Origin of the sequence: Janthinobacterium sp. (assembly GCF_009923995.1) — a bacterium.
Lineage (GTDB): Bacteria > Pseudomonadota > Gammaproteobacteria > Burkholderiales > Burkholderiaceae_D > Janthinobacterium.
In genome coordinates, this window is record NZ_RFSK01000010.1 from 1 (window position 1) to 115,343 (window position 115,343).

At 66.1% G+C, this 115,343-nt stretch carries 88 protein-coding genes and 3 tRNA genes (1 of these 91 running past the window's edge); 39 read left to right on the forward strand and 52 right to left on the reverse strand.

Features of this window, described 5'->3' with window-relative positions; all coding sequences use genetic code 11:
* Positions 1 to 75 precede the first annotated feature (75 nt).
* The 16 genes from EBS11_RS07335 to EBS11_RS07410 all read right to left on the reverse strand — a co-directional run bounded on the left by EBS11_RS07335 (position 76) and on the right by EBS11_RS07410 (position 27,898).
* Positions 76 to 1,323: a PepSY-associated TM helix domain-containing protein gene (locus tag EBS11_RS07335; RefSeq protein ID WP_290601690.1), complete on the reverse strand. Its 1,248-nt coding sequence runs from the start codon at positions 1,321 to 1,323 to the stop codon at positions 76 to 78.
* A gap of 84 nt (positions 1,324 to 1,407) precedes the next feature.
* The gene (locus EBS11_RS07340) at positions 1,408 to 2,115 is read right to left on the reverse strand and encodes a 4'-phosphopantetheinyl transferase superfamily protein (protein WP_290601692.1); all 708 of its coding nucleotides are present in this window, start codon (positions 2,113 to 2,115) and stop codon (positions 1,408 to 1,410) included.
* Complete coding sequence (locus tag EBS11_RS07345; protein ID WP_290601693.1) at positions 2,108 to 2,734, reverse strand: HAD-IB family hydrolase; 627 nt, start codon at positions 2,732 to 2,734, stop codon at positions 2,108 to 2,110. Before EBS11_RS07345 ends, EBS11_RS07340 begins: the two co-directional genes overlap by 8 nt.
* Complete coding sequence (locus tag EBS11_RS07350; RefSeq protein WP_290601694.1) at positions 2,731 to 3,489, reverse strand: SDR family NAD(P)-dependent oxidoreductase; 759 nt, start codon at positions 3,487 to 3,489, stop codon at positions 2,731 to 2,733. Before EBS11_RS07350 ends, EBS11_RS07345 begins: the two co-directional genes overlap by 4 nt.
* Positions 3,486 to 4,778 carry an FAD-binding oxidoreductase gene (locus tag EBS11_RS07355; protein WP_290601695.1) on the reverse strand — a complete coding sequence of 431 codons (1,293 nt, stop codon included), beginning with the start codon at positions 4,776 to 4,778 and terminating at the stop codon, positions 3,486 to 3,488. The genes EBS11_RS07350 and EBS11_RS07355 overlap by 4 nt, the downstream gene beginning before the upstream one ends.
* Positions 4,775 to 5,734 carry a lysylphosphatidylglycerol synthase transmembrane domain-containing protein gene (locus tag EBS11_RS07360; protein WP_290601697.1) on the reverse strand — a complete coding sequence of 320 codons (960 nt, stop codon included), beginning with the start codon at positions 5,732 to 5,734 and terminating at the stop codon, positions 4,775 to 4,777. Before EBS11_RS07360 ends, EBS11_RS07355 begins: the two co-directional genes overlap by 4 nt.
* Positions 5,731 to 6,615: a decaprenyl-phosphate phosphoribosyltransferase gene (locus tag EBS11_RS07365; protein WP_290601699.1), complete on the reverse strand. Its 885-nt coding sequence runs from the start codon at positions 6,613 to 6,615 to the stop codon at positions 5,731 to 5,733. Before EBS11_RS07365 ends, EBS11_RS07360 begins: the two co-directional genes overlap by 4 nt.
* A gap of 113 nt (positions 6,616 to 6,728) precedes the next feature.
* Complete coding sequence (locus tag EBS11_RS07370; RefSeq protein WP_290601701.1) at positions 6,729 to 8,969, reverse strand: DUF5916 domain-containing protein; 2,241 nt, start codon at positions 8,967 to 8,969, stop codon at positions 6,729 to 6,731.
* A 24-nt stretch (positions 8,970 to 8,993) separates the two neighbouring features.
* Complete coding sequence (locus EBS11_RS07375; protein ID WP_290601703.1) at positions 8,994 to 10,517, reverse strand: glycosyltransferase family 87 protein; 1,524 nt, start codon at positions 10,515 to 10,517, stop codon at positions 8,994 to 8,996.
* The gene (locus tag EBS11_RS07380; RefSeq protein WP_290601704.1) at positions 10,517 to 11,884 is read right to left on the reverse strand and encodes an NAD(P)/FAD-dependent oxidoreductase; all 1,368 of its coding nucleotides are present in this window, start codon (positions 11,882 to 11,884) and stop codon (positions 10,517 to 10,519) included. Before EBS11_RS07380 ends, EBS11_RS07375 begins: the two co-directional genes overlap by 1 nt.
* A complete protein-coding gene (locus EBS11_RS07385; RefSeq protein WP_290601705.1) occupies positions 11,881 to 12,675 on the reverse strand; it encodes a DUF6875 domain-containing protein in 795 nt (264 codons plus the stop codon). The genes EBS11_RS07380 and EBS11_RS07385 overlap by 4 nt, the downstream gene beginning before the upstream one ends.
* Before the next feature lie 126 nt (positions 12,676 to 12,801).
* Positions 12,802 to 14,145 carry an MFS transporter gene (locus tag EBS11_RS07390; protein WP_290601706.1) on the reverse strand — a complete coding sequence of 448 codons (1,344 nt, stop codon included), beginning with the start codon at positions 14,143 to 14,145 and terminating at the stop codon, positions 12,802 to 12,804.
* Positions 14,142 to 18,686 carry a non-ribosomal peptide synthetase gene (locus tag EBS11_RS07395; protein WP_290601707.1) on the reverse strand — a complete coding sequence of 1,515 codons (4,545 nt, stop codon included), beginning with the start codon at positions 18,684 to 18,686 and terminating at the stop codon, positions 14,142 to 14,144. The genes EBS11_RS07390 and EBS11_RS07395 overlap by 4 nt, the downstream gene beginning before the upstream one ends.
* A complete protein-coding gene (locus EBS11_RS07400; RefSeq protein WP_290601708.1) occupies positions 18,683 to 22,039 on the reverse strand; it encodes an amino acid adenylation domain-containing protein in 3,357 nt (1,118 codons plus the stop codon). Before EBS11_RS07400 ends, EBS11_RS07395 begins: the two co-directional genes overlap by 4 nt.
* Before the next feature lie 4 nt (positions 22,040 to 22,043).
* Positions 22,044 to 23,057, reverse strand: coding sequence for a non-ribosomal peptide synthetase (locus EBS11_RS07405; protein WP_290601831.1), 1,014 nt, complete (start codon positions 23,055 to 23,057; stop codon positions 22,044 to 22,046).
* Positions 23,000 to 27,898 (reverse strand): non-ribosomal peptide synthetase, encoded by a 4,899-nt coding sequence (locus tag EBS11_RS07410; protein WP_290601709.1) that lies wholly within the window; start codon positions 27,896 to 27,898, stop codon positions 23,000 to 23,002. The genes EBS11_RS07405 and EBS11_RS07410 overlap by 58 nt, the downstream gene beginning before the upstream one ends.
* 1,348 nt (positions 27,899 to 29,246) lie before the next feature.
* Between EBS11_RS07410 and EBS11_RS07415 the strand changes: the two genes are divergently transcribed.
* The 3 genes from EBS11_RS07415 to EBS11_RS07425 are packed head-to-tail and all read left to right on the forward strand — an operon-like array spanning position 29,247 to position 32,024.
* Positions 29,247 to 30,065 carry an alpha/beta hydrolase gene (locus EBS11_RS07415; RefSeq protein WP_290601711.1) on the forward strand — a complete coding sequence of 273 codons (819 nt, stop codon included), beginning with the start codon at positions 29,247 to 29,249 and terminating at the stop codon, positions 30,063 to 30,065.
* An 11-nt stretch (positions 30,066 to 30,076) separates the two neighbouring features.
* The gene (locus tag EBS11_RS07420) at positions 30,077 to 31,612 is read left to right on the forward strand and encodes an ATP-binding protein (protein WP_290601713.1); all 1,536 of its coding nucleotides are present in this window, start codon (positions 30,077 to 30,079) and stop codon (positions 31,610 to 31,612) included.
* Between the two features lie 31 nt (positions 31,613 to 31,643).
* Positions 31,644 to 32,024, forward strand: coding sequence for a hypothetical protein (locus tag EBS11_RS07425; protein WP_290601715.1), 381 nt, complete (start codon positions 31,644 to 31,646; stop codon positions 32,022 to 32,024).
* Between the two features lie 193 nt (positions 32,025 to 32,217).
* Here EBS11_RS07425 and EBS11_RS07430 read toward each other — a convergent pair whose 3' ends face one another.
* The 3 genes from EBS11_RS07430 to EBS11_RS07440 all read right to left on the reverse strand — a co-directional run bounded on the left by EBS11_RS07430 (position 32,218) and on the right by EBS11_RS07440 (position 35,219).
* Positions 32,218 to 33,438 carry an MFS transporter gene (locus EBS11_RS07430; protein WP_290601716.1) on the reverse strand — a complete coding sequence of 407 codons (1,221 nt, stop codon included), beginning with the start codon at positions 33,436 to 33,438 and terminating at the stop codon, positions 32,218 to 32,220.
* Positions 33,439 to 33,757: 319 nt separating this feature from the next.
* A complete protein-coding gene (locus tag EBS11_RS07435) occupies positions 33,758 to 34,174 on the reverse strand; it encodes an SRPBCC family protein (RefSeq protein ID WP_290601717.1) in 417 nt (138 codons plus the stop codon).
* A gap of 28 nt (positions 34,175 to 34,202) precedes the next feature.
* Positions 34,203 to 35,219, reverse strand: coding sequence for an aldo/keto reductase (locus tag EBS11_RS07440; protein ID WP_290601718.1), 1,017 nt, complete (start codon positions 35,217 to 35,219; stop codon positions 34,203 to 34,205).
* 102 nt (positions 35,220 to 35,321) lie between these two features.
* On the opposite strand from EBS11_RS07440, the gene EBS11_RS07445 reads away from it, so the two are divergent.
* Positions 35,322 to 36,224 carry a LysR family transcriptional regulator gene (locus EBS11_RS07445; RefSeq protein WP_290601719.1) on the forward strand — a complete coding sequence of 301 codons (903 nt, stop codon included), beginning with the start codon at positions 35,322 to 35,324 and terminating at the stop codon, positions 36,222 to 36,224.
* Here EBS11_RS07445 and EBS11_RS07450 read toward each other — a convergent pair.
* The 3 genes from EBS11_RS07450 to EBS11_RS07460 form a co-directional block, all read right to left on the reverse strand.
* Complete coding sequence (locus tag EBS11_RS07450; RefSeq protein WP_290601720.1) at positions 36,221 to 36,694, reverse strand: DUF6328 family protein; 474 nt, start codon at positions 36,692 to 36,694, stop codon at positions 36,221 to 36,223. The two genes, EBS11_RS07445 and EBS11_RS07450, sit on opposite strands and share 4 nt — an antisense overlap.
* 75 nt (positions 36,695 to 36,769) lie before the next feature.
* Complete coding sequence (locus EBS11_RS07455) at positions 36,770 to 37,558, reverse strand: hypothetical protein (RefSeq protein ID WP_290601722.1); 789 nt, start codon at positions 37,556 to 37,558, stop codon at positions 36,770 to 36,772.
* 62 nt (positions 37,559 to 37,620) lie between these two features.
* Positions 37,621 to 37,833 carry a hypothetical protein gene (locus EBS11_RS07460; RefSeq protein ID WP_102299139.1) on the reverse strand — a complete coding sequence of 71 codons (213 nt, stop codon included), beginning with the start codon at positions 37,831 to 37,833 and terminating at the stop codon, positions 37,621 to 37,623.
* A 263-nt stretch (positions 37,834 to 38,096) separates the two neighbouring features.
* Between EBS11_RS07460 and EBS11_RS07465 the strand changes: the two genes are divergently transcribed.
* A complete protein-coding gene (locus EBS11_RS07465; protein WP_290601724.1) occupies positions 38,097 to 38,516 on the forward strand; it encodes a YidB family protein in 420 nt (139 codons plus the stop codon).
* Positions 38,517 to 38,693: 177 nt separating this feature from the next.
* On the opposite strand, the gene EBS11_RS07470 is transcribed toward EBS11_RS07465, so the two are convergent.
* Both EBS11_RS07470 and EBS11_RS07475 read right to left on the reverse strand, forming a co-directional pair.
* The gene (locus EBS11_RS07470) at positions 38,694 to 39,791 is read right to left on the reverse strand and encodes a LacI family DNA-binding transcriptional regulator (protein WP_290601726.1); all 1,098 of its coding nucleotides are present in this window, start codon (positions 39,789 to 39,791) and stop codon (positions 38,694 to 38,696) included.
* A 201-nt stretch (positions 39,792 to 39,992) separates the two neighbouring features.
* Positions 39,993 to 42,062: an Ig-like domain-containing protein gene (locus tag EBS11_RS07475; RefSeq protein WP_290601727.1), complete on the reverse strand. Its 2,070-nt coding sequence runs from the start codon at positions 42,060 to 42,062 to the stop codon at positions 39,993 to 39,995.
* A gap of 179 nt (positions 42,063 to 42,241) precedes the next feature.
* Here EBS11_RS07475 and EBS11_RS07480 point away from each other — a divergent pair, with 179 nt between their 5' ends.
* From EBS11_RS07480 to EBS11_RS07495, 4 genes are all read left to right on the forward strand, one after another.
* Entirely contained in the window at positions 42,242 to 43,492 is a 1,251-nt protein-coding gene (locus EBS11_RS07480) for an Hsp70 family protein (protein ID WP_290601729.1), read from the forward strand.
* A 119-nt stretch (positions 43,493 to 43,611) separates the two neighbouring features.
* Positions 43,612 to 44,241, forward strand: coding sequence for a 3'-5' exonuclease (locus tag EBS11_RS07485; RefSeq protein ID WP_290601731.1), 630 nt, complete (start codon positions 43,612 to 43,614; stop codon positions 44,239 to 44,241).
* Positions 44,242 to 44,458: 217 nt separating this feature from the next.
* Positions 44,459 to 45,859, forward strand: a complete 1,401-nt coding sequence (locus EBS11_RS07490) for an SEL1-like repeat protein (RefSeq protein WP_290601733.1) — start codon at positions 44,459 to 44,461, stop codon at positions 45,857 to 45,859.
* 99 nt (positions 45,860 to 45,958) lie between these two features.
* A complete protein-coding gene (locus tag EBS11_RS07495; RefSeq protein ID WP_290601735.1) occupies positions 45,959 to 46,435 on the forward strand; it encodes a DUF4262 domain-containing protein in 477 nt (158 codons plus the stop codon).
* A 75-nt stretch (positions 46,436 to 46,510) separates the two neighbouring features.
* On the opposite strand, the gene EBS11_RS07500 is transcribed toward EBS11_RS07495, so the two are convergent.
* Positions 46,511 to 48,298, reverse strand: a complete 1,788-nt coding sequence (locus tag EBS11_RS07500; RefSeq protein WP_290601833.1) for a GGDEF domain-containing protein — start codon at positions 48,296 to 48,298, stop codon at positions 46,511 to 46,513.
* Between the two features lie 415 nt (positions 48,299 to 48,713).
* Between EBS11_RS07500 and EBS11_RS07505 the strand changes: the two genes are divergently transcribed.
* Positions 48,714 to 50,894, forward strand: coding sequence for a prolyl oligopeptidase family serine peptidase (locus EBS11_RS07505; RefSeq protein WP_290601736.1), 2,181 nt, complete (start codon positions 48,714 to 48,716; stop codon positions 50,892 to 50,894).
* A gap of 40 nt (positions 50,895 to 50,934) precedes the next feature.
* Here the strand turns inward: EBS11_RS07505 and EBS11_RS07510 are convergent, their stop codons facing one another.
* The 6 genes from EBS11_RS07510 to EBS11_RS07535 form a co-directional block, all read right to left on the reverse strand.
* The gene (locus tag EBS11_RS07510) at positions 50,935 to 51,825 is read right to left on the reverse strand and encodes an STM4011 family radical SAM protein (RefSeq protein ID WP_290601737.1); all 891 of its coding nucleotides are present in this window, start codon (positions 51,823 to 51,825) and stop codon (positions 50,935 to 50,937) included.
* Positions 51,819 to 53,198: an STM4012 family radical SAM protein gene (locus EBS11_RS07515; protein WP_290601739.1), complete on the reverse strand. Its 1,380-nt coding sequence runs from the start codon at positions 53,196 to 53,198 to the stop codon at positions 51,819 to 51,821. The genes EBS11_RS07510 and EBS11_RS07515 overlap by 7 nt, the downstream gene beginning before the upstream one ends.
* The gene (locus tag EBS11_RS07520) at positions 53,195 to 54,052 is read right to left on the reverse strand and encodes an STM4013/SEN3800 family hydrolase (RefSeq protein WP_290601741.1); all 858 of its coding nucleotides are present in this window, start codon (positions 54,050 to 54,052) and stop codon (positions 53,195 to 53,197) included. The genes EBS11_RS07515 and EBS11_RS07520 overlap by 4 nt, the downstream gene beginning before the upstream one ends.
* Entirely contained in the window at positions 54,045 to 55,145 is a 1,101-nt protein-coding gene (locus EBS11_RS07525; RefSeq protein WP_290601742.1) for an STM4014 family protein, read from the reverse strand. Before EBS11_RS07525 ends, EBS11_RS07520 begins: the two co-directional genes overlap by 8 nt.
* A gap of 15 nt (positions 55,146 to 55,160) precedes the next feature.
* Positions 55,161 to 56,087 (reverse strand): STM4015 family protein, encoded by a 927-nt coding sequence (locus EBS11_RS07530; RefSeq protein WP_290601743.1) that lies wholly within the window; start codon positions 56,085 to 56,087, stop codon positions 55,161 to 55,163.
* Positions 56,088 to 56,259: 172 nt separating this feature from the next.
* Entirely contained in the window at positions 56,260 to 56,835 is a 576-nt protein-coding gene (locus EBS11_RS07535) for an XRE family transcriptional regulator (RefSeq protein WP_152282974.1), read from the reverse strand.
* Positions 56,836 to 57,056: 221 nt separating this feature from the next.
* Between EBS11_RS07535 and kbl the strand changes: the two genes are divergently transcribed.
* From kbl to EBS11_RS07550, 3 genes are read left to right on the forward strand one after another with little or no spacing between them, the layout of a single operon-like run.
* The gene (gene kbl, locus EBS11_RS07540; protein WP_290601744.1) at positions 57,057 to 58,283 is read left to right on the forward strand and encodes a glycine C-acetyltransferase; all 1,227 of its coding nucleotides are present in this window, start codon (positions 57,057 to 57,059) and stop codon (positions 58,281 to 58,283) included.
* Between the two features lie 20 nt (positions 58,284 to 58,303).
* The gene (locus tag EBS11_RS07545; protein ID WP_290601745.1) at positions 58,304 to 59,269 is read left to right on the forward strand and encodes an NAD-dependent epimerase/dehydratase family protein; all 966 of its coding nucleotides are present in this window, start codon (positions 58,304 to 58,306) and stop codon (positions 59,267 to 59,269) included.
* Between the two features lie 47 nt (positions 59,270 to 59,316).
* Positions 59,317 to 60,717, forward strand: a complete 1,401-nt coding sequence (locus EBS11_RS07550) for an L-serine ammonia-lyase (protein WP_290601747.1) — start codon at positions 59,317 to 59,319, stop codon at positions 60,715 to 60,717.
* A 58-nt stretch (positions 60,718 to 60,775) separates the two neighbouring features.
* On the opposite strand, the gene EBS11_RS07555 is transcribed toward EBS11_RS07550, so the two are convergent.
* Positions 60,776 to 61,516, reverse strand: a complete 741-nt coding sequence (locus tag EBS11_RS07555) for an AAA family ATPase (protein ID WP_290601749.1) — start codon at positions 61,514 to 61,516, stop codon at positions 60,776 to 60,778.
* A 298-nt stretch (positions 61,517 to 61,814) separates the two neighbouring features.
* Here EBS11_RS07555 and thrC point away from each other — a divergent pair, with 298 nt between their 5' ends.
* From thrC to moaD, 3 genes are read left to right on the forward strand one after another with little or no spacing between them, the layout of a single operon-like run.
* On the forward strand, positions 61,815 to 63,296 hold the full coding sequence (gene thrC, locus EBS11_RS07560; protein ID WP_290601751.1) for a threonine synthase: 1,482 nt from the start codon (positions 61,815 to 61,817) through the stop codon (positions 63,294 to 63,296).
* A gap of 14 nt (positions 63,297 to 63,310) precedes the next feature.
* The gene (gene glp, locus EBS11_RS07565; protein ID WP_290601835.1) at positions 63,311 to 64,537 is read left to right on the forward strand and encodes a gephyrin-like molybdotransferase Glp; all 1,227 of its coding nucleotides are present in this window, start codon (positions 63,311 to 63,313) and stop codon (positions 64,535 to 64,537) included.
* Between the two features lie 10 nt (positions 64,538 to 64,547).
* Positions 64,548 to 64,805, forward strand: coding sequence for a molybdopterin converting factor subunit 1 (moaD, locus tag EBS11_RS07570; protein WP_290601752.1), 258 nt, complete (start codon positions 64,548 to 64,550; stop codon positions 64,803 to 64,805).
* A 45-nt stretch (positions 64,806 to 64,850) separates the two neighbouring features.
* On the opposite strand, the gene EBS11_RS07575 is transcribed toward moaD, so the two are convergent.
* The gene (locus EBS11_RS07575) at positions 64,851 to 65,093 is read right to left on the reverse strand and encodes a hypothetical protein (protein WP_290601753.1); all 243 of its coding nucleotides are present in this window, start codon (positions 65,091 to 65,093) and stop codon (positions 64,851 to 64,853) included.
* A gap of 163 nt (positions 65,094 to 65,256) precedes the next feature.
* On the opposite strand from EBS11_RS07575, the gene EBS11_RS07580 reads away from it, so the two are divergent.
* Positions 65,257 to 66,498 carry a TIGR03862 family flavoprotein gene (locus EBS11_RS07580; RefSeq protein WP_290601754.1) on the forward strand — a complete coding sequence of 414 codons (1,242 nt, stop codon included), beginning with the start codon at positions 65,257 to 65,259 and terminating at the stop codon, positions 66,496 to 66,498.
* Positions 66,499 to 66,660: 162 nt separating this feature from the next.
* On the opposite strand, the gene EBS11_RS07585 is transcribed toward EBS11_RS07580, so the two are convergent.
* From EBS11_RS07585 to hpnC, 6 genes are all read right to left on the reverse strand, one after another.
* The gene (locus EBS11_RS07585) at positions 66,661 to 67,467 is read right to left on the reverse strand and encodes a head GIN domain-containing protein (protein ID WP_290601755.1); all 807 of its coding nucleotides are present in this window, start codon (positions 67,465 to 67,467) and stop codon (positions 66,661 to 66,663) included.
* 10 nt (positions 67,468 to 67,477) lie between these two features.
* Positions 67,478 to 68,263, reverse strand: a complete 786-nt coding sequence (locus EBS11_RS07590; protein ID WP_290601756.1) for a DUF1700 domain-containing protein — start codon at positions 68,261 to 68,263, stop codon at positions 67,478 to 67,480.
* Between the two features lie 23 nt (positions 68,264 to 68,286).
* Positions 68,287 to 68,442: a hypothetical protein gene (locus EBS11_RS07595; protein ID WP_290601758.1), complete on the reverse strand. Its 156-nt coding sequence runs from the start codon at positions 68,440 to 68,442 to the stop codon at positions 68,287 to 68,289.
* A gap of 130 nt (positions 68,443 to 68,572) precedes the next feature.
* Positions 68,573 to 69,940 carry a hydroxysqualene dehydroxylase HpnE gene (hpnE, locus tag EBS11_RS07600; RefSeq protein ID WP_290601760.1) on the reverse strand — a complete coding sequence of 456 codons (1,368 nt, stop codon included), beginning with the start codon at positions 69,938 to 69,940 and terminating at the stop codon, positions 68,573 to 68,575.
* Positions 69,933 to 70,766 (reverse strand): presqualene diphosphate synthase HpnD, encoded by an 834-nt coding sequence (gene hpnD / locus EBS11_RS07605; RefSeq protein WP_290601836.1) that lies wholly within the window; start codon positions 70,764 to 70,766, stop codon positions 69,933 to 69,935. Before hpnD ends, hpnE begins: the two co-directional genes overlap by 8 nt.
* A 46-nt stretch (positions 70,767 to 70,812) precedes the next feature.
* Positions 70,813 to 71,694 (reverse strand): squalene synthase HpnC, encoded by an 882-nt coding sequence (gene hpnC / locus EBS11_RS07610; RefSeq protein ID WP_290601761.1) that lies wholly within the window; start codon positions 71,692 to 71,694, stop codon positions 70,813 to 70,815.
* Between the two features lie 241 nt (positions 71,695 to 71,935).
* Between hpnC and EBS11_RS07615 the strand changes: the two genes are divergently transcribed.
* The 3 genes from EBS11_RS07615 (at position 71,936) to EBS11_RS07625 (ending at position 76,576) form a co-directional block, all read left to right on the forward strand.
* Entirely contained in the window at positions 71,936 to 73,099 is a 1,164-nt protein-coding gene (locus EBS11_RS07615; RefSeq protein ID WP_290601764.1) for an efflux RND transporter periplasmic adaptor subunit, read from the forward strand.
* Positions 73,096 to 76,206 (forward strand): efflux RND transporter permease subunit, encoded by a 3,111-nt coding sequence (locus tag EBS11_RS07620; protein WP_290601765.1) that lies wholly within the window; start codon positions 73,096 to 73,098, stop codon positions 76,204 to 76,206. The genes EBS11_RS07615 and EBS11_RS07620 overlap by 4 nt, the downstream gene beginning before the upstream one ends.
* Before the next feature lie 287 nt (positions 76,207 to 76,493).
* Positions 76,494 to 76,576 (forward strand) — tRNA-Leu (locus EBS11_RS07625).
* Between the two features lie 57 nt (positions 76,577 to 76,633).
* On the opposite strand, the gene EBS11_RS07630 is transcribed toward EBS11_RS07625, so the two are convergent.
* Both EBS11_RS07630 and EBS11_RS07635 read right to left on the reverse strand, forming a co-directional pair.
* Positions 76,634 to 78,187, reverse strand: coding sequence for a hypothetical protein (locus EBS11_RS07630; protein ID WP_290601766.1), 1,554 nt, complete (start codon positions 78,185 to 78,187; stop codon positions 76,634 to 76,636).
* On the reverse strand, positions 78,150 to 78,332 hold the full coding sequence (locus EBS11_RS07635; protein ID WP_290601767.1) for a hypothetical protein: 183 nt from the start codon (positions 78,330 to 78,332) through the stop codon (positions 78,150 to 78,152). Before EBS11_RS07635 ends, EBS11_RS07630 begins: the two co-directional genes overlap by 38 nt.
* A 603-nt stretch (positions 78,333 to 78,935) precedes the next feature.
* Here EBS11_RS07635 and tig point away from each other — a divergent pair.
* From tig to EBS11_RS07675, 8 genes are all read left to right on the forward strand, one after another.
* Entirely contained in the window at positions 78,936 to 80,276 is a 1,341-nt protein-coding gene (tig, locus tag EBS11_RS07640) for a trigger factor (RefSeq protein ID WP_290601768.1), read from the forward strand.
* 76 nt (positions 80,277 to 80,352) lie between these two features.
* The gene (gene clpP, locus EBS11_RS07645; RefSeq protein ID WP_034751013.1) at positions 80,353 to 80,979 is read left to right on the forward strand and encodes an ATP-dependent Clp endopeptidase proteolytic subunit ClpP; all 627 of its coding nucleotides are present in this window, start codon (positions 80,353 to 80,355) and stop codon (positions 80,977 to 80,979) included.
* A 200-nt stretch (positions 80,980 to 81,179) separates the two neighbouring features.
* Positions 81,180 to 82,448, forward strand: a complete 1,269-nt coding sequence (clpX, locus tag EBS11_RS07650) for an ATP-dependent Clp protease ATP-binding subunit ClpX (RefSeq protein ID WP_010398446.1) — start codon at positions 81,180 to 81,182, stop codon at positions 82,446 to 82,448.
* A 273-nt stretch (positions 82,449 to 82,721) separates the two neighbouring features.
* Positions 82,722 to 85,133, forward strand: coding sequence for an endopeptidase La (gene lon / locus EBS11_RS07655; protein WP_290601779.1), 2,412 nt, complete (start codon positions 82,722 to 82,724; stop codon positions 85,131 to 85,133).
* A gap of 204 nt (positions 85,134 to 85,337) precedes the next feature.
* Positions 85,338 to 85,610: an HU family DNA-binding protein gene (locus EBS11_RS07660; protein ID WP_010398442.1), complete on the forward strand. Its 273-nt coding sequence runs from the start codon at positions 85,338 to 85,340 to the stop codon at positions 85,608 to 85,610.
* 125 nt (positions 85,611 to 85,735) lie between these two features.
* Positions 85,736 to 85,812: transfer RNA gene (locus EBS11_RS07665), tRNA-Asp, on the forward strand.
* A 17-nt stretch (positions 85,813 to 85,829) separates the two neighbouring features.
* Positions 85,830 to 85,906 (forward strand) — tRNA-Asp (locus EBS11_RS07670).
* A gap of 423 nt (positions 85,907 to 86,329) precedes the next feature.
* Positions 86,330 to 88,252, forward strand: coding sequence for a SurA N-terminal domain-containing protein (locus EBS11_RS07675; RefSeq protein ID WP_290601781.1), 1,923 nt, complete (start codon positions 86,330 to 86,332; stop codon positions 88,250 to 88,252).
* A 451-nt stretch (positions 88,253 to 88,703) separates the two neighbouring features.
* Here the strand turns inward: EBS11_RS07675 and EBS11_RS07680 are convergent, their stop codons facing one another.
* On the reverse strand, positions 88,704 to 89,279 hold the full coding sequence (locus EBS11_RS07680) for an arylesterase (RefSeq protein WP_365955014.1): 576 nt from the start codon (positions 89,277 to 89,279) through the stop codon (positions 88,704 to 88,706).
* A 217-nt stretch (positions 89,280 to 89,496) separates the two neighbouring features.
* Here EBS11_RS07680 and EBS11_RS07685 point away from each other — a divergent pair, with 217 nt between their 5' ends.
* Positions 89,497 to 90,144, forward strand: a complete 648-nt coding sequence (locus EBS11_RS07685) for an ABC transporter ATP-binding protein (protein ID WP_290601839.1) — start codon at positions 89,497 to 89,499, stop codon at positions 90,142 to 90,144.
* Between the two features lie 147 nt (positions 90,145 to 90,291).
* Here the strand turns inward: EBS11_RS07685 and EBS11_RS07690 are convergent, their stop codons facing one another.
* Positions 90,292 to 91,836: an NAD(P)H-hydrate dehydratase gene (locus EBS11_RS07690; protein ID WP_290601783.1), complete on the reverse strand. Its 1,545-nt coding sequence runs from the start codon at positions 91,834 to 91,836 to the stop codon at positions 90,292 to 90,294.
* A 130-nt stretch (positions 91,837 to 91,966) separates the two neighbouring features.
* Here EBS11_RS07690 and EBS11_RS07695 point away from each other — a divergent pair, with 130 nt between their 5' ends.
* Positions 91,967 to 95,548, forward strand: coding sequence for a hydantoinase B/oxoprolinase family protein (locus tag EBS11_RS07695; RefSeq protein WP_290601784.1), 3,582 nt, complete (start codon positions 91,967 to 91,969; stop codon positions 95,546 to 95,548).
* 9 nt (positions 95,549 to 95,557) lie between these two features.
* Here EBS11_RS07695 and EBS11_RS07700 read toward each other — a convergent pair whose 3' ends face one another.
* Positions 95,558 to 96,460 carry a LysR family transcriptional regulator gene (locus EBS11_RS07700; RefSeq protein WP_290601786.1) on the reverse strand — a complete coding sequence of 301 codons (903 nt, stop codon included), beginning with the start codon at positions 96,458 to 96,460 and terminating at the stop codon, positions 95,558 to 95,560.
* A gap of 122 nt (positions 96,461 to 96,582) precedes the next feature.
* Here EBS11_RS07700 and EBS11_RS07705 point away from each other — a divergent pair, with 122 nt between their 5' ends.
* The 3 genes from EBS11_RS07705 to EBS11_RS07715 are packed head-to-tail and all read left to right on the forward strand — an operon-like array spanning position 96,583 to position 99,574.
* Complete coding sequence (locus tag EBS11_RS07705; protein ID WP_290601787.1) at positions 96,583 to 97,881, forward strand: citrate:proton symporter; 1,299 nt, start codon at positions 96,583 to 96,585, stop codon at positions 97,879 to 97,881.
* Positions 97,882 to 97,908: 27 nt separating this feature from the next.
* Positions 97,909 to 99,246: an acyclic terpene utilization AtuA family protein gene (locus EBS11_RS07710; RefSeq protein WP_290601789.1), complete on the forward strand. Its 1,338-nt coding sequence runs from the start codon at positions 97,909 to 97,911 to the stop codon at positions 99,244 to 99,246.
* A gap of 19 nt (positions 99,247 to 99,265) precedes the next feature.
* On the forward strand, positions 99,266 to 99,574 hold the full coding sequence (locus EBS11_RS07715) for a hypothetical protein (protein ID WP_290601841.1): 309 nt from the start codon (positions 99,266 to 99,268) through the stop codon (positions 99,572 to 99,574).
* 14 nt (positions 99,575 to 99,588) lie between these two features.
* Here the strand turns inward: EBS11_RS07715 and EBS11_RS07720 are convergent, their stop codons facing one another.
* Complete coding sequence (locus tag EBS11_RS07720) at positions 99,589 to 100,533, reverse strand: AraC family transcriptional regulator (protein ID WP_290601791.1); 945 nt, start codon at positions 100,531 to 100,533, stop codon at positions 99,589 to 99,591.
* Positions 100,534 to 100,710: 177 nt separating this feature from the next.
* Between EBS11_RS07720 and EBS11_RS07725 the strand changes: the two genes are divergently transcribed.
* From EBS11_RS07725 to EBS11_RS07735, 3 genes are all read left to right on the forward strand, one after another.
* Positions 100,711 to 101,763 (forward strand): NAD(P)-dependent alcohol dehydrogenase, encoded by a 1,053-nt coding sequence (locus EBS11_RS07725; RefSeq protein WP_290601793.1) that lies wholly within the window; start codon positions 100,711 to 100,713, stop codon positions 101,761 to 101,763.
* A 307-nt stretch (positions 101,764 to 102,070) separates the two neighbouring features.
* Positions 102,071 to 104,506, forward strand: a complete 2,436-nt coding sequence (locus EBS11_RS07730; protein WP_290601794.1) for a membrane-bound PQQ-dependent dehydrogenase, glucose/quinate/shikimate family — start codon at positions 102,071 to 102,073, stop codon at positions 104,504 to 104,506.
* 11 nt (positions 104,507 to 104,517) lie between these two features.
* Positions 104,518 to 105,153, forward strand: coding sequence for a TetR/AcrR family transcriptional regulator (locus EBS11_RS07735; RefSeq protein WP_290601796.1), 636 nt, complete (start codon positions 104,518 to 104,520; stop codon positions 105,151 to 105,153).
* 166 nt (positions 105,154 to 105,319) lie between these two features.
* Here EBS11_RS07735 and EBS11_RS07740 read toward each other — a convergent pair whose 3' ends face one another.
* The 7 genes from EBS11_RS07740 to EBS11_RS07770 form a co-directional block, all read right to left on the reverse strand.
* Positions 105,320 to 105,718 (reverse strand): VOC family protein, encoded by a 399-nt coding sequence (locus tag EBS11_RS07740; RefSeq protein WP_290601797.1) that lies wholly within the window; start codon positions 105,716 to 105,718, stop codon positions 105,320 to 105,322.
* A 114-nt stretch (positions 105,719 to 105,832) separates the two neighbouring features.
* Entirely contained in the window at positions 105,833 to 106,147 is a 315-nt protein-coding gene (locus EBS11_RS07745) for a cyclic-phosphate processing receiver domain-containing protein (RefSeq protein ID WP_290601842.1), read from the reverse strand.
* Positions 106,148 to 106,359: 212 nt separating this feature from the next.
* Positions 106,360 to 106,494, reverse strand: coding sequence for a hypothetical protein (locus EBS11_RS07750; protein WP_290601799.1), 135 nt, complete (start codon positions 106,492 to 106,494; stop codon positions 106,360 to 106,362).
* 235 nt (positions 106,495 to 106,729) lie between these two features.
* A complete protein-coding gene (locus EBS11_RS07755; protein WP_290601801.1) occupies positions 106,730 to 107,035 on the reverse strand; it encodes a hypothetical protein in 306 nt (101 codons plus the stop codon).
* Between the two features lie 420 nt (positions 107,036 to 107,455).
* Entirely contained in the window at positions 107,456 to 107,767 is a 312-nt protein-coding gene (locus EBS11_RS07760; protein WP_290601802.1) for a hypothetical protein, read from the reverse strand.
* A 58-nt stretch (positions 107,768 to 107,825) separates the two neighbouring features.
* Positions 107,826 to 108,149 (reverse strand): hypothetical protein, encoded by a 324-nt coding sequence (locus EBS11_RS07765; protein ID WP_290601803.1) that lies wholly within the window; start codon positions 108,147 to 108,149, stop codon positions 107,826 to 107,828.
* 181 nt (positions 108,150 to 108,330) lie between these two features.
* Complete coding sequence (locus EBS11_RS07770; RefSeq protein WP_290601804.1) at positions 108,331 to 109,956, reverse strand: tetratricopeptide repeat-containing response regulator; 1,626 nt, start codon at positions 109,954 to 109,956, stop codon at positions 108,331 to 108,333.
* Between the two features lie 239 nt (positions 109,957 to 110,195).
* Here EBS11_RS07770 and EBS11_RS07775 point away from each other — a divergent pair, with 239 nt between their 5' ends.
* From EBS11_RS07775 to purL, 3 genes are all read left to right on the forward strand, one after another.
* Positions 110,196 to 111,248 carry a GGDEF domain-containing protein gene (locus tag EBS11_RS07775; protein WP_290601805.1) on the forward strand — a complete coding sequence of 351 codons (1,053 nt, stop codon included), beginning with the start codon at positions 110,196 to 110,198 and terminating at the stop codon, positions 111,246 to 111,248.
* 158 nt (positions 111,249 to 111,406) lie between these two features.
* Entirely contained in the window at positions 111,407 to 112,471 is a 1,065-nt protein-coding gene (locus EBS11_RS07780) for a GGDEF domain-containing protein (RefSeq protein WP_290601807.1), read from the forward strand.
* Positions 112,472 to 112,664: 193 nt separating this feature from the next.
* Positions 112,665 to 115,343: the 5' portion of a phosphoribosylformylglycinamidine synthase gene (gene purL, locus EBS11_RS07785; RefSeq protein WP_290601808.1), read on the forward strand. Its footprint extends 1,371 nt past the window's final position; 2,679 of the gene's 4,050 nt are visible here — the first part of the coding sequence; its start codon is at positions 112,665 to 112,667; its stop codon lies beyond the right edge, outside the window.

The following is a 115,343-nucleotide window of genomic DNA, read 5'->3' on the forward strand; positions in this document are numbered from 1 at the left end:
CCGTCACGCCTTGCGCGTGAGCATGCCGGTGGCCAGGCGGGGCGGCGGCGCGTGCCCGCGCCAGTCAGGTGCCTATCACGCCTTTTTCGCCTGCAGTCGGCGCGCGCGGCGTTTTCGTTCCCAGATGACGATGCCGGTGACGGACAGCATGGCCACCATCAGGCCCATGCAGGACATCAGAATGCGTCCCGGCAGGCCCAGGATGCGGCCCGAGTGCAGGGGGAATTGCAGCTGCACGAAGACGTCGGCGGCCGTGCCTTCCCAGGGCTTGTGCTGGCCGATGATGGTGCCGTCCATGCCGTCGACGTAGAGGTTCGACAGGCCCATGCCGGCCGCGCCGAATTCGTCGGCAGGGTCGAAGAAGGAGACGTTGTAGAACGAATAATTGCCGCCGTAGTAAATGCCGCCCATGGGCGCGGTGATGCCCCGCTGCGCCGCGGCCTGCCTGGCGATGCCGGCCGCCTGCTCGAAACCGATGGCGGGCGCGATGTAGCTGCCGTACGGCGCCGGCTTCTGCGTCTCGTACGGCCCCGGCGTGGTGGTGGAGACGAGCGACATGAGGGGATAGAACACTTCGCGGTACAGGTTCAGCGAGAACGAGGTGAAGGCCACGACGAGGATGATGGCCCACACCCACAGGCCGCCCGCGCGGTGCAGGTCGAAATTGAGCTTGTAGCCGCCGGCCGCCCAGCGCACCGTCCACGACGGCATCCACCGCTGCCACCAGCCGGCGGCGTCGCGGTGGCGCGGCGCCTCGTCGCGCGCGCGGGGACGCAGGCGGCGCGGCGTTGTGAGATAAAACGCCACCATGCTGTCGAGCAGCCAGACGAGGGCGACGCTCCCCATCAGCCAGTAGCCCCAGCGGTCCGTGCCCCAGAAGGCGGGCACGTGCAGGCTGTAGTGCAGGTGGCGCAAAAACGGCATCAGGCTGCGGCGCGACAGGGAAATGGCCGTCGAATCGCGCGTGCCCGTGATCCGCGCCGTGACGGGGTCGATGTAGACCGTGTCATAGCCGAGGGCGAAGGGCTTGCCGGTGGCCGGATCGGCCAGGGGGCGCACCATGAAGGCGGCCGCATGGCCTGCTTCCAGGCCCAGGGTCATGTAATTGACTTGCGCGCGCGCATCGGCCTGCGCCACGGTCTGCGCCAGCGCAAAGGGCGACAGCACCGGGCCGCGGCCCGGCGTGTCCATGATGTCGGCATTGAGCCATTCGTCCAGTTCGTGGTCCCACGAGGTGACTGCGCCCGTCAGCCCCGCGACGATGAGGAAAAGGGCGATGGTGAGGCCGGCCCAGCGGTGTATGACAGTCCAGAAAGCGCGCATGCGTAAGACAACCCTGCAAAACTTGTTGAGAAATCCGCATGGCTACAAATGCGAAGCATTCTCATTATCGAGCGTGGCGGGCGTTTATGCAAGCGCTTGTCCAGGTGGCAACGGCGCGGCGGGCCAGGCCTGGAAGCGCAGCCACACGGGCCTGGCGCCCCGTCCTGCCACGCACAGGCTGGCCGCGTAGCCGTCGGCCGGATACAGCGGGTAGACCCAGGCGCCGCAGCGGGGATCGCGCGCATCGCTGACGGGCGCCGGACCGGGCGAGGCGCCGAACGTCAGCCGCGCGGGGTCCGTGTGCAAGCCCGTGCCCAGCAGCTTGCAATACGCTTCCTTGTGCGTCCACAGCTGCAGGAAGCGGGACTGCGCCTGCGCCGGCGGCAGGGCAGCAAGGGCCGCGCGTTCCTCGGGATGGCAGACCAGCGGCGCCAGCGCCGCTCCGTCGAAGCCGTCGCGCCCCTGTTCCAGGTCGATGCCCACGGCCACCTCGGAGACGGCCACCAGCGCCAGGGTGCCGCTGTGGCTGAGGTTGAAATGCGGCCCGCCCTGCGCCAGCACGGGCTTGCCCAGGGGCCCTTCGGCCAGCGCCAGCGCGGCCGGCGCCTGTCCTGTCTGCCGCGCCAGGATGTGGCGCAGGGCCGCGCGCCCGCGCCGGTAGTCGCGCTGCAGGGCCTCGCCCCGGTAGCGGGCCGCGCGCGCCTGTTCCTGCGCGCTCAGGCAGGACACCAGGGCATCGAGGGCGGGATCGGCCAGGTCGACCAGCCACAGGAAGACGGCCGGTTCACGCATGCGGGCCTCGCGCCTGGGCGATGAAGCGCCCGCCGCGCCATAAAAAGGCGTGGCGCGCCAGGGCCAGCATGGGCAGGTCGGCGCGGCTGTCGCCGTACGCGTAGGCGATGGGGTGGGGGGAGCGGGCCAGCCAGCGGGCGATGCGGCGCACCTTTTCCTGGCCGTGGCAGTTGGCCCCCGCCAGCGGAGAGGCGATGCAGGCGCGGAAGCCGTGGCGCCGCGCCCACGGCTGCAGGTACAGCGCGGGCGAGGCGCTGACGAGCACGCAGGCGTGGCCCTGCGCCTGGTGCCAGCGCAGGCGCGCCATGCCTTGCGGGCGCAGCAGGGCGTCCAGCGGCGCGCCCGCATACGCGTCGGCCAGCCGCGCCAGCGCGCCGGCATCGATGCCGTCCAGGCAGTGCGCCAGCAGGCGGCGCTTGGCCACGTCGTTGCGCAGCAGGCCGCAGGCATACGCCAGCAGCACGGGCGACAGGCGCAGCAGGCTGGCCGCCAGGCGCGGCGTGCCGCAGGCATGGCGCAGGAAGGGCAGCAGCGAGTCGCGCCGGCTCAGCGTGCCGTCGAAATCGAACAGGGCGGCCGGCGGCAGGCCGTTTGCCGTGGCGGTGCGGGCGGCGCTCACAGGCGCGTGCGGTGGAAGACCGCGTCGGGCGTCAGGCGGATGGCCAGCATGATGTAGCGCCAGAAGCCGGGCAGGTAGGCCTGCGCCTGGCCGCGCCGCATGGCCTTCACGATGCCGGCCGCCACCGTGTCGGCGCTGGCCCACAGGGGGCCGCCCTTGTCCAGGCCCGCCGTCATGGGCGTGTCGACGAAGCCGGGCTTGATGGTCAGCACGGCCACGCCATGCGGCGCGAGGCGGTGGCGCAGTCCCTGCAGGTAGATGGCCAGCGCGCCCTTGGCCGTGCCGTACATGTAATTGCTTTGCCGGCCACGGTCGCCCGCCACCGAGCCGATGGCCGCCAGCACGCCCTGGCCCCGTGGCTGCAGCAGGTTGGCCGCCAGCGCCAGGATGGCCATGGCGCTGCCGCCATTCGTCGTCCACTGCGCCAGCATCAGCGGCACGGAGGCGGCGCAGGCTTGCTGGTCGGGCAGGCAGCCGTGGGCCACCAGCACGGCGTCGATGCCGCCCAGCGCCGCGTCGGCGCGCGCCAGCAGGCCCGCGTGCAGGTCGTAGTCGTCCAGGTCGGCGCATTCGCCGCCGATGTAGGGGCCCTCGGCGCCGGCGCGCACGCGCAGGTCCTGCAGCAGGGTGTCGAGCCTGGCGCCGTTGCGGGCGATGCAGTGGACGCTGGCGCCGGCGGCGACGAGGCGGCGCGCCGTGGCGTGGGCGATGGCGGAGGTGGCGCCGAAGATGACGGTGCGTTGCAATGATCTCATGGGTTGACTCTTCTCCAGAAGCTTGATGAAAATCGGGGATCGATGAAGGCGCTGAATGCCTCCCAGGCGGGAAAGCCGGCGCGGAACAGGCTGGCGGGCATGCGCGCATCCTTGGCCGGGTACAGGGCGCCGCCCGCCTGGGCGACGATGGCGTCGAGGTCGGCGAACAGGCGCAGGCTGGCGGCGCCCCGGTTGGGGAAGTCCAGCGCCAGGGTGGCGCCGGGCCGTGCGAACGACAGCATGCCGGCCGGCGGCCGCGTGCCGAAGGTCTTCAGCACGGCCAGGAAGGACCCCTGGCCGCTGGCGGCGATGCGCGCGAGGATGGCGGCGATGCCGTCGCGGCAGGTGGACGGTGGCAGCACGCACTGGTACTGGAAGAAGCCGCGCCGGCCGTAGATGCGGTTCCAGTCGCGCACGCCGTCGAGCGGATAGAAAAAGCCCCCATGGTGGCGCAGCGCCGGCGCCGCCGGCAGGGGGCGGTGGTAGTACAGGGCATTGAAGGCGCGCAGGCTGAGGCAGTTCACCAGCGAGACGGGCGGCATGAAGGGCATGCGGCGGCGTGCGGCGCGGTGCGCGGGCAGCTCCGGCTGCGGCGGCGCATGGCAGGCGCTGCTGAAGATGCCGCGCGGCTGACGCGCCAGGCAGTCGATCCATGCCACCGTGTAGGGCGCGGCGCGCTCGGCCGCCGCATTCAGTTCCCAGAAGCTGTCCAGCCCCGCAAAGCGCCGTTCGGCCACCAGCATGAAGGGGTTGGGCACGGGCATGAGCTGCAGCTCGGCCCAGACGATGCAGCCCGTCAGGCCCAGCCCGCCCACGGTGGCGGCAAACCACTGCGGCAGCTGGTCCGGCCCGCACAGCAGGCGGCTGCCGTCCGAGCGCAGCAGCTCGAAGGCGCGCACGTGGTGGCCGAAGCTGCCCGCCACATGGTGGTTCTTGCCATGCACGTCGTTGGCGATGGCGCCGCCCACCGTCACGTGGCGCGTGCCCGGCGTGACGGGCAGGAACCAGCCTTGCGGCAGGACCAGCGCCACGATGTCGCCCAGCAGCACGCCCGCTTCGCAGCGCAGCACGCCGCTGGCGCGGTCGAAGGCGATGAAGCGGTCCAGGCCCCGCGTCAGCAGCACGGTGCCGCCGTCGTTCAGGCAGCTGTCGCCATAGCTGCGGCCATTGCCGTGCGCCAGCAGGCTGCCGGCCGGCGTGGGCAGGGCCGCGTCGCGCGCCTGCAGGGCCAGCTGGCCCGCATGCGCCGCCTGCGGCAGGCCGTTCCACGAACGCACGGGCGCGCTCATGTCGGCTGCACCCGGGCCATGCGGCTGGTGGACAGGGCGGCCACGCCCAGGGCCACGGCAAACCACAGGGTCGTCAGGCGGATCAGGATGGTGGCGGCGACGGCCTGCGCCGGCGCCATGCCCTGCCACAGCAGCAGGCTGACCATGGCCGCTTCCATGCCGCCCAGGCCGCCCGGCAGGAAGCTCAGGGCGCCGGCCAGCATGGCGCTGGCAAAGGCCAGGCAGGCGAAGGATAGGCTGGCGCCGGCGCCCAGCCATTGCAGCAGGCAGTAGAAGGCCAGCGCTTCCGCCGCCCAGGCCGCCAGCGCGAGGACGAAGGCGGCGGCCATCAGCCGGGGCGCGTGGCAAGCCTGGGCCTGGCGCAGCAGCCGGGCCAGGTGGCCCGCCAGCGCGCGCCCGCGCGCCCCCGGGCGTGCCCCGCTCCAGGCGGCCAGCCGGCGGGCGGGTGCGGCGCGCGTCAGCAGCCATACGCCGGCCAGCGCGGCGGCGCCGGCGCCAGCGACCAGCGGCAGCAGGGGCGGATACTGGCTCAGGCCGAACAGGGCCAGGCAGATGATGGCCAGCAAGTCCGACACGCGCTCGCTGAGCAGCGCCGCCAGGCTGTGCGCATGCGGCACGCCCAGGCGCGCCAGCAGCACGCCGCGCAGCGCTTCCCCCGCCTTGCCCGGCGTCACCGTCAAGGCGAAGCCGGCCAGGTAGATGCGCAGGCTGGCGCGCCACGGCACGGCATGGCCCATGGCGCCCAGGTAGCGCTGCCAGCGGCAGAAGCGCAGGCCGTAGTTGAGCAGCGACAGGGCCAGCATCAGCGCCGCCCCGCCCGCGCCCACGTGCGCGGCGGCGCTGCCCAGCGCGGGCAGGCCGCCCCACAGCGAAAAGGCCAGGTAGCCGGCGGCGGCCATGGCGATGGAAAGCAGGAAGGCGCGGTAGCGCCATCCCGACAGCAGGGCGCCGCTCATGGCAGCACCCCGATGGTGACGGCCAGCCAGCCTGCCACGGTCAGCAGCAGGTGGCGGTCCGTCAGCAGGTCGTGCGCGGTATCGTTGCCCTGCGCCCGCAGGTGCAACAGAAACAGGTAGCGAAAGATGCCGTACACCACGAACGGCACCGTGTAGATCAGGTTGGCCGTGCCGTGCGTGGCGATGGTGTCGCGGCTGACCGTGTACAGGCTGTAGCTGAGCACGGTGCAGGCGGCGCTGACGGCGATGAACTGGCCCAGCATGACGCCGCTGTAGTCGTCCAGCACGCGCCGCGCGCAGGCGCCGCCTGGCCCGGCGCGGGGGCCGTGCACCGCCGCCAGCTGCATCAGTTCCGCATGCCGCTTGGCGAAGCCGAGGAACAGGGTCACCATCAGGCCGCACAGCAGCAGCCATTGCGACGGCGCGATGCCGATGCCCACGGTGCCGGCCAGGATGCGCAGCATGAAGCCGGCCGAGATGACGAAGACGTCGAGTATCACCACGTGCTTCAGGTACAGCGAATAGGCCACGTTCAGGGCCAGATAGGTCAGCAGCAGCAGCGGCACGGCCAGTCCCACGGCCGAGCCCAGGGCCAGCGCGGCGCCCGCCAGCAGCACGCAGGCGCACCAGGCCGCGGGCGCCTTGATCTCGCCGCTGGCGATGGGGCGCCGGCATTTCTGCGGGTGCTGGCGGTCCGCCTCGGCGTCGAGCAGGTCGTTGAGCACGTAGACGGCGCTGGCCATGGCGCAGAAGGCCAGGAAGGCCAGCGCCGCGTGCGCGGCCGTGGCGGCATCGCGCTGCGTGGCAAAGAGCAGCCCCAGCAGGACGAAGCCGTTCTTGATGTACTGGTGCGGCCGCAGCAGCCGGATCAGCGCGCGCATGGGGCGCTCCCGGTGGCGGAGGAAAAGATTGCTTGCATGTTCAGACTCCAGTTGCGTGCAAAGACCAGGGCGGGCGAGGCGGGCATGGCCCGCCCTGGGGGAGGTGGCCGGCCTTACAGCTGGAACAGGTAGCTGAACTTGACGAACACCTTGCGGCCCGTGTGCATGTCGAGGTCGCGCGTGCGCTGCAGCAGTTGCGGATTGCCGATCAGCTGCAGGTTTTCCTGGCGGTCCGTGTAGCCCGCGTACGCCGTCGTGCCGGGACTGAGCACATAGCTGAACAGCAGGTCGCCCGTCAGCCGCTTGCCGCCTTCGATGCCCGTCAGCGCCCGGTTGGTCTTCAGGTGGCTGTAGTCGAGGATCAGATGGGCGGCCATGAAGCGGCTGTGCTGGTAGCGCAGCTTGGTGCGCGACAGCAGCTCGCGGTAGACCATGCTGCCCGGCGCCAGACCCGCCACGCCCGCCTGCGTGCGCAAGTCGTTCCAGTACAGGGTCTGCTCGACGCGGAACTGCGCCACGGGCGTGAACTTCAGGTTGGCCGAGACGCTGCGCGCGTCGCCCAGGAAGGGCGCCAGGCCCGGTGCCGGCTGGTAGTTGATGACGTCGTTCTGACCCACGGTGACCCAGCCCGTCAGCCAGCTCAGCCATTCGGTGCTGGCCGCCAGCGAGTAGCCCGACTTGCGGAAGTCCAGGCCCGCGTACTTTTCAAAGCCATCGAGCTTGTGCGCCTCGAAGGTGGTGGCGCGCAAGCCGTTGACGCTGAAAAACGCGTCGCTGGACCAGTCCTGCAGCGTGTTGTCGTGGTCCTTGGTGCCCACGGCCTTGATGCTGGGGCCGGCGCTGACGAGCCATGGCGCCTCCGGGAAGTTCCACAGGTAGGACGCCGTCTGCGTCGTCTGGCGGATGTCCGTGCGGGGAATGAAGGCCAGCGCGGGATCGAAGTCGCGCGTGATGTCCAGGTACTGGCCCGCATAGTTGAAATTGCGGTCCGAGCGGCTGGCCTCGACGAAGGCCAGGCGGCCGCTGTGGTCGGGCAAGCCGTCCATGCTGGACTTGCTGTGCGCCAGCTGGCTGCTCAGCACCCAGTTTTCGTCGATCTTGTAGCGCAGGTCGACGCCGGCCACGCGGTTGCTCTGCTGGCCGAACTTGCGGTCCGTCAGCAGCACGCCCACATTGGAATCGCCGTCGAAATCGTTCTGCACGCGGGCCACGGCGATGCGCGCCGCCTTGCCGAAGTCGCGGCTGTCGCGCGGCAGCGCTTCGCCCGGCGCCACGTCGTCCATCAGCAGGCCGCCCACGGACCAGTGGCCTTCGCGGCCCGTCAGGCGCGCGCCGTAGCGCGGCTCGGCGATGCGGCGCGAAAAGAACAGGGGCTGCGGCGTGGTGAAGAAGCCCGAGTTTTCCAGGAAGAACGGGCGTTTTTCCGGGAACAGCACTTCGTAGCGCTTGTCGATCAGCACCTGCGGTTCGTCCGACTCGACTTCGCTGAAATCGGGCTTGTAGGTCAGGTCCAGGGCGAACTTGTCGGCCAGCACCAGCTTGGCGTCGAGGCCGGCCTGGTTCTTGTCGTCGCGGTCCCAGAAGGTGTTGGCCGGATCGCTGCCGTTCAGGGCGCGGCTGCGGCCGATATAGCCGTAGGGAATCAGCTGGATGTTGCGCCCGGACGTGATCGGCTCGGGAATCTGCACGGGCGCCAGCTGCGGCACGAAGGCGGCCTGGCGCTTGGTGATGTAGGGCCAGTAGGAAAACTCGTTCAGGCGCGGCACGATGCGGCCCACGGCGATGCCCCAGTTCTGCACGTCGGCGCGGTTGAAGCGCAGGCTCTTGAACGGGATGGCCATGGTGACGACGTAGCCGGTGGGCGTGATCTTGCCGTCCGACTGCCATTGCGTGTCGAAATTGAAATCGTCGCCCAGGCCTTCCGTGTGCTTGGCATCCATCTGCACGCCGTACGGGTTGGCGTAGAAGCGGAACGAGCGCTGCTTGTCGTTGAAGGAGTCGATTTCCAGCTGCACCGCGTCGTCGCCGGGCAAGTCTTCGCGGCGGGCGATGCGCGCGCGCACCAGGGCCGGGTCGTCCGTGCAGACGAAGACGGCGTACAGGTGCTCGTCGTCGTACGACAGGTAGGCCTTCGTTTCCAGCAGCGACGGCTCGCCGTCGCCGGGCGCGTACTGGCGGAAGCCCTTGATTTCCACGCCGGCGTCGGCCGGCACCTTGCCGATGTAGTCGGCCAGCACGGGCGCATGCGCGGCGCGGGGAATCTGCAGGCGCTCGTCGGCCAGGGCGGGAGCGGAAAAGGCCAGCATCAGGCACAGGGCGGTGCGGCGCAGCGGGGTCAGGATAGCTTGTTTCATCGTGGTTTTCTTTCTGAATGGGGGTCAGGCGGCCGCGGGCGACGCGGACGCAGTGGTGTTGGCGCTGTCTTGGGCGGCGGGGCGGCGCAGCACGGGCCACAGCCAGAAGGCCAGGGCCAGCAGCTGGCTGGCGGTGGAGACGGCCAGCATCAGGGGCAGGTGCTGCGGCTGCACCAGGCCGATCGGCATGACGATGGCAAAGGCCAGCCACAGCACGCCATACGCGGCGGCGCGCAAGACGCGATGGGCAGGAGCGCGGGCCTGGCCGGCGGCCAGCAGGCACCACAGCCACAGGGCGGGGAACAGGGCGTAGTCGTCCGGCACGAAGGGGCTGCGCACGGCGGCCAGGCCCAGCAGGCCGAGCCAGACGGCGGCCAGTTCCAGGCGCGAATACGCGCTGGCGCGGCGCGCCGCCAGCCAGGCCAGCGCCACCACCACCACGCTCCACAGCAGGGCCACGGCGGCCAGGTGACGGTATTCCAGGCCATCGACGCCGAACAGCTTGAGCTTGAGCACCAGGGCCGGCACGGAGTAATTGATGGCGACCACCGCTTCCAGCCCTTCGAGCTGCATCCACGTCCACACTTCGCCGCTGGCGATGCGCGGCATCTCATAGCCGACGAAATCGCGGAAGGGCTGGGCGCCCAGCATGGCGTAGGCCAGCGCCGCGTACAGCAGCGAGAAGGCGACGCTCCACGCCAGTGCGCGCCAGCGCTTGCAGAACAGCAGGTAGGCGCACAGCACGCCGGGGAAGATCTTGAACAGGGCCAGCGCCATCACGGCGCCGCCCGCTTCGTCGCGTCCCCGCTGGAACAGCAGCATGGCCAGCAGGGCCAGGGCGATGGCGGCCAGCTGGAAGTTCCCCGTCTGCATGGTGATCAGGGTAGGCAGGGCCAGCCAGGCGGCCGGCAGCAGCAGGGCGGCGCGGCGGCCCGCGGCGCCGCCGATCCAGGCGCAGACGGCCAGCATGATGGCCATCACCAGGGCAGCGTCGACGGCGAACCAGGCGGCGCGCATGGCCACGAAGCCCGCGCCCAGGGATGCCGCCAGTTGCGGCAGGATCAGGAAGGGCGGCGGATACAGGTATTCGTCGAGCTTGAAGCGTCCCTCGTTGCCCGCATAATGGGCGCCGTCGTAGATGTTTGCCGCCCCCGCGCTGGCCAGTTCGGACGCTTTCCAGTACGAGGAAAAGCAGCTGTGGTTGACGTAGAAGGGGTCGTACCAGATGGCCGACAGCTGCGGCTGCTGCGGGTCGGCCATGAACAGGGCGACGCCGGCGATGCGGGCCACGGCCAGCGCGGCCAGCGCCAGCCACAGCAGGCTGAGCGCGGGATGGGTGCGCAGCAGGCCGTCCAGCTCGCGCGGCAGATGGCGGGCCAGCACCGGGCTCAGTCCCAGTGCGATGGCCAGCGGCAGCAGCGCCAGCGGCGACGGCGCCGCTTGCAGGGCAGTGGCGGCGACGGCCGCGCAGATGCCGAAGAAGGCGCACAGCAGCAGCGCCACGGCCAGGCGCTCCCACGCGCGGCCTTGTACATGTACAGGATGCATCAGTTACCTCCAATCAGGGTCAGGGACAGGACGACGGCGGCGATGCCCAGCACGGCCAGGGCCAGCGCGCCCGAGGCGTGCAGGACGCGCTCCTGGCGCCGCGCCCTTTGCAGCGCGTCGCCGTAGGGCATGGTGGTGTGGGCGATCATGGTGTACAGGGGCAGCCAGCCGCGCGGCCAGGCGCGGTTGAGCAGCAGGTCGAGCTTCTTGCGGGCGACGAACCACGGCGACTGCACTTTTTGCCGCAGTTCCGTGAAGTTGCTTTTTGATAATTGCGCCAGCGCATCCGTGTGCCGGCGCCGCGCCAGCTCGTAGCTGGCAAACGCGCTGGCCGTGTCGCCGCGCGCCGCATCGAGGGCGGTCATCAGGGTGCAGCAATCCTCGAACGCGGAATTCATGCCCTGGCCATAGAACGGATACACGGCGTGGCAGGCGTCGCCCACCAGCACGGCCCAGTCGCCGAAGCGCCACGGCGCCGTGCGCGTGGTGATCAGGGTGCCCGTGGGGTGGCGCGACCACTGTTCCAGCAGGCCCGGCAGCAGGGGCAGCAGGTCGGGGAAATACTTGGCGAACAGCGCCGTCACGTCATCCTCGCTGCGCACGCTGGCGAAGCTGTCCTCGCCTTCGAAGGGCAGGAACAGGGTCAGGGTGTGCGAGCCGTCCTGGTTCGGATGCGAGACGAACAGGCAGTGGCTGCGCGGCCACACGTGCAGGGCCGTCAGTTCGATGGCCGAGCTGCCGTCCGCGCGCGGCGCCAGGGTCAGCTCCTTGTAGCCCCATTCCAGGTATTCCTGCTGGTAATCGGCGCGCATGCCGTGCTGCAATTCGCGGCGCATGCTGGAAAAGGCGCCGTCGGCACCCACCACCCAGGCCGGGTGGGCCGTGATGCGGCGCCCGCCCGGCGTTTCCAGCTCCAGTTCGCGCTGCGCCTTGTCGGCGCGCAGCAGACGGTGCTCGAAATGCAGTTTCACCTGGGGATGCTGCTCGGCCTGGTCCAGCAGCAGGTGGTTGAGCAGGTTGCGGTCGATCGAATGCAGCACCTCGCTGTCATCCTTGCCATACGCCTGGTAGCGCGTGCTGCCGTCCGGCGCGTGGATGACCCTGCCCCGCATGACGACGGCGTGGGCCAGCACCTGCTCCAGCAGTCCCACCATCTGCAGGGCCTGCATGCCGCGCTTGGACAGGCCCAGGTTGATCGAACGGCCCGCCGCGCCATCCTGGCGGCGCGGATCGGCGCGGCGTTCGTAGACGTCCACGCCATGGCCTTGCCGTGCCAGCGCCAGGGCCAGCAGGGAGCCGGCCAGGCCGCCGCCGACGATGGCGATGCGGTCGCTACGGGCGCCGTGGGTAGCTTGGGCGGCGCTCATGCCGTCTCTCCCGCGCCTGCCGCATCGGGCTGGCCCTGGCCTGCCTGCCACTGTTCGATTTCGGCGGCCACGACGCCGTCGAGCGCCTGCTCGAAGCGCGCCCAGCCCAGGCTGCCCGCCAGGCGGAACAGGTAGGCGCGCAGGTAGGCGGCCCGCACGGGAGCCGCGTAGGCCGCGCGCAGCAGGAAAGGCAGGTCCGAATCGACCATGTGGCGCATGGCCAGCATGGGGATGGGGCTGCGCAGGGGGCGGAATTCTGCGTTGCGCAGGCCGGGACTTTCGTTGCTGGCGTGGAATTCACCGAGCATCAGGCCCTTTTCCACGAAATCCTTCTTCAGCAGCTGCTGCACTTCGTCGACGACGCCCGCGCCCTCGGCGCCCAGGTTGGGGAAGATCACGAGGAAGGCCTTGTTGATGGCGTCCGGGCCGCTGGTCGGTTCGGTGGCGAGGAAGAGGTCGCGGTAATACAGGATCACGCGCGAGATGCTGTCGAGCGTGGGTTCGCGCTCGGCGATCTCGGCCATCCAGATGCTGTCCTGCTCCAGGGCCACGGGGACGAAGGGGCAGACGGCGCCCTTGCGGCCCAGTTCCGGGTGGCTGCGCGCGAGGAAGGCGCGCATCCATTCCAGCACGCTGGCCAGCGCGGAGTGGCTGGGATAGTCGCGCGCCACCTGGGAAACGCGCATCAGCCCGTATCCGGGACCGTGCGCGGCGGCGGCTTGCTTGTCGTGATGGGCGACCGGGCACTTTGTGGGCGCCGGTGCCATGTGCAGCATGTCTGTGTCAGTCATCTTGCTTGCTCCAGTGGGTCGATGTTGTTATCGATTTGCTACTGCATTGCGTTTTTGAAGAAAAAGCGTCCCCACAACGCTGCGTGGCAGCGCTTTTTCATTCACCTTGGTACTACCGAGAAAAAATCAGGCGGGCTGGGCGTCCCCCTCGGCCGCCGGGGGCGGCTGGGTCCAGGCGTCGGGCAGTTCGTCGGCGCGGCGCAGGGCGGGGATGCTGTAGGCCAGCATGGCGACCAGGCTCATCGCCAGGCCCAGGACGATGAACATCAGGCCCATGCCGCGTCCCGCGCCCGTGCCGATCAGCTGGCCGATGGAGCCGGCCAGCGCGCCGCCCGGCATCAGCAGGGGCTCGAAGACGTGCTCGGCCAGCGGGCCCGCCAGGCAGTAGCCGACGGGCATGGCCGCCTCCGATAGCACGCGCTGGATGGCGAAGCAGCGCCCCTGCAGGCCGGGCGGCACCTTGCTTTGCCACAGCGAATCGTTCGACGCGCTGATCACGGGCAAGGTCAGGAAGAAGACGAAACCGGCCGCCGTCACCAGTACGAAGGACGGCGCCAGGCCGTGCGCGGCCAGGGCCAGCCCCGCCAGCAGGGAAAAGCCCAGCACGCCGTTGATGCGCTTCTTCATGCCGCCCGAGGCCGCCATCAGCACGCCGCCCAGCAGCAGGCCCGCGCCGCCGATGGACATCTGCACGCCCAGCAGGGCCGGATCGGCCATCGACAGCACCAGCGGCGTGATGGTGATGGCGGCGATGCCGAACAGGAAATTGCAGGTGCCAAACACCAGCAGCAGGCCGAACAGGCTGTTGCGCTCGCGCACATAGCGCCAGCCCGTCGCCGCTTCGCGCCACAGGCTCTGTCCCGCGCCGTCCTGGCTGCGGGGCGGGCGGGGGATGCGCGCCAGCAGCATGGCGATGAAGGCGGCGACGAAGGACAGGGCGTCGATCAGCAGCACGCCGGGCAGGCTGATCAGGCTCACCAGCACGCCCGCCAGCAGGGGGCCGGCCACCTGGGCGATGGCGCCGCCCGTCTGCACCAGGCCGTTGACCCGGCTCAGCTGGCCGTGCGGCACCAGCAGGGGGATGCTCGACGCATAGGCGGGGCCGTGGAAGGCGTTGGCCAGCGCCGTGGCGCCCACGCACAGGTAGATGTGCCAGATGGCCAGCTGGCTGTTCATCAGCAGCGCCGCCAGCACCAGCTGTGCGCTGGCCGAGACGATGTCGCAGCACAGCATGATGCGGCGCCGGTCCCAGCGGTCGACGAGGGCGCCCGCGAACGGCGCGATCAGCAGCGCCGGCACGGCCATGGCGACGAAGATCAGCGCGAACTGGGTGGTCGACCCCGTCGTGCGCAAGACCCAGATGCCCAGCGCAAAGCTGGACAGGCGCGAGCCGATGCCCGAGGTCATCTGGCCGAACCAGATCAGCAGAAAGTCGCGCAAGCCCGCGTAGCGGCGAGTGGACGTGTTCATGCGCATGCCCTTTCCTGTGGTGTGGCGCCGGCAAGGGGCAGGTAGCCCTGGCCGCGCATGTAGGCGAGATAGGTGGCGAACAGGGCGCCGTCTGCCGGCGGGCACACCTGGCCCAGGGCGGCGGCCATGCGCTCCGTGGCGCCGCAGTCGAAGCCCGGCTCGCGCGCGTCGGCCTGCTCGGGGAACAGGGCGGCGAAGCTGGCCAGCGCGTTTGCCTCGCCGCCGGCCACCGCCTGCTGCAGCGCGGCGCGCCATTCGGCATAGCCGGCCAGGCGCACCGGGTGGCCGGCTGCGCGCAAGCCGTCGACGAGGGCGCCGGTGGACAGGCGGGCGGGATTGAGGAAGTGCCAGGTGCCGCCGGCGCCGTCGTCGGCCAGCACGCGGCCGGCGATGACGGCGCTGACGTAATCGACGGGCGCCATGTCGTAGCTGGCATTGGCGATGTCGGGCACGAGGCCCAGCTGCGCGCAGCCCTTGATCCAGCTGCTGAAGTAGTCGCCCAGGTTGGCGCTGCCGCTGCCGCTGTCGCCCGTGATGCGGGCCGGCCGGTACAGGGCCACGGGCACGCCGCGTCCGCGCGCCGCCAGGGCCAGCTGCTCGGCCACCCACTTGCTCTGGTTGTAGCCGCCCTGCTGGCTGTGCGCCGTGGGCGGCGCGTCGCTTTCGCGCACGCTGGCGCCAAGGTAGTCCGCGCTGACGTACACGCCCAGGGTCGAGACCACGTGCACGGCCTTCAGCGCGCCCGTGGTGGCCAGGCGCAGCACCTCCAGCGTGCCGCCCACGTTGGCGGGCGCCAGGCTGGCATACGGCGCGAGGAAATTGACTTGCCCGCCGTTGTGGACGATGGCGTCGGCCTCGCTGGCCACGGTGGCGTAGCCGTCGTCCGTCAGGCCCAGGCGCGGCGCGGCCAGGTCGCCCGGCAGCGGCGTGAGGCGCGCCGCATAGCGCTCCTGCCACAGGCCGTAGTGCTGCAGGTTGGCGCGCAGCCGCCGCGCGCCGTCGGCGGCATCGTCGGCGCGCACCAGGCATAGCAGCTGCGCCGCGCTGGCGTCGAGCAGGTCGCGCAGCAGCCAGGCGCCAAGGAAGCCCGTGGCGCCCGTGACGAGGATGGCGCGCGGCGGCCCGGCCCGGCGCGGCGCGGCGCGCGCCGCATCGACGTCGGGCGGCAGCACGGCTTGCGTCGTCAGGTCCAGCATGGGCGCGGCGACGCCGGCCAGCAGGTCGTCCACGACGCGCGACAGGGCGGCGATGCTGGGGGCGGAAAACACGGCCGTCAGCGGCACGTCGACGCCGAAGGCGCGCGCCAGCTGGAATACCAGCGGCAAAGTCAGCAGGGAATCGCCGCCCACGCTGAAGAATTCATCGTCTGTGCTCAGGCCTGCGCGGCCCAGCAGCTCCTGCCACACGGCCAGCATGCGCTGTTCCGTGTCGGTCGCCGGCGCGACGATGCTGCGCGCTTCCAGCTCGTGCAGCGCCTGCCTGGGGGCAGGCAGGGCGCGCCGGTCGATCTTGCCGTTGCCCGTCAGGGGCAGCGCCTGCAGGCGCTCGAAGATAGCCGGCAGCATGGCGTCGGGCAGGCGTGCCGCCAGGTCCGCGCGCAGGGCGGCCCCAGTCACGCCGGGGCCGACAAAATACGCCACCAGGCGCTTGTCGCCGGGCGCCACTTCCAGCACCGTGGCGACGGCCGCCTGCACGCCGTCGCAGGCCAGCAGCGCGCTTTCCACTTCGCCCAGCTCGATGCGCACGCCGCGCAGCTTGACCTGGTGGTCGCGCCGGCCCAAAAATTGCAGGCTGCCGTCGCTGTTCCAGCGGGCCAGATCGCCGCTGCGGTACATGCGTCCATGCTCCTGCCCGCAGTAGGGATCGGCGACGAAGCGCTCGGCCGTCAGCGCCGGCGCATGGCGGTAGCCGGCCGCCACGCCCGCGCCGCCGATGGCCAGTTCGCCCGCCACGCCGCGCGGCGCCAGCCGCTGGTGGCGGTCCAGCACATAGGCACGCACGCCGGGCAGGGGCTGGCCGATGGGCAGGTCGCTGCCTTCCAGGCCGGCGCCATCCACGGTGGAGAAGGTGGTGGCGCAGACGGTGGCCTCGGTGGGGCCGTAATGGTTGACCAGGCGCACGCGCTTGCCCGTCAGGCGGGCAAAGCGGCGCACCTGCTCCACGGGCACGGCTTCGCCGCCGAACATCATCAGGCGCAGGCCGGGCAGCACGCTGCCCGTGGCGCTGGCGGCGCCATCGAAGGCGTCCGTCCAGCGGCGCCACAGGGCGGCCGGCGCGTCGATGGCCGTGACGGCGTGACGCGCGCAATACGCTGCCAGCTCCGCCGCGCCCAGCTGGTTCGGCGCGCCGTGCAGCACCAGGGTGGCACCCGAGGCCAGCGCGGGGAAGATGTCGCCCACGGAGGCGTCGAACTGCAGCGGGGGGATCATCAGCAGGCGCTGGCCCGCCAGGTCGTGGACCTTGGCGAAGCCCTGCAGCAGGTGCAGCACATTGGCCTGGCTGACGCTCACGCCCTTCGGCGTGCCCGTGGAGCCGGAAGTGTAGATCAGGTAGGCGGGCGTGCTGCCGTCGATGGCGGGCGCAGTGAACGCGGCGCCGTCCGGCGGCGCACCGTTGACAAGCACGGGCAGCTGGCCGGCAATGGCCAGCGCCTGTGCCTGCGCGGCGGGCGGCGCGACGATGGCGACGGCGCCGGCGTCGTCCAGCATGAAGCGCAGGCGCGCCGCGGGCAGGGCGGGGTCGAGCGGCACGTAGGCGGCGCCCGTGGCGACGATGGCCAGCAGCCCCACGAGGGCGTCGGCCGAGCGGTCCGCCAGCAGCGCCACGTGGAGGTCCGGCCCTGCACCGGCCGCCTGCAGGCGACCGGCCAGCGCGGTGGCCGCCATGTGCAGCTGCGCATAGCTCAGTTCAACACCGTCATCCACGATGGCCGCGGCCTGCGGCGTGAGCGCGGCCTGGCGCGCCACCAGTGCGTACAGGCCGCCGTCGGGCAAGTCCTGCCCGTCCGCATGCGCGCCGCCATCGCCCAGGGCCAGCAACTGCGCCCGCTGCGCGGCCGGCAGCAGGTCCAGGCGCGACACCGGTGTGGCGGGCGCCTGCACGATGGCTGCCAGCAGCTGCGTGAACTGTTCCGCCATGCGGGCGATGGTGGCTGGTTCGAACAGGGCCACGCTGTAGTCGATGACGCCGGACAGCGCGCCGTCGAGTTCCACCATCGACAGGGTGATTTCGAAGCGGGCCGCCTTGAATGGCGGCTCGAACGGGCCGGGACGCAGGCCGTGCCAGGCCGCCTGCGCCGCTTCCTCGCTCGCGTTGGCGGCCGGCGCCTGCAGCACGAACATGGTCTGGAACAGGGTGCTGCGGCCCGGCACGCGCTCGATGCGCAAGCCGTCGACGATGCGCTCCAGCGGCGCTTCCGCATGCGCCAGGGCGTCGAGGAAGTGCTGGCGGTTGCGCGCCAGCAGGGCGGTGAACGCGGGATCGTCCGACAGGTCCGCGCGCAGGGCCAGCGTATTGACGAACAGGCCGATCAGCGGTTCGGACTCCGGCGCGCCGCGGTTGGCCACCGGAGTGCCGACCACCACGTCATCCTGGCTGGCCAGGCGCGCCAGCAGCACCTGGAAGGCCGACAGCAGGGCCATGAAGAGGGTCGCGCCCTCGGCCTGCGCCAGGGCCTTGACGGCGTGCGACAAGGCGGGCGGCACCACGAAGGCGTGGCGTTCGCCGGCGGGCGACAGGCTGGGGCCGCGCGGCGCGTCGGCCGGCAGTTCCAGCAAGCCGCTGCAGCCGTCGAGCGCCTGGTGCCAGAAGGCCACCTGGCGCGCCAGCGCGGCCTGGCGCGGGGGCGACGCCTGCCAGCGCACGATGTCGGGGAAGGCCAGCGGCAGGGCCGCCAGCGGCGATGGCGCGCCCGAGGCGTGGGCGCGGTACAGGGCCTGCAGTTCGCCATACAGCACGTTGAGCGACCAGGCATCGGCGATGATATGGTGCAGCACCACCACCAGCGCGTATTCCTGCGGCGCCAGGGTCACCAGGCTGGCGCGCAGCAGCGGCGGACGGGCCAGGTCGAACGGGCGCTGCGTCTCGGCGCCCGCGTAGTCCAGCGCGGCCGCGTGGGCGGCGGCGAAGTCCAGCTGCGACAGGTCCAGGCGCTGCAAGGTGAAGGGCGCGTGCGCCGCCACCGTCTGCAGCGGCTGGCCGCCTTCCTCGCCAAAGCCCGTGCGCAGCGCCGCGTGGCGCGCGACGATGGCGGCAAATGCCGCTTGCAGCGCGGCGGCGTCCAGCGCGCCGCTCAGGCGGCAGTGCTGGTACAGGTGATAGGCACCCGTGCCCGGTTGCAGGCGCTCGAAGAACCACATGCGCTGCTGCGCCGGCGACTGGGGCAGCGGCGTGCCGTCGGCCAGCGGCGGCAGGGCGCGCACGGCGTCCGCCAGGGACGCTTGCGGCGTGGCGCCCGCGGCCAGGCGCTGGCGCAGCAGGGCCAGCTGCTGCGGCGTCAGGCGCGCCAGGCGCGGGTCGTCGTGGAGGGGGGATATGCTCATGTGTTTTCCAGTGCGCCGCCCAGCAGCGCTTCGATGTTGTCGTCCGAAAGGCCTTCCAGCTGGTCCAGCATGCTGGCCAGGTCGCCCGCATCCACGCTGTCGAGGCGGTTGCGCATCAGGGCCGCGCCGAAGGCCGCCACGGTGGGTGCCTCGAACAGCAGGCGCAGACTGAGTTCGCCGCCAAACGCCTTTTGCGCGCGCATCACCAGCTGCGTGGCCAGCAGCGAGTGGCCGCCCAGCTTGAAGAAGTTGTCTTCGATGCCCACGCGCTCGAGGCCCAGCACTTCCTGCCACAGGCCGCACAGGAGCTCCTCGTCGCCGTTGCGTGGCGCGACGTAGCTGTGGCCGGGCGCCGCCTCGCTGTCGGGCACGGGCAGGGCATTGCGGTCGACCTTGCCGTTCGGCGTCATCGGCAGCTGCTCCAGCATCACGTAGGCCGAGGGCAGCATGTAGTCGGGCAGCTGCGGCGCGATGGCGTCGCGCAGGGCCGCCGCCTGCAGCACCTGGCCGGGCTGCGACAGCAGGTAGGCCACCAGGCGCTTGTCGCCGGGACGGTCTTCGCGGCAGATGACGACGGCCTGGCGCACGCCCGCCTGGTCGCCCAGCACGGCTTCGATCTCGCCCAGTTCGATGCGGTAGCCGCGCAGCTTGACCTGGTTGTCGATGCGGCCCAGCACTTCCATGTTGCCGTCGCGGCTCCAGCGCGCCAGGTCGCCCGTGCGGTACAGGCGCGCGCCCGGCTCCGGCGAATGGGGGTCGGCGAGGAATTTTTCCGCCGTCAGTTCGGGGCGCGCATGGTAGCCCTGCGCCACGCCGGCGCCGCCGATCAGCAGTTCGCCCGGGATGCCGGGCGGCAGCGGCTGCAGGAAGGCGTCCGCCACGTACAGGCGCGTATTGGCGATGGGACGGCCGATGGCGATCGGCGCGCCGTCCGCCTCGATTTTTTCCACGCTCGACCAGATCGTCGTCTCCGTGGGGCCGTACATATTCCACAGGGTGCCGCCGCCGGCCAGCAGGCGGTCGGCCAGTTCGCGGCTCAGCGCCTCACCGCCGCACAGCATGGCCATGCCGGGACGGCTTTGCCAGCCCGCGTCGAGCAGCATGCGCCAGGTGGCGGGCGTCGCCTGCAGCATGCTGGCCTGCGAGCTGTCGAGCAGGCGCGCCAGCTCCATGCCGTCGGCCGCCGTGGCCGGGTCGGCGATCTCGATGCGCGCCCCCACCGTCAGCGGCAGCAGCAGTTCCAGCACGGCGATGTCGAACGACAGGGTGGTGACGGCGCACAGGCGGTCGGCGGCCGTGATGCCGGGCCGCTCCTGCATGGACAGCAGGAAGTTGACGACGGCGACGTGCGGCAGGCGCACGCCCTTGGGCCGGCCCGTCGAGCCGGAGGTGTAGATGACGTAGGCCGTCTCGCCCGCCGCCACGGGCGCGGGCGGCGCCACTTCGTTCAGGCGCGCCTCTTCCAGCAGCACCAGGGCCGGGCCGCTGGCCGGCAGCAGCGGCGCCAGCGCGCGCTGCGTGACGACGCAGCGCGTCTGCGCATCGTCGAGCATGAAGGCGATGCGCTCGGCCGGGTAGATGGGGTCGAGCGGCACGTAGGCGGCGCCCGCCTTGAGGATGCCCAGCAGCGCCACCAGCATGTCGGGCGAGCGCTTGACGAACAGCCCCACCAGCTCGCCCGGCTGCACGCCGCGCGCCAGCAGGTGGCGCGCCAGCGCATCGGCGCGCTGGTCCAGCTCCGCGTAGCTGAGTTCACGTCCCAGGTGCGACAGGGCGATGGCTTGCGGCGTGCGCGCCGCCTGCGCCTCGAACAGCGCATGCGCCGTCAGGGCGCCCCCGGCCGGCAGGGCGCGCGCCGTGTCGTTCCAGTCGTGCAGCACGCTGCGCCGCTCGGCGGGCGTCAGCAGCTCCAGCTCGGACAGGCGGCGGTCCGGGTCGCCCAGCGCGCTTTGCAGCAGCTGCTGCAGGTGGCCCGCCATGGCGGCGATGGTGGCCGCGTCGAACAGGTCGGTCGCGTACTCGATGTACATGGCCAGGCCGTGGTTTTCCTCGCTGGCGAACAGGGTCAGGTCGACGCGCGAGGTGCCCGACGAGATGACGCCCGGCTCGATCGGCGACAGCACCAGCCCGTGCAGGCGGATTTCCTCGGACGGGAAGTTCTGGAAGAACAGCATCACCTGGAACAGGGGCGAGTGGCTCAGCGAGCGGTCGATCTTCAGCACGTCGAGCAGGCGTTCGACGGGCATGTCCTGGTGCGCATACGCGCCCAGGGTGCCATCCTTGACGCGCGCCAGCAGTTCGCGGAAGGTGGGGTCGCCCGTCAGGTCAGTGCGCAGCGCCAGGGTATTGGCGAAAAAGCCCACCAGGGCCTCGAGTTCCTGGCGCGGCCGGTTCGCCACGCCCATGCCGATGACGAGGTCGAGCTGGCCCGTGTAGCGCGCCAGCAGCGCCTTGAAGGCCGTGGCAAACACCATGAATGGCGTCGCGCCTTCCTGGCGGCTCAGGCGTTTCAAGCCGTCGTACAGGGTCGGGTCGAGGCGGTGCACGGAGGCCGCGCCGCGCCGGCTTTGCTGCGCGGGGCGCGGGCGGTCGCCCGGCAGCTCCAGCACGGGCGGGTGGCTGACGAGGCGCTGCTGCCAGTAGGCGAACTGCTTGCGCATGGTCTCGCCCTCGTCGTCGAGCAGGGCGTTCTGCCACAGCGTGTAGTCGGCGTACTGCAGCGGCACCTCGGCCAGCGGCGACGGCAGGCCCGCGCAATAGGCGTCGTACAGCTGGCACAGTTCCGTGTAGATGATGGTGTAGGACCAGCCGTCGAGCGCGATGTGGTGGCCGTTCAGCACGAACAGGTGCTGTTCCTCGTCCAGGCTGATGAGCACGGCGCGCAGCAGCGGCCCCGTGCTGAAGTTGAACGGCGTGCCCGCTTCCTGCTGCGCCAGGGCGGCCGCTTCCTCGCGCCGTTGCGCGGCCGGCACATGCTCCAGGCTGACGCGGCGCAGCGGCACGGGCGCCGGCGGCAGGATGCGCTGCTGCGGTCCCACGTCGTCGGTGACGATGGCCGTGCGCAGCACTTCATGGCGGCGCACGATTTCATCGAGGCTGCGCTGCAGGATGGCGCAGTCGGGCCGCCCGCGCATCCACATGGCCGACGGCACGTTATAGGTGGCCGAATTCGGGTCCATCTGTTCCAGGAACCACAGGCGGTTCTGCGCATGCGACACGGGAATGCGCGCGGGCCGGGGCTGGCGCGTGATCTCCCGGCGGGCGGCGGGCGCCGCCTGCTTGCTCAGCTGCTGCATCAGCAGCGCGCGTTTTTCCGGCGACAGGCCGGCCAGGCGTTGGTTCAAATCAGTCATGTCATCATCCCAGGATAGGCGAGTCGCCGACGGGCGCGGGCGCGTGCTGCAATTGCGCGCTGGCCTGTTCGTCGCTCAGGTTGTCAAGTTGTTTCAAGAGTTCGTCGAGTGCGTCCGCATGCTGGCTGGCCAGCTGCAGGGCGATGGCGTCGGCCATCTGCGCCAGCCGCGGCGCGTCGAACACGGCGCGCAGCGGGAAATCGATGGCGTAGTGCTGGCCGATGCGCGCCACCAGCCGCGTCGCCAGCAGCGAGTTGCCGCCGACGTCGAAAAAGCTGTCGCCGGGCCCCACGCCGGCCAGGCGCAGCAGGGGGCGCCACAGCTGCGCCAGGGTTTCCTGCTCGGCCGACAGGGGCGCCGCCGGCGTGTCCACGGCCACGTCGGCCGGGTCGGGCAAGGCATGGCGGTCCACCTTGCCGTTGGCGTTCAGCGGCCAGCGCGGCAGCACGACGAAGGCCGCTGGCAGCATGTAGGCGGGCAGCTGGGCGCGCAGCGCTTCGCGCGCGGCGGCCACGTCGAAGCCGTCGGCGGCCGTCAGGTAGGCCACCAGGCGCTTGTCGCCGGGGCTGTCCTCGCGCGCCAGCACCAGCGCCTCGCGCACGCCGGCGCAGGCGGCCAGGCGCGCCTCGATCTCGCCCGGCTCGATGCGGTAGCCGCGGATCTTCACCTGGAAGTCGTTGCGGCCGGCAAACTCGATGCTGCCGTCGGCGCGCCACTTGCCCAGGTCGCCGCTGCGGTACAGGCGCGCGCCCGGCTGCGCCGAGAACGGGTCGGCGATGAAGCGCTCGGCGCTGTGCTGCGGCAGGTTCAGGTAGCCGCGCGCCACGCCGTCGCCGCCGATATGGATCTCGCCGGGCACGCCCACGGGCACGGGCTGGCCCAGGGGGTCGAGCAGGTAGACCTGCGTGTTGCCGATGGGCCGGCCGATGGGAATGGCCCGCGCCTCGTGCGGCGCGCCCGTCACGGCATGGGTGGTGGCGAACGTCGTCGTCTCGGTGGGGCCGTAGCCATTGAGCAGATGGCGCGGCGGGCGCTCTTCAGGAAAAGGTCGGTGCCTTCACGGCGGGAAAGTTTGGCCTTGGGGCCGAGGCCGCCGAACGCCTCTTCCAGCGCATCCGCGTATTCATGGAACAGGCCCGCCGTCAGCCACAGGGCCGTCACGCCGCCGTCGGCCAGCGCGCGGTTGAAGCGCGCCGGGTCGAGCAGCGTGTCCTGGTCGAACACCAGCACCGAGGCGCCGTTCAGCAGCGGCGCCCACAGCTCCCACGTGGCCGCGTCGAAGGCGGGGTTGGCGCAGTGGGCCACGCGGTCGCCGTGCTCCAGCGGGGCAAAGCCGCTGTCGACGGCCAGGCGCACGATGTTGCGGTGCTCGACCATCACGCCTTTCGGCATGCCCGTCGAGCCCGAGGTGTACATCACGTAGGCCAGCGACCGCGCGTCGATGCCGGCGACGGCGGGATCGGTATCGGGCAGGCCGTCGGAGGGCGCCGCGCCCGGCTCGGCCAGCAGCAGCGGCGGGCCGCCGGCGGGCAGGCGCGCGGCCAGGGCGGCGCTGCTGAGCACCAGCGCGGGCGCGGCGTCGGCGAGGATGTGCGCCAGGCGCTGCGGCGGGCAATTCGCTTCCACCGGCACGTAGGCGGCGCCCGCCTTGAGGATGGCCAGCAAGGCGATCACCAGCGCATCGCTGCGCTCGAGCAGCACCAGCACGCGCTGGCCCGGCTGCACGCCGGCGGCCAGCAGCGCGTGCGCCTGGCGGTTGGCCTGCGCATCGAGGGCGGCATACGTCAGGCTGCGCGCGCCGTGGCGCAGGGCCAGCGCCTGCGGCGTGCGCGCCGCCTGTTGCGCGAACAGCGCAGGCACGCTGTCCTGGCGGGTCGGCGCGACGGTGGCGCGGTTGAAGTCCAGCAGCACCTGCCGGCGCGCCGCCGCATCCATCAGCGGCAAGCGGCCCAGCGCCAGGCTGTCGTCGGCCGCCATGGCCGCCAGCACGGCTTGCAGGCTGGCGGCCAGCCGCGCCATGCCGTCGGAGTCGAACAGCTCGCTCGCATATTCCAGGTGGCCGCTTACCTGTTCGCCGTCGTCGTCGAGCAGCAGGGACAGGTCGAAATGCGTGCTGGCCTGCGGCAGCGGCAATGGACGCGGATCGAACAGGGCGCCTTCGCCGTCCGGCGCCGGCGTGTTGTTGAGCGCCATGACGCTCTGGAACAGGGGGCTGTAGGCCAGGCTGCGCACGGGCTTGACGGCATCGACCACCTGGTCCAGCGGCAGGTCCTGGTGTTCGTAGGCCGCCAGCGCCGTGGCGCGGACGCGCGCCAGCAGTTCGGCCACCGTGGGATCGCCATGCAGGCGCACGCGCAGGGCCACCGTGTTGACGAAGAAGCCAGGCAGCGCTTCCAGCTCGGGCAGCGGGCGGTTGGCGACGGGCGTGCCGATGACGATGTCGTCCTGGCCGCCCAGGCGCGACAGCAGCGCGCTCCAGCCCGCGAGCAGGGTCATGAACAGGGTGGCGCCGTGGCGGGCGCTGAGCCGGCGCAGCGCTATTGCCAGGGGCGCCTCCAGGGCGAACGCCAGGCGCGCGCCGCGGTAGCTCTGGCGCGCGGGACGGGGATGGTCGAGCGGCAGTTCCAGCAGGGGCGGCGCGCCGTCCAGCTGGGCGCGCCAGTAGGCCTGCTGCGCCTGCAGCGGCGCCGCATGCGCGGCATGGCGCTGCCAGCGCGCGTAGTCCGCATATTGCAGCGCGGGCGGCGGCAGCGGGTCGGGCAGGCCGGCGGCGAAGGCGGCGTACAGGGCCGCCAGTTCCCCGCACAGCACGCCCAGCGACCAGCCATCGCTGATGATGTGGTGCTGCACCAGCAGCAGCTCATGCTCGTCGTCCGCGCGGCGCAGCAGCAGGGCGCGCAGCAGCGGCCCGCGCGCCAGGTCGAAGGGGCGGGCGATTTCTTCCCCGTGCAGGGCTGCCGCCGCGGCATCGCGCTGCGGCGCCGGCAGGCGGGAAAGGTCTTCCTGGCGCAGGGGGAAGGCGAACGGCGCGCCCGCCACCTGGTGCGGCACGCCGTCGCTGGCGCCGAAGTGCGTGCGCAGGATGGCGTGGCGCCGCAGCAGGGCGTCGAGCGCCTGGCGCAGGGCATCGGCTTGCAGCGGCCCGCGCAGGCGCCATGCCACGGGCATGTGGTAGGCGGCGCCGGCGGCGGCGTCGAGCTGGTTCAGGAACCACAGGCGCTGCTGCGTGTACGACAGCGCCACCTTGTCGCCATCCGGTGTCGCCTGCGCCGACAGCGGGGGCAGGGCGGCGCCGGCCGGGGCGCCGTCGAGGAGGGCTGCCAGGCCGGCCACCGTGGGCGCGCCGAACAGCTGGCCCAGGGTCAGGGCCGTGCCGCTGGCCTGGCGCAGGCGCGACACGAGCTGGCCGGCCAGCAGCGAGTGGCCGCCCAGCTCGAAGAAGTCGTCGTGCCGGCCCACCTGCTCCAGTCCCAGCAGCTCGCGCCACAGGCGCGCCACGAGCATTTCCTGCAAGCCGACGGGCGCCTCCACCAGCCGTCCGGACAGGGCGGCGCGACCGGGCACGGGCAGGGCGCGGCGGTCCACCTTGCCGTTCGGCGTCATGGGGAACTGGTCCAGCAGCACGAAGGCAGGCGGCACCATGTAGGCCGGCAAGGCCTGCGCCAGCAGCGCGCGCAGGCTGGCGATGAGGGGCGCGCCGTCCGCCTGCGCCAGGTCCGCCGCGTCGGCGCGCACGTAGGCGGCCAGGCGCTTGTCGCCGGGACGGTCTTCGCGGCACACCACGACGGCCTGGCGGCAGGCCGGATGGCTGGCCAGCACGGCTTCGATTTCTCCCAGCTCGATGCGGAAGCCCCGCAGTTTCACCTGGTTGTCGATGCGGCCCAGCATGTCCAGGCGGCCGTCGCGGGTCCAGCGCACCAGGTCGCCCGTGCGGTACAGGCGGCTGCCGGGCGCGCCGGAAAACGGGTCGGCGATGAATTTTTCCGCCGTCAGTTCGGGCCGCGCATGGTAGCCGCTGGCCACGCCCAGGCCGCCGATCAGCAGCTCGCCGGGCACGCCCACGGGCACGGGCTGCAGATGGCGGTCGACCAGGTAGACCTGGGTATTGCTGACGGGCTTGCCGATGGTGATCAGGCCATCGCCGGGCAGCACCCGTTCGCCCGTGGAGTAGATGGTGGTCTCCGTGGGGCCGTACAGGTTCCACAGCTGCGCCACCCTGGCCAGCAGGCCGTCGGCCAGCTCGCGCGTCATCGGCTCGCCGCCGCTGATGATGCGCAGGCCGCCGCGGCCCTGCCAGCCCGCATCGAGCAGCATGCGCCAGGTGGCGGGCGTGGCTTGCACGAGGGTGGCGCCGCAGGCGTCGATCAGCGCGGCCAGGGCCAGGCCATCGGCCGCCGTGGCCGTGTCGGCGATGGCCACCCTGGCGCCCACGGTGAAGGGCAGCAGCAGTTCCAGCACGGCGATGTCGAAGGACAGGGTGGTCACGGCGCAGATGGTGTCGGCAGCCGTCATGCCCGGCTGGTGCAGCATGGCGGCGAAAAAGTTCACCAGCGCGCGGTGCGGCAGGAGCACGCCCTTGGGGCGGCCCGTGGAGCCGGAGGTGTAGATCACGTAGGCGGGCGAGGCGGGATCGACGGTCACGCTGACGGCCGGCGCGTCCGCCGCGCGTTCGGCGATGTCGTCGATGGCGACGAATTCGCGGGCGCCGGCGGGCAGCTGCGCCTGCAGCGCGCGCTCGCCGAGCACCAGGCGCGCGCCCGAATCGTCGAGCATGAAGGCCAGCCGTTCGGCCGGATAGGCGGGATCGAGGGGCACGTAGGCGGCGCCCGCCTTGAGGATGCCCATCAGGCCCGCCACCAGCTGGGGGCCGCGCCGCAGATGCAGTCCCACCAGGTCGCCCGGCTGCACGCCCCGCTCCAGCAGGCGCGCGGCGATGGCGTCGGCGCGGCGCGCCAGCTGGCCGTAGCTCACCTTCTGGCCGCCGTGCTCGATGGCCGTGCGCTGCGGTGTGCGGGCCGCCTGCGCATCGACGAAGTCGTGCGCATTGCGCAGCGCACCGAGGGGCAGGGCGCTGGCGTTCCAGTCGTGCAGCAGCAGTTGCCGCTGCGCGGGCGGCAGCAGGGGCAGGAGCACGAGCGGCCTGGCGGGATCGGCCAGCAGCGAATGCAGCAGCTGCTGCAGGTTGTCCGCCCAGGCGGCGATGCCTTCCCCGTTGAACAGGTCCAGCGCGAAGTCGAGCCGGCCCGCATAGCCGCCGTCGGCGCCATCCTCGAGCACCAGCGCCAGGTCGAAGGGCGTGTCCTGCGCAGGGTGGGCGCCGAAGGCCAGCACGGCCTGGAACAGGGGATGAAAGCTGTCGCTGCGCGGCGGCTGCAGCGTCTCGACCAGCTGCGCCAGGCTGCCGGCGCGGTGGCGCGCCGCTGCCGCCAGGACGGCACCGGCCTGCGCCAGCAGGCTGTGGCCCGTGCTGGCGTCATCGAGGCGCAGGCGCAGCGGGGCGACGGCATCGGGCTGCGCCGTGCCGATGACGAGGTCCTGCTGTCCGCTGAGGCGGGCCAGGAAAGCGGACCACGCCGTCAACAGCACGGCCAGCGGCGCCGCGCCGCAATGCCGGGCCAGCTGGCGCACTTGCATGGCCGTACCAGGGGCGATGGCGAAGGGCACGCTGCCCGTGCGCCAGCTTTGGCGGGCCGGCCGGGATCGTTCGCCGGGCAATTCCAGCAGGGCGGGGGCGCCGTACAGCTGCTGGCGCCAGAAATCGGCCTGCTCCTGTGCCAGCGGGGCGCCTGGGGCAGGACTGGCCGTGGCGTTTGCCAGGCGGCCATGCCGGAGAGTGTGGAAATAGTCTGTCAGAGCCATGGTGTACACCGAAAAGTGAGGCAGTGAGTCAGTCCGGTCCGTGCCAGGCGGGCTGGAACGGGATCGGGGCGGGAAATCAGCGTTGCGAATATAGCATCGTGTTTTTCATTTCCAGGGCATCTTGGTGTTTTCAACTTAATAACAACACTTGGTTTGAATAATGATTTTTTAGCCAATTTTTCGATTATTCGTGCGCACGGGCGGGCGCCATGATCCGCGCTGTCGCGCTAATTGCGGCGCTGCAGAAAAAAGGGGCTTATATCGGAAGATGGATATCGGAAGGGCGGCCTGGATGCACTCTCCTGGTGCAAATGGAGCGCCAGGGAGGGGGTATAAACTGGCCGGCATAGCCGCTGCGGTGCGGGTTTTTGCCAGGGCGGCGGCCGGAAATGAATTGGCCGGCAAGGCATGGATGGGAGAGGAAAGAGGAATGGCGCCGGATACGCCAGCAATACGCCGAAAGGCACCCTGGGCGCAGCTTCGATATTGTTAACTGTTTGTAATTTTTAGTAAATTATAAAAACATGGAAAATATTGATTTGATTCAATAACGCAGGAGAAAAATCAGGAAAACACGTCATATTCATTGATTATTTTGTAATATTAAAAATATGGCATATATGCTACGGCTTCAAGGGCAAAAGCATTATCCGCGCGGATGCGCGGCGGGCCGCTGTCCTGCCTTCGGCCCTGGGACGCCCATAAATGGGGGGATTTCCAGTCGCTGCACGAGTAGAGGGCATACTGATAGTCACAAATTTAATAATTGCTTAAGTATTAAATATCATTTCCATATTTTCACAGAAATTATCATCTTTATCATTGATTTTCGATATAAGGAATTTCCTATATGAGCTTGGCTAAATACGTCCAACATATATAAAAATAAGATAATTTAATGCGTTTCGGTAGAGGCTGGCTATCAAAAGTATGGTATGGCGGCGGCGTGCATATTTATATTGGAAAAGATGGATCGCCTAAATGTCGTGAATTGATGCTTATCTGCCGATAAAAATGCTTTAGGCTTAAATGAAATGGTATGCCTGTGTATATGTGTGAGTTTCTTGCTGTAATGGCGATAATACGCTTCTGACGCGATAAGCTGGCCTGGACGGGGATTATGCACGGGGTGGTGGCCGGTATTATCTGGCGTAGGGGAAAGGGTGGTGACTATCAATAAGAAAGTTACTTGGAGAAAACCTCGATAGCTGCAAAGAACGCTGTTGTGGGAAAAAAACGGGTAGAGTAGCGTCGCTTCCAGGGTGGCGCATTGTGGCCTGCTGGGGTATTCTTGCGTACAAAGATGATAATAAATGTATTTTTGCGGAAACAATCGAACGAGGTAGGCATGCATATTCACCGTCGCAACAACGTCCGTGTCGCTGGAGAGGGGCCGGCAACCCTCGTATTTGCCCACGGTTTCGGTTGCGACCAGACGATGTGGCGCTATCTGGAACCGCAGTTCCGCCAGCATTACCGGACCGTGCTGTTCGACCTGGTGGGCAGCGGCCGCTCGGATCTGGACGCCTACGATATGCGCCGCTACGCGACGCTCGACGGCTATGCCGACGACCTGCGGGAAGTGGTCGATTCCGTGCCGGGCGCCGGCGACGGCCCCGTGATCTGCATCAGCCATTCCGTCAGCGCCATGAGCACCTTGCTGGCCACCATCGCCGCACCGGGCCTGTTCGCCGCGCAGGTCATGCTGGCGCCATCGCCCTGTTATATAGACGAGCCGGCCACCGGCTACCGGGGCGGCTTTACGCGCGCGGACATCGACGATCTGCTGCGCGCCATGGACAGCAATTACCTGGGCTGGTCCGGCACCATGGCGCCGGCCATCATGGGTGCGCCCGGGCAGCCGGCGCTGGGCGAGGACCTGGCGCGCAGCTTTTGCCGCACCGACCCGGCCATCGCCCGGCACTTCGCGCAAGCCACCTTCTTGTCCGATCACCGCGCCATCCTGCCGCGCAACACGACGCCGGCGCTGATCGTGCAATGCAGCGACGACTTCATCGCGCCCGTCCCGGTGGGCGCCTACCTGCGCGAGATGCTGCCGCGCAGCAGCCTGCAAGTGGTGGAAAACCTCGGCCATTGCCCGCACATGAGCGCGCCCGACGCCAGCTACCGCGCCATCCGCGGCTTTCTCGACGGCCTGCGCCTGTGATGCGCGACGCCATGGCTTCCCTGCCTGACGCCAATACCCTGTTCCAGCACGCGGCGTGCGGGCTGCTGCTGTGCGCCAGCGACGGCACCATTCTCCAGGCGAATGCCACGTTTTGCGGCTGGCTGGGCTATGGCGCGGGCGAATTGATCGGGCACAAGAAGCTGCAGGATTTGCTGACCATCGGCGGGCGCGTGTTCCACCAGACCCATTGGCTGCCGCTGATGCAGGTGCAGGGCAGCGTGTCGGAAGTGCTGCTCGACATGCGCCAGCGCCAGGGACAGTCCGTGCCCATGCTGTTCAACGCCGTGCGGCGCGTGCACGACGGCGTGCGCTATGACGAGATCGCCGTCTTTGTCGCCAGCGACCGGCGCAAGTACGAACAGCAGCTGCAGCTGGCGCGCCGGGAAGCTGGCGTGCTCAACGACCAGCTGGCGGCGGCCGACCGGCGCAAGGACGAGTTCCTCGCCACCCTGGCGCACGAACTGCGCAACCCGCTGGCGCCCATGCGCAACGTGCTGGAAGTGCTGCGCCTGGCGCAGCTGGAGGACCCGCAGCTGTGCTGGGCCCGCGACGTGCTGGGGCGGCAGGTGGGCCACATGACGCACCTCGTCGACGACCTGATGGAAGTGTCGCGCATCACGCGGGGCCGCCTGGAATTGCGCCGCGCCAGCGTGGAACTGGCGCCCGTCGTGGAGGCGGCGCTGCACAGCGTGGCCAGCCTGGCGGCCCAGTGCGGCCACCAGGTGCACGTGGAGCAGTGGCCGCAAGCCATCTGGCTCGATGCGGATGCCACGCGCCTGGGACAGATGATCGCCAACCTGCTGACGAACGCCGTCAAGTACACGCCCGCCAACGGCAGCATCTGGCTGGCCGTGGCATGCGCGCCCGGCGAGGTGCGGCTCACCGTGCGCGACTCGGGCATCGGCATCGCGCCGGAACACCTCGACACCGTCTTCGACCTGTTTTCCCAGCTGGAACCGGCCCTGTCGCGCGCCCAGGGCGGCCTGGGCATCGGCCTGTCCCTCGTGCGGGGGCTGGCCGAATTGCATGGCGGAACCGTCAGCGCCCACAGCGGCGGCGTGGGGCAGGGCAGCACCTTCGAGCTGCGTTTGCCGCTGCCCGCCGTGCCGCTGGAGCCTGCCGTGGCCCCGGACCGCCGTCTGCTGGCCGGCACGCGCGAAGGCAAGGTACTCGTCATCGACGACAGCGCCGACGCGGCCGAAAGCCTGGCGCTGGCGCTCGACATCCTCGGCTACGAGGTGCGCACGGCCTACGACGGCGCGGCCGGCGTGGCGGCAGCGCAAACCTTCCTGCCGCAAGTCATCCTGCTCGACATCGGCTTGCCGCACATGAATGGCTACGACGTGGCGCGCCAGCTGCGCCGCGAACCGTGCGGCAAGGATGCCATCCTCGTGGCCGTCACGGGCTGGGGCCAGGACAAGGACCGCAAGATGGCGTCCGATGCAGGCTTTGATCTGCATTTGACCAAGCCCGTGGATTTTTATGAGCTCGATGCAGTGCTGCAAAAGATGCTGCAGGCGCAGTGAGCAGGAACCGATGATGGATAAAGGAAAAAACATGACGGAATTGAATGCCGCGCCAGCCGATGCCCGGCGGCCTGTCTGGATCGCCGTGATGGCGGGCTGGCTGCTCCAGCTTGTGCTCAAGGCGCTGCTCCCCTTGGTCCTCCAGGCCGCCAGCGCCCCGCACTGGTATGCCGCCCAGGCCGCTATTTTCATAGGCTCTGCCATTGCGGGTGCCCTGGCCGCCAGGCTGGCGCCGGGCAGGCCGCTGGCGGTGGCCGCCGCGCTCGTCATCCTGAGCCTGTTATCGGCCGGCTTCGAGCAATTTCCCCCGTCCATGTCTGCCATGGTGGCGCTCGTCTGGCTGGGCGGGCCATGCCTGGGGCTGATCGCAGGCGTGCTGCTGGCGCGACCATTGGCCCGGAACGCGAACTGAAACAAGGCCGAGGGCGGCAGGGCCGTTCCGCCCTGCATGATGGCAGGCATGGCACAACTGAAGGAACTTGATGTGGACGTGCCGCTCTTTGATACGACGGCCATCCATTGCGCGGCGGCGGTGGCGTTCGCCGTCGAAGATTAAGCGCGGCACAGGAGCGGCCGCCTGAACAGGCTGCCGCTCGCCTGGAACATCAGGCGGGCTGCGCGCCGCCCAGGTTGCGGCTGCGGTTTTCCACCAGCACGGAAATGCCGAGCACGACGATGCCGCCGCAGGCCAGCATGGCGCCCACCCAGCCCGTCGAGCGCAAGCCCATGCCCATGGCGATGGCGATGCCGCCGGCCCAGGCACCCAGGGCGTTGGCGATGTTGAAGGCGGAGTGGTTGAGGGCAGCGGCCACGGTTTGCGCGTCGCCGGCCACGTCCATCAGGCGCGTCTGCACGGCGGGAGCGACGGCGATGCCGGCGCCGATGGCGAACAGGTTGATGGCCGTCAGCCAGACATTGCTGCTCGTGTAAGTAAATGCAGCCAGGGCGGCCACGTTCCACAGCAGCACGCCGAAGATGGTCCACAGGCGCGAACGGTCGGCCAGCCAGCCGCCGATCAAGTTACCTACCGTCATGCCGATGCCGATGATGGCCAGCAGGATGGAAATGACGAGGGGCGACACTTTCGTGATTTCCAGCAAGGTTGGCGTAATGAAGGTGTAGACGGCGAACATGCCGCCGAAGCCGATGGCCACCATCAGCAGGGTCAGCCACACTTGCAGGCGGCGGAACACGCCCAGTTCGCGGCGCGGGCTGGAATCGCCGGCGGCCACCATGGGCACGAAGATGCGCACCATCAGCATGGTCAGCAAGCCCAGCGCGGCGACGAGCAGGAAGGCCGAGCGCCAGCCCAGGGTCTGGCCGATGTAGGTGGCCAGCGGCACGCCGAAGATATTCGCCACCGTCAAGCCCATCAGGACGCGGGCCACGGCCTGGCCGCGCCGGTCCGGCTCGGCCAGGGCGGCCGCCACCAGGGCCGCCACGCCGAAGTAGGCGCCGTGCGGGATGCCGGCCACGAAGCGGGCCACCACCAGCAAGCCATAGTTGGGGGCGATGGCGCTGAGCAAGTTGCCGCCCGCGAACATCAGCATCAGGCAGATCAGCATCAGGCGGCGCGGCATGCGCGCCAGGAAGATGGTGATCAGGGGCGCGCCGATGACCACGCCCAGCGCGTAGGCGCTGATCATGTGGCTCATCTGCGGCAAGGTCGTGCCCAGGTCGTCGGCGACGACGGGCAGGATGCTCATGGAGGCGAATTCGCCCGTGCCGATGGCGAGGCCGCCGATGGCCAGGGCCAGGTCGGCGTATCCAGCGCCAAAAGGCGCGGTGACGCGCGGAATCAGGGGTTCTACGGATGATGCGTGCATGTTCTTATTGGCTGGGTAAGGGTGAAACCGGGTGAAGTTGCGTGCTGTGGCTCAGCCGCAGGGGTGGCAAAGCGCCACCGGATGCGAAGTGAAGAAAGGCAAGGAGGTGACAGCCGCCCGGCATTTCGGGCTGGAAAAGCTGCCCACAGACAATATTGTAAAAGATTCGGGCAAGCTCTGCCGGGCGGCGGGCAAAATATGCTGCACTGCACACGACAGCGTCTGCTCTTGTTGTTAACGATAACACGGAATGTGCCGATTTCCGCCACAGGGCAAGCGAAGAAAACGCGGCTGTGGCGGAAATGGTCTTGCCGCTGTCTTAAGGGGCCAGGGTTTGCTGCAGCGCTTCCAGTCCCGCCACGTAAATGCCGTGGAACAGTTCGGTGACTTCCTGCTCGCTCACGCCCACGGGCGTGAAGCGGCCCGACCACGTGACCCGGGCGCCGTCGCTGCCGGCGATCGCACTGACTTGCAAGGTCGACAAGTAATCGGTGGCGGGAAACGGCGCCTGCAGGATGGAATAGCTGTAGCTGCGGGCCGCGTTGTCGTACGCTTCCAGCTGCTCGACGATGACCTCGCCGGCCGGGTTGGCCAGGTGGCGGATGCGGCCCCCTGCGCTCAAGGTGCTGCTGGGAATATAGGGCAGCCAGTCGGGCAGGGCATTGAAGCCGCCGATCAGTTGCCACACTTGCGCCGGCGTGGCGGCGATGTCGATGGAGGTGGTGGTGTGTGCCATGTGCATTCCTTGTCTGGTAGTCTATTAATCAGTTGCTGCCGGCTGGCAGCGGGGCGGACGGCGAAACCAGCTGTTCGGCGCGCATCTCTTGCCAGAAGGCGGCTGGGATGACGGCGTGCAATGCCTGCTGGTCTTCGGCCAGGCGTTCCGGACGGCTGGCGCCAGGGATCACGGCGGCGACAGCGGGATTGGCCAGCGAGAATTGCAGGGCGGCCGCCTTGACGCTGACGCCGTGGCGCGCGGCGATGGCCTTGATGCGTTCCACTTTGGCAATAATCTCGGGCGAAGCTTTCTGGTACTCGAAATGCGTGCCGCCGGCCAGGATGCCCGAGCTGTAGGGACCGCCGACGACGATGTCGACATCTTGTGCCGCGGCGGCCGGCATCAGGCGCTGCAGGGCCCGTTCGTGGTCGAGCAGGGTGTAGCGGCCGGCCAGCAAAAAGGCGTCCGGCTGCGCTTCGGCCAGGTCCAGGGTCAGTTCCAGCGGTTCCACCTTGTTTACGCCCACGCCCCAGGCCTTGATGACGCCTTCTTCGCGCAAGCGGGTCAGCACGCGGAAGGCGCCCGTGCGGGCAATCTCGAATTGCGCCAGCCAGTTGTCGCCATGAAAATCCTGGGCGATGTCGTGGACCCAGACGATGTCGAGGCGGTCCGTGTCGAGGCGCTTCAGGCTGTTGTCGATCGAGCGCAGGGTGGCGTCGGCCGAGTAATCATCGACGATCCTGTTCTTGCGGCCGAATTCGAACAAGCCCCCTTTTTCGCCTAGTGCGCGGGCGGCGGGGTCTTCCAGTTCGTCGAGGATGAGGCGCCCCACCTTGGTGCTGAGCACGTAATCGTCGCGGCGACGCTGTTTCAGGGCGGCGCCCAGACGCAGTTCGGCCAGGCCGGCGCCGTAGAACGGGGCCGTATCGAAATAGCGGATCCCCGAGTCCCACGCCGCGTCGACGGTGGCCAGCGCTTCTTCTTCGGGAATGTTGCGGAACATATTGCCCAGCGGCGCCGTGCCGAAACCCAGTTTGCCTGTCAGTAAGTGTTTGATCGTCATGGTGTTTTCCTTCAATGAGTGAGTCAGTGGAGACAGAATAGCTGGACAAGTTAAGCCTGTCCAAGACATAATTGGCGCAACTTGAGTCCTGAAAGGTCTGACATGCTGGACATGCGCCAATTGCAATACTTCATCGCCGTCGCCGAAGAAGAACACGTGGGACGGGCCGCCGAGCGCCTGCATATTTCCCAGTCGCCGCTGAGCCGGCAGATCGCCCAGCTCGAAGACAAGCTGGGCCTGACCCTGTTCGAACGCAGCGCCCAGCGCATCCGCCTCACGCGCGACGGCCATACCTTCCTGGCCGAAGCGCGCGCCTTCATGACCCACGGCAACCGCCTGGAAGCGCTGGCCAGGCGCCTGGGGCGGGGCGACGAAGGGGGGCTGTGCATCGGTTACATCGAAAACGCCATGCATGCGGGCGTGCTGCCCGATGGCTTGCGCACCTTGCGCGCCACGCGGCCGCAGGTGCACGTGGCCCTGTACAACCTGCATTCGGCGGAACAGATCGAAGGCTTGCGCCAGCGCAGCCTCGACATTGCCCTGCTGTGCGAACCGCCGCTGCCGAACGACCCCGACCTCGACAGTGCGCAGGTGCTGAGCGACCCCATGCTGCTGGCCTTGCCGGAGACCCACCCGCTGGCGGCCAAGGCGGAACTGACGCCGGAGGACCTGGCGGGCCAGGAATGGATCGCCGTGCTGCACAAGGAAAGCGTGCTGAAGCACGATAACTTTATCGCCGCCTGCGCGCGCGCCGGTTTTACGCCCGATATCCGCCTGGAAGCGACGGAGCCGCTGACGGCGCTGGGCCTCGTGGCGGCCGGTCTCGGCATGGCCATGATCCAGCACAGCCTGCGCCAGCACGCACCGGCGGGCGTCGTCGTGCGCGCATTGCCGTGGTTCAGCTACCGTACGCCCCTGTGGCTGGCCTGGCACAAGGTGAATTTGCGCCCGCTGGTGGGAATTTTCCGCGCCACCCTGCTGGAGCAGGCGGGCGTGGCCCCTTAAATCCGCTTGCCGTGTTTCAGGTGCAGGGGCAGCCACCACCACATGCAGGCGATGAGCACGCCCATCAGCGTGCAGGCGGCGATGCCGGCGACGTGGCCGAAGACTTCCGACATCACCAGGTTGGTGCCGAGGATGAAGGCCAGCGCCAGCGACAGGGCGCCCGCCATCATGATGCGGTCCGCCACGCGCTTGAAACGTTCGCGGTCTTGCAGGGGGCGCATCACGCGGTGCTGGATGGCAGGCGCGCTGAGCAGCACCAGGCTGGTCATGGACAGGAAGAACGTGGCGAGGAAGACGATCTTTTCCGCCTGCACGATCTTCGCGAAGCCGCCGTTGAAGGGCAGGATGATGAGGAAGGCCGTCAGCATCTGCGCGCCGGGCAGCAGGATGCGCAGTTCGCTGAGCAGGTCGGACAGGTCGCCTTCGTCGCCGGACTGGTCATCGTCTTCCCGTGGTTGAGCGTGCGGCATGGCGGCGGTCCTTTTCGTGGTCAAGGTGTCCAGTCTACGCGGGGGCGCGGTGCCTGACTGTGGGCGGGCGCACCCTCAGAAGCATTGCGCGAAGCGGCGCGGCTGGCGCCGGGCGAAGTCGCGCAGGCGCCACAGCGGCGTCGAGACGATGGCGGTGGCGCTGTAGCTGGCGTCGTGGCCGCACTGGCCGCAGGTGTGGCGGCGGTGCGGCGCCAGCGCGAAGTCGCCCAGGTCCAGGTGCGGATGGCCGCAGCGGGCGCAGTCGCTGCAGCCCAGCGGCACGCCGGCCCGCAGGGCGGCCAGCCACGCCTGCGCGGCCGGCGGCGTGATATTCAGTTGCACGACGTCGGGGGCAAACAGGCCGGGCAGGGCGCGGCAGTCGATGGCCAGCACCGGCACGTCGCGGGCCAGCAGGGCGCCGCCGTCATCGGCCCTGGCGCGCAGCTGCAGCAAGCCATCCGCGCCCGCGCGCAGGCAGATGTCGTGATGGCGCGCGGGATCGAACCGTTCCGGGTACAGCACATAGCCCATGGGGCTGGCGTGCAGGCGGCAGCGCAGCTGGCCGGACGCCTGCCGGGCGGCCACGTCGGCCTGCGTGCCCCAGTAGCACTGGTGCGTGCGGCACCAGTGGCGGGCCGCGCCGTTGCGGAACTTGCCGGCGGGATGCACATCGCACGCGACGATGGCGTCCATGCCCGCGCCCGCGCGAAAGTGGCCCGTGATGTGCTCCGTGGTCGCGGCAAGGTGGCCCGTGCTTGCCTGCAGGGGCCAGCACATGCCGGGCAGGGTCAGCGGCGCGGCCAGGCCAGCCTCCGCGCGGCTACCGCCTTGCCAGCCGTCATCGGCCCAAAGCACTTGGCGCAAAGAACAAGCCCGCCGTCACGGGCGGGCCTGGCAGTGTCCTGCATGCGGGGCATGGCAGCGACTTATTCTTCCGTATCGGCCAGGGTGACGATGGCGCGCGCCCATTTCGCGTACTTCAGGTTGGCCAGGTCACGCACGGTCTTGACGTTGAATGCCTGCTTGAGCAGCTCGGCGTCCTTCTCGCTCACGCCTTGCAGCGCATCGACGGGGGCATCGGCGATTTCCTTGAACGTCTTTTTTTCGTAGGCCTTGTCTACCGCTTTATTGATGTTCATATCTTGATACTCCTCAGTAAGTGGGAAAATTTATTCTACACGGTTTTGTTTTTGCTCAATTTACGCTTGCATGTTGTGCCGAAGTAAATATGATGGAGGTGGGCGCAGCTGCAGCCGAGCCCGTATTTCCATGGCCTGTTAAATTGCAATCATGGCATTTTTATTATTCATAGTATAATTGTTGCGCATGTCGGAGATGACACTCCGACCTTACCGGACGCCGCAGTGACGCGGCCCTAATCGATAGCGTTCAGGAGATTACGATGAGTTTGCTAGACCAACTTGCAGGACAGGCGATGAGCGCTTTGGGCAACAAGGGTGCCGATGGGGAAGCCCAGTCGGGGCTGATGGCCAGCGTGATGGAGCTGGTCAACCAGCATGGCGGCTTGCCCGGCCTGCTGCAAAAATTCCAGGAAAGCGGCCTGGGCGACCAGGTGGCCAGCTGGATCGGCACCGGCGCCAATGCGCCCGTGTCCGGCGAACAGATCAAGGATGCCCTGGGCACCGACACCATCACCCAGATCGCCGAAAAGGCGGGCGTCGCGCCGGACGCCGCATCGGGCGGCCTGGCGGCCCTGTTGCCGCAGCTGATCGACAAGCTGACGCCGAACGGTCAGGTGCCGGAAGGCAATGACCTCGTCAGCCAGGGCTTGAATATGCTCAAGGGTAAGTTTTTCGGTTGATACAAGCGATGCCCTGACAAAAAACCTCGCAGCGATGCGAGGTTTTTTTATGTGCAAGGTTTCCGGGTGCTCAGTGTGGACGTCTGAACAACGCCTGTGGCCAGGCGCCGCCCCGACGACAGTACGCGAGCATGGCGAAGGACAAGAGTGCTCCCGGCAACAACGCCACGGGCGTTTTCAGGCGGCGGCCATCATGCCGAAACGTTGTGGCTCGGCAGTCAGCCGCGCCGTGCTGCCCTCGACCAGATACGAGCAATACCGTCTCCGCTCGGCGCTGCCGCCGCGCCGGTCCATCAATTCTCCCAGCATGGCGACGGCATCGGCGGCCATTTTTTGCACGGGCTGGCGCAGGGTGGTGATGTCGTAGCTGAGCCAGCCGGACGCTTCCAGCGCGTCGAAGCCGGCCACGGACATCTGCAGCGGCACCTGGATGCCCATCTGGTGGCGCGCCGTGTCCAGGCAGCCGATGGCCATGATGTCGTTGCCGCAGATGACGGCGTCGGGCACGCGGCCCAGGCGGTCGATGACCTTGCGCAAGCCCAGTCCGCCGCTGGCGTAATCATAGTTGCCGCTGACGACGATGGGCGCGGGCAAGCCCAGGACCAGCAGGCGGTCCAGCACGCCAGCCTTGCGTTCCTGCGCCACGGCCGAATCGCCGGGGCCGTCGATGATGGCGAACTGGCGGTGGCCCGCCTCGGCCAGGCGCGACACGAGCAGGCGCGCCGCTTCCGCCTGGTCGCACAGCACGGCGTGCACGGCGTGCTCGCGGGGGCTGCGGTTGAACAGCACCAGCGGTACCGCGCGCTTGCCGAACTCGGCCATCTGCTCGTCGGACAGGGCGGCGGCGACGATGGCGCCATCGACCTGGTATTGCCACACATCGCTGAGCACCCTGCCGATATCGGCTTCGCGCTCCAGGGTGAACAGCAGCAAACGCTTGCCCAGGCGGGCGATTTGCTGGCTCAGGTCGGACAGCACTTGCGGGTAGTACAGATTGGCCAGATTGGAAATGATGACGGCCACCAGGTTCGAGCGGCGCGTGATGAGGCTGCGCGCGGCCGCGTTGGGGATGTAATCGAGGGTGATGGCCGCCTGCATGACCTTGGCGTGCGTCGCTTGCGAGATGCTGGCGCCCGGCTTGAAGCAGCGCGACACGGCCGATTGCGAGACGCCGGCCAGCAGGGCCACGTCATACGAGGTGACGCGGCGGGCGGCGCCGGGCAGGATGCAGGGGGTGGTGCTGGAGTTCCGGACGGCAGTATTCTTTTTTCGCATATTGGTCTGGCAAGCAACCTGTCTCAAAGTATTCCTGCAGGCCCGGCCGCTTGTGGCGGCCCGGGCGGGAAGAATGAGCATAGCGAAAATATTTCTACGTGGCAAGAGTGCATGCTTGTTCACGTTTATTATTTTTGTTGCAAAAGAATAGGATGCGCTGGCAGGCGGCGTGCGGGTCCGTCGCGGCGGGCCGCGCGCGCCTCAGTCGGGGCTGTCGCAGGGGCCGCTGCCATAGGGGCTGATGCGTCCCGGCGGCGGCACGCGGCGCGCGCTGAAGTCGCTGGCCAGGGTGGCCAGCGGCAGCTCGGCCGTGGTGCTCGCTTCCGTGCCGCTCACCGTGCCCCGCACGGTCAGCGCCAGTTGCACCCAGGAACCGTAGTTGCGGGGATAGCTGACGGTGACGGTGGCCATGCCCAGCGCATCGCTGGGGCCGCTGGCGCTGACGGTGAGGGGGATGCCCGGGTCCAGCACGCCATTGCCGTTGCGGTCATATGCGGCGTCGTAGATGCCGTTGCGCAGCACGTCCTCGTTGGGACAGCTGTAGTGGGGCAGGGCCAGGCGCCACACGCCCGTGTCGGGAAATTCCGGCTTGTCCGCCTCCCACACATAATAGCCCTTGGCATACCGGCTGGGCCAGGCGGCGGCCGTGATGGCGACGCCGGGCACGGCGTTGCCGGCGCTGTCGGAAACGAAGACGGCAAACTCCTTCTGCAGCACGCTGGCCGAATACTCGCGCACCTGGTTGCCCGTGCCCAGCTTGATCGACAGGGCCTGGCGCGCCACCGTCAGGCTGACCTGTCCGCTTGCCGCCGCCTGCGCGGCACCGTCGATGCGGGCCTGGATCAGCACGCCGTCGCGGCCGCTGTCGGCCGGTCCCGCCACGTAGATGGCCCGCGCCAGCCCGTCGCTGCCCGTGTAGACGCGGCCCGCCTGCCGCAGGAAACCGCCGCTGGGGTCGCTCACGATGGTAAACACGACGGGAGCATTCTTGACGAGGTTGTTCGCCGCGCCATCGCGCACGACGGCGCTGATGACGCTGGCCTGCTCGCCCGACGCGGCCGTGCTGGCGCGCAGGACGGCCGGTTCGGCCTGCACGGCCAGCGTGCTGGCGCCGCTCAGGGGCGCGACGAATTCCAGCCGCGTCTGCGCCGTGGGGCCGCCCGCTACGGCGGCCGTGACGGTGGCCACGCCCGCATGCGCCGACTGGAGATAGCTGCGCGGCAAATTGCCATTGTTAAAGGTCAAGCTGGGCGGCAGCGCCTGGCTGCAGCCGCTGTCGCCGAACAGGCTGCCGCGCGAAGTGGCCAGGCTGGCGCTGCCGGACTGCGTCACGCCCGCTTTGTCGTAGCGCACGTCGATGGCCTGGCAGGCGAAGGTGGGAATTTCCGGCAGCACGTCCGCGCCGCTGGCGTCCTGGCTGATGGCCGGACTCAGGCGCAGGTCGCTGCCGGCCACGGCATAGGCTTGCGCGGCGCTGGCGCCCAGCGCGCCGGCGGACACGGCATCCTTGCCCAGGCTGCCCGCCGTGAGGCGCAGCAGCAGCTGGCCTTGCGCATTGCTGACGGCCGCGCCGCCATCCTTCACGCGCAGGCTGTTGCCGGCGCCCGTGCCGTAGCTGACGGCGGCGCCAGCCACGGGCCGGCGCGCCGAGTCGCGCACGGTGACGGTGAAGTCCGCGCCCTGGCCCAGCAGCAAGGCCGATGGCCCCAGCAGTTCCACCGTGCTGCCCGTCACGGCCACCGTGCCGCTGCCGCTGCGCGCACCCACCGTGGCCGTCACCGTGATGGAGCGGTTGCCGTTGGCCCCGCCCGTGCCCAGCAGGGCGCGTGCCTGGCCATTCTTGTCCGTCACGCTGTCGACGCTGCCGAGGATGCCCGAATCGGCGGCAAAGGAAATCTTTGCGTTCGGCAAGGCCAGGTTGGCGCCATCCTTGACCAGGGCCGTGACGGCCACCTCGCCGCCGGGCAGGCCCGCCGAGGCCAGTTCCGTGCTGGAAAACACCAGCTTGACGTCGGCGGCCAGGCTGGCCGGCTCGGGCGGCGTGACGGGGGGAATCACGGGCGGCGTCACGGGCGGCGTCACGGGCGGCACGACGGGATCGGGCAGGGTGCCGCCGCAGTCGGCCGTCCCATGCAGGGTGCAGCCGCCGGACGCCTGCGTCCCGGCGCTGCCTGCGCCGCCGCAGCCGGCCAGGCAGGCGAAGAGGGCGGCGCACAGCGATGCCGGCAGGTGGTGCAGGGGGCGGGCGTGGCGCAGGCGGACGAAGGGCACGATGGGTCTCCGGGAGCTTGCCGAATTGCTCGGCGTCAATTTCTAAAGAGTAGCTTTTGCACGCGGCAGCTACTTGATGCAAAGCAAGCTTGTTGTCCGGGCCGTGCCGGAAGTATTTTTCTGGTGCAATGACGCCCGTTCTGATAAGATAACGCCCCTTTATTCAGGGAAGGGTCGACATGGCCAATGCTTGCGGCGTCGATTTCGGCACGTCAAATTCCACGGTAGGCTGGGCGCGTCCCGGGCAGAGCACCATGCTCGGCCTGGAAGATGGCAAGACCACCTTGCCATCCGTCGTCTTCTTCAATGCGGAAGACGAGGAAGTCAGTTTTGGCCGCGCGGCGCTGGCCGGCTATCTGGCCGGCTACGAGGGGCGCCTCATGCGCTCGCTCAAGAGCTTGCTGGGCACCAGTCTCATCGATGGCCAGACGGAAGTGGGCGGCCGCGCGCTGCCGTTCCGCCTGCTGCTGTCGCAGTTCATCGGCGAAGTGAAACGCCGCGCCGAGCAGTCCGCCGGGCGCGAGTTCACGTCGGCCGTGTTCGGCCGTCCCGTCTTCTTTATCGACGACAATGCGCAGGCCGACCAGCTGGCGCAGGATACCCTGGCCGAAGTGGCCCGCTCCGTCGGCTTCAAGGACGTGGCCTTCCAGTTCGAACCCATCGCCGCCGCATTCGACTACGAGTCGCAGATCGACAAGGAAGAACTGGTGCTGATCGCCGACATCGGCGGCGGCACGTCCGACTTTTCGCTGGTGCGCCTGTCGCCCGAACGGGCGAAGAAGACCGAGCGGCGCGACGACATCCTCGCCACCGGCGGCGTGCACATCGGCGGCACGGACTTCGATAAATACCTGAGCCTGTCTTCCGTCATGCCCTTGCTCGGCTATGGCAGCCGCCTGCACAACAATAGCGAAGTGCCCTCCAGCTATTATTTCAACCTGGCTACGTGGCACACCATCAACCTGGCGTACACGAAGAAGATCTGGGTGCAGCTGGCCGACGTGTGCCGCGATGCGCGCGAGCAAGACAAGATGGGGCGCCTGCAAAAGCTCATCGACGAGCGCGCCGGACACTGGCTGGCCATGAAGGTGGAAGAGGGCAAGATCGCCCTGTCCGATGCGGCCGAAGTGCAGCTGGAGCTGGACCGCTTGTCGCCTGCGCAAAGCCTGCTGCTGAAACGCGGGCAATTCGACGAGGCCATCGGCCACCTGTGCGGTTCCGTGGAAGAGACCGTGCTGCGCCTGCTGCGCGACGCGGGCGTGACGCCGGAAGCCGTCGATACCGTCTTCTTCACGGGCGGTTCCAGCGGCGTGCGCCTGCTGCGCGAAAAGATCGCGGCCCTGGTGCCGGCGGCGCGCAAGGTCGAAGGCGATTTGTTCGGCAGCATCGGCGCGGGACTGGCGCTCGATGCCGTGCGCAAGTTCGGCTGATAAAATGTGCATGGCGGCGTTGCCGCGCCTTGCCGTACTAGTGTACTGTCTTCGACGCGGCGCCTTGCCCTGCGCATTTTATCGATACACCCACTGTTGCACCCACGAAAGAACGCCCCATGCATGTGTTTGACAAACCGATCGTCATGATCGACTTCGAGACGACCGGCCTGTCACCCGACATGGGCGACCGCATCACGGAAGTGGCCGCCCTGCGCATCGAGGGCGGGCAGATCACGGACCGTTACGTGACCCTGATCAACTGCAATGCGCGCATTCCCTCCTTCATCACGGGCTTGACGGGCATCACGCAGGCCATGGTGGACCATGCCCCGCCCGTGGCGGAAGTGGTGCCGCAGCTGCTGGATTTTATTGGCAGCGATGCCCTGTCGGCGCACAACGCCAGCTTCGATGAAAAATTCCTGCGCGCGGAAAGCGCCCGCCTGAACCTGGCGCCCGCGCACGAGGCGCTCGTGTGTTCATTGAAACTGTCGCGCCGCGTGTTTCCCGGCCTGTCCAGCTACAAGCTGGGCCTGCTGTCGAGCCAGCTGGGCATCGCCTTCAAGAGCGCCGCCCACAGGGCCGAGTCCGATGCGGAGGTGGCGGCGCAGGTGCTGATCCATATCGGCCGCCATTTGCGCAGCAACTACGGCATCGCCGACGTCGATGCGGGGCTGCTCGTGGCCCTGAACAAGCTGGCGGCAGCGAAGGTGCCGCAATTCCTGCACAAGCACCCGTCGCGCCGCTAGCCGCCGCTCTCTCTTGCCGCGCGCCAATTCTGGCGCGCACGCTCCCGTTTCCCCTTGAAGCGAACTCATCAAAGCGATGTAATTTTGTTATTTCCTTTGAGTTCGCTCAAGTCCTCCGCGCCCAGCGAATTTAAAATTTAAGCAACACACGATTTCGCCGCCCTGGGCCGCCGTTTTGCGCGCGCCGCCGGCAAGCGCAATGTGGATGGGGGCGCACATGGACAAGCACCATACTGCCAGAGACAGCCATCAGGCGTACATCTGGTTCCGCACGGCTGCCGAACAGGGCAATCCTTATGCCCAGTTCAATCTGGGGCTGATGTACAAGAAGGGCGAAGGCGTGGCGCACGACGATGCGCGGGCCTTCGTCTGGCTGCGCCTGGCGGCGCTGCAGGGGCTGGCCTTTGCGCAAAACCACCTGGGCGCCCTGTATTACCATGGCCGCGGCGTGGCGCAGAGCGACGAGGAGGCCGTGCTGTGGTTCCGCCGCGCGGCCGCGCAGGGCGATGCGTCGGCCCAGCAGAACCTGGGCCAGATGTACCGAAAGGGGCGCGGCGTGCTGCAAAGCGACGAGCTGGCGCTGGCCTGGTTCTACCGCGCCTCCGAGCAGGGCGTGGCCAGCGCGCAGTCGCTGCTGGGCGAAGCGTATGCGCAGGGGCTGGGGGCGAAGAAGAACGATGCGCTGGCCCTGGCCTGGTTCCGCAAGGCCGCCCTGCAGGGCGATGCGCAGGCGCAGCTGAATCTGGGCCTCGTCTACAAGCGGGGCCAGGGCGTGGCGCAAAGCGATACGCAGGCGCTGGCCTGGTTTCGCCAGGCGGCCGCCCAGGGCCTGGCCGTGGCGCAGCGGCAACTGGGCGTGGCGTACGCGGAAGGCCTGGGCGTGGCGCCCGACCAGCTGCGTGCCTACGCCTGGCTGCAGCGTGCGGCCGAGCAGGACGATGCCGATGCCCAGTTCAACCTGGGCGTGATGCTGGCGCGCGGCCAGGGCGTGGACAAGGACGAGGCGCGCGCCGTCGCCTGGTACCGCCGCGCCGCCCTGCAGGGCCACTGCATGGCGCAATACAACCTGGGCGGCATGTACGCGGGCGGGCGCGGCGTCGCCCGCGACCTGCGCCAGGCCCTCGACTGGTACGCCAGGGCGGCGGCCCAGGGGGCCTCGAATGCCCAGTTCAACCTGGGCGTGATGTATGCCAATGGCCATGGCGTGGCCCGCGACGAAGTGTGCGCCGTGCGCTGGTACCGCACGGCCGCCGAGCAGGGCGATGCCAGCGCGCAAAATAACCTGGGCGTCATGTATGCGAACGGCCATGGCGTGCCGCAGGACGATGGCCTGGCCGTGCACTGGTATGCGCGCGCCGCCGAGCAGGGCCATGCGCTGGCCCAGTACAACCTGGGCGGCATGTACAACGGCGGACGCGGCGTGGACAAGGACCCCGTGCGCGCCTACATGTGGCTGGCGCTGGCGGCCGACGGCGGCGATGGCACGGCGGCCGGCGCGCGGGAATCCACGGCCGGCAAGCTGGCGCCGGCACAATTGCGGGAGGCCCGGGAATTGACGCGGCAGTGGCGCCTGGCCCATGCGCAGGCCGTGCCGCCCGACCCGCCCCCGCCCGCCTGAGGCGCATGCGCCGTGACAGCGGACCGCATGCGATAATTGCCGCTCTGCATGCGGTTCGATCCCGCATGCGTTTTCAGGCGGCACAGCGAAAGGACGGCGATGGTAAGGCAGGCAGGCGACGATGCATCCGAACAAAAGGTCATAGACGACATCGCCACCTATGGCTGGCATTGCGTGCATATCGGCGGCGATGAAGAAGGGCCGGGCTACACCTTCACGATAGGCGCTTTCCACAGCTTCGGCTTGCCCGAATTCCTGATCATGGGCTTGCCGCAGGCGACGGCCCACCAGATCGTCGACCTGGCCCTCGATGCGGCGCGCAGCGGCGCCATTACGGATTTCACGCAGACGACGGGCGTCTTGCTCGACGGCCATCAATGCGCCTTCGTGCGCGTGCCCGAGGCCCGCTACCGCGACTGGGCCGGCTATGCGCGCTGGTTTTACCAGGGCAATGACTTCACCTTGTACCAGATCGTCTGGCCGTCGCGCGACGGCCATTTCCCCTGGGATGCGGCAGCCGCCAAGGCGTATGTCGCCAGCCAGCCGCTGCTGGGTCCCGCGCCACGGCCGGACTGAACCCGCCCGGGCGCCGGCGCCTGCTGCCAGCGCGCTCCTCAGTGGCGCGGCGAGTTTGCTGGCGCTTGACCCGTCCTAGGCATCCATGCGGGCCGCGCCCATGCCCTGGCGGCGGTCCAGGAACAGGCTGTTGCCGTGGATTTTCTTGGCCTGCTTCTTCGCTTCCGCCGCCCGCGTGGCGATCTGGTGGTGCGTGTAATACTGGTGCGCCTCGACCTTGATGACGCCCAGGGACAGGCTGATGAGCGAATAAAACACCTTTTTTCCTTGCCGGTCTTCGCTGATGTAGCCGCCCCGTTCGCAGTCCACCGTGCTGTAGCAGGCCAGGATGGCGGCCGCAAAATCGTCCAGCATGGCCTGGCAGCGCGCTTCCCAGTCCTCGCTCTGGAACAGGATCATGAAATCGTCGCCGCCGATGTGGCCGATGAAGTCGCGGTTCGGGTCGCAATGGCCGCTGAGGATTTCGCCCGTCAGCTGGATCACGTCGTCGCCCTTGCGGTAGCCGTACACGTCGTTGAAGGGCTTGAAGTGGTCGAGGTCGCAATAGCAGACCCAGAAGCGGCTGCCGCTGTGCAGCAGGCGGTCGATGTGTTCGTTGATGGGCACGTTGCCGGGCAGCTGCGTCAGCGGGTTCGCGTAGCGGGCCGCGTTGATCTGCATCTGCGTGATTTCGCGCATCAGGTCGTGGCCCGTGCCCATGCCCAGGTAACGGCCGTGCTCGGTGATGATGAAGCCGTTGAACAGGTGGTGGGCATCGGACTGCACCATGGTGTAGCTGAGCTCCTGCAAGCTCGTCTCGTGGTCGGCGATGAGGGGATTGGCATCCATGAACAAGCTGCAGGATTTCTTGCCGTACAGCTCGCGCTGGTAGGGGCGGGCGAAGTGGTCGATCATCTCGAAGCGGCTGATCAGGCCCAGCGGCACGCCGTCGTCGACGACGGGGATGATCATCAGCTTCGGTTCCTTCAGGAAAATGTCGTACACCTCGTTATTGTTCTTTTCCGGCGAGACGGCCGCCACCCGGTGCAGCAGCTTGCGGATGCTGGCACCGTTCTTTTCCAGGCTGCTGCGCTGCGGATACACGGCCACGCCATTGCGCCCCAACGCCTGTACCACCTCGGCCGGCAGGGCGCGCGCCGGCACCATATTCGGCCGCCCCAGGTGATAGCCCTGGCCAAAGGCCACGCCCAGGTCGCGCAGGACGAGCAGTTCCGTCTGCGCCTCGATGCCTTCGGCGATCACCAGGGTGCCCGATTTTTCCGCGATTTCCTGGATGGAACGCACGAATTGCAGTTTCACGGGGTCATGATTGATGCCCTGGATGAAATGCATGTCGATCTTCACGTATTCCGGCCGCAGTTCCGACCACAGGCGCAGGCTGGAAAAGCCTTCGCCCAGGTCATCGATGGCGATCTGGAAACCCATGTTGCGGTAATGCAGCACCGCTTCGCGCATCAGCTCGTAGTCGTAGGTGGGCTGGTTTTCCGTCAGCTCGATGATGACCCGGTCCGGATTGATGCCGATGTGTTCGATGTATTCCAGGGTTTCGCCATGGCGCGCATTGCGCAGCAACAAACATTCCGGGCTGACGTTGAGAAACAGCTTGCCCGGCAGCTGCAGTTCGGCAAAGCGTTCCAGCACCACCTGGCGGCACAGGTGTTCCACTTCCAGGGTCAGGTCATTCGCGCGCGCCACCTTGAACAGATTCATCGGCGCATGCAGGGGACTGTCCGATGGCCCCCGTATCAGGCCTTCGTAGCCGATGATCTCGCCGCTCTGCATGTGGATGATCGGTTGAAACAGGGCGCTCAGCTTGCGGCCCGCCAGGATCTCGTGCAAGGCATCCGTCCCTTCGATGCTCATGGGTGTTGAAGGCGGCTTCAGGTACGCCACATTCGATGGCGTCGCAGCGGCAGGCGCGGTGGTGGCGGCGGGGAAGGCGAGAGTAGGCATAGGGGAGTCTGGCGGCACGGCCTCTGGACGGGCCATGAACATGTTGCCGATAGTAAAGAAGATTTATGACGGCTTGATGAAACGTATTTGCTTTTGACAATATTTATTGCTGACCGTCAGTTTGCCGATTCTTGCCAAAAACGCGATTTATGACGGCGATACACGTGAAATCCCCAAACAAAAGACGGCAAATTCCCCCGATAACTGTGCTTTAAAAGTACCATTCCGCGCTATGATTTCTCTTGGCGAAAGTCAACATGGGCAGCCGCAGCGCTGAATCGGGCGGCCTGCTTTCTTCGACATCCAACAATGAGACAAACAACCCATGCAATTACGTAGTGCAACCCTCATATTCAGCCTGCTGGCCGCTTTCGGTGGCAATGCCATGGCACAATCCTGCCCGGCCGGCGACGGCACGCCAGTCACGTATCCGGTCAGCAAGAAAGTCGACCAGCAAGACAGCTATTTCGGCACCACCATCGCCGATCCTTACCGCTGGCTGGAAGATGCCAACAGCGCGGAAACGGGCGAGTGGGTCGTGGCGCAAAACAAGCTGACGCAATCGTACCTGGGCACCATTCCCGAGCGCGAAGCGATCAAGCAGCGCCTGACCAAGCTGTGGAACTATGAGCGTTTCTCTACGCCAAGCAAACAGGGTGGCCGCTATTTCTACAGCCGCAATGACGGCTTGCAGAACCAGGCCGTGCTGTACACGGTGAAAAAGCTGACGGACGAGCCGCGCCTGCTGCTGGACCCGAACACCCTGTCCACGGATGGCACGGTGGCGCTGGCCGGCACCTCGATCAGCCCGAACGGCAAGTACCTGGCGTATGCCACGGCCGCCTCCGGTTCCGACTGGAACGAGTGGAAGGTGCGCGACATCGAGACGGGCAAGGACTTGACGGACCACATCAAGTGGGCCAAGTTCTCGGGCGCCTCGTGGACCAAGGACAACAAGGGTTTCTTCTACAGCCGCTATGACGCGCCGAACGAGGCGACCAAGCTGGCCGACATCAATTACTTCCAGAAATTGTATTTCCACAAGATCGGCACGCCGCAAAGCGATGACGTGCTCGTCTTCGACCGTCCCGACCAGAAGGAATGGGCGTTCGGCGGCAGCGTCGTCAGCGACGATGGCAATTACCTGATCATCACGGCGTCGCAGGGCACGGAACGCAAGAACCGCGTCTTCTACAAGGACTTGCGCCAGAAGAACGCCAAGGTGGTGGGCTTGCTGGAAGCGTTCGACGCCTCGTATTCCTTCATCGATAATGACGGCCCCGTGTTCTTCTTCAAGACGGACAACAATGCGCCGAAGTCGCGCGTGATCGCCATCGACACGCGCAAGCCGCTGCCCGCCGACTGGAAGGAAATCGTGCCGCAAAGCGCGGAAACCCTCGTCGCCGTCAACCTGATCAACAACCAGCTGGTGCTCGATTACTTGAAAGATGCGCAAACGCAAATCAAGATCGTCGACCTGAACGGTAAACTGGTGCGTGAAGTGGCCTTGCCGGGCATCGGTTCGGCCGGCGGCTTCGCGGGCAAGCGTGGCGACACGGAAACGTTCTACTCCTTCACCAGCTTTACGACGCCAGCCACCGTCTACCGCTACGACATGAAGACGGGCAAGAGCACCGTGTATCGCCAGCCGAAGGTCGATTTCGACCCGAACGCCTTCGAGACGCGCCAGCAGTTCTTCACCAGCCGCGACGGCACCAAGGTGCCGATGTTCATCGTCTCGAAAAAAGGCATGAAGCTCGACGGCTCCAACCCCACCTATCTGTACGGCTATGGCGGCTTTAACATTTCCCTGACGCCAAGCTTCTCCGTGGCCAATCTTGCTTGGGTGGAAATGGGCGGCGTCTACGTGATGGCCAACCTGCGCGGCGGCGGCGAGTACGGCGAAGCGTGGCACCAGGCTGGCACCAAGCTGAACAAACAAAACGTCTTCGACGACTTCATCGGCGCAGCCGAGTGGCTGGTGGCGAACAAGGTCACCTCGCCATCGAAGCTGGCCATCGGCGGCGGCAGCAATGGCGGCCTGCTGGTGGGCGCGGCCATGACGCAGCGTCCCGACCTGTTCGCCGCGGCCATCCCGCAGGTGGGCGTGCTCGACATGTTGCGTTTCCACAAGTTCACCGTGGGCTGGGGCTGGGTGCCTGACTACGGTTCGTCGGACGATGCCGAACAGTTCAAGGCGCTGGTGAAATACTCGCCGCTGCACAACCTGAAGGCGGGCGGCTGCTATCCGGCCACCATGATCACGACGGCCGACCACGACGACCGCGTCGTGCCTGCCCACAGCTTCAAGTTCGCCGCTGCCGCCCAGGCAGCGCAAGGCGGCGCGGCGCCCGTGCTGATCCGCATCGACAGCAAGGCGGGCCATGGCGCCGGCAAGCCGACGACCAAGCAGATCGAGGAAGTGGCCGACCGCTGGGGCTTCCTCAGCCGTTCGCTGAAGATGACGCCGGCAGTGGCGGAGCCGGCCAAGGTGGCGGCGCAGTAATCCGTAGTTAAACCCCCAGGCAAAGACTGGGGTCGGACCCTCAGGGTCCGACCCCGGCCCTTGCTTTCGGGCAAATCCTCGCCAGCACCCCCTCCCCGAATACCGTCTGGAACGGCAGATCCTTGCGCTGCGCATAGCCGATATAGCAGTCGCACTTGAAGCGGGGGCAGGCGCGTTCCTGCAGCATGTCCGCCAGATCATCCTCATACAGATTCCCCAGCCGCTGCGGCACGAAATGGCAGCGCGCCAGTTCGCCGTCGCCATCGACGGACAGCGACGCCTCGCCCGCCAGGCACGGTTTGCCGCGCGAGGGCGACGGGCGGCGGTTCTGCGCGAACCACGGGTCGATGGCGTCCAGCCAGGCCAGGTCCTGTTCGCCGTAGTAGCCGGGACCGCGCCGGTCGTAGGCGTTCAGCCACAGGTAGACGTGGGCCGGCAGGGCGGCGCGCAGGGCGCGGATGGCGTCCCGGTGTTCGTTCATCGCCACGATGCCGACGGAGTAGCGCACGCCCATGGCGTCCAGGCGCGCACAGCGTTCGAGAAAGCGCGCCAGCGTCGTCTGGTCCGGGTGGTAGGTGCACCACAGGCCGATCTTTTCCAAACCAGCCATGCCATCCAGCCAGTTCAGGGGGCCGGACAGATTCGTCTGCAGCGCCACCTGGCGCACGTGCGGCAGGCGGGCCAGGGCCTGCATGGCCGCGCGGTAGTGGCGCCGCACCAGCGCTTCGCCCCAGGGCGTGAACAGCACGCCGATGTCCCGCTCCTGGGCCGCCACCCAGCCGGTAAAGCGCGCCACTTCGCGCGCATCGCGGGCCAGCGCCGCGCGGCTGTCGCGCTTCTTGGCGAAGGGGCAGTAGCCGCAGGCGTAGTTGCAGCTGGCCAGCGTGCCCCGGTACAGCAGGGACAAGGTGCCCGGCTGCGCTGTCAGCATGCCTGGCCCTCCTGCGCCATCAGCGCGCGTACCGTGCTCGATGCCAGCCACGGGCCGATGGTGTCGGCATACGAGTAACCACGGTCATTCAGGCGCAGCAGCGGGCCGTCTTCCTCCACCAGTGCCAGGGCGTGCAGCTCGGCCAGCTGCGGCAGATCCGCTTCGCAGCGCGTGCCGAAGCGGGCCGCGTAGGCGTCGCGGTCCAGGCCCGGCTGCGTCAGCAGCGACTGGATCACGTAGCGGCGGCGCTGTTCTTCCTCGTCCAGCACGTAGCCGTGTTCGGCCTGGGCGAAGCGTTCTTCGTCCAGTGTCAGGTAGTTGTCGATGATGCCGATGGTCTCTGCCCGCGCCACCGCGTACTCGCTCGAATAATGCAGGCTGGCCGTGTAGGAACGGGCGCCGGCGCCCAGGCCCACCATGCCGTCGTTCTGGCAGCAATACGACGGCCCGTCCTGTTCCGGCGCGTGGGGTGCGCGGAACATGCGCATCGAGACCTGTTCGTAGCCTTGGGCGCGCAAATGGTCGCGCGCGGCCGCGTACAGGGCCAGGCGGCTGTCGCCGTCCTGCGCCAGCATGATGGGAGCCAGCGACTGCGCGCCCTGGCGACGCGCCACTTTACCGAGTCCCGTCTGCTCGCGCACGTAGAGGGGATACAGATAGATTTCCTCGGGGCGGAAGGCCAGCGCGCTGTCGATGGAGGCGAGCAGGCTGGCCACGGTTTGCCCGGCGATGCCGTAGATCAGGTCCAGGTTCAGGGTGGGAAAGCCGGCCGCCCGTATCAGGCCGATGGCGTGATGGACGGTGGCGTTCTGCTGGGGGCGGGCCAGGGCGCGCATTTCGCCGGCGGCAAAGCTCTGGATGCCCAGGCTGACCCGGTCGATGCCATGCGCGCGGCAGACGGTCAGGCGCTCCGCCGTGATGGTTTCGGGCGACGCTTCGATGCCGGCCGGCGTGGTTTGCAGGTCGATGCCGAGGATGTCGCGCGCGCCGCACAGCAGGGTGTCGAGCTGCGCCGGCGACAGGTAGGTGGGCGTGCCGCCGCCCAGCGCGAAACGGGCAAAGCGCCGCTCGCCCAGCGCGCCGTTGAGTGCGCGCATCTGCAGCAGCACCTGCCGCACGTAGCGTTCGACCATGTCGGCGCCCGGGCGGGCCATGGCGAACAGGTTGCAAAAGCCGCAGCGCATTTCGCAGAATGGAATGTGGATGTAGGCGAAGAGGGCGGAGCGGTCCTGCCGCGCCCACAGGGGCGCCAGCGGCGCCGCCTGCGGCAGGGCGCGGTAGGCCGCCTTGTGCGGGTAGGAATACGAATAGGCCTGGTAGGGCGTGTGGCGCATGCGCTGCGCCAGGGTGCCAGCTTGTTCGGAAGGGTTCACGATGGGGACTCCTGGGGTGGCTGTTTTGAGGCGGCCGTATCGGGTTCTATGAAAAAATGCGCGTAGGGCACGCTCCACACGCTGTCGTGGGCGATGCGGTGGCCCCGGTAGCCGTCTTCGCCATAGGCGCTGCCGTGGTCCGAGCAGACGATGGCAAAGGTGGGCGCGCGCGCGGCGCAGGCGGCAAACAGGGGCGCCAGCGCGCCATCCACGTAGCGCAGGGCCGCCGCGTGGCTGTCCAGGCAATCGGCGCGGCAGCCGGGCAGGTAGGCGCGGTTCGGCGCGTGCAGGGCGGCCACGTTGAGGAATAAGAAGGTGCGCTGGGCGTTTTCGGCCAGCAGTTGCATCGCCAGCGCCACCTGCTTCTGCGTCGAATGGCGGCTGGCCACGCCCATGCCCGCGCTCCAGTGGCTTTCCTGGAACAGCGACGGCAGCACGGAGCCCAGCGCCGTCTGCTTGTTGAAGAAGCCCACGCCGCCGATGCAGATGGTGCGGTAGCCGCGCGCGGCCAGCGCGGCGGGCAGGTCCGCTTCTTCGAAGGCAAACGTGTCGGGCGACGTCGTTTCGCTGCCCGCAAACGCGCTGGCGAACAGGCGCGGATGGCGGCCCGGCGCGGCCGGCGTGGGCAAAAAGCCGGCAAAGAAGGCCTGGTGCGCCGCATAGGTGAAGGTGGCGGGCGAGTGGCGCCGCTCCCAGCCGCCCGGTGGCAGCAGGCGCCCCAGCACGGGCAATTCTCCCGCCGCGTACAGGGCTTGCGCCACGTCAAAGCGCAGGGTGTCGAGCGTGATGAAGACGATGTCGTGGCTGCCGACGATGGCGCGCATGTCGGGGATGGCGGAGGTTAGTTCAGGCATGGTGAGGGAAGCGGGCCAGTTGCGCCGCGTAGGTGTCGGCGCCTTGCCACAGTAAGCCGGGCAGCAGGTCGCCGAAGGTGTTCGCCTCCAGCACGCGGGCCTGGCCGTGGCGCACGACGAGGTCGTAGCCCGTCACGTGGCTGGCCGGGAAGGCGCGCGCGGCCAGGGCCGCCGTGTCTTCCAGTGCCCGCATGCCGGCGCCGTCCAGCAGGCCGGATGCATCGCCGCGGCGGTTGTCGAGGTGCAGATTGGTCATCATGCGGTCGCCGATGCGCGCCACGCGGTGCGCGGGCTGGCCGGCCACGGTCACGACGCGCAGGTCGTAGTGGCTGTCGCCGCAGCGCGGCTTGTTCAGCCATGCTTCCGCGTACAGCTGCTGCGCGGCCAGCGCGTCGACGAGGGCGGCGATGTCGTGCCGCGTTTCGTAGCGGGCCATGCGCTTGACGTTGAACAAATGCGTCTGGCCGTGCGCCCGCGACAGGGAGGCCGAGGTGGTGGCTTGCTGCCGCCCGGCCTTGTTCCTGCGGTAGGCGACGACGCCGGAAGCGGACGAGCCATAGCGCGGTTTCAGATAGACGCGGTCGAGGCCATGTTCATGCAGCAGCGACTGCAGGTGGTCGTAGTTCTCCACTGCTCCCAGCAGCAAGGGCACGGGCACGCCGTGCGCGGCCAGGTGGCGCTGGCAGGCCAGCTTGTCCGTCATGAGGGTGATCTCGGCCGGGGCATTGAAGACGCGGGCCTGCGGCAGCCGGGCCAGTTGCGCCGCCAGGTCCTGCATGGCATGGGAAAAGCCCGCAAACCAGGCATCCATGGCCAGCAGCTGGCCGTGCGCGGGGGCGGCGACGGGCGGGCGGTCCAGCAGGCGGCAGCCCGCCCGCAGCAACCGCAGGTGGGCGGCGGGATCGTCGCCGGGCGGCTCGACCTTCAGCCGGCCCGGCTGCGCCAGCGCGGCACCGAGCAAGTCCGGCCGCGCCAGCCAGTCGCGCCATTCCAGCACCTGCGCGGGCGGCAGGCGCAGCTGCGCGCGCGCCGCCTGCATCAGGCGCACGCGCTTGCTGCCGGCGGTGGCCAGCAGGGTGAGGGGGAGGTGCAAAGGGCGCCGCTCCGCCTATTCGCCCACGGCCACGTAGCGGAAGGTGTCGCCGTCGTCTTCGTCCTCTTCCTGCGGGTCGTCCAGCACCACCTCGAAAGGCAGGGCCTTCAGCTTTGCCTGGTTTTCCTCCGAAATGTAGTGGTGCGACAGGTCCAGGCGCGTCAAGCCGCCCAGCTGCGTGTGATGGAGCACGGCCACGGAGCCCAGGTCGCCGATGGTGCCCAGCGACAGGTCCAGGGTGTGCAGCTGCGCCGCCAGCGGTTCTTCCGCCAGCCAGACGGCCAGGTCGTCGGCGATTTCCGCGTCGCGCAGGCCCAGATACTTCAGGGTGGGCACGGTCAGCTGCGCCAGCACCTTGCGGTACAGGTCCACGTCGCCCGAGAAGCCATAGTTTTCCGTGCCCAGCCACAGTTCCAGGTGTTCCAGCTGCGGCATGCTCGATTGCGCCAGCGCCTCGGCGATTTTCTGGTCGAGGCCGCCCGATTCGATGGTCAGCTTGCGCAGGTGCTGGTGGGCGAACGGTTCGATGACGAGCTCATTGCCGCCGCGGATGCGCAATTCCTCCAGCAGCGGGAAGGCGTCCAGCAGGGGCTTGTAGCTGCCCTGCACGATCCACGAGATTTCGCATTCCTCGTACGTCATGTCGCCGATGAACAGGGCGCGCAGATTGGGCAGCTGCGGGGCCTGGGCGATCAGTGCGGCCATCACCTCGTCGGCGCCCGCTTCGTACGGGTCGCCCCACATGCCGATGATCAGCGCCTCGAGCGTGGCCTTGTCGGCCCGCTCGAGGAAGCCGGCGATCAGTTCGCCCATCTTGCGCGTGTCGTCGTAGTCGAGCGACAAGCGGTAGACGATGCCGGGCGCCGCGTCGAACGGCAGGTCCGGGTCGTACTGCACGACTTTTTTATGGTGGAAGGTGGTGGTGCTATCGGAAATGGTCATCGCTGTGGCTCCGTGTAAGCGTTGGCAGCCTGGATGCCACGCGCGTGACAGCGTGACTGGACGAGCCGGGATGTGCCGCGACGCTCTGCGAAGACATCCAGGCCTGGAAATCTTGTCTATTCTAAAATCTTAGCATAGCCATATGGACATATTGCGCACTGCTGGAGCGCACTTACCGGTGGATCACCACCAGCAGCGCCTTGCCCTCCGTCTTGCCCAGATTGCGTATCGTGTGCGGCAAGTCGGCCGGATAGCGCGCCGTGCCGCCATTCTTGACCTTTTTCTTCGCCGCGCCCACTTCCAGCTCCAGGTTGCCGTGGATCACCGTCAAATGCTCGGTCGTGCCCGGGTCATGCGGCTGCGACGCCAGTTCGCCGCCCGGCGCCAGCGTCACTTCATACCATTCGTACTTGCCCGCCAGTTCCATCGGCCCCAGGATGCGCAGCACGTAGCCCGCGTGGTCGCCGGGCAGGGTGGGGGTTTCGTGGGCGTCCGTGACGCGGATGGTTTCCACGGCTTTTTCCGCGCTGGACAGCAATTCGCCGATCTGCACGCCCAGGGCATTGGCCAGGCGCCACGTGATGGCGATGGTGGGATTGGCCTTTTCGCGCTCGATCTGCGACAGCATGGACTTCGACACGCCCGCGATGCGCGACAAATCCTCCAGTGTCAGGCCGCGCGCCAGGCGCAGCCGTTGCAGGGTGGCACCCACTTCTGGGGGGGAATTGGTCGAAACGCTGGTTTTCATCGGCAGGTGGCTTGCAAAGTTCAATAGGCTTGGGTAATATCCACTATATTGAATTTCAGTTCGAAATAGTGGATTTTGAAGGAAAACACGGAAACGTGTAGACTTCAAACAGCGCTTCACGGTACAGCATTGTGCGCGCACCGGTCAAGCGGCGGCTTTCCCCTATGGCGGCTGAGACCACACGGACACCACACGCATCCATCAGGGACACAAGGAATATCATGAGCGAGCAAGCGAAGAACACCTTTTTCAGCGGTCTGCAACAGAATCTCGATCAACTGCGCCAGCAGGGCTTGTACAAGCCCGAGCGCGTGATCGCCTCGCGCCAGGGCGCCGAAGTGGTGTGCGACGATGGCCGTACCCTGATCAATATGTGTGCGAACAACTACCTGGGCCTGTCTGGCGACGTGCAGACGCAGGAAGCGTCTATTGCCGCCACGCAAAAATACGGCTACGGCCTGTCGTCCGTGCGCTTCATCTGCGGCACGCAGACCGTGCATAAAGAACTGGAACAAGCCATTTCCAGCTTCCTGGGCACGGAAGACACGATTTTGTACGCGGCCGCATTCGACGCCAACGGCGGCGTGTTCGAGCCCCTGTTCGATGAAAACGACGCCATCATCTCGGACGCGCTGAACCACGCATCCATCATCGACGGCATCCGTCTGTGCAAGGCTGGCCGCTACCGCTATGCGCACAACGACATGGCCGACCTGGAAGTGCAGCTGCAGGCGGCCGTCGTGGCCGGCAAGCGCCATAAAGTCATCGTCACGGACGGCGTCTTCTCGATGGATGGCACGATTGCGCAGCTGGACAAGATCTGCGACCTGGCCGACCAGTACGGCGCGCTGGTGATGATCGACGAATGCCACGCTTCCGGCTTCATGGGCGCGACGGGCCGCGGCACGCACGAACACCACAACGTGATGGGCCGCATCGACATCATCACGGGCACCCTGGGCAAGGCCCTGGGCGGCGCCATGGGCGGCTTTACCTCGGCGCGCAAGGAAGTCATCGACACCCTGCGCCAGAAATCGCGCCCCTATCTGTTCTCGAACACCCTGGCGCCATCGATCGCCGGCGCCTCGCTGTCGGTGCTGGAACGCCTGGCCAAGTCGACGGAACTGCGCGACCGCCTGCATGAAAACACGGCTTTCTTCCGCAGCGAAATCGAGCGCATCGGCTTCACTATCAAGCCGGGTACCCATCCCGTCGTCCCCGTGATGCTGTTCGACGCCCCCGTGGCGCAGAAATTCGCCGCCCGCCTGTATGAACTGGGCGTGCTGGTGACGGGCTTCTTCTATCCCGTCGTGCCGATGGGTCAGGCCCGGGTGCGCGTGCAGCTGTCGGCCGCCCACACCCGCGAACAGCTGGTCAAGGTGCTGGCCGCCTTCGAGCAGGCCGGCAAGGAACTCGGCTTGCTGACCACCACTACCACTACCAACTAACAAGAATTCAGGAAAATAGCATGGAACGCATCTTAGTCATCGGCGCAAACGGCCAAATCGGTAGTGAACTGGTGGGCGCGCTGGCGCAGCAGCACGGCGCGGACAACGTCATCGCCAGCGACATCGGCACGAACAATCTGTACCAGGCCAAGCGCTACGCGCAGTTGAACGTGCTGGACAAGGACGGCCTGGCGAAGCTCATCGCCGACGAGAACATCACCCAGGTCTACCAGCTGGCGGCCATGCTGTCGGCCACGGGCGAGGCGGCGCCGTTGAAGGCGTGGAGCCTGAACATGGATGGCTTGCTCAATATCCTGGAGCTGGCGCGCGAGCGGGGCGAGGCGGGCAAGCCGCTGCGCATCTTCTGGCCGTCGTCGATCGCCGCCTTCGGCCCGAACACGCCGCAGGTCAACACGCCGCAAATGACGGTGATGGACCCGACGTCGATGTACGGCATCAGCAAGCTGGCCGGCGAGCGCCTGTGCGAGTACTACTTCAACAAGTACGGCGTGGACGTGCGCAGCATCCGCTATCCGGGCATCATCAGCTACAAATCGCCTCCGGGCGGCGGCACCACGGACTACGCCATCGCCATCTTCCACGCGGCCTTGCGCGGCGAGCGTTATGACTGCTTCCTCGATGCGAACACCACCTTGCCGATGATTTACATGCCCGACGCCATCCGCGCCACCATCGAACTGATGGACGCGCCGGCGGCATCGATCAAGATCCGTTCCTCGTACAACGTGGCCGGCGTGTCTTTCAACCCCGAGCAACTGGCCAAGGCCATCGTGCACATGGTGCCGGACTTCAAGATCAGCTACAAGCCGGACAGCCGCCAGGCCATTGCCGACAGCTGGCCGCAAAGCCTGGACGACAGCAAGGCCAGCGCCGACTGGGGCTGGAAGGCGCAGATCGGCGTCGAGCAGATGGTCACGGACATGCTGGCCAATGTCGACGCAGGGCAGGCGGCCAAGGCAGCCTGAGCACGCACGAGCATTTATAAAAACATACTAATATAAAGAGACACTACATGGATATGAGCGTATTTGACCTGTTCAAGATCGGCATCGGGCCGTCGAGTTCCCACACGGTGGGGCCGATGGTGGCGGCGCGGCGTTTCCTGGTCGAATACGGTCCGCTGGACCAGGTAGTGGGCGTCGAGGCGGCGCTGTATGGCTCGCTGGCGCTGACGGGCGTGGGCCATGCCACGGACAAGGCCGTCATTCTGGGCCTGATGGGCGAAACCCCGCAGCACGTGGCGCCCGATGCCGTCGACAGCATGCTGGCCGCCATCGAGGCGGCCGGCGAGATCGCGCTGCTGGGCACCCACGTGGTACCGTTCACGGCCGCCACGGGCTTGATCTGGCACAAGAGCGAATCGCTGCCCGAGCACCCGAACGGCATGCTGTTTACCTTGAAACTGGCGGACGGCAGCCGCGTCGACAAGGTGTATTACTCCATCGGCGGCGGTTTCATCCGCGAGGCAGGCGAAGCCCAGGCCGAGGCGGCCGTGGAATCGGCCGCTGCTGCCCGCGTCGTCTTCCCTTTCGATACCATGGAGCAACTGCTGGCGCATGGCGTGGAAAGCGGCCTGTCGATCCCGGAAATGCTGCGCGCCAACGAATGCGTCAAGCGCAGCGATGCGGAACTCAATGAAGGCCTGGACCGCATCTGGCACGTCATGCGCGACTGCATCGCGCACGGCCTGGAAACGACGGGCAACCTGCCGGGCGGCCTGAACGTCAAGCGCCGCGCCGCGAAACTGTGGCGTTTGGCGCAGGAAGCGAAGGCGTCCGACAACCGCGCCAACGACTTGCCGCACGATGCCGTGCACCTGGTCAGCCTGTACGCGATGGCCGTCAACGAGGAAAACGCGGCCGGCGGCAGGGTCGTGACGGCGCCGACGAATGGCGCCGCCGGCATCATCCCGGCCGTGCTGCGCTACTACGCGCAGGATTGCCGCCCCAGCGACCCCGTGGGCGGCGTGCGCCGCTTCATGCTGACGGCGGCCGCCATCGGCATGTTGTGCAAACGCAATGCCTCCATCTCGGGCGCCGAAGTGGGTTGCCAGGGCGAAGTGGGCGTGGCCTGCGCCATGGCGGCGGCCGGCCTGGTGGCGGCCCTGGGCGGCACGAACGAACAGATCGAGAACGCGGCCGAAATCGGCATCGAGCACCACCTGGGCATGACCTGCGACCCCATCGGCGGTCTCGTGCAGATCCCCTGCATCGAGCGCAACGGCATGGGCGCCGTGAAGGCGATCACGGCCGCCTCGCTGGCGCTCAAGGGCGACGGCACGCACTTCGTCAGCCTCGACGAAGTCATCGAAACCATGCGCCAGACGGGCGCGGACATGCAGGACAAGTACAAGGAAACGTCCCTGGGCGGGCTGGCCGTGCACGTAATTACCGTCAACCACGCCGCCTGCTGAGGGCCGGGGTCAGACCCGCCGGGTCTGACCCCAGATTTCCGCTGCGTCTATGACAACCTCACTCCTCCTCGAACAACTGCTCCAGCCTTCTCGGATAGTGATTCAGGAAATCGCGCGTCACGGCGTAGTGTTCCGTGTCTTCATACGCCACTTCGTGGATGCCGCCGCCCGTAAACATCAAAATCTTCGCGTTCGGGTAAGCCAGCAGGATGGGCGAGTGGGTGGCGATGATCAGCTGCGAGTCGTCCTGCACCAGCTGGTGGATCACGGACAGGGCGGCCAGCTGGCGGCTGGGCGACAGGGCCGCCTCCGGCTCGTCCAGCAGATACAGGCCCTTGCCCCGCAGCTTGTTGATCAGGGTCGCCATGAACGCTTCGCCGTGCGATTGCGCGTGCAGCGACTTGCCGCCGTAGCCGGCCAGGTATTCGGGCATGCCGTCCATGTAGGTGGCAACGTTGAAAAAGCTTTCCGCGCGCAGGAAATAGCTGTCCTCGGGTTTTTTATAGCTCTTGCTCAGGCGCAAATGCGCATGCAGGCCTGATTCCTTGTCCGAGGGCAGGGCGATGCGCACGTTGCGCGTGCCGCCATCCTTGCCGAAGCCCAGCGCCACGGCCAGCGCTTCGAGCATGGTCGACTTGCCGCTGCCATTTTCGCCCACGAAAAACGTCACGTCGCGGTGGAAGTCCACGTGCACGAAGTCGCGGATGGCGGGGATGGTGAAGGGATAGCGGTCCAGGTCGACGACGGCATCGGGGCGCAGGGCGGCGCTTTGCAAATACGGTTTTTTACTCAGCGACATGGCCGGTTCCATGAATGGCCTCAATTCGGCCGACAAGCGCCAGTGTGGCGCAAATCCGGCGCGCACGCCAGCATGCGGGCGCATCTTTATGCGCAGCGTTGATCTCGGCCTGAAAAATTTCCAAAGTGCAATGCTTTTGCCGTGATTCCCGCAATGCCGGACGCTGCTGTTTGACAACAGGTGCGGCGGCCAGGGCGCCTGGGGACGCTTGCGATTCGCCTTGGGCAGCGCCTGGCACTATAATATCCGCTGCCATTCATGATCAACCGCACTCAGCTCAACTGGACTCTTCAAATCTATGCACTACGTGTCTACCCGCGCTGATAAAGCGCCAATGAATCCGCAGCAATTCTCCGACATCCTCCTGGGCGGCCTCGCCCCCGATGGCGGACTGTATCTCCCTGAACACTACCCGCAAGTCACTGGTGCCGAGCTGAACGCCTGGCGCACATTGTCGTATGCCGACCTGGCCTACGAAATCCTGAAGAAGTTCGCCACCGATATCCCGGCCGCGGACCTGAAGGCGCTGACGGCGAAAACCTATACCAAGGCAGTCTACAAGAACGCCCGCGCCGGCGAAAACGCGGCCGACATCACGCCGCTGCGCGTGCTGGAAGAAAACGTCGTCAAGGGCGGATCGACCACTCTGATCCTGCAGGCGCTGTCGAACGGCCCGACCCTGGCCTTCAAGGACATGGCCATGCAGCTGCTGGGCAATCTGTTCGAATACACCCTGGCCAAGACGGGCGCCGAACTCAATATCTTCGGCGCCACCTCGGGCGACACGGGCAGCGCGGCCGAATACGCCATGCGCGGCAAGAAGGGCATCCGCGTCTTCATGTTGTCGCCGCACAAGAAAATGAGCGCCTTCCAGACGGCGCAGATGTTCAGCCTGCAAGACCCGAACATCTACAACATCGCCGTCGAAGGCGTGTTCGACGATTGCCAGGACATGGTGAAAGCCGTCTCGAACGACCTGGCCTTCAAGGCGCGGCAGAAGATCGGCACCGTCAACTCCATCAACTGGGCGCGCGTCGTGGCGCAGGTCGTGTACTACTTCCGCGGCTACCTGGCGGCCACCACCAGCAACGAGCAGAAAGTGTCGTTCACGGTGCCGTCTGGCAACTTCGGCAATATCTGCGCCGGCCATATCGCCCGCATGATGGGGCTGCCCATCTCGAAACTGGTGGCCGCGACGAATGAAAACGACGTGCTCGACGAATTCTTCCGCACGGGCGTCTACCGCGTGCGCAAGTCCGCCGAAACGTACCACACGAGCAGCCCGTCGATGGACATCTCGAAGGCGTCGAACTTCGAGCGCTTCGTCTACGACCTGGTGGGCCGCGACAGCGAGCGCGTGCGCGCCCTGTTCACGAAAGTGGAAACCCACGGCGGCTTTGATTTGTCCGGCAAGCCGGGCAGCGACGGCGACGAGTTCAAGCTGGTGGCCAGGTATGGCTTCAAGTCGGGCAAGTCGACGCACCAGGACCGCCTCGACACCATCCGCGACGTGGCCGACGACTACGGCATCACCATCGACACGCACACGGCCGACGGCATCAAGGTGGCGCGCGAGCACCTGGAGCCGAACGTGCCGATGATCGTGCTGGAAACGGCGCTGGCGGCCAAGTTCAACGAAACCATCCTCGAAGCGCTGGGTGTGGACGCGGAACGCCCGGCCGGTTTCGAGAACATCGAGGACCTGCCGCAGAAGTTCGTCGTGATGGAGGCGGACGTGGAAAAAATGAAGGCGTACATCGCCGCCAATACGGGCTTGTGATGAGCGGGCCTGTGATGAACGATCCAGCCGCGCAACGCAAACCCATGCTGTCGGTGGCCGAGGCGCAAGCCTTCATGCTGGGCGCGGCGCGCCCGGTGGCCGAGGTGGAACTGGTCGACACCCTGCGCGCCAACGGCCGCGTGCTGGCGGCCGCGCAAACGTCGACCCTGGACGTGCCCGAGCGCGACAACACGCAGATGGATGGCTATGCCGTGCGCGCGCAGGATTGCGCCAGCGGTACGGCCAGCCTGCCCGTGTCGCAGCGCATCGCGGCCGGCCACGTGGGCCAGCCATTGCAGCCGGGGACGGCGGCGCGCATCTTCACGGGCGCCTTGCTGCCCGACGGCGCCGACTGCGTCGTGATGCAGGAGCAGTGCAGCGTGCTTGACGGCGTGGTGACGGTGAACCACGTGCCGCAGGCGGGCGAATGGGTGCGCCGCCAGGGCGAGGATATCCGCGCCGGCAGCGTCATCCTGGGCGCCGGCCGGCGCCTGCGCAGCCAGGAAATGGGCCTGGCCGCCTCCGTGGGCCTGGCCCAGCTGCCCGTGCTGCGCAAGCTGCGGGTCGCCGTGTTCTTCACGGGCGACGAGCTGGCCATGCCCGGCGAACCGCTGGCGCCGGGTGCCGTCTACAACTCGAACCGTTTTACCCTGCGGGGCCTGCTGGAAAACCTCGGTTGCGAGATCACGGACCTGGGCATCGTGCCCGACAGCCTGGAAGCGACGAAGGCCGTGCTGCGCCAGGCGGCCCAGGGCAATGACCTGATCATCACCTCGGGCGGCGTGTCCGTGGGCGAGGAAGACCACATCAAGCCGGCCGTGGAAGCGGAAGGGCGGCTGAACATGTGGCAGATCGCCGTCAAGCCCGGCAAACCCCTGGCCTTCGGCGAAGTGCAGGATGCCTTTTTTGTCGGCCTGCCCGGCAATCCCGTCTCCAGCTTCGTCACCTTCCTGTTGTTCGTGCGCCCCTTCATCCTGCGCTTGCAGGGCGTGGCGGGCGACCTGGCGCCGCGCGGCTATGCGCTGCCGGCCGCCTTCGAGCGCCTGAAGGCGGACAAGCGCAACGAATTCCTGCGCGCCAAAGTGAATGACGACGGCGCGCTGGAACTGTTCGCCAACCAGAGTTCGGGCGTGCTGACGTCCACCGTGTGGGGCGACGGCTTGATCGACTGCCCGCCGGGGCTGTCGATCGCGCGCGGCGACAAGCTGCGCTTCATCCCGTTCAATGAATTGCTGTACTGAGGAAGCCTTGATGAAGATCAATCTGCGATTTTTCGCCAGCGTGCGCGAACTGGTGGGCACGGCCCAGGAAGTACTGGAAGTGGCCGAGCCGCTGGCCAGCGTGGGCGAGGTGCGCGCCTTCCTGATCGCCCGCGGCGGCAAGTGGGAACAGGCGCTGGCGCAGGGACGCGCGCTGCGCATGGCGCACAACCAGGTGATGTGCGGCGCCGACGCCGCCGTTCAGGACGGCGACGAGGTGGCGTTCTTCCCGCCCGTGACGGGCGGCTGATCCTCCATGCTCCAGGGCGGCCACTTCATCGAAGTGGCCGTTTTTTCATGGCGACTTGGTTTTCGGCTTGCCGGCCGTCGTGTCGCTGCACGTGGCGCAGGCAATGGCTTTCTTGTAGCGCCAGTATTTCGAGCCGATGAAGATGGCCGATGCCACCAGCGACCAGGCCAGCGCGCTGAGGATGTCGGCCCGGCTGGTGGTGCCCTTGCTGTACTCGACCACCGTCAGGATGATGAATAAAATCGAGCTGGCCAGCAAATAGCGGGAAATCCAGAATCCTGCACCCATGTGTTTCTCCTCTCGTGTCTCATTGTTCCATGATATAAACCGCTGATCGTCGCAGCATGTCCGCGCAGTATGCCTCATTTTTGGGCGCCAGCGCCATCGGCCGGCCATCTCCTGCCCAATCTCGACTAAAATGCCGGGGTTTTCACCGTCTTCCCAGCCTGCCATGACCAACTCCAGTTCCCCTCCGTTTCACATCGCCGTCATCGGCGGCGGCCCCGCCGGCCTGATGGCCGCCCAGGCGGCCGCCGACGGGGGCGCCAGGGTGGAGCTGTTCGACGCCATGCCGTCCGTCGGCCGCAAATTCCTGCTGGCGGGGCGGGGCGGCATGAACATCACGCACGCGGAAGGCTACCAGGCCTTCGTCTCGCGCTACGGCAGGCAGGCCAATTGCCTGAAACCGGCGCTGGACCAGTTCGGCCCGCAAAAGGTGCGCGACTGGGTGCACGGCCTGGGCGTGGACACCTTCGTCGGTTCCTCGAACCGCGTCTTCCCCACGGACATGAAGGCGGCGCCCTTGCTGCGCGCCTGGCTGCACCGCCTGCGCGAAGCGGGCGTGCAGTTCCACATGCGCCACCGCTGGACGGGCTGGCGCGATGGCCAGCTGGCCTTCGCCACGCCGGACGGCGAGCGCCAGTTCAGCTTTGACGCCGTCATCCTGGCGCTCGGTGGCGGCAGCTGGGCGCGGCTCGGGTCGGACGGGGCCTGGGTGCCGCTGCTGCAAGGGCAGGGCGTGCCCGTGGCAGCGCTGGCGCCGGCCAATTGCGGCTTCGACGTGGACTGGAGCGGGCATTTCAGCAGCCGCTACGCGGGCGAGCACCTGGCCACGGTGGCCATCACGGCGCGCGACAGCGACGGCTTGACGGTCAAGCGCCAGGGCCAGTTCGTCGTCACGGCGGGCGGCGTGGAAGGCAGCCTGATTTACGCGCTGTCGTCCGCCCTGCGCGATCAGATCGCCGCCGAGGGCAGCACCACCATCTGGCTGGACCTGGCGCCCGACCATGGCCAGGAACGCGTGTTCGAGGAAGTGACGCGGCCCCGGGGCGCCCGTTCCATGTCCAGCCACCTGCAAAGCCGGCTGGGCATCAAGGGCGTGAAATCGGGCCTGCTGCGCGAATGCCTGGGCGCGGCCGACTTCGCCGACGAAGCGAAGCTGGCGCGCGCCATCAAGCTGCTGCCCGTCACCTTGCGGCGCCCGCGTCCCATCGATGAAGCCATCAGCAGCGCCGGCGGGGTGGGGTTCGACGGCATCGACGGCAGCATGCTGCGCGCCATGCCGGGCGTCTTCGTCGCGGGGGAAATGCTGGACTGGGAAGCGCCCACGGGCGGCTACCTGCTGACGGCCTGCCTGGCGCAAGGCAAGGCGGCGGGCGAGCAGGCCGTGGCATGGCTGGAAGAGCATTCTTAAATTACCACGGCATTGAACCGTTAGCGCCACGACGCCGTTCACCATCGTCGCGGGCGGCGGTGGCCGGGAAGCGCCGCCGTACGCCAGTCCGGGGCCGCCGAGGCAGCGGGCATCGCCCGCCGCACATCGCGCCGCCCGGCAGGTGGCGAGCGGCTGTCTTCGTCAATGCCAGATGATGTCGCCCGAGCCGCTTTTCTGCGCATCGCGCTGGCGCGGCTTGCCGTGGACGTGGATGTCGCCGCTGCCGCGCAGGGTCAGGTTGGCGGCGTCGCGCACGAAGACGGTGCTCTGGCCCGAGCCTTGCAGGCTGACGCTGGCCTTGTCGGCGGCCAGGTGTTCCGCATCGATATCGCCCGAACCGCTCAGGTCGGCGCGCACGAACTTGGTATTGCCGCTGGCGGCGATGCGCCCCGAGCCCACCATTTCCAGTACCACGCTGTCGCTGTTGCCCGCGTTGATGTCGAGGTCGCCACTGCCGTTGACGGTGGCTTGCACCTGCTTGTAGCGGCCCGTGAAGCTGACGTTGCCCGATCCCATCAATTCCAGGATAAAACTGTCGCCGGAAAAGCCCGTGATCTTGCTGTCGCCGTTGCCGTGCACTTCCAGGCGGACGAGGGCCGGCAGCACCAGTTCCACCCGCAGGGGCTGGCGGTGGTGAAACAGCATGCCTTTCGGGCCGATATGCAGGGTCGTGCCGTCGACGCTCGTCTCCACGTTCGACAGCAGGCGCTGTTCGCCGCTCACCTTCAGCGACGGCGTGCTGCCGCGCCGCAGCACCAGGTCGATGGGGCCGGCCAGGTCGATGCTGGTGATGCTGGCGGAAACGGGCCGCGTGTCGCTGCGCACGGCGCGGCCGGCAGCGCTGCTGGGGCTGCTGATGCCCTTGGCGCGCAGGGCCGCATACGACATGGCGATGAGGACCAGGGCCAGCAGGAACATGGACAGGCCCACTTTGAATAAACGTTTCATGGCTGCCTTTCTAGTGACCTTTGAGGAGGGAGACATTCATGGCGATATAGCGCTTGATGCCGATCAAGGTATAGCGCGTGACCACCAGACTGAGCAGGAAGATGACTATGCCGCCGAGTAACATTCCCATGCCAAACACGGTTTGCGTCGTGCGCGCATCGCGGTCCATGTCGGTCGAGATGCGGATGCCGCTGCCGGCCAGCGCCTCGGCCCGTTCGATGACGCGCGAGGACGGCGTGGGCGTCTCCGCCGCGTCTCTGGCGGGGCCGGGCACGTGGTGTACTTCGATGCCCGTGTCGCCGATGGTGATGCGGGTTTCGCGCCGGTCATCGCCGTCGCCGCCGTCGTCATCATGGATGAGCATGTAGCGCAGGGGGCCGTCGAGCACCAGCTCGTTTGCGCCGGACAAGCCGCTGGCCGTGATGGCGATGCCGGCCAGGTACAGGCTCAGGCCGACGGCGTACAGCGTGGCCAGCAGGGCCGCATACACGGCGGCGGGCACGACCATGAACAGGTTGAAGATGGCCAGGCCCACCAGCGAGACCAGCAGGCGCAGCAGGTTGACGGGCGTCTTCCTTTGCTCGAAGGCCTGGCGGTGCGTGCTGCTGCGCAGGGTCAGGGCGATTTTCTTCGGATCGCCCAGGTCGTCGGCGATCTCGCGCTCGCTGCGGCCGGCCGCCGCGCCTTCGATGAAGGTCTGTTCGTAATAGTCGAGCGTCTTGGCCGCCAGGTCGGGCGGCAAGCCCGCCAGCGCGCGCCGCAGCGCGTCGAGAAAATCCTGTTTGTTCATAATCATGGTTTCGGGTCCGTAAGGCCGTGTCAGCCGACTGCCGGCAGCAGCATGCTTGCCTGGCTCAGCAGCATCGGCGCCTGCCGCGGCTGCTGGCCATCGGCCACGCTGAACACGGCCAGCGCCACGATGAGCACCAGTGCCACGGCTTTCAGGCTGGTTTTCAAGTGCAAGGTGGTGTGCATGGCGTTCCTCGTGGCGGGTGGTTTGTCGATGATCAAACTGTACCCAAGCGGAGGCGGCCGCACCAGCGCAGTGCGACAGAATGCAATTTGGCAGGGTCCAGCGACACCAGGGCAGGATGCACCGTCAAGTCTACTTTGCCGTCGCGCCCGCACGCATGGCCCGGGCTGCCGCCACGCCGCTGCGCACGGCCGCTTCGATGGTGGCCGGGTAGTCCTGCGCGCGGTCTTCGCCGGCCGTGTAGTCGCCGGCCAGCAGCAGGCCAGGCACGCCGCTGGCGTTGCCGGGGCGTAGCAGGTCGGGCGTGCAGGCAAAGGTGGCGCGCTTTTCCGTGATCAGCTGGCTCCAGGCGGGCTGTGCCAGCTCCGGCCGGCGCAAGACCTGCGCCAGCTGGGCGGCGATGGCTTGCGCCAGCGGCCCGTGGCCCTGCCCGGCGGCCGTGCCGGACGCGCTGATGACGACGGCCAGCAGTCCCGCCTGACGGGCGTCCAGCTGGCCCCGGTCGAAGACGAACTGGCCCCAGTGCTGCAGCTCCGGCGCATCGACGAGGGCGTAGAACGGCAAGTCCAGGCGCACGGCGGCGTCGTACTGCAGGTAGCAGGTGCTGATGGCTTCCGGCGTGAAGGCTTGCAACCGGGCAAGCACTTCATCGAGGCGCGCGTCCTGCACGCCTTGCAGCAGGCTGGCCGCCTGCACGGACGAGGTGGCCACGACGATGCCGTCATACGTGCCGGCATCATCGACTTGCCAGCGGCCATCGGGCAGGGAGCGCACGGCGTCCACCTTGGCGCCCGTGCGCACCTCGCCGCCGTGCCGCGCCACGTAGCGGCCGGCCGCGTCGGGCAGCAGGGCACTCAGGTCCGCCTTCGGGACCAGCATGTCGGAGGCGCTGCGGCGGCGCGCGCCCAGGCTGTCGCGCAGCACGTTGATGAAGACGCGGGCCGACGCCCGTTCGGGCGGGGTATTCAGCGCCGCCAGGCACAGCGGATGCCACATCAGCCGGCACAGAGTGTCCGTCTGGTCGAAGCGCTGCAGCAGTTCGCTGACGCTGCAATCGTTGTACAGCTGCCAGCCCATCCATCGCATGGCCGTGGAAAAACGCATCAGCGACAGCTTGTCGGCGCGCTGCAGCCCCTTGGCGCGCAGCAAGGCCCACGCCAGGTGCAGCGGCGCGGGCAGGCGCGGCGCGACGAAGTCCATCCCGCCGCTGCCGGCCGGATAGCGCATCTGCAGGGGCAGGGAAAGGATCAGCTCGCCAGGGTCCTGTCCCGCCAGTGTCATCAGGCGCAAGGTTTCCGTGTAGGCGCCCAGCAAAATGTGCTGACCGTTGTCGAGCACGGTATTTTCCCGCTCGACCCGGCGCGCGCGGCCGCCCAGGGTGCGCGCCGCCTCGTAGACGGTGACGGCATGGCCGGCGCGGGCCAGTTCCATGGCCGCCGCGCAGCCGGCCCAGCCGGCGCCGATGACGGCATAGCGCCCCGTCACGGCCTGGTCAGCCACGGACCCAGGTCTTCCACGCCAGCCACAGTTTGCGGATGGGGGTGAGCGAGATGCGCTGTTGCAGCACGTGGTAGCCATCGCGCTCGACTTCGTTGAGCACGGTGCGGTAGATGGCGGCCATGATCAGGCCCGGGCGCTGGGCGCGGCGGTCTTCGGCCGGCAGCAGGGCCAGGGCGTCGTCATACGCCTGCTGCGCGCGCGCCGCCTGGAAGCGCATGAGGTTTTCAAAGTTTTCGCTGTGGCGGGCGTTCAGCAGGTCGGCCGCCGTCACGTTGAACTGCTGCAATTCGTTGATGGGCAGGTAGATGCGCCCCTTGCGCGCATCCTCGCCCACGTCGCGGATGATGTTGGTCAGCTGGAAGGCATGGCCCAGCTTTTCCGCGTACAGCAAGGTTTCCGGGCGCGTGGCGCCGAAGATGCTGGCCGACAAGATGCCCACCACGCTGGCCACATGCCAGCAATAGCGGCTCATGGCCTGGTAATCGAGGTAGCGGGTCTGGTTCAAGTCCATTTCCATGCCGTCGATGATGGCCTGCAAATGCTTTTCTTCCAGTTTGTAAACGTCCAGGTGCGGCTGCAGGGCCCGCATCACGGGGTGCGTGGGGTTGCCCTCGTACATGGCCTTGACTTCCTTGCGCCACCAGACCAGCTTGGTGCGTGCCACGGCTTCGTCCGTGCACTCGTCGACCGTGTCATCGACTTCGCGGCAGAAGGCGTACAGGGCCGTGATGGCCTTGCGGCGTTCGGCGGGCAGGAACAGGAAGCTGTAGTAGAAGCTGGAGCCGCTCTGGGCGGCCTTTTGTTGGCAGTATTCGTCGGGAGACATAGTCAAAAGAGCAAGGGTTGCAGATCGAAGCCGCTATTCTATCGTCTTACAGAGTGGGCGACGGGGGAAAAGCCGTTTTTACTTGCGTCTCTTGACGCAGGCTTTTGCGCGACATGCGCAGGGCGCGCCAGAATATGATCAGCCAGTCGCGCTTCTCCAGCTTCGGGCGGCGCCGGAAGACGTCGTAATTGACGGCCTCGATGCATTCGAGGATGCGCAAGCCGCCTTGCACCACGAGGCGCAACTCCCAGCCGATGCGCCCCCGCAAGCGCAGGGCCAGCGGCGCGCCGGACAGCATCAGGGCCCGCGTGCGGGCCACCTCGAAGCGCATCAGCGCGCTCCACTTGCCGTGCGCCTCGGGCCGCTCGAAGGCGGCGGGCGAGACGGCAAAGCGGCTCAGGTCTTCCATCGGCAGGTAGATGCGCTCCTTTTGCTGGTCGATGGCGACGTCTTGCAGGAAATTAATTAGTTGCAACGCTGAACATATCGCATCGGAATCGCGTACATTCTGTTCATCGGCCGCCCCGTACAGGTGCAGCATCAGCAGGCCGACGGGATTGGCGGAACGGGCGCAATAGTCGAGCACGTCCTCGTAACGGGCGTAGCGCGTCGTTTCCACGTCCTGCTTGAATGCCGACAATAAATCGCGGAACGGTTTCAGCGGCAACTGGAATTTGGCGATGACGGCGGCCAGGCGCTCGAACAGGGCGGCCGTTTCGCCGGCGTGGCCTTCCCCGCGCTCGATGCGGCCCAGCGCTTCTTCGTAGGCGTGCAAGGCGGCCAGGCGTTCGGCCGGCGTGGCGTCGCCCTCATCGGCCAGGTCGTCGGCGCTGCGGGCGAAGGCATAGATGGCCTCGACGGCCGGCACGAGGCGGCGCGGCAGTAAAAATGATGCAACAGGAAAATTTTCGTAATGGTCTACAGGCATTGAATACGCTTCTTTTTGTAATCGCGAGATTAGTGACGCAAAAGTCACTAAAAACTTTTAGGCGCGATTATAATTAATAACCAGAAAGTCAGTAAGAGGCCGCAGCTGCCTCCGATGATCCAGCTGATATTGTCACAAATTTAAGGATATCGCGTGCGGAAAATTTTTCGTGGAGCCGTCCGGCCAGCGAAAAGTTTCCTCACGCAAAAATCCAACAGCCCGCATAGTAAAGGAAAATACCTTGTTTGCCCTGAAAACCCTGCGCCGCGAGACCGGCGCAACCGCTCTTCCCGCCCTGCGCCTGATGGCCGCCGCCGCCCTGGCCGTGTCCCTGGCCGCCTGTTCCAAGCCGGTGCCGAAGGTGGAGGACGTGCGCCCCGTGCGCGCGATTGTGTTGTCCAGCAGTAATGTCGACGTGAGTGCCGAGCTGGCGGGCGAGGTCGTGCCCCGCGTGGCGTCGCAGCTGGGATTCCGCGTGGGCGGCAAGATCGTCGCGCGCAAGGTGGATGTGGGCGCCGTCGTGAAAAAGGGGCAGGTATTGATGCAGCTCGACCCCGTCGACCTGCAGCTGTCGCAGGCGCAGGCCAAGGCGGCGCTGGCCAGCGCGGAAACGAACCGCGACCTGGCACGTGCCGAGCTGAAGCGTTATCAGGACTTGCGCGAGAAAAATTTCGTCAGCCAGGCCGTGCTTGATGGCAAGGACGCGGCCTACAAGGCGGCACAATCGAATGTGGAAGCGGCCCAGGCCGCCTACAGGGGCCAGGCCAACCAGTCCGGCTATGCCAGCCTGGTGGCCGACGCCGATGGCGTCGTCACGCGCATCGATGCCGAAGTGGGGCAGGTGGTGGCGCCCGGCACGCCCGTCGTGGTGGTGGCGAAGTCCGGCGAGAAGGAAGTCGTGATCGGCATTCCGGAAGACAAGGTCGAGACCTTGCGCGGCGTCAAGGATGTCACCGTGCGCCTGTGGGCCGACCCGAAGCAGGCGCTGCCGGGCAAGATCCGCGAAGTGTCGCCCGTGGCCGATGCGGCCACGCGCACCTACCTGGCCAAGGTCAGCATCCCCGACGCGCCCCAGGCGCGCCTGGGCATGACGGCCGTGGTGCAGTTCGCCTCGCAGACGGCCACGCCGCAGATCAAGGTGCCGCTGACGGCCCTGTTCAACGAGAAATCGCAAAGTTCCGTGTGGGTGGTGGAAAACGGCGCCGTCAAGCTCGTGCCCGTGACCGTCGGCGGCGTGGCCGGCAATGAATTGCTGCTGACTTCGGGCGTGAAGGCGGGCCAGACCGTCGTCACGGCCGGCGTCAACCTGCTCAAGCCGGGCCAGAAAGTCACCATCCTGGGCGCGGAAACGGCCGCGCCGGTGGCTGCCGCCGCGTCGCCCGTCAGCGTGGGTGCCGCCAAATGAAGGGCGGTTTCAATCTGTCGCGCTGGGCGCTCGAACATATCCCGCTGACGCGCTACCTGATGGCCGTGCTGCTGATCGGCGGCATGCTCAGCTATGCCAGCCTGGGCCAGGATGAAGATCCCCCGTTCACCTTCCGCGCCATGGTGCTGCAAGCGTACTGGCCCGGCGCCACGGCCTTGCAGATGGCCGAGCAGGTGACGGACAAGCTGGAAAAGAAGCTGCAGGAAACGCCGTACATCAATGAAATCACCAGCTACTCGAAGCCGGGCGAAACCTTGATCCTGCTGGAGCTGCGCGAGTCGGCGCCGCCGAAGGAAACGGCCGCCGCCTGGTACCAGGTGCGCAAGAAGATCGGCGACATCAAGGGCATCTTGCCGGCCGGCGTCGTGGGCCCGTTCTTCAATGACGAGTTCGGCGACACGTATGGCTCCATCTTCGCCCTGTCCGGCGACGGTTTTACCTACGCGGAAATGAAGGATTACGCGGACAAGGTGCGCCAGGAACTGCTGGCGGTGGGACAGGTGTCGAAGGTGGAACTGTTCGGCGTGCAGGATGAAAAGATCAATATCATCTTTTCCCACAAGAAATTTGCCCAGCTGGGCATCCCGTTCGACGCGATCGTGCAGCAGCTGTCCGAGCAGAACAGCATCAACGCCACGGGCGTGCTGGTCACGCCGACGGACAACCTGCAGGTGCGCGTGACGGGCGCCATGGCCACCGTCAAGGACCTGGAAAACCTGGAACTGCGAGCCAACGGCACCACTTTCCGCCTCGGCGACTTTGCCACGGTGAAACGCGAATTCACGGATCCGCCGAAGGACAAGATGCGCTTCAACGGCAAGGAAGTGATCGGCCTGGGCGTGTCGATGGAAAAGGGCGGCAACATCATCGACATGGGCAAGGCCCTGCAGACGACGGTGACGCGCATGAAGAGCGAGTTGCCGGTGGGCATAGAACTGCAGCGCGTGTCGAACCAGCCTGAAGCCGTGTCCGCTTCCGTGGGCGAGTTCGTGCATACCCTGATCGAAGCCATTCTCATCGTGCTGGCCGTCAGCTTCGTCGCGCTGGGCCTGCACACCAAGCCGCTGCGCATCGACGTGCGGCCGGGCCTGGTGGTGGCGCTGACCATTCCGCTGGTGCTGGCCGTCACTTTCCTGTGCATGCGCCTGCTCGACATCGACTTGCACAAGATTTCCCTGGGCGCCCTGATCATCGCGCTGGGCCTGCTCGTCGATGACGCCATCATCGCCGTCGAAATGATGGTGCGCAAGATGGAAGAGGGCATGTCGCGCTTCGACGCAGCCACCTTTGCCTACACGTCGACGGCCATGCCCATGCTGACGGGCACCCTGATCACGGTGGCGGGCTTCTTGCCCATCGGCCTGGCCAAGTCGGCCGCCGGCGAATACACGTTTTCCTTGTTCTCCGTCAATGCGCTGGCCCTGATCATTTCCTGGGTGGTGGCCGTCGTCTTCACGCCCTACATCGGTTACGTCTTGCTCAAGGTCAAGCCGCACGCGCATAACGACCATGAATTGTTCGATACGCCGAACTTCCGCCGCTTCCGCCGCACGGTGGCCTGGTGCGTGGAGTGGCGCAAGACGACGATCGCCGCCACCCTGGCCATCTTTGCGCTGGGCATCTATGGCTTTAACTTTATTGAAAAGCAATTCTTCCCCGATTCCAGCCGGCCCGAGCTGATGGTGGAACTGTGGTCGCCCGAAGGCACGACCTTTGCCGCGAATGAAAAGCAGGTGAAGAAATTCGAGGCTTTCGTCGGCAAGCTCGACGGCGTGGAAAGCGTCACCAGCTATGTCGGCACGGGCAGCCCCCGGTTCTACCTGCCGCTGGACCAGATCTTCCCGCAGACCAATGTGTCGCAAGTGGTGGTGTTGCCGAAGAGCCTGGCCGACCGCGAGCGCCTGCGCCAGCAAATCGTCGACGTCTTCAAGAAGGATTTCCCGGAAGTGCGGGGCCGGGTCAAGCTGCTGCCGAACGGGCCGCCCGTGCCGTATCCCGTGCAGTTCCGCGTCACGGGCCCGGAAGTGGCGGGCGTGCGCGTCATTGCCGACCAGGTCAAGGATATCCTGCGCGCCAATCCGAACACCCTGGGCGTGAACGACAACTGGAATGAATCCGTGAAAGTGCTGCGCCTGGACCTGGACCAGGACAAGATGCGCGCGCTGGGCGTGACCTCGAAAACGGTGATGCAGGCGGCCAATACGATTCTGTCGGGCACGGTCATCGGCCAGTTCCGCGAAGACAATAAGCTGATCGATATCCAGGTGCGCCAGCCGCTGGAGGAGCGGGCGACGATTTCCGTGCTGAATGACACGAATATCCCGACGGCAACAGGCAAGTCCGTGCCCATCTCGCAGCTGGCCCGCGTGCATTTCGTGTGGGAACCGGGCGTCGTCTGGCGCGACCGCCGCGAATGGGCCATCACCGTGCAGTCGGACGTGGTCGACGGCATCCAGGGCGCGACCGTATCGACCCAGCTGGCGCCGCAGCTCGACGCCTTGCGCGCCAAGCTGCCGGCCGGCTACCGCATCACCGTGAAGGGCGTGGCGGCCGACAGCGGCGAGGCGGAAGCGTCGATCGCGGCGAATCTGCCGCTGGCCATCTTCATCATCTTCACCCTGCTGATGCTGCAGCTGCACAGTTTCTCGCGCGCCTTGCTCGTGTTCCTGACGGGCCCGCTGGGCGTGGCGGGCGCCGCCTTTGCCTTGCTGCTGCTGCACCGTCCGCTGGGCTTCGTGGCCAACCTGGGCGTCATCGCGCTGTTCGGCATGATCATCCGCAACTCGGTGATCCTCGTTGACCAGATCGAGCAAGACATCAAGGATGGTTCGGCCCCGTGGGACGCCATCATCGATTCGGCCGTGCGCCGCTGCCGCCCCATCGTGCTGACGGCGGCTGCCGCCGCGCTGGCCATGATCCCCCTGTCGCGCTCCGTCTTCTGGGGACCGATGGCCGTGGCCATCATGGGCGGCCTGATCCTGGCGACGGCCTTGACCCTGCTGTTCCTGCCGGCCCTGTACGCGGCCTGGTTCCGCGTCAGGAAGCCGGAGCCGGCAGGCGGGAAGGTGGATACGCCGGCGGCGTAATGCCCCGGACTGTGCCGCACGGTACATGCGCCATGCGGCCGAACGGCGAAGATGCCGGGGTCGTCCCCTGAGGGCAGGGCCCCGGTGCCTGCTTCCGGGGTAAAAATGCCGCCAACGGACGGCCGGTGCGCCCTGCGGGGCAGCAAAAAAAAGGCGGCATTCCTCTGGGAATTCCAGTAGAATGCCGCCTTTGCTTTACCGAGGGCTTGCTCATGTAGCCCACGGTAGCCAGATCGCTCCCGAGTTGTTAAAATCAAGGGAGGAGCCTGTTACAAGTAGTGCAAAATGCGGATGTGGTGGAATTGGTAGACACGCTGGTCTTAGAAGCCAGTGCTTCGGCTTGGGAGTTCGAGTCTCCCCATCCGCACCAGTCCGGGTTGTTCCAGCCCGGAAGTGCAGCGCCATCAAGATTTTCTCCAGGGCAGTATCAACCCAGTGCGCCGAGGGCGGCCAGTTGCCGGCTCGACTGCTGCACCATCTGCGTGATCAGGGCCTGCGCCTGCGGGTAGCCCGTTCTTTCCATCATGGATACATCCTGTGCCACCGGCAATAGTGCCTGTAGTACATATTGTCGCGTCTGTGGCCAGCCTTGCTCTTGCGCTGGCGTCGGCATCTCCCTGTCCAGCAGGCGCAGCGCCGCCTGCGCCATCGCCCGTTCCTGTTGCGCCTGCACGCCCAGCGTGTCGCTGCGGGGCGGCGGCTGCTGCGCGAGATACGTGTCGAGCTTGCGGCTCTGGCGCTCGTACAGGTCGAGCAGCAGGTGGACGGTGGCGCCGGCGGGGCGCCGCTGCGTGTCGAGCGTGTCGAGCACGTCCGTCAGCCAGTCCGTCATACGCCGGCCGGCCAGTCCCAGTTCGGGCCACGTGACGGCGCGTAACTGTTCGCCCAGGTAGCGGGCCCGGTCGATGGCGCGGCGGCTGCCGCTCATGTGAGTGCCGATGGGGCCGTACAGGGGTGCCAGGGCCGCCTCGTGCCGCTCCGCTAGCAGGCACAGCAGAGCCAGCTGGACGTAGACGTGGAAGGCGGCCAGCACGCGGTGGGCATCCCAGCAGTGGTTGCCGTCCTCGTCGGGCGCATTCCACAGCGAGCAGACTTTGGCCCCGTCCTCGCGCGCATAGTCGGGGGCCAGCAGGCTGTGGCCATGGCGGAAATCGTACAGTTTCTGGTGCAGCGCCTCGTGCAGCAGGTGCTCGGCCAGCCACCAGGGGTTGCCGATCAGCTCCTGGTTCAGGAACACGCTGCCATTGACGCGGAATTGCGAACTGGAAGCCTTGCCGCGCCACGTGCCCAGCGTGGGAAACAGGGCGACGAGCTGCACGTGCGACAGGGCGCTGGCGCTCAGGCGAGGCAGCAGAGCGTCGAGCAGGCGCAGGCCCCGGCGCAGCAGGGCGCGCTCGTGCGGCGTGGGCGTGGCCAGCGGCGCGCCGTAATTATCTTCCATCACGGCAAGAAACGCCGCGGCATAGGGCGTGTCTTGCTGCCAGGCATGCCATATATAAGTGTCATCCTCGTCCCTGGCGCGCCCGTCGTGCAGGCGCGCCAGGGCGGGCAGGCGGGCCGTCAGCGGTCCTCCCGGCAGGCCGGCGCGCAGGTGTCCGGCGGCGCCCTGGAACAGGGCCGCGCAGCGGGGCAGGGGCAAGCCATAGTCGTCGCCCAGGTGCAGCTGGCGCATGGCGTGCTGCACGGCGCAGCGCAGCACCGTGTCGCCCAGCAGCTGGCGCTGGCGGGCCGGCGCCGCCGCGTCCAGCAGCCGGGCCAGGCGCTCCGCCTCGGGCAGGGCGCTGCCCAGCTTGTGCAGGCGCCGCCGGTAGGCGACGGCCAGCTGGTCGCGGATGTAGGTGCTGTCGCCAAAGGCGCGGTGGCGTACCAGCGCCGTTTCGACGGCGTCCAGCACGTCAGGGCCGGGCGGCGCGGCGCGCGGGGTGGGCAGGGCCGCTGCCGCGTCAGGCGACGGTGGGATGGTCGTGGTCGTGGTGGCCATCGCCCGTCATGCGCAATTCCATTTCATCGACTTCCGTCTGGATTTTTTGCAGGTCGTCATCGCTTACCCCATCGAGCAGGCGGCTGAGGACCATTTGCAGCTTGGCTTTGGCATTGCTGGAACTGCCGGGTGCGCTGTCGCTCATGATGTTTTCTCCCTTAAATTCACTTGGAGAGGGGGCGGGGGCCTTAGGTTTGCCTGAAAAATGGCCAAATTGAGGCAAATCAAAGGTTTTTTGCCTTAAATTGTCATCGGGAGCGCATTTCTTTGTTTCGGACGGGGCGACAGTTCGCATATACTACGAGACGAAACAGGCTGGAAAGCCTGTCTCTGGCGAAATGAAGAATGCCGGGGCAAGAGTAAAGACAGGGCAGACCCGGGCTGCGGCGATTCGTTCGCTGCCGCTGGCATCACCTGTGGCCGGGCCGCAAAGCCAGCCACTTCTCCGAAGTCCTTTGTTATAATGCCACGCTTTACCGAATGATGGCCGGCCCTGCGATTTACCTTGAAGCATGGCTGGACGCTCGGAGCCCTGTCGCAGTACTGGACGCGGCGGATTGTTTGGTGCCTGGTGCGGGTTTTCCCCCTCAGCCGGGTAGACCAGGTCCATCGTCCTGCTTTCAGTACTTTTACAGATGAATATGCGAGCGAGTGAAGCTGGACCCATGTCTTGCCGCCAGTGATGGCGCAAGGGGTCGGGTCTTCTTCTCTCGTACCAACAGTGTTTATTTTTTGGACGATTTTTTACATGGCAACTGCAGTCGAAACCTTGGGCAAACTCGAACGTCGTATCACGATCTCCTTCCCGCTGACGGACGTCCGCACGGAAGTTGAGAAGCGCCTGAAAGTGCAAGCCCGTACGGCTAAGGCACCGGGCTTCCGTCCGGGCAAAGTGCCGTTGAAAATGGTCGCAGCACAATACGGCTACCAGATCGAATCCGAAGTGCTGAACGACAAAGTCGGCCGCGCTTTCAACGACGCCGCCAACGAAAACAACCTGCGCGTCGCAGGTTTCCCGAACATCGTGCCGAAAGAAGAAGCAGCCGAAGGCCAGCTGGCTTTCGATGCCACTTTTGAAGTGTACCCGGAAGTCGTCATCGGCGACCTGACGGCCGTTGAAATCGAAACCGTGCAAGCCGACGTGTCGGAAGCCGAAATCGACAAGACCATCGACATCCTGCGCAAGCAGCGCGTGCACTTCCACACCAAGGGCGAAGCTGGCGAACACGGCGACGGCGGTGAAGCTATCGCTGCCAACGGCGACCGCGTGACCGTGGACTTCGTCGGCTCGATCGACGGCGTGGAATTCCCGGGCGGCAAAGCCGACGGCTACGCTTTCGTGCTGGGCGAAGGCCGCATGCTGCCGGAATTCGAAGCAGCGACCCTGGGCCTGAAAGTGGGCGAGTCCAAGACTTTCCCGCTGTCGTTCCCTGAGGACTACCATGGCAAGGACGTGGCCGGCAAAACCGCTTCGTTCACCATCACCCTGCAAAAGCTGGAATGGGCGCACCTGCCGGAAGTCGATGCCGAATTCGCCAAATCCCTGGGCGTTGCCGATGGCGACCTGGCCAAGATGCGCGAAGACATCAAAGTCAACCTGCAGCGCGAAGTCGCTGGCCGCGTGAAAGCACGCAACAAGGAAGCCGTCATGGACGCGCTGATCAAAGTTGCTGAGCTGGAAGTGCCAAAGACCCTGATCGCTCAGGATTCCGAGCGCCTGGCCGAAATGACCCGCCAGGACATGGCGCAGCGCGGCATGAACGTCAAGGACGTGCCTTTCCCAGCAGAACTGTTCGCGGAAAAGGCCGAGCGTCGCGTACGCCTGGGCCTGATCCTGTCGCAGCTGGTGGGCGACAACAACCTGCAGGCTACGCCTGAGCAAGTCAAGGCGCAGATCGAAGATTTCGCCCAAAGCTACGAAGATCCACGCGAAGTGCTGAAGTACTACTACAGCGACCGTCGTCGTCTGGGTGAGATCGAAGCCCTTGTATTGGAAGAAAACGTCGTCACTTACGTGTTGGGCCTGTCGAAAGTCACGACGAAAGCAGTTGCTTTCGACGAACTGATGGGAAGCAACGCACAAGCGTAAACCAGTTGGTATTGGGATGCCGCCTCTTGCCGTAAGGTCGGTGCGGTATCCCCTAACTGCTTCACAAGGAAATGAAATGACAGGTATGAACCGTAATCCAGCGCTGGACACAGAGATGCTCGGCCTGGTGCCGATGGTGGTGGAACAAAGCGGTCGCGGCGAGCGCTCGTATGATATTTACTCGCGCCTGCTGAAGGAACGCTTGATTTTCATGGTCGGCCCGGTCAATGACCAGATGGCCAACCTGGTCGTCGCCCAGCTGCTGTTCCTGGAAAGCGAAAATCCGGAAAAGGAAATCTCGCTCTACATCAACTCGCCAGGTGGCTCGGTTTCGGCCGGCATGGCCATCTACGACACCATGCAGTTCATCAAGCCGGACGTCTCGACCCTGTGTACCGGGATGGCCGCCTCGATGGGTGCCTTCCTGCTGGCCGCCGGCGCCAAGGGCAAGCGTTTCTCGCTGCCGAACTCGCGCATCATGATTCACCAGCCGTCCGGTGGTTCGCAAGGCATGGCGTCGGACATCGAGATCCAGGCGAAGGAAATCCTCTACCTGCGTACCCGCTTGAACGGCATCATGGCCGAGCGCACGGGCCAGTCGATCGAACAGATCGCCAAGGACACCGACCGCGACCGTTTCATGTCCGCCGACGAGGCCGTTGAGTATGGTTTGATCGACAAAGTGTTGACCAGCCGCGCTTGATGAGCCCCTACCGGTATTGCTAAGGTTGTAAGTAAACGCCCGGGCGCTCAAACGTTCGGGCGTTTCGCTTTTATTTCGGGTAGCATGGAGCTTGTGCACGTTGTTGACTTGCGCCATGGGTTCCCGCCTGTGTGGGCGGCAACCGCCATCCGGCTTGCGATTTTGCAATATTGTTAATGCAGTTCCAACCAAAATGCCTTATGTCAGACAAAAAATCCTCTAGCGGCGAAAAATTACTGTATTGCTCGTTCTGCGGCAAAAGCCAGCACGAGGTGAAGAAACTCATCGCCGGCCCGTCCGTGTTCATTTGCGACGAGTGCATCGACCTGTGCAACGACATCATCCGTGATGAAACGTCCAGCATCGAGACGGTGACCGGGACCAAATCCGACCTGCCGACGCCGCAAGAAATTGCCGCCTTGCTCGATCAGTACGTGATCGGCCAGCAGACTGCCAAGCGCATCCTGTCGGTGGCGGTGTACAACCATTACAAGCGCCTCAAGCACCTGGGCAAGAAAGACGACATCGAACTGGCCAAGAGCAACATCTTGCTGGTCGGTCCTACCGGCTCGGGCAAGACCCTGCTGGCACAGACCCTGGCGCGCATGCTCAACGTGCCGTTCGTGATCGCCGACGCCACCACCCTGACCGAAGCCGGTTACGTGGGCGAGGACGTGGAAAACATCATCCAGAAGTTGCTGCAAAGCTGCAACTATGACGTCGAGAAAGCCCAGCGCGGCATCGTCTACATCGATGAAATCGACAAGATTTCGCGCAAGTCCGACAATCCGTCCATCACGCGCGACGTGTCGGGCGAGGGCGTGCAGCAAGCCCTGCTGAAACTCATCGAAGGTACGATGGCATCCGTGCCGCCACAAGGCGGCCGCAAGCATCCGAACCAGGATTTCGTGCAGATCGACACGACCAACATCATGTTCATCTGCGGCGGCGCCTTCGACGGCCTGTCGAAAGTGATCGCCAACCGTTCCGAAAAGAGCGGCATCGGCTTCTCGGCCACGGTGCGCAGCAAGTCGCAAAGCTCGGCCAGCGAACTGATGCTGCAAGCGGAACCGGAAGACCTGGTCAAGTTCGGCCTGATCCCGGAACTGGTGGGCCGCCTGCCCGTCATCGCCACCCTGGCGGAATTGACGGAAGAGGCGCTGATCCAGATCCTCGTCGAGCCGAAGAATGCGCTGATCAAGCAGTATTCCAAGCTGCTCGAGATGGAAGGCGCGGAACTGGAGATCCGTCCGGCCGCCCTGCATGCGATCGCCAAGAAGGCGCTGGCGCGCAAGACGGGCGCCCGTGGCCTGCGTTCCATCCTGGAACACGCTTTGCTGGACGTCATGTATGAACTGCCGAGCGAACAAAATGTGGTGAAAGTCGTCATCGACGAAAATACCATCACCAGCGGCGCCAAACCTTTGTTGATTTATCAAGAGACTGCCAAAGCCTCCGGAGAAAATTGAATACTGCCGAGTGAAATGCATAAAAAGGGTTTTGATTCCTTAATGCATGGCAGTACAATTTAAATCAATGAGTGCAGGCTTCAATCGTAAAGCCACTCGCGGCGCTTAGCTGCGCGTGGCTTTTTTACTGTGACAACTGCACTTGTTACCGTCATGCGGGTGTGTTTTGCGAAATAGACTTTATGTTTGTTTCACAGAATTATTTATTCTCGCCGGTCTTGTGTTTTGGCAGCGAGCGCCAACATCGTAAACACGCTTTCTATAAGGTACGCCATGACAACTTCCAAATTAACTGAGCAAACTCAACTGCCGTTATTGCCGTTGCGGGATGTCGTCGTCTTCCCGCATATGGTGATACCGCTGTTCGTTGGCCGTCCAAAGTCGATCAAGGCGCTGGAAGCTGCGATGGAGCAGGGCAAGAGCATCATGCTTGCCGCTCAAAAAGCAGCCGCGAAGGACGAGCCGTCGCCTTCGGATATCTATGAAATTGGCTGCGTCGCCAATATCCTGCAAATGCTGAAGCTGCCCGATGGCACCGTCAAGGTGCTGGTCGAAGGCGCGCAGCGTGCCCGCATCAACCATATCAGCGATGCGCCGACGCACTTCATCGCCGACCTGACGCCGCTCGAGTCCGAGCCGGGCGACGAGTCGGAAGTCGAAGCCATGCGCCGCGCGATCGTGCAGCAGTTCGACCAGTACGTCAAACTGAACAAAAAGATCCCGCCGGAAATCCTCGCGTCCCTGTCGGGCATCGACGATGCCGGCCGCCTGGCCGACACGGTGGCAGCGCACCTGCCCCTGAAGCTTGAGCAAAAACAAGTCATCCTGGAAATTTTCAGCGTGGCCAAGCGCCTTGAGCACCTGCTGGGCCAGCTCGAAGGCGAACTCGACATCCTGCAGGTGGAAAAGCGCATCCGCGGCCGCGTCAAGCGCCAGATGGAAAAGTCGCAGCGCGAGTACTACCTGAACGAACAGGTCAAGGCCATCCAGAAGGAACTGGGCGAGGGCGAGGATGGTGCCGACCTCGACGAGCTGGAGAAAAAAGTCGCTTCGGCCAAGATGCCGAAGGAAGCGCTGGACAAGGCCACCAACGAGCTGAAAAAGCTCAAGCTGATGTCGCCGATGTCGGCCGAAGCCACCGTCGTGCGCAACTACATCGACACCCTCGTCAATTTGCCGTGGAAAAAGAAATCCAAGGTCAATAACGACCTGTCGAATGCGGAAAAAGTGCTCGAAGGCGACCACTACGGCCTCGACAAGGTCAAGGAACGCATCCTGGAGTACCTCGCGGTGCAACAGCGCGTCGACAAGCTGAAAGCCCCCATCCTGTGCTTCGTCGGCCCTCCGGGCGTCGGCAAGACCTCGCTGGGGCAGTCCATCGCCCGCGCGACGAACCGCAAGTTCGTGCGCATGGCCCTGGGCGGCGTGCGCGACGAAGCGGAAATCCGCGGCCACCGCCGTACCTACATCGGCTCGATGCCGGGCAAGATCCTGCAATCGCTGTCGAAAGTCGGCGTGCGCAATCCCTTGTTCCTGCTCGACGAAGTCGACAAGATGGGCGCCGATTTCCGTGGCGACCCGTCGTCGGCCCTGCTGGAGGTGCTGGACCCGGAACAGAACCACACGTTCTCCGACCATTACATCGAAGTCGATTTCGACCTGTCGGACGTGATGTTCGTGGCGACGTCGAACTCGTACAACATTCCGCCAGCCTTGCTGGACCGCATGGAAGTCATCCGCCTGTCCGGCTACACGGAAGACGAAAAGACCAGCATCGCGCAGCGTTACCTGCTGCCGAAGCAGATCAAGAACAATGGCTTGAAGGAAGATGAAATCTCGGTGGCCGAGTCGGCCCTGCGCGACATCATCCGCTACTACACGCGGGAAGCGGGCGTGCGTTCGCTCGAGCGGGAAGTGTCGAAGATCTGCCGCAAGGTGGTCAAGATGCTGCTGCTGAAAAAGTCCGACAAGAAAGTCATCGTCAACTCGAAGAACCTGGACAAGTTCCTCGGCGTGCGCCGCTACGATTTTGGTGTCGCAGAGAAAGAAAACCAGGTGGGCCAGGTGGTCGGTCTGGCATGGACGGAAGTGGGCGGCGACTTGCTGACCATCGAAGCCGTGTCGATGCCGGGTAAGGGCGGCGTGATCCGCACGGGGACCCTGGGCGACGTCATGAAAGAGTCGATCGAGGCGGCCCGCACGGTGGTGCGCAGCCGGGCACAGCGCCTGGGCATCAAGGCGGACGTGTTCGAGAAGAGCGACATCCACATCCACGTGCCGGAAGGCGCGACGCCGAAGGATGGTCCTTCGGCAGGCGCGGCCATGACGGTGGCCATGGTGTCGGTCTTCACGGGCATTCCCGTGCGTGCCGACGTGGCGATGACGGGCGAAATCACCTTGCGCGGCGAAGTGCTGCCGATCGGCGGCTTGAAAGAGAAGCTGCTGGCGGCCCATCGCGGCGGCATCAAGACGGTGCTGATTCCCGAGCAGAACGTGAAGGACCTGGCCGAAATTCCGGACAACGTCAAGAACAAGCTGGAGATCGTGCCCGTGCGCTGGATCGACAAAGTGCTGGAAATCGCCCTCGAACGCTTGCCTGAACCGCTGGCGGAAGTGGCTGCCGTGGAAGCCGTGACGGCTGCCGCGGCCAAGCCGGATGCGGCCGGTGAGGTGGTAAAACACTAACGTTTTACCCCTGTTTTCCCCAAACAAGCGCTTTTAGAGCGCTTGTTTTATATTGAAACGTGAATTGCGCCCCCAAAGCGCTTGACACATATACAGTGTGGCTTGTTTAATACGCCTGCACATTTTTTTCGCCGGACAGCTGTGGTGCCAAAAGTGCCGCAACGATACGGTAAACGTTTTATACCTTTGTAATTGGGGATGCTAGTGAACAAGACTGAATTGATCGACCACATTGCTGAAAAAGCTGACATTTCCAAAGCCGCCGCTGCGCGCGCACTCGACGCTGTTATCGGCGGCGTGACGGAAACTTTGAAAAACAACGACAGCGTAACGCTGGTTGGTTTCGGTACTTTCTCGGTGAGCGAACGCGCTGAGCGTACCGGCCGCAATCCGCGTACCAAGGAAGCGATCACGATCGAAGCTGCAAAAGTTCCAAAATTTAAAGCTGGTAAAGCTTTGAAGGATGCGGTAAACTAACGGACTTCGGTGAGGTGACAATCACCGAAAACGTTTGGCGGCACTCCAGGGTGCCGCGATTTCAGGGTTGAAGTTCTGCGAATGACGATCCTGAAAACAAATGCAAGCAGTACTGTGTATTTTTCGGAGTGGTAGTTCAGTTGGTTAGAATGCCGGCCTGTCACGTCGGAGGTCGCGGGTTCGAGTCCCGTCCGCTCCGCCAAAAAAATACGCTCTCAAGGAGTGGTAGTTCAGTTGGTTAGAATACCGGCCTGTCACGTCGGGGGTCGCGGGTTCGAGTCCCGTCCGCTCCGCCAGAATATAGAAACCCGCGCTGCCGAATAAGCAGCGCGGGTTTTTCTTTTATGCGCCCGATTATCTTCGCGTCGCCCGCTTTTAAATCCCCGCAGGGCCGTCTTGAATAAGGAAGGCGTGTGCATTTAAATCCCCTTTAAGCTGGATCGGGTTTAATGGACGAGCCTGGCGTGCCGCCGGCTATGCCTGCGCCCGCGCCGCCGGGGCAGGGCGCGGCCCCTGATTTACTCTTGCTATAGCGCTATGGGCATTGTAGAATCAGGAGATAATGGCTTGGGCGTCAGAATCCTGCTTTAGTTCCAGCGCCAAGTTGTTGAATCTAAAGGGGAAGTGGACATCTGTCCCGTCCATTCCGCCGAAGAAATCAAGGCGAACGCATGTTCGCCTTTTTTTATAGTGATCCACTCATCCCGAATTGGCTGACCATGTTTGAATTTATTCGTACCCATCGACGCTTGATGCAGTTTCTCTTGATGCTGGTCATCGTCCCGTCTTTTGCACTGGTCGGTATCAGCGGCTACCAAAGCTTCGGCGACGGCGCGAACACCATCGCCAAGGTCGGCGACCAGGTGATCACGCAGCAGCAATATGAAGAAGCGCAACGCCAGCAGATCGACCGCTACCGCCAGATGATGGGCGAGCAGTTCGACCAGAAAATGTTCGATACGCCGGAAGCGCGCCAGAACATCCTCGACAACCTGATCGCCGAGCGCGCCGTGTCCGCCGAAGTGGGCCGCAGCCACCTGGTCATCAGCGATGCCGTGCTGCAAAAAGAAGTGCTGGCCATCCCTGGCCTGACCTTGCCGGATGGTAAATTCGACCTGGAACGCTACAAGGCCATGCTGGCCGCCCAGGGCATGACGCCGCAGATGTACGATGCGCGCCGCCGTAGCGACCTGGCCCTGCAGCAACTGGCGGGCGCCGTGCAAGGCACGGCCTTCGCCCCGAACACCGTCTCCAAGCGCCTGTCGGACATCACCTCGGAAGAGCGTGAAGTGCAGGAACTGCTGTTGCCGATCGCCCAGTACGTGTCGGAAGTCAAGGTCACGGACGCCATGGTCAAGGATTTCTATGAGAAGAACGCCAAGTTCTTCATGATCCCGGAGCAGGCCAAGGTCGAATACGTCGTGCTCGACGACAGCGCCGCCGGCGAGCAGGTCGACGTCACCGACGCCGACGTGACCGGCTACTACGCGAAGAACCAGAAAGCCTACACGACGGAAGAAGCGCGCCAGGCCAGCCATATCCTGGTGGCAGTCAAGAAAGACGCCTCCGCCGCCGACAAGGCCGCCGCCAAGGCCAAGGCCGAAGCCATCCTGGCCGAAGTGCGCAAGGCGCCAGCCAGCTTTGCCGCCGTGGCAAAAGCCAAGTCGGAAGATCCGGCCTCCGCGGAACAGGGTGGCGACCTGGGCGTGATCGGCAAGGATGGCCTGCCGACGCCGCTGCTCAATGCCGTCGCGAAACTCAAGCAGGGCGAAATCAGCGATGTCGTCGCTTCCGATTTCGGCTACCACATCCTGACCGTGACCTCGCTCAAGCCACAGCACGTACGCACGCTGGACGAAGTGCGCGGTGAAATCACGGCCGACCTGCGCAAGCAATTTGCTGCCAAGAAATACTCGGAAATGGCGGAAACCTTCACCAATACCGTGTACGAGCAATCGGACAGCCTGAAGCCCGTCGCCGACAAGCTGAAATTGAAAGTGGAAACCGTCGCCAATCTGTCGCGCACGCCGTCGCCGGCACTGGGCAACGCGCCGTTCAACAACGCCAAGTTCCTCGCCGCCATCTTCTCGAACGACTCGCTGAAGGACAAGCGCAACACGGAAGCCGTGACCGTCGCACCGAACGTGCTGATCGCTGGCCGCGTGGTGGAATTCAAGCCGGCATCGAAGCGTCCGTTGGCCGACGTCGAAGCCATGATCCGTCAGCGCGTGACCATGGAAGAAGCGGAAAAGCTGGCGAAGAAAGCGGGCGAAGCCAAGCTGGCCGCCTTGAAGGCCTCGGGTGACGCCACCGGTTTCGGCGCCGCGCAATGGGTGTCGCGTAGCAAGCTGGACGGCATCAACCGTGCCGCCATCGCGCAAGTCATGAAGGCCGACACGAGCAAGCTGCCAGCCTACGTGGGCGTCGACCTGCCAGCCCTGGGCTATGGCATCTACCGCATCGGCAAGGTGCAGCAGCCGGCCCAGGTGGACGAAGCGCGCCGCCAGCAAGAGAAAGACCAGATCAGCTCCATCCTGGCACAACAGGAAATGTACGATTACGTCGAGTACCTGAAATCCAAGGCCAAGGTGAAGATCGTCAAGCCGGTCACCGCGCCTGCCGTCGCGCCGGAAGCACCGTAATTAGTTTCCATGCATAAAAATAGCCGCTCTCGAGCGGCTATTTTTTTGTCTGCGAGTTATGAACCTTGTTTAACCCAAGGGCGCAAGACCGGGGTCGGACCCTCAGGGTCCGACCCCGGCAGTTCGGCCTTCGGGGTGAAAATCTGGAATATTCCATGGCCGCCAGCGTAAAGCTGGGGAAAACCCATCGGTTCTGACCCCTGATTTCTGCGTCGGGTTAGAACGGCTATTTTTTGTCTGTGGAGTATGCCAGCCATTGGCGAAAATTCCCCCGTCGGCTCTTGTGGAATATGCGTGCCATGAAATATTCCATAGCCACCAGCGTAAAGCCGGGGTCAGTCGCTTCGCGATCGGGATGTACCCCACTGGGGTACATCCCCCCGCCGGGTCTCGGCGACCCCGTCTGCCGCCTGATGTCTGCCTCGGGGTAGAGCCAACGTCAACACCTCGCTTATTTTGCCTTCAGCAACGGTGCCAGCTGGGGCCAGATGTTGTTCAAGATCGCCGGATGCGCCTGCGCATTCGGGTGCATGCGGTCGGCCTGGAACAGCTGTGGCTGGTCAGCAATGCCTTCGAACATGAAGGGCACGAGGGGCGCCTTCCATTCCCTGGCCAGCTTGCCGTAGATGGCATGGAACTTGTCGCCATAGTCGCGGCCATAGTTGGGCGGCATGCGCATGCCCACCAGCACCACTTGCGCGCCGGCTTTTTTTGAGGCGTCGCCCATGGCGCGCAGGTTCGCCTCGGTGGCGGCCAGCGACAGGCCGCGCAAGCCGTCGTTGGCGCCCAGCTCGATCAGCACGACGGCGGGATGGTGCTTCGCCAGCAAGGCGGGCAGGCGTGCCCGGCCGCCGCTCGTCGTCTCGCCGCTGATGCTGGCGTTGACGATGCGCGTGTCGTTCTTTTGCGCCTGGAGCCGCTGTTCCAGCAGCGCCACCCAGCCCGTGCCCCGCGCAAGCCCGTATTCGGCCGAGAGGCTGTCGCCGAGCACCAGCAGCGTTTTTGGTGCAGAATAGGCGTTCGTCATGCCTGACACCATGAGCAGGGCTGCCGCAGGAAGCAAGGCCAAGGCGCGCCGCCGCGACGGATTACTGCCCTTGACACTTATTTGTTCACGTAATTTCTTAAGATAGATCAGCATGCCCGAATTCCCTAAAGCGACTTCCACCAGTTTCCTCCCGTCCGACGCGGCGGCCCAGCGGCCCGCCGCAGCCAACAGCCAAAATGCCCGGCCAGCCATCGAAGTGGTCCAGCTGGCCAAGCGCGTACCCGATGCCGATGGCGAGCTGACCATCCTGCACCGCGTCGATTTTACCGTGCAAACGGCCGAGACGCTGGCCATCGTCGGCGCCTCCGGTTCCGGCAAGTCCACCTTGCTGGGCCTGCTGGCGGGACTGGACACGCCCAGCGAAGGCAAGGTCATGCTTGACGGCACGGATATCTTCGCCCTCGACGAAGATGGCCGCGCCGGTTTCCGCAAGGAAAAACTGGGCTTCGTCTTCCAGTCCTTCCAGCTGCTGGCCCACCTGACGGCGCTGGAAAACGTCATGCTGCCGCTGGAATTGCGCGGCGACCCGCAGGCGAAGGACAAGGCGCAAGCCATGCTGGGCCGCGTCAACCTGGGCAGCCGGCTGAAGCACTATCCGAAATACCTGTCCGGCGGCGAGCAGCAGCGCGTGGCGCTGGCCCGCGCCTTCGTCACGGAGCCGCCGCTGCTGTTTGCCGACGAGCCGACGGGCAGCCTGGACGCGGCCACCGGCGAAGCCGTGATCCAGCTGATGTTCGAGCTGAACCGCGAGCGTGCCTCGACCCTCGTGCTGGTCACGCACGACAGCTCGATCGCGGCCCGCTGCGGCCGCACCATCACGATTGCGGCGGGCCGCCTGATCTAGATACACCTGACATTACCTGCTGCGCGTCGCGCTTTGCGGACGGCGATGCTCACTGTGCCAGAGCACAGTTGCGCTTCCCGGCCACAAATCACTGACGCTCGCTACGGTACTGTCAGGCGTCGTGGCATTCCTTGTAATACGTCGTTATTACACCGACAAGGCATTGATCAACTTGCGGATCGCGGGGATCAGTTCGCCCGCCGTCAGGCCGATGGGGCCTTCGCCCGACGCCACCAGCGCGTCGGCCGCCGCGCCGTGCAGCCACACGGCGCCCAGCGCCGCTTCCCATTCCGGCCAGCCCTGGGCCAGCAGGCTGCCGCACAGGCCCGCCAGCACGTCGCCCGTGCCGGCCGTGGCCAGGGCGGGGCCGCCCGTGGCGTTGATCACCACGCTGCCATCCTGCGCGGCGATGACCGTGCCCGAGCCTTTCAGCACCACGATGACGCCCAGCTGCGCGGCCAGCTGGCGCGCCGCACCCAGGCGGTCGGCCTGCACCTGCGCCACCGTCATGTCCAGCAGGCGCGCCGCTTCCAGCGGATGCGGCGTCAGTATCGTCGCCCCGGCTCCCGTGCGCGTGGCCAGCGCCGACTGCAGTTCCGGTTCGGCCGCCATCAGGTTCAGCGCGTCCGCGTCCAGCAGCAGGGGGCTGTCGCTCTCGAATGCCCGCTGCAGCAGTTCCACCGTATCGACGCTGTCGCCCAGGCCCGGCCCCGCCACCAGCGCGGCAAAGTGCAGGCCCGAGAAATCCACGTCCTGGGCGCGGCGGCACATCAGTTCCGGCTGGCCGCTGTCGAACGGGGGCGGAGAGTCGGGAAAGGCGATGTACACGCGCCCGGCGCCCGCATGCAGGGCCGTGCGGGCTGACAGGATGGGCGCGCCCGCCATGCCGTGCGCGCCGCCGATGACGGCCACGCTGCCATAGCTGCCCTTGTGCGTATTCTGCCGGCGCGGCTGCAACTGGCGGGCGAACAGCTGCAGGCCGTTCAGCTGCGCCTTCGCCGCAGGCAGCAGCGACGGGTCGATGGCCAGGCTTGCCACTTCCACCTCGCCCGCATGATCGCGGCCGTTCGCCGTGTGCAGGCCCGGCTTGTCGCCGATGAAGGTGAGCGTGTGCGTGGCGCGGATGCCCACGCCGTCGACGGCGCCCGTGTCCGCGTGCAGGCCGCTGGGCACGTCGAGCGCCAGCACGGGGCAGTCCAGCTGGTTCACCAGCTGGACCACGTCGCGGCATTCGCCCGCCAGCGGGCGCGAGGCGCCGATGCCGAACAGGCCATCGATGACCAGGTCCCACGGCGCGGCGCCGACGGCCGCCGAGGCCATGCTGGTGTCGGCCTCGATGAAGCGCGCGGCGCTGCCGCCGGCGCGGACGAGCGCCAGTTCCCGCTCGGGCGAGGTGGCGCGCGCCTCGGGGGCCAGCCAGACGAGCACTTCGATGCCGCTGCCGGCCAGGTGCGCGGCCGCTTCCAGCGCGTCGCCGCCATTGTCGCCGGGGCCGGCCAGCACCAGCACGCGGCGGTGGCCCGCGCCGTCGCCGTCTTCCTGGCGGTGCAGCAGTTTCAGGGCGGCGCTGGCGGCGGCCTGGCCGGCGCGCTGCATCAGCAAGCCTTGCGGCAGGTCCTGCATGGCTGCCTGTTCGATGGCGCGCAGCTCGGCGACGCAGTACAAGGGGTGGGCGGAGTCGGTCAGGGGCATGTGCATGTTCCAGTTGTCGGTATGCCTTCAACATAAGGCCGATCCGTGCGGAAGGCAAGGCGCGCACGCCTGAAACGGTGCCCGATTTGGCGGCTACAATAGCCATCTCACTCAAGACGGGGGCAAGGCGATGGATTGGCAATTCTGGATCGACCGGGGCGGCACCTTTACGGACATCGTGGCGCGCCGCCCTGACGGCAGCCTGGCCACGCACAAGCTGCTGTCGGACAATCCGGGCCAGTACCGCGACGCGGCTCTGGCCGGCATGCGCCAGCTGATGGGCCTTGCGCCCGGCGCGCCGCTGCCCGTGGCGCGGCTGGGCGCCATCAAGATGGGCACGACGGTGGCGACGAATGCGCTGCTCGAACGCAAGGGCGAGCCCACCGTGCTGGCCATCACGCGGGGCTTCCGCGACGCGCTGCGCATCGCCTACCAGAACCGCCCGCAGCTGTTCGCACGCCAGATCATCCTGCCGGAACTGCTGTATGGCGACGTGATCGAGATCAATGAACGCATGGGTGCCCACGGCGAGGTGGTGCTGGCACTCGACGAGGCGGCCGCGCGCGCCGCGCTGGCGCAGGCCCATGCGCGCGGCCTGCGCGCCATCGCCATCGTGCTGATGCACGGCTACCGCCATCACGCGCACGAGGCACGGGTGGCGCAGCTGGCGCGCGAGGCCGGTTTTACGCAGGTATCCGTGTCGCATGAGGTCAGCCCCATGATGAAGCTGGTGGCGCGCGGCGACACCACCGTCGTCGACGCCTACCTGTCGCCCATCCTGCGCCGCTACGTGGACCAGCTGGCGGCCGAGCTGCCCGGCGTGCACCTGCAATTCATGCAGTCGAACGGCGGCCTGACGGACGCGCGCGCCTTCCAGGGCAAGGACAGCATCCTGTCCGGCCCCGCCGGCGGCATCGTCGGCATGGTGCGCGCCAGCGCGCTGGCCGGCTTCGATAAAGTCATCGGCTTCGACATGGGCGGCACCTCGACGGACGTGTCGCACTATGCGGGCGAGTTCGAGCGCGTTTTCGAGACGCAGATCGCCGGCGTGCGCATGCGCGCGCCCATGATGAGCATCCACACGGTGGCGGCGGGCGGCGGCTCCATCCTGCATTTCGACGGCGCCCGCTACAGGGTGGGGCCGGACAGCGCGGGCGCCAACCCCGGCCCGGCCAGCTACCGGCGCGGCGGCCCGCTGGCCGTCACCGACTGCAACGTCATGCTGGGCAAGCTGCAGCCGGCCTACTTCCCCCGCGTCTTCGGCCCGGATGCGGACGAAGCGCTCGACGCGGCCACCGTGCGCGCCCAGTTCGAGGCGCTGGCGCGCACGGTGGGGAGCACGGCGGAGCAGGTGGCCGAAGGCTATGTCGCCATCGCCGTGGGCAACATGGCCAACGCCATCAAGCAGATTTCCGTGCAGCGGGGCCACGACGTCACGGAGTACACCCTGACCAGCTTTGGCGGCGCGGGCGGCCAGCACGCCTGCCTGGTGGCCGACGCGCTGGGCATGCGCACGGTCTTCATCCACAGCCTGGCGGGCGTGATGTCGGCCTACGGCATGGGCCTGGCCGACCAGAGCGCCATGCGCGAGCGGGCCATCGAGGCGGCGCTGGGCGCGGACCTGGCCGCCGATTTGGCGCAGCTGGGCGAACTGGCGCGGGGCGACTTGCTGCGCCAGGGCGTGCAACGGGAGCGCATCGCCCTCGTGTCGCGCGTGCACCTGCGCTACGAAGGCACGGATACGGCCATCGTCGTGCTGTCCGATACGGCCGCCGGCATGCAGGCGCAGTTCGAAGCGGCGTATAAAAAACGCTTTTCCTTCCTGATGCCGGCGCGCGCCCTGATCGTCGAAGCCATTTCCGTGGAAGCCATCGGCGCGTCCGACGCGCCGCAGCCTGCCGCACCGGCTTACGCGGCGCGCGCGGGCGCGCTGGCGCCCGAGGCGACGGTGGCCATGTACTGCGCCGGCGCCTGGCGCGACAGCGCCCTGTATGGGGCGGACAGCCTGCGCCCCGGCGACGCCATCGACGGCCCGGCCATCGTCAGCGACGCCAACGCCACCACCGTCATCGAGCCGGGCTGGCGCGCCGACGTCACGGCGCATGGCCATTTGATACTGCGCCGGGTGGCCGCCTTGCCGGGGCGCTGCGACCAGGGTCTGCAGACAGTGACCGACGCCGACCCCGTGATGCTGGAGATTTTCAACAATCTGTTCATGTCGATCGCCGAGCAGATGGGCCTGCGCCTGCAGAACACGGCCCATTCCGTCAACATCAAGGAGCGGCTGGACTTCAGCTGCGCCATCTTCGATTCTCAAGGCAACCTGATCGCCAACGCGCCGCACATGCCCGTGCACCTGGGGTCCATGGGCGAGAGCATCCGCACCGTCATGACGCGCAATGCCGGCAGCATGCGGCCCGGCGACGTCTTCATGCTGAACGACCCCTACCACGGCGGCACGCACCTGCCCGACGTGACCGTCATTTCGCCCGTGTTCGACGAGGAGGGCGCCGCCATCCTGTTCTACGTGGGCTCGCGCGGCCACCATGCGGACATCGGCGGCACCACGCCCGGCTCCATGCCGCCCGATTCCACGCATATCGGGGAAGAGGGCGTCCTGATCGACAATTTCCGGCTGGTCGACGGCGCCACGGGCGTGATGCGCGAAGACGCCACCCTGGCCCTGCTGCAGGGCGCCAGCTGGCCGGCCCGCAATCCCCGGCAAAACCTGGCCGACCTGCGGGCCCAGGTGGCGGCCAACCAGAAGGGGGCCGAGGAGCTGCGCAAGATGGTCGCGCATTTCGGCTTGCCCGTCGTGCAAGCCTACATGGGCCACGTGCAGGACAATGCCGAGGAAGCCGTGCGCCGGGTCATCACCACCCTGAAGGATGGCAGCTATGCGCTGGAGCTGGACAACGGCGCGCGCATCGAGGTGGCGATACGGGTCGACGTGGCCGCACGCAGCGCCACCATCGACTTCACGGGCACCTCCGGCCAGCTGCCGAACAATTTCAACGCGCCGTCCGCCGTCTGCATGGCGGCCGTGCTGTACGTGTTCCGCACCCTCGTCGACGACGACATTCCCCTGAACGCGGGCTGCCTGAAGCCCTTGACGGTGATCATCCCGCCCGGCTCCATGCTCAACCCCCGCTATCCCGCGTCCGTCGTCTCGGGCAACGTGGAAACGTCGACCTGCATCACCAACGCCCTGTATGGCGCGCTGGGCGCCATGGCCGCTTCGCAGGGCACGATGAACAATTTCACCTTCGGCAGCGCCAGGTACCAGTACTACGAGACGATCTCGGGCGGCTCGGGCGCCGGCCCCGGTTTCCATGGCACGGACGTGGTGCAGACCAACATGACCAATTCGCGCCTGACGGACCCGGAAATCCTCGAGTGGCGCTTCCCCGTGCGCCTGGACAGCTACGGCATCCGCGCGGGTTCGGGCGGCGCGGGGCGCTGGCATGGCGGCAATGGCGGCGTGCGGCGGGTGCGCTTCCTGGAACCGATGACGGCGGCCATCCTGTCGAACAACCGCATCATTCCCCCGTTCGGCATGGACGGCGGCGCGCCCGGTGCGCTGGGGCGCAACTACGTGGAGCGGCGCGACGGCACGGTGGAGCACCTGGCGCATATCGGCAAGACCGACATGCAGGCGGGCGACGTGTTCGTCATTGAAACGCCGGGCGGGGGAGGATTTGGCAAGGCCTGACGCACGCGGTCAGGGCACGTCGGCGCCGCCGCCCAGGCGCAGCTCGATCAGCTCCAGCATGCCCTGCGCGGCGATGGACAGGCTGCGCTGCGTGGCCAGCAGGATGGGGCGTTCGGGCTGGCCCTGGGCCAGCGGCACGGCCACCAGGTTCAGCTTGCGGAACTGGAACAGGGTCAGCGCCGGCACCAGCGCCACGCCCAGGCCATGCTCGATCAGGCCCGCGACGGTGGCCAAGTGCTCCACTTCCAGGCCGCTGTCGCGCACGGCGATGCCCTGCACCAGCAGTTCCACGTGCTGGCGCACGCTGGTCGACTTGGCCAGGTGGATCAATTCGCAGCCGGCCAGGTCGGCCAGCTGCAGGCGGCGCCGGGCCGCCAGCGCATGGTCGCGCCGGCACACGAGGTAAAACGGGTCGCTGCACAAGGTGCGCGTGTCGAATTCGGCCAGCCGGGCGCTGGGCGCCGTGATGGCCAGGTCGACCTTGCCCTGCCTGAGCAGGTTCAGGCACTGGTCCGACAGCGCGTCGTGCAGCTGTACCTGGATGCCCGGGTAGCTGGCGCGGTATTCGGCGATCACGGCCGGCAAGCCATGCGCGGCCAGCGAGGGCAGGGCGGCGATGGCCACGCGCCCCTTGCGCCGCGCCACGTAGTCGCCCAGGTTGCCGAAGGCCGCCTCCATGTCCGCCAGCAGGCTGCGCGCCACCCCGACAAACATCTCGCCTTCCACCGTCAGCATCACGTTGCGCGTGTCGCGCTCGACCAGTTTGGCATGCAGGGCCGTTTCCAGTTTCTGGATCACGGCGCTGAAGGCCGATTGCGACAGGTGGCAGCGCTCGGCCGCGCGCGTGAAGTGGCGGCAGTCGGCCAGCGCGACGAAGGCCTGCAGTAGCTTGCTGGAAATATTGGGCAGCATTCTTTGATCGGAAAAGCAGGATAATCATCCTGAAAAATCGATTTTACAATATAAAGCGCCGGCAGCAGAATGCTTTAAACCCCGCACAGACGAGGGACACACAACCTACGGAGACAACAACCATGCTGGCCCTGCTCGGACTTTGCACGATCGCCATTCTATTGGCGGCCATCCTCACCAAGAAAATGTCGCCTCTCGTGGCGCTCATCACCATTCCCATCGTCGCGGCCCTCGTCGGCGGCTTCGGCATGGAAACGTCGAAATTCATCGTAGCCGGCATCACCAACATCGCGCCGGTGGCGGGCATGTTCGTGTTCGCCATCCTGTTCTTCGGCATCGTCACGGACGCCGGCATGCTCGATCCCGTCATTAGCGGCATCCTGCGCGTGGTGGGCAGCCGGCCGACCCGCATCGTGCCGGGGACGGCCCTGCTGGCCCTGCTGATCCACCTCGACGGCTCGGGCGCCGTCACCTTCCTCGTGACGATCCCCGCCATGCTGCCGCTGTACACGCGCCTGGGCATCGACCGCCGCATCCTCGCCTGCGTGGCGTCGCTGGCGGCCGGCGTGAACTTCCTGCCGTGGACGGGGCCGATGATACGCGCCTCGGCGGCGCTGCACATTCCCGTCAGCGAGATCTTCATGCCGCTGATTCCCGTGCAGCTGATCGGCCTGGCCTTCGTCTTCGGCGTGGCCTATTACCTGGGCCGCAAGGAGGAAATCCGCCTGGGCCTGACGGCCGGCGCGCCGGCCGGCTTCGTGCAGGTGCATGCATTGACGGAGGCGGAACAGGCCATCCGCCGGCCGAAGAATTTCTGGATCAATATCGTGCTGACGGTGGTCGTGCTGGGCGTGATGATCAGCGGGAAGGTCGACCCCGTCGTGATGTTCATGATCGGCGTCGTGCTGGCCCTGATGATCAACTACCCGAACGCGGACATGCAGCGCGCCCGCATCGATGCGCATGCCAAGGCGGCGCTGCTGATGGCCAGCATCCTGTTCGCCGCCGGCGTCTTCACCGGCATCATGAACAAGTCCGGCATGCTGTCGGCCATGGCCAAGACGGCCGTCGGCTTCGTGCCGCCCGAGATGGCCTCGCACATCCCGGCCGTGCTGGGCGTGCTGTCCATGCCCCTGTCGATGCTGTTCGACCCCGATTCCTTCTACTTCGGCGTGCTGCCGGTGGTGGCGGAAGTGAGCAAGATGCTGGGCGTGGAACCGGTCCAGGTGGCGCAGGCGGCCCTGCTGGGGCAGATGACGACGGGCTTTCCCGTCAGCCCGCTGACGCCGGCCACCTTCCTCGTCGCGGGCCTGGCCGGCATCGACCTGGCCGACCATCAGAAATACACCTTCAAATACCTGTTTGCCGCGTCGATCGTGATGACCATCAGCTGCATCGTGCTGGGCATCTTCCCGCTGTAGACGGCATCATTTCAAGAGGAGCACAGCATGAAAACCATCCGTATCGGCGCCGGCGCCGGTTATTCGGGCGACCGCATCGAACCGGCCGTGGAACTGGCCGAGCGCGGCGAACTCGATTTCCTGATCTTCGAATGCCTGGCCGAGCGCACCATCGCGCTGGCGCAGCAGGCGAAGTCGAAAGACCCGCGCCAGGGCTACGACCCGCTGCTGGCCGAGCGCATGCGCGCCGTGCTGCGCCCCTGCAGCGAGAACGGCGTGCGCATCCTGACCAACATGGGCGCGGCCAATCCGCTGGCCGCGGCGACCTCCATCCGCGCCATCGCGAATGAGCTGGGTTTGCCGCATATCAAGGTGGCGGCCATCACGGGCGACGACGTGCTGGCGCTGGTGAACAATGGCGACTACCTCGACGACACGGGCGCGCCCGTGGCGCAGCTGGGCGACAGGCTGCTGTCGGCGAATGCCTATCTGGGCGCGCAGCCGCTGGTGGACGCGCTGGCGCAGGGTTTCGATGTCATCGTCACGGGCAGGGTCGCCGATCCGGCGCTGGTGCTGGCGCCGCTGATCCACGCGTTTGGCTGGGCCATGGACGACTGGCACCGCCTGGGGCAGGGCACCCTGGTGGGCCATCTGCTCGAATGCGCGGGGCAGATCAGCGGCGGCTACTTTGCCGATCCCGGCTACAAGGACGTGGCCAGGCTGGCGCGACTCGGTTTTCCCATCGGCGAAGTGAGCGAGGATGGCAGCGTCGTCATCACCAAGGTGGCAGGCTCGGGCGGCTGCGTCACGGTGGCCACCTGCACCGAGCAGCTGCTGTACGAGATCCACGACCCGGCCGCCTATCTGACGCCGGACGTGGTGGCGGATTTTTCCCGCGTGCGCATGCAGCAGCTAGGGCCGGACCGGGTGGCCATCACGGGCGCCACGGGCCATGCGAAGAGCGGCCAGCTGAAGGTGACCCTGGGCTACCTGGACAGCTATATCGGCGAAGGGCAGATCTCGTATGCGGGGCCGGGCGCGCTGGCGCGGGCGCAACTGGCGCAAGCCATCGTGGCCGAGCGCCTGGCACTGTGCGGCGTGCAGACGGAGGAGCTGCGCTTTGACTTGATCGGCGTCAATGCCATCCATGGCGGGGCGCTGTCCGCCGCCCACGGCGAACCGTATGAAGTGCGCCTGCGCGTGGCCGGACGGGCGGCCAGCCTGAAGGAGGCGGCGCGCATCGGCAATGAGGTCGAGACCCTGTACACCTGCGGCCCGTCGGGCGGCGGCGGCGCCAGCAAGTCGGCGCGCGAAGTGGTGGCCGTGCGCGCCACCCTGGTCGACGCGGCGCGCGTGCGTGCCGCCATCCACTGCGAGGAGAACTGACATGAACGCCATCAAGACCATCGCGCTGCGCGAACTGGCGCACGCGCGCGCCGGCGACAAGGGCGATATCTCTAACCTGTCGCTGATCGCGTACGAGCAGAAGGATTACGAACTGCTGCGCCGGGAAGTGACGCCCGAGCGCGTGCGCCAGCATTTTGCGGGCGTCGTGCGGGGCGGCGTCACGCGCTACGAGCTGCCGCAGCTGGGCGCATTCAATTTTGTCATGCAGCAGGCGCTGGGCGGCGGCGTGACGCGCTCGCTGGCGCTGGACGCGCATGGGAAATGCCTGGGCGCGGCCCTGCTGGCCATGCGGATCCCCGTCCCGTGAGGCGGCGCCGGCCGTCAGGCCACTGATGGCGTGCCGTAGGCCGTGGCGCCGCTGAGCTGCGCCCGCACCTGGCCCACGTCGCGCATGGGCGCGCGGCCGAACTGGCGGCTGTATTCGCGGCTGAACTGCGACTCGCTGGCGTAGCCGACGCGGTAGCCGGCCGTGCCGGCATCGATCTGCTCGACCAGCATCAGCCGCCGCGCTTCCTGCAGGCGCAGCAGTTTCTGGTACTGCATCGGCGTCATGGCGGTAATCGCCTTGAAGTGGTGGTGCAGCGAGGACATGCTCATGTTCGCCATGCCGGCCAGGTGCTCGATGCGCAGGGGCTGGGCGTAATGGTGCTTGATCCAGTCGATGGCCTGGCCCACCTGGTGCGACTGGCTGCTGGCCAGGGCCATGTGGCGCAGGCGCGCGCCCACGGGGCCGTTCAGCAGGCGGTAGGTCAGTTCGCGGCGGATCAGGGGCGCCAGCGCGGCGATGTCGTCCGGCTTGTCGAGCAGGCGCACGAGGCGCAGCATGGCGTCGAGCAGCTCGGGCGAGACGTCGCTGACGGAAATGCCGCGCGTGGCGGGAAGGATTTTCTGCGCCGCCGCGCCATCGCCGGCACGTTCGCTGTCGAGCAGGGCGGCCACGTCGGCGATGTCGATGCCCAGCACCACGCACAGGTGCGGCGCCGCTTCGCTCGCCTCCACCACGCGCACCTGCACGGGCAGGTCGACGGACGTGAGCAGGTACTGCATGCGACTGTAATGAAAGGTTTCCGTGCCCAGGGTGACCTGCTTGCCCCCTTGCGCGATCAGCGCCACGCTGGGGCGCGCCGCGTGGAACAGCGATTCCGTGACGGAGGACTGGCGGTGGAAGGTGAGGTTGCCGATGGCCGTCGCGTAGTCGCCATTGCGGGGCGCGTGGCGGCTGATCAGGGCGGCGATTTCGTCTTGCGGGGGGAGCTGTGTGGACATGGGGGCCAGTATGCATCAGGCGGGGAAGGGCAGGGGATGATCTTACGCAGATTTGGAGGATCGTGCAAAGGTCTTGCAGGATCGCGGTAACGCGCGCGGCGCATTTGCCGCAGACTAGCGCCATCGCATGCAAGACACGCGTCTCCCCCCGTCACACATACAGATACAGGAGTTTTCATGACTACCATCGCCAAAGGCTACGCCGCACTGGGCCCGACCTCCGCACTGCAACCGTTCACGTTCGAGCGCCGCGCCCCGCGCGCCGACGACGTGGCCATCTCGATCAAATACTGCGGCGTGTGCCATTCCGACATCCACCAGGCGCGCGACGAATGGGGCGGCTCCGCCTTCCCCATGGTGCCCGGCCATGAAATCGCCGGCGTCGTCACGGCCGTCGGCGCCGACGTCACCAAGTTCAAGGTGGGCGACCACGTGGGCGTGGGCTGCTTCGTCGATTCCTGCACCACCTGCAAGACGCGCAACGTCGACCTGGAACAGTACATGCCAGGCCTGATCCAGACCTACAACGGCCTGGAAGTCGATGGCAAGACGGCCACGCAGGGCGGCTACTCGGACAGCATCGTCGTCAAGGAAGGCTATGTGCTGTCGATTCCCGACAACCTGCCGCTGGACGCCGCCGCGCCGCTGCTGTGCGCCGGCATCACCCTGTACTCGCCGCTGAACCACTGGAAGGCCGGCCCTGGCAAGCAGGTCGCCATCCTGGGCATGGGCGGCCTGGGCCACATGGGCGTGAAGATCGCCCACGCCATGGGCGCCGAAGTGACGGTGCTGAGCCAGACCCTGTCGAAGCGCGAAGACGGCCTGCGCCTGGGCGCCGACCATTACTACGCCACCAATGACGCGGAAACGTTCAGCAAGCTGGCCGGCACCTTCGACCTGATCATCTGCACCGTGGGCGCGGCCATCGACTGGAACCACTACATCAACCTGCTGAAAGTGGATGGCAACATGGTCATCGTCGGCATCCCGGACGGCGCCGTGCCGCCCGTGAGCGCCTTCGGCCTGGTGGGCGCGCGCCGCAGCCTGTCCGGCTCCATGATCGGCTCGATCAAGGAAACCCAGGAAATGCTCGATTTCTGCGGCAAGCACAATATCGTCTCCGACATCGAGATCATCCGCATCCAGGACATCAACGAGGCGTTCGAGCGCGTGGTGAAAAGCGATGTCAGATATCGTTTTGTGATTGACATGGCGTCGCTGGCTGAGTAATTTGACAAGGGGGCGGACCCGTCGGGTCCGACTCCAGCTTTTCCGGTGCTGAGCCCTGAGCATCATTGGATACTCCGAGCGACGCACAAGGCTGGGTCAGACCCATCGGGTCTGACCCCTTAATCCGACATCCCCACCAAATCATCCCATCCCCGCCCAAAATCAAGCTCCGACATCAATTTTTCTTTCCTTGCGTCAAAAATCGGCATAAAATGAAACCGTACAGTACAGTTTCACTACGTGGTTTTATAAAAATCAGCCATCCCCGACGTGTTTGCCTGGGCAGGGGAGGCGTCTTGGATAAAAAATGGACACTTCAACAAAGAATGGAGCGGCGGCGATCCCGCCCGTCTCCAGGGGCAAGCGCATTGCCCTGGCGGTTTTCGGCATCTTCCTGGGACTTTCCGGCCTGGCCCTGGCGGCTGGCGGCATCGAACTCCTCACCCTCGGCGGTTCCTGGTATTACCTGCTGGCCGGTCTCGGCCTGCTCCTCGCCGGCGTGCTGTACCTGCGCCGCAAGCGGCTGGCCAGCGCCGTCGTCGCCGTGCTGGTCGTCGGCACCCTGATCTGGGCCGTGTGGGAAATCGGCTTCGCCTTCTGGCCCATGGTGCCGCGCCTGGCGCCATGGCTCGTCATCGGCCTCGTGGCCGCCCTCGTGCATCCGTGGCTGCCGGGGGGCGCGCGCCATGCGCGTCCGGGGCAGTCGCGCGGTTTCGCCGCCCTGTTCGCCGTCGTGCTGGCGGCCGGTTTCGCGTCCATGTTCAAGCCGCACGGCGTGCTGGAAGCCACCGTGCAGCCGCAGCAGGATGCCGTGACGGCCGTCAATGACGGCAGCGCCAACTGGGCGCATTATGGCTATGGGCCGCACGGCACGCGCTTCGCCCCTTACACGCAGATCGACAAGCGGAACGTCGGCCAGCTGCAGGTGGCGTGGAGCTATCGCACGGGCGAGCTGGCCGAAGGCGCGTCGGAATCGCAGAACACGCCGCTGCAGATCGGCGACACGGTCTACACGTGCACGCCGACGAGCAAGGTCGTCGCGCTCGACGCGGACACGGGCAAGGAGCGCTGGAGCTACTATTCGCGTCCCGCCAACACCAAGACGTGGAACCGCTGCCGCGGCGTCGGCTACTACGAGCCGGCCTCGGTGACACAGCCGTTCCAGTTTGAAGGCATGCAGGCGGCCGGCGCGCCGCAGGAGGGCGCGTGCGCCAAACGCATCGTGCAAGTGACCATGGATGCGCGCCTGATCGAGATCGATGCGCAGACGGGCAAGCTGTGCGAGGGGTTCGGCGACAAAGGTTCCGTCGATCTGATGACGGGCCTGGGCAAGGTGCGCGCCAACGTGCCGTACTACGCCTACACGTCGGCGCCGACCATCGCGCGCAACCTGATCATCCTCGGCGGCTGGGTCTTTGATGGCCGCTCCGTCGACGAGCCGTCCGGCGTCGTGCGCGCCTACAGCGCCGACACGGGAGAGCTGGTGTGGGCCTGGGACCTGGGCAATCCGGCCATCACCAAGCTGCCGCCGGAAGGGCAGACGTACACGCGCAGCACGCCGAACATGTGGTCCACGCCCGCCGTCGACCATGCCCTGGGCCTGGTCTACCTGCCGCTGGGGAACGAGCAGCCCGACTTCTGGGGCGGCAAGCGTCCGCCGCTGACGGAGAAATACTCGTCGGCCATCGTCGCCCTCGACATGGCCACGGGCCGCGAGCGCTGGACCTTCCAGACCGTCCACCACGACATCTGGGACTACGACGTGGCCGCCCAGCCGGCCCTGTACGACGTCCCGGACGGCAAGGGCGGCACGATTCCCGCGCTGGTGCAGCTGACCAAGCGTGGCCAGATCTTCATGCTGGACCGCCGCACGGGCAAGCCGATCGCCGACGTGGTGGAAAAATCCGTGCCGCAGGAGCATGCGGCCGGCGACTGGGTGGCAAAAACGCAGCCATACTCCACCGGCATGCCGGCCCTGGGCGCGGATACGCTGACGGAGCGCGAGATGTGGGGCGCCACCTTCTTCGACCAGCTGGCTTGCCGCATCAGCTTCCGCAAGCTCAATTACCAGGGCGAGTTCACGGCACCCAGTACCAAAGAGACCCTGATCTATCCGGGCTACTACGGCGGCTTCAACTGGGGCGGGGCGGCCGTCGATGAAAGCAATGGCTATATGTTCGTCAACGATATCCGCATGCCGCAAGTGGTCAAGCTGGTGCCGCGCGAAACGGTGGACGTGGCCAAGCTGACGTCGGGCCACGGCGTGGGCAGCACCTATCCCATGGATGGCACGCCCTTCGTCATCGACCACAAGGCCTTCAATTCGCCGCTGGGCATTCCCTGCCAAAGCCCGCCGTGGGGCGTGTTTGCCGCCATCGACCTCAAGACGCAGAAGAAAGTGTGGGAGCGTCCGGCCGGCACGGTGCAGGACGCCGTCATCAACGGCATGCGCGCGCGCCTGCCCATCCCGCTGGGCATGCCGACCCTGGGCGGCGGCGTGAGCACGGCATCGGGCCTGGTGTTTTATGCGGGCACGCAGGATTACTACCTGCGCGCCATGGATATCGCCACAGGGCATGAAGTGTGGAAGGCGCGCCTGCCCGTCGGCTCGCAAGGCACGCCGATGACGTATGTGTCGCCCAGGTCGGGCCGCCAGTACGTGGTGGTGGTCGCGGGTGGCGCCCGCCAGAGCCCGGACCGGGGGGATTACGTGATAGCATACGCGCTTCCCAAGACACAGTAAGAGTTTGCTTCATGCCCCAGTTGCGCACCGTTCCCGCTTCCCCGACTAACCGAAGCGAGGAGCGGCGGCGCAAGCTGCTGGTGGCGGCGGCAGACCTCTTCCTCGCCTCCGGCTACGACGGCGTCAGCATGGACGCCATCGTGGCGGCGGCGGGCGGCTCGAAAGCCACGGCCTACCGCTATTTCGGCAGCAAGCAGGAGCTGCTGGTGGCCGTGGTCGAATACCTGTGCGCCGATTTCATCATCGCGCTGCGCCAGCTTGATACGTCGCAAGTCGGCCTGGAACAGGGCTTGCAATTGATCCTCGATGAACTGGTGGCCGTCGTCACCAGCCCCCGCCACGTGGACTTTTACCGCCTCGTCGTCACGGGCGCGGCCGCCGTGCCGGCCGTGGGCCAGACCTGGTACGAGCACGGTCCGCAAGTGTGGCACGCCTTGATCCTGCGCCTGCTGGAGCAGCAGCGCGCCCAGGGCCGCATCGCGCCCGATACCGCCTTGTCCAACCTGCCGCAGATCCTCTTCGACGCCGTCTTCTCGCACCTGACCACGCGCACCGTCATGCTGGGGCAGGGTGGCAGCGCCGCCGCGTTCCGGCCCCTGATCGCGGAATTGATCGAGCTGGTGGTGGCGAGGGTGGCGCGGAACTAGACGACGCAGGCACCAGTGGCGTCGGATGGCGCTACGCTGATCCCGCCTGCGCCACGCGCCTCTGAAAGCGTAAAAAGCAGGTCGGATCAGGCCCGCAGGGCCATAATCCGACAGCATTGCTGGTCGGGGGCATGCCTGCCAGAGACGCAGGGGAATGCGCCCGGCGTCAGGCTTCCGGCGCCGTCCACACCAGGTTCCACAGGTGGCCATCGATATCCTCGAAGCCCTGGTCGTACATGAAGCCGTGATCCTCGGGCGGATGCGGCGTGCGGCCGCCGGCGGCGACTGCCCTGGCGATCAGGCTGTCCACCTCTTCCCGGCTTTCGCAGCTGAGGCAAATGACGACTTCATTGGCTTGCCTGGCATTTGCGACCGGCTTGTCGATCAGGGACTGGAAGAACGGTTCCGTCGTCAGCATGGCCTGGATGGTGTCGCCGACGATGTTCATGAAGGCTGCGTTCTCGCCGCTGAAGCGGGGATCGAAGGTAAAGCCGAGGGCGGAAAAGAAGGCCCTGGATTTGCCCAGATCCTGCACGGGCAGGTTGAGGATGATCTGTTTCTTCATGGCGTCTCCCTGGTCAAGATATGGGTATTAAGACTGTCAATCATCTGACAGCGACTGTCAGCGCAAGTTTGAGTCTGTACACCTATGAGTCTGTACACCTATATGACATTGCGTCTATTGCCGTTCACTGACACCGCGCCCAGTGGCGAGGCGGCGGATGGCAGCGATACCTGCCTGCATCTTTTCACGCGCGGAACTGTTGGCCGAATGAACCAGGATAAGCGGGGGCTTGAAACCGCGCAATGCGACTGCTTCCTCGATCCACAAGACGACGTCATAGCCGGTGCCCCGCCCGTCATCGCCAAGATCGTGGTCGAGACTAATTTCGGCAACACCGCCGGCGGCCAATAGCGCTACTGCCTCATCAGGCCAATACACGCGAGTCCAGCCTTCCGGCGTAGTGCGCTCATCGTCGAGGTACACCTTCATTCCTTCATGCCCCTGGAGAGTTGATGAATATTTCTGGTCCGTCAATAATACCCTATGCGCATGCTGGCTATGAAGCGCAGAGCGTCTTACGCCAAAGTAGCTTCCGCTTATGCGCCCGCATGATAAGAAGGAGAAAAACCACATCCTTGGGATGTGGTTTTAGTGGAGAGGGCAATGCTAGACTGAGCGCAGCGGGCGGCGCTTGAGTTTCATCATCGAATGTCTTGTTTTGTGGACTGGCCGCGAAAGGTTTTGAAAATAAAGACAAAAGGCTCGAAATAAATACGTGGACCTTGTTTTCCAGCAATCACCACTTCCTTGATTATGTCTTTGAATAATTCTTTCATTTGGAAATCCTTTAATGTTCTGTATGTTGTTTTTCTTTACATCAAAGAAGTAAAGTGGCGTCAACGATAATCATGGCATCCATGAACGAATACCCGGAAAACGGTGCCGACAATGCCTGTCTGCCCCTAGAAACGGCATGTGATTTAGGTCCTGGCTCAGTTCGATCGAGATGATCTGGACGCCAAAACCCTAAAAAATCTCCTGTTGTTGGAGGTATCAATGCCGTTTTTATGATCAGTTTCCTGATTCGGGGAAGGTTGCTTTATACAAATTAAGCAAAGATGGGGCGTTGTCCTTCAAAACGTCCTTTTTGCTTGCAGAATCGAGCAGAACTTGAATTTGCTTTTCGGACAGCTCAGGCGAGTCAAGATCAAGGTCCGGGATTTCCTTCTTGGCCCACTCGTTCAGCGCCCGGACGATGATTGCCTCTTCGGTCACGCCATGGCTATTTGCCAATGCGCGCAGCGTAGGGGCCGAAATTCCGAAAACGCTGTTGACTTGATCCAGCGAAATTGAAAAAGTGTTTTCCGGTGTGTTCATTGCAAATGTGCTTTCAGATGTGAGTGTCCTGTTTTGGCGACTAAGAAGAAGATGCAGTGACAAAAAAAGTCTGCTGCAACTGCTCCGTCATCATCCTGTTTCAGCATATTCATATAAAACTGCGGAAATTGCTAGCTGATTTGTTGCCGCTTGGCAAAACATCTGCCAGCGGCGGCCCTCACCGGACTGGGAGCGCTGTCTACAACAGTGCAGATACACGGCGACTCGGGCCTGGTGCTGCGTGCTTCGCAGGCTTAAAAGAAAGCCGCCGATAAGGAATCGCCTGACTGGCCAAGGCAGGCGGGCACCTCTAAAAAGTGAGACTCCGTCAAGTCATGGCACATTCGCCGAAACGCGGACGATAACAACCGAGCCAGCTTTGCTCAATTGCAATGGTGACTTTTTTATCGCATCAGCAGCTTATTCGATATAAGAGGTATTGCTTATTCCGGCTAAGTGAAGGCAGTCATCAGTCACATTGTCGTCATCCATGCCCGTGATCTTGAAAAGGAACGGTTGAGCGGGAGCCATGCTGGCGTCAGCGAATTTCAGCTGGGGGCTTAGAATGCCTAATTCATTCATCGGTATCTGAGGAAGAGTATGCACCATACCGGTCTCTTCGACCTTGTACTCATGGCGGGAATGGAAAATACTGCGGATAACGACAGCGAGGATTCCGGCAATGACCACAGAAGCCAGTGTGATTTGACTAAGCGTTAAAAGTTGTTCCATATTTCCTCTGGAATGTTGCAAGTACAAGCGCCACTGTATGGCTTATTTGAAAATGATTTTATTGTAATGTTTTTTCATAAACCATATGTGAATCATTTTGCAGATGCGGAAAGTGCCCAGCCTGCAAGGTACGGTCGTTCGCTCCAGCATGCCGGCAGCACTCGCCAATTTTTATTTCCTTCGCCCAGAAAAAACCGTCAGCCGCAAACGCATTGACGACTGCGCTGCAACTGTTGATCGTAATGTCGGAAACTAAGCCGAGGCCTGCCGGCACAGCTTGAAATTGGCCACAGTAGTGACGGGCACGAGTGCGGGTTTCAAGAATGTCTTGAATACGATCACCTCGCGGAAGGAGTTCTTTGGCATGAACGTCGTTTGTCAACAGTCCGCTGCCGCCTTGATGGCGGACGGGAGGCGGGGAGTCGCCCGGCGTGCGAATTCATTGCTTTTTTGGTCGTCATTGAGGTCTGCCAGGCGCGCTCAACCCGGATGCAAGGACCGGGCCGGACGGGCCGGCGCGTCCCGCAGGGTCCGGTCCCGGCTGTCAAAGGGAGCAGGCAGGCTCAGGTCGCAATACCATACTTGTGCTGCGTGGCCGCATACTGCTGCCTGAGCGACTCCAGCTTCGGATGCTTGGGGTCGATCTTGCGGATCACCTGCATCTGGTGCTGCGCCTGTTCGGCCAGCGGGGCTTCCCAGCCCAGCATGTTGAGCTGGCGCAAGATGGCGTCGACGGAGGCGAACAGCACGGGCAGGTTGCCCGGCGTCTTGCGCAGGGCCTGGCGCAGCACGAAGACGGCGCCCTTGAATTCGCCGCTTTCCGACTTGCTGGCCGCATCCTGCATGAGTTCCTGCACCTGGTTGGTGATTTGCTGGCCCATGCCTTGCGCCAGGTCATGGCGGCCCGCCTTTTCAAACACGTCCACGGCCGCTTCCATCGTCACGTCGCTGTCCGCCTCGTTGACGAGCTTCATCATGACGTCCGACGCCGCCTGCTCCAGGTTGTTTTTCAGGCAGCTTTGCACGAGGCCCACCTTCAGCTGCGTCGACAGGCCCCGCGCGCCGTCGAGGGCGGCGGCGGCCAGCTGCAGCTCGCTGGCGGCGGCGATGTCGTTGCCCGACAGTTCATGCAGCATGGCGGCCGAGATGGCGCGGCACGCTTCCACGTTGGCGCCGCCCCGCAGCGAGCGCTCCATGTCGCGCAGCACGCCGCTCGCCTGCGGCGCGTCGCCCTTTTTTACCAGCGTTTTCACCAGGTTGACGTGGTCTTCCGGGTCGCGGAATTCCGAATACTTCGCTTTCGTCACCACCTGCTTGTAGGCCCGCTCGGCCGCGCCGATGTCGCCCGTGTCGAAGGCGATGCCGCCCAGGTGGCGCAGGCGGCGCACCATGTGCGGCGAAATGGCCACGGCGTCCTCGAGGATCTTCTTTGCCTGCAGCTGCTGGCCCATGGCTTCATGGTTCCTTGCCAGCAAGTCGTAGGCGGCCATGAAGCGGGGATTCTGCTCGACCAGTTCCAGCAGCGCATCCTGCGCATCTTCGTGGCGCTGCTGCTCGAACAGGGTGCGCGCCAGTCCCAGGTGGGCCCAGGCCATGGGCCGCGTGGCCAGGGTGTCGGCGTAGATCTGTTCCGCTTCGCGCCACTCGCCCAGGGTCAGGTGCAGTTCGGCGCGCAGGCGGGCAAAATCGGGCGCCAGGCGCGGATGCTGCAGTTCGCCCGCGCGGCAGCTTTTCACGGCTTCGCGCAGGTCGCCCTTGTCGATCAGCTGGTAGGTGGGCAGGAAGATGGCGCGTCGCTCGATGGCGCGCTCGATGCGCCCGCTCAGCACGTCGACGGTGAACGGCTTCAGGATGTAATCGGACGGCGTCAGTTCGGCGGCGCTGATGACCTTGCTGTGGATGGCTTCGGACGTGAGCATGATGAAGATGGTCCACAGGCCGATCAGTTTGTGGTGGCGCAAGTCTTCCAGCAGCTGCTGGCCGTCCTGGCCGTCCGTGCCACTACCAAGATCGTATTCGCACAGGATGATGTCGAACGGTTTTTTCGTCAGCAGGCGGATGGCCGTGCCGGAATTGACGGCATATTCCACCTTGGTGATGGCTGCCTGGTTCAGCATATTGTGCAGGTTGCCCCGCATGCTGGGGTTCGGGTCGACGATCAGGACAGATAAGTCGCTATATTCTGGCATTGTTCAGCTCTCGTTCATCTGTATATGGCTCTGCGGCTCGATGGTGCGACGTAGTTGCCTAATAATATTATTATTTGCCAGCATACTGCAAAGCCGGTGCAAATCGCTAACAAAATGCAGGCGAACGCGCGCGGCACGATACGGCAGGTGGGCGCGCTTGCCGGCGGGGCAGGCGCGGGGTATCCTGAGGGCAACCTTTTACGTTTGACCATGCTGGATACCTCGCCTGGAAAGCCGCCATGTATTTGACCGACACGCGCAAGCAAACCCTGCATCACCTGCTGTTCGGCGGAGGGCGGGCGCATGCTGAAAAGTATTTCCCCGAATTGCGCCGCATGGCCGTCATCAGCGAATCCTTTGCCCTGGCGAGTATTTTGCTGGTGTGGGCCTTCATTCCCCCTGTCAATACGCTGAACATGGCCGCACTGCTGTCTGCGCTGGCCGGCATCGCCCTGGCCATCGGCATCAACGTGGGCGCGCGCGCCATCTGGGTGCTGAAGCTGGGCGGCGCGCTGGGCATGTGCGCCATCGCTTTCGGCTTCCGCCTGCTGGCGGAAGGGGTGGGCCAGGCGGATTTCTGGATGCAGCCCGTGGGCGTGTTCATGGTGCTGCTGGCGGCGCCCATCTTCAATGGCTGCGTGGTGTACCTCATCGTGGCGGCAGCGGTCTGGGGCATACTGGGCTATGGCCATTTCCCGCTGGACCCTGCGATGGCGCATGCCGCCTGGGCGAACCTGCTGATCGCCTACAGCATGCTGTTCGGCCTCGTGCTGAGCATCAGTTTCAACCTGTTGCGCCTGCGCGACTTCCGCGCCCGGGAAGCGCTGACCCGCCTGGCCTACGAGGATGGCTTGACGGGCTTGAACAACCGCCGCCGTTTTACGGAACTGACGCAGCAATTGCAGCAGCAGCGGCACCCCATGTACTTCCTGATGATCGATATCGATAATTTCAAGAAAATCAACGACACCCTGGGCCATGACGCCGGTGACGTGGTGCTCGTCAAGACGGCGCGCATCATCGCCGACGCCTGCGGCGGCCAGCTGTGCGGGCGCCTGGGCGGCGAGGAGTTCGGCATCGTCTACCAGGGGGACCGGCGCGCCGTCTGCCAGTTCGCCGCCAGCCTCGTCGATGCCGTCTTCCTCGCCTTCAATCCGGGCCAGGCCGTGTCCATCAGCGTGGGCATTGCCGAACTGGCCTTCGGCACGGAACTGGCGCACAGCTATCGCCAGGCCGATGCCTCGCTGTACCAGGCCAAGCACCAGGGCAAGAACCGCTACGTCATCGCCTGACGGCATGCACATCAGTGTTGCGAAGGCGCCAGGGAGCAGGTATGCTATTTGCATCATCCTGCCGGCCGCAAACGGGGCGGATGTGGCGTAGACGCAGAGTTTCACCGTGACGTGACCGCTGGCGTTGTACCTTTACCAGAGAAAATCCAGCCTTCCTGATGCGCCTTCCTTCCATGCCTACCCTGCGGCGCGTCGCCGTCCCCCTCGCGTTTGGCGGCAACAGCGAACAGCAGCACACCTATTTTGCGGAACTGCACCGCGTCGGCCTCGTCACGCAGGTGCTGGGAATCGTCGCCTTCAGCCTGACCTGGCTGCTGATGCCGCCCGCCTACCATCCGAACCTGACGCACGCCTGGCTGGCGCTGGCGGGCATGTTGATGAGCCTGGTGGTGCGCTACCGCTGCACCACCTTGCCCGTGCTGACCGTCACGGGCGCCTGCGCCGTGCTGGCGCTGACCTTCGGCCTGCGCACCATGGCCGACGCCGTCCACCACGCCAGCTTCTGGGTCTTGCCCGTGGGCGTCTTCATGACCCTGGCTATCGCCTCCATCTTCAATGGCGGCCTCAGCTACCTGGCCGTGGTGGCGGGCGTATGGTGGAACGTGGGCCACGGCCTGTATCCCGTCAACGCGGGCTTGCCCGACGAATCGTGGGCGCCGCTGATGATCGTCGTCAGCGTGCTGTTCGGCCTGGCGCTGAACGTGAGCTTCAGTTTATTGCGTTTGCGCAATTATCACTCCCGGGTGGAATTGACGCGCCTGGCCTTCCAGGATGGCTTGACGGGCCTGAACAACCGCCGCATGTTCACGCAGCGGGCCCAGCAGATGCATGGCGCGCCCCAGGGCGGCACCCTGTATTTCCTGATGATCGATATCGACGATTTCAAGACCATCAACGACCAGCAGGGGCACGACGCGGGCGACGACGTGCTCGTGCGCACGGCGGCCATCATCGCCGACAAGGCGCAGGGCCATCTGTGCGGCCGCCTGGGCGGCGAGGAATTCGGCATCGTCTACGCGGGCAGCCGCGAACAGGTGCGCGCCTTTGCCGGCGGCCTGGTCGAGGCCGTCAGCCAGGGCTTCCTGGCCGTGCAGTTCGTCTCGATCAGCGTGGGCGTGGCGGAACTGGACCGGGGCAGGGAGCTGGGCCACAGCTACCGCCTGGCCGACGAAGCGCTGTACCTGGCCAAGCGCCAGGGCAAGAACCGCTATGTGATCGCCTGACGATCCGGCGCAGCTTGTTGCAAGTTGACGAAAACTGCCTGTTTCACGGGCAAAATGGCCGCAAAGCCATAAGTTCCGGTCATAAAGCAGGGGTAAAACGGGTATAATGCGCGCAAAGGAAATTTGCCGTACGAAAGATATTGTCATACCTACCTTTAACCCGCAGCCACGCTGCATCAACCACCTTCCAATCATGTTGATACTGCCGGGTTCCAATGCCCTGTCCCATTTCCGTAGCCACCGTCTGTTAAGCCAACTGCAAGCCGTCTCGCCTGCGATTGTTGCCGTACAAGCACGCTATGTCCATTTCATCGATGCCAGCGCGCCCCTCTCGGCCGACGACAGCACGCGCCTGGGCGCCTTGCTGACGTACGGCGAGCCGGCCCAGGCCGACAATACGGAAGGCGCCGCCGAAGAATTCTTCGTCATCCCCCGTTTCGGCACGATTTCGCCGTGGGCCTCGAAGGCCACCGACATCGCGCACAACTGCGGCATGGCGCACATCAAGCGCGTCGAACGCGGCATCGCCTTCCGTATCAACCTGAAATCGGGCATCCTGGGCAGCGCCATTGGCGCCGGCAAACTGACGGACGCGCAGGTGCAGGCCGTGGCCGACCTGCTGCACGACCGCATGACGGAATCCGTGCTGCGCAGCGCGGACGATGCCAAGGACCTGTTCCGCACCCTGGAAGCGCGTCCGCTGGAATCCATCGACTTGCTGGGGCAGGGCAAGGCCGCACTGGAAACGGCGAACGTCGAGCTGGGCCTGGCGATGTCGGAAGACGAGATCGACTACCTGGACGCCGCCTTCACCAAGGCCGGCCGCAACCCGACGGACGTGGAACTGATGATGTTCGCGCAGGCGAACAGCGAGCATTGCCGCCACAAGATCTTCAACGCCGACTGGACCATCGACGGCGTGGCGCAGCCGAAATCGCTGTTCGGCATGATCAAGAACACGCACGAACTGCAGCCGAAGGGCACCGTCGTCGCCTACAGCGACAACTCGTCCATCATGGAAGGCGCCACCGTGTCGCGCTTCTACCCGCGCGGCGACAAGCACGAATATGCGGCCTCAAACGAACTGACGCACACCCTGATGAAGGTGGAAACGCATAATCACCCGACGGCCATCTCCCCATTCCCCGGCGCCTCCACGGGCGCGGGCGGCGAGATCCGCGACGAAGGCGCGACGGGCCGCGGCGCCAAGCCGAAGGCTGGCCTGACGGGTTTCACCGTGTCGAACCTGTCCCTGCCGGACGCCGTGCGCAGCTGGGAAACGGCCGCTTCCGTGACGGCGCCGCTGGCGTCGCGTACTGAGGCAGATCAATACGGCAAGCCGGAACGCATCGCTTCGCCCCTGCAGATCATGATCGAAGGCCCGCTGGGCGGCGCCGCGTTCTCGAACGAATTCGGCCGTCCCGTCCTGGGCGGCTACTTCCGCACGTATGAACAGAACGTCGGCGCGAAGGAAACCGGCGCACCGGACGCCGTCTTCGGCTACCACAAGCCCATCATGATCGCGGGCGGCATCGGCAATATCTCGGCGCAGCACACGCACAAGAACGACATCCCCGTCGGCAGCCTGCTGGTGCAGCTGGGTGGCCCGGGCATGCGCATCGGCATGGGCGGCAGCGCCGCCTCGTCGATGACGACGGGCAGCAACACGGCCGACCTGGACTTCGATTCCGTCCAGCGCGGCAATCCGGAAATGGAACGCCGCGCCCAGGAAGTCATCAACGCCTGCTGGCAAATGGGCGCGGACAATCCGATCATCTCCATCCACGACGTGGGTGCGGGCGGCCTGTCGAACGCCTTCCCGGAAATCACCAACGACGCCAAGCGCGGCGCGATTTTCGACCTGCGCAAGATCCCGCTGGAAGAATCGGGCATGGCGCCGAAGGAAATCTGGAGCAATGAGTCGCAGGAACGCTACGTCCTGGCCATCGCGCCGGAAAGCCTGCCCCTGTTCAAGGCCATGTGCGAGCGCGAACGCTGCTTGTTCGCCGCCGTGGGCGTGGCCACCGAAGAGCGTCAATTGAAGCTGATTGACCCGGAACTGGGCAACGAACCGGTCGACATGCCGATGGACGTCTTGCTGGGCAAGCCGCCGAAGATGCAGCGCGACGTGGTCCACGTGGCCAACGATTTCCCTGCCATCGACCTGACGGGCATGGACTTGACGGATGTGGCGCAAAAAGTGCTGCTGCTGCCTACCGTGGCCGACAAATCCTTCCTGATCACCATCGGCGACCGCAGCGTGGGCGGCATGACCGTGCGCGACCAGATGGTGGGACCATGGCAAGTGCCGGTGGCCGATTGCGCCGTCACCACCATGAGCTTTGAGGGTTATCTGGGCGAAGCGATGGCCATGGGCGAACGCACGCCGCTGGCCGTCATCGACGCCGCCGCCTCGGGCCGCATGGCCGTGGGCGAAGCCGTCACCAACATCGCCGCCGCAGCGATTGCCGACATCTCCGACATCAAATTGTCCGCCAACTGGATGGCCGCCTGCGGCCAGCCTGGCCAGGACGCCGCCCTGTACGACACGGTCAAAGCCGTCGGCATGGACCTGTGCCCGGCGCTGGGCATCAGCATCCCCGTCGGCAAGGATTCGCTGTCCATGCGCACGACATGGAAAGACGAGGGCACGGGCGCGGCGAAATCCGTCACCTCGCCGGTATCCTTGATCGTCTCCTCGTTCGCGCCGGTGACGGACGTGCGCAAGTCGCTCACGCCGCAGCTGAAGACGGACCAGGGCGACACGTCCCTGATCCTGATCGACCTGGGCCGCGGCAAGAACCGCCTGGGCGCCTCCGCCCTGGCACAGGTCATGGGCCAGCTGGGCAACGCCACGCCGGACGTGGACAGT

Excerpts from the sequence above, each read along its gene's own strand:
- EBS11_RS07335 (WP_290601690.1), bottom strand. The coding sequence starts at position 1,323 with ATGCGCGCTTTCTGGACTGTCATACACCGCTGGGCCGGCCTCACCATC.
- EBS11_RS07340 (WP_290601692.1), bottom strand. The coding sequence starts at position 2,115 with ATGCGTGAACCGGCCGTCTTCCTGTGGCTGGTCGACCTGGCCGATCCC.
- EBS11_RS07350 (WP_290601694.1), bottom strand. The coding sequence starts at position 3,489 with ATGAGATCATTGCAACGCACCGTCATCTTCGGCGCCACCTCCGCCATC.
- EBS11_RS07355 (WP_290601695.1), bottom strand. The coding sequence starts at position 4,778 with ATGAGCGCGCCCGTGCGTTCGTGGAACGGCCTGCCGCAGGCGGCGCAT.
- EBS11_RS07360 (WP_290601697.1), bottom strand. The coding sequence starts at position 5,734 with ATGAGCGGCGCCCTGCTGTCGGGATGGCGCTACCGCGCCTTCCTGCTT.
- EBS11_RS07365 (WP_290601699.1), bottom strand. The coding sequence starts at position 6,615 with ATGCGCGCGCTGATCCGGCTGCTGCGGCCGCACCAGTACATCAAGAAC.
- EBS11_RS07370 (WP_290601701.1), bottom strand. The coding sequence starts at position 8,969 with ATGAAACAAGCTATCCTGACCCCGCTGCGCCGCACCGCCCTGTGCCTG.
- EBS11_RS07375 (WP_290601703.1), bottom strand. The coding sequence starts at position 10,517 with ATGCATCCTGTACATGTACAAGGCCGCGCGTGGGAGCGCCTGGCCGTG.
- EBS11_RS07380 (WP_290601704.1), bottom strand. The coding sequence starts at position 11,884 with ATGAGCGCCGCCCAAGCTACCCACGGCGCCCGTAGCGACCGCATCGCC.
- EBS11_RS07385 (WP_290601705.1), bottom strand. The coding sequence starts at position 12,675 with ATGACTGACACAGACATGCTGCACATGGCACCGGCGCCCACAAAGTGC.
- EBS11_RS07390 (WP_290601706.1), bottom strand. The coding sequence starts at position 14,145 with ATGAACACGTCCACTCGCCGCTACGCGGGCTTGCGCGACTTTCTGCTG.
- EBS11_RS07395 (WP_290601707.1), bottom strand. The coding sequence starts at position 18,686 with ATGAGCATATCCCCCCTCCACGACGACCCGCGCCTGGCGCGCCTGACG.
- EBS11_RS07400 (WP_290601708.1), bottom strand. The coding sequence starts at position 22,039 with ATGACTGATTTGAACCAACGCCTGGCCGGCCTGTCGCCGGAAAAACGC.
- EBS11_RS07410 (WP_290601709.1), bottom strand. The coding sequence starts at position 27,898 with ATGGCTCTGACAGACTATTTCCACACTCTCCGGCATGGCCGCCTGGCA.
- EBS11_RS07415 (WP_290601711.1), top strand. The coding sequence starts at position 29,247 with ATGCATATTCACCGTCGCAACAACGTCCGTGTCGCTGGAGAGGGGCCG.
- EBS11_RS07420 (WP_290601713.1), top strand. The coding sequence starts at position 30,077 with ATGGCTTCCCTGCCTGACGCCAATACCCTGTTCCAGCACGCGGCGTGC.
- EBS11_RS07425 (WP_290601715.1), top strand. The coding sequence starts at position 31,644 with ATGACGGAATTGAATGCCGCGCCAGCCGATGCCCGGCGGCCTGTCTGG.
- EBS11_RS07430 (WP_290601716.1), bottom strand. The coding sequence starts at position 33,438 with ATGCACGCATCATCCGTAGAACCCCTGATTCCGCGCGTCACCGCGCCT.
- EBS11_RS07435 (WP_290601717.1), bottom strand. The coding sequence starts at position 34,174 with ATGGCACACACCACCACCTCCATCGACATCGCCGCCACGCCGGCGCAA.
- EBS11_RS07440 (WP_290601718.1), bottom strand. The coding sequence starts at position 35,219 with ATGACGATCAAACACTTACTGACAGGCAAACTGGGTTTCGGCACGGCG.
- EBS11_RS07445 (WP_290601719.1), top strand. The coding sequence starts at position 35,322 with ATGCTGGACATGCGCCAATTGCAATACTTCATCGCCGTCGCCGAAGAA.
- EBS11_RS07450 (WP_290601720.1), bottom strand. The coding sequence starts at position 36,694 with ATGCCGCACGCTCAACCACGGGAAGACGATGACCAGTCCGGCGACGAA.
- EBS11_RS07460 (WP_102299139.1), bottom strand. The coding sequence starts at position 37,833 with ATGAACATCAATAAAGCGGTAGACAAGGCCTACGAAAAAAAGACGTTC.
- EBS11_RS07465 (WP_290601724.1), top strand. The coding sequence starts at position 38,097 with ATGAGTTTGCTAGACCAACTTGCAGGACAGGCGATGAGCGCTTTGGGC.
- EBS11_RS07470 (WP_290601726.1), bottom strand. The coding sequence starts at position 39,791 with ATGCGAAAAAAGAATACTGCCGTCCGGAACTCCAGCACCACCCCCTGC.
- EBS11_RS07480 (WP_290601729.1), top strand. The coding sequence starts at position 42,242 with ATGGCCAATGCTTGCGGCGTCGATTTCGGCACGTCAAATTCCACGGTA.
- EBS11_RS07485 (WP_290601731.1), top strand. The coding sequence starts at position 43,612 with ATGCATGTGTTTGACAAACCGATCGTCATGATCGACTTCGAGACGACC.
- EBS11_RS07490 (WP_290601733.1), top strand. The coding sequence starts at position 44,459 with ATGGACAAGCACCATACTGCCAGAGACAGCCATCAGGCGTACATCTGG.
- EBS11_RS07495 (WP_290601735.1), top strand. The coding sequence starts at position 45,959 with ATGGTAAGGCAGGCAGGCGACGATGCATCCGAACAAAAGGTCATAGAC.
- EBS11_RS07500 (WP_290601833.1), bottom strand. The coding sequence starts at position 48,298 with ATGAGCATCGAAGGGACGGATGCCTTGCACGAGATCCTGGCGGGCCGC.
- EBS11_RS07505 (WP_290601736.1), top strand. The coding sequence starts at position 48,714 with ATGCAATTACGTAGTGCAACCCTCATATTCAGCCTGCTGGCCGCTTTC.
- EBS11_RS07510 (WP_290601737.1), bottom strand. The coding sequence starts at position 51,825 with ATGCTGACAGCGCAGCCGGGCACCTTGTCCCTGCTGTACCGGGGCACG.
- EBS11_RS07520 (WP_290601741.1), bottom strand. The coding sequence starts at position 54,052 with ATGCCTGAACTAACCTCCGCCATCCCCGACATGCGCGCCATCGTCGGC.
- EBS11_RS07530 (WP_290601743.1), bottom strand. The coding sequence starts at position 56,087 with ATGACCATTTCCGATAGCACCACCACCTTCCACCATAAAAAAGTCGTG.
- EBS11_RS07535 (WP_152282974.1), bottom strand. The coding sequence starts at position 56,835 with ATGAAAACCAGCGTTTCGACCAATTCCCCCCCAGAAGTGGGTGCCACC.
- kbl (WP_290601744.1), top strand. The coding sequence starts at position 57,057 with ATGAGCGAGCAAGCGAAGAACACCTTTTTCAGCGGTCTGCAACAGAAT.
- EBS11_RS07545 (WP_290601745.1), top strand. The coding sequence starts at position 58,304 with ATGGAACGCATCTTAGTCATCGGCGCAAACGGCCAAATCGGTAGTGAA.
- EBS11_RS07550 (WP_290601747.1), top strand. The coding sequence starts at position 59,317 with ATGGATATGAGCGTATTTGACCTGTTCAAGATCGGCATCGGGCCGTCG.
- EBS11_RS07555 (WP_290601749.1), bottom strand. The coding sequence starts at position 61,516 with ATGTCGCTGAGTAAAAAACCGTATTTGCAAAGCGCCGCCCTGCGCCCC.
- thrC (WP_290601751.1), top strand. The coding sequence starts at position 61,815 with ATGCACTACGTGTCTACCCGCGCTGATAAAGCGCCAATGAATCCGCAG.
- glp (WP_290601835.1), top strand. The coding sequence starts at position 63,311 with ATGAACGATCCAGCCGCGCAACGCAAACCCATGCTGTCGGTGGCCGAG.
- moaD (WP_290601752.1), top strand. The coding sequence starts at position 64,548 with ATGAAGATCAATCTGCGATTTTTCGCCAGCGTGCGCGAACTGGTGGGC.
- EBS11_RS07575 (WP_290601753.1), bottom strand. The coding sequence starts at position 65,093 with ATGGGTGCAGGATTCTGGATTTCCCGCTATTTGCTGGCCAGCTCGATT.
- EBS11_RS07580 (WP_290601754.1), top strand. The coding sequence starts at position 65,257 with ATGACCAACTCCAGTTCCCCTCCGTTTCACATCGCCGTCATCGGCGGC.
- EBS11_RS07585 (WP_290601755.1), bottom strand. The coding sequence starts at position 67,467 with ATGAAACGTTTATTCAAAGTGGGCCTGTCCATGTTCCTGCTGGCCCTG.
- EBS11_RS07590 (WP_290601756.1), bottom strand. The coding sequence starts at position 68,263 with ATGATTATGAACAAACAGGATTTTCTCGACGCGCTGCGGCGCGCGCTG.
- EBS11_RS07595 (WP_290601758.1), bottom strand. The coding sequence starts at position 68,442 with ATGCACACCACCTTGCACTTGAAAACCAGCCTGAAAGCCGTGGCACTG.
- hpnD (WP_290601836.1), bottom strand. The coding sequence starts at position 70,766 with ATGTCTCCCGACGAATACTGCCAACAAAAGGCCGCCCAGAGCGGCTCC.
- hpnC (WP_290601761.1), bottom strand. The coding sequence starts at position 71,694 with ATGCCTGTAGACCATTACGAAAATTTTCCTGTTGCATCATTTTTACTG.
- EBS11_RS07620 (WP_290601765.1), top strand. The coding sequence starts at position 73,096 with ATGAAGGGCGGTTTCAATCTGTCGCGCTGGGCGCTCGAACATATCCCG.
- EBS11_RS07630 (WP_290601766.1), bottom strand. The coding sequence starts at position 78,187 with ATGGCCACCACGACCACGACCATCCCACCGTCGCCTGACGCGGCAGCG.
- EBS11_RS07635 (WP_290601767.1), bottom strand. The coding sequence starts at position 78,332 with ATGAGCGACAGCGCACCCGGCAGTTCCAGCAATGCCAAAGCCAAGCTG.
- tig (WP_290601768.1), top strand. The coding sequence starts at position 78,936 with ATGGCAACTGCAGTCGAAACCTTGGGCAAACTCGAACGTCGTATCACG.
- clpP (WP_034751013.1), top strand. The coding sequence starts at position 80,353 with ATGACAGGTATGAACCGTAATCCAGCGCTGGACACAGAGATGCTCGGC.
- clpX (WP_010398446.1), top strand. The coding sequence starts at position 81,180 with ATGTCAGACAAAAAATCCTCTAGCGGCGAAAAATTACTGTATTGCTCG.
- lon (WP_290601779.1), top strand. The coding sequence starts at position 82,722 with ATGACAACTTCCAAATTAACTGAGCAAACTCAACTGCCGTTATTGCCG.
- EBS11_RS07675 (WP_290601781.1), top strand. The coding sequence starts at position 86,330 with ATGTTTGAATTTATTCGTACCCATCGACGCTTGATGCAGTTTCTCTTG.
- EBS11_RS07680 (WP_365955014.1), bottom strand. The coding sequence starts at position 89,279 with ATGACGAACGCCTATTCTGCACCAAAAACGCTGCTGGTGCTCGGCGAC.
- EBS11_RS07690 (WP_290601783.1), bottom strand. The coding sequence starts at position 91,836 with ATGCCCCTGACCGACTCCGCCCACCCCTTGTACTGCGTCGCCGAGCTG.
- EBS11_RS07695 (WP_290601784.1), top strand. The coding sequence starts at position 91,967 with ATGGATTGGCAATTCTGGATCGACCGGGGCGGCACCTTTACGGACATC.
- EBS11_RS07700 (WP_290601786.1), bottom strand. The coding sequence starts at position 96,460 with ATGCTGCCCAATATTTCCAGCAAGCTACTGCAGGCCTTCGTCGCGCTG.
- EBS11_RS07705 (WP_290601787.1), top strand. The coding sequence starts at position 96,583 with ATGCTGGCCCTGCTCGGACTTTGCACGATCGCCATTCTATTGGCGGCC.
- EBS11_RS07710 (WP_290601789.1), top strand. The coding sequence starts at position 97,909 with ATGAAAACCATCCGTATCGGCGCCGGCGCCGGTTATTCGGGCGACCGC.
- EBS11_RS07720 (WP_290601791.1), bottom strand. The coding sequence starts at position 100,533 with ATGTCCACACAGCTCCCCCCGCAAGACGAAATCGCCGCCCTGATCAGC.
- EBS11_RS07725 (WP_290601793.1), top strand. The coding sequence starts at position 100,711 with ATGACTACCATCGCCAAAGGCTACGCCGCACTGGGCCCGACCTCCGCA.
- EBS11_RS07730 (WP_290601794.1), top strand. The coding sequence starts at position 102,071 with ATGGACACTTCAACAAAGAATGGAGCGGCGGCGATCCCGCCCGTCTCC.
- EBS11_RS07735 (WP_290601796.1), top strand. The coding sequence starts at position 104,518 with ATGCCCCAGTTGCGCACCGTTCCCGCTTCCCCGACTAACCGAAGCGAG.
- EBS11_RS07740 (WP_290601797.1), bottom strand. The coding sequence starts at position 105,718 with ATGAAGAAACAGATCATCCTCAACCTGCCCGTGCAGGATCTGGGCAAA.
- EBS11_RS07745 (WP_290601842.1), bottom strand. The coding sequence starts at position 106,147 with ATGAAGGTGTACCTCGACGATGAGCGCACTACGCCGGAAGGCTGGACT.
- EBS11_RS07750 (WP_290601799.1), bottom strand. The coding sequence starts at position 106,494 with ATGAAAGAATTATTCAAAGACATAATCAAGGAAGTGGTGATTGCTGGA.
- EBS11_RS07755 (WP_290601801.1), bottom strand. The coding sequence starts at position 107,035 with ATGAACACACCGGAAAACACTTTTTCAATTTCGCTGGATCAAGTCAAC.
- EBS11_RS07760 (WP_290601802.1), bottom strand. The coding sequence starts at position 107,767 with ATGGAACAACTTTTAACGCTTAGTCAAATCACACTGGCTTCTGTGGTC.
- EBS11_RS07770 (WP_290601804.1), bottom strand. The coding sequence starts at position 109,956 with ATGCCAGAATATAGCGACTTATCTGTCCTGATCGTCGACCCGAACCCC.
- EBS11_RS07775 (WP_290601805.1), top strand. The coding sequence starts at position 110,196 with ATGTATTTGACCGACACGCGCAAGCAAACCCTGCATCACCTGCTGTTC.
- EBS11_RS07780 (WP_290601807.1), top strand. The coding sequence starts at position 111,407 with ATGCGCCTTCCTTCCATGCCTACCCTGCGGCGCGTCGCCGTCCCCCTC.